The organism is Lactobacillus sp. WILCCON 0058, from assembly GCF_057198005.1.
This window is the reverse complement of record NZ_JBUBHM010000001.1, coordinates 1,721,113-1,836,455: the sequence shown is the minus strand read 5'-3', so window position 1 is coordinate 1,836,455 and position 115,343 is coordinate 1,721,113. Positions and strand designations below refer to the sequence as shown.

Sequence of the window (115,343 nt, the reverse complement as noted above, 5' to 3'; positions counted from 1 at the left end):
AGAGGTTCTTGAAGTAGGCCTTTTGGGAAGTCGCGTTTTTGGACTTGGCCAGGCTTAGCTGCTGGTTGAAGTTCTTGCTGGTGTACTTGCCGAAGTTGTGGGAGTTGTTCAGCTCCTGGGTTTCCAGTTCGCTCATTGGGTCAGCGTAGTCGTTGAGCCAGTAGCTCAGCTGCAGGTCAAAGTCGCCCTTGACGGCTAAGTTGTAGGCAGACAAGAATGGGAGGGATTTGACTTCGATTTTGACGCCGGAGAGCTTGCTTTCGATTTGTGATTGCAAAAATTCAGCCTGGTTCTTGTCAGTAGAAGTGTCGTAGCCGACCAAAGTCAAGCTTACGCTAGACTTGCCAAGTTCTTTCAAGCCTTCCTTCCAGAGCTTTTTCGCCTTGGCAACATTATAGGTTTCCTTTGGCTTAGCGACAGTGGCGAAGTCCTTGTTAGTGCCAGGGTATTTGGCAGCGCCTGGTGAAGAGTAAGTGTAGGAAGGCTTAGAACCGTTGGCCATGACTTTTTCAGCCAGCTGCTTTCTGTTGATGACTAAGTAGAGGGCCTGGCGGAGCTTGTCATTGCTTAAGGCGCGGCCTTTGGCCTGGTTGGTGCGGATGAAGTAGTTGCCGGACCGGTCGACTTGCTTTAAGTGCTTGTCGTTTTGCAGGCCCTGGGCGGTAGTGCCACTGATTAAGGCGTCGTCTAGGCTGCCTTGCTGGAAGAGCTGGTGGGCAGTGTTGGCTTCTTTAACGACTTGGTACTTGATCTTGGATAATTTGACTTCAGATTTAGCGTAGTAGTTAGGGTTCTTGACCAAAGTCCAGGTGTTTGAGCCGGCCTTCCAGCTGCCGAGCTTGAAGGCACCGTTTGAGGCGAAAGTCTTCATGCTGGTTCCGTACTTTTTGCCATATTTCTTGACCAGTTTGGTGTTTTGGGGCAAAAAGCTGGTCATAGTCAGCTTCTTGGTAAAGGTTGGGATCGGGTATTCCAGGTCAACGACCAGTTTGTGCTTGCCCACGGCTTTGACGCCTAAAGTTTCAGGCTTCTTTTTGCCATTTTGGATGGCGGTGGCATTCTTGATGCCTTGGTAGATGTAGCTGTAGCCGGACAGGGCGGTTGGGGCCACGCCTTTTCTCCAGGCGGTGACGAAGTCTTCAGCGGTCACGTCATCGCCGTTAGACCATTTGGCGGTCTTGAGGTAGAAGGTGTAGCGCTTGCCGCCATTGGACTTGACCGTCTTTTTGGCCAGGGCTGGGACAGGATTGTTGTTCTTGTCAGAGCGGAAGAGGCCGTCGTCCATCTGGTTTAAGACGTCCCAGATCGGCACCGTGGTGCTGGCGGATTGGTCAAAAGTGGCGATCGTGTCGCTCTCCATCAAGTTGAGCGTGGTCTTGGCCGTGGATGTGGTGGATGATTTGCCGCAGGCACTGAGCAGGAGCCCAGCCGCTAAAGCTGTGGCAAGCGGTAACTTTTTCCCCATGTTGATCTCCTCTGTTACACGATTCTAGTGGGTTGATACATTAAAATAACATTAAGAATTTTATAATCATAATTTAACAGCTGGGCGGGGAATTGTCAATTGGAAAATGGTTATGAAATGAGTTGGGATGAAATAGAAAATGCTTCCTCGTATGCTTTCAAAAATCCCGAAAAGGCAGCTTTCTTTTTAACTAATGAAAAAAATCACAATTTCTCGTTGCGAGCGTTTTTTTCAAGTGTTACGATCACGGGTGAGAAAAAGATTATTAAAAAGCAATAGAAAGAAGCAAGAAAATGAAGGCTGGAAAATACACGGTTGACGCCCAAGGGCACAATGGCAAGTTTAAGCTGACGGTGACGGTTGACGGAGACCGGATCGAAGATGTCAAGGTTGCTGAAGGGGAAACGGCTGGCATCTCAGACGCGGCTTTGAAGCGGATCCCGGAAGCGATTGTTAAGGGGCAAACTTTAAACGTTGACGTCGTCTCCGGGGCTTCCCTGACTAGCCGGGGGATCCTGGACGGGGTCGGCCAGGCGATTGAAATGGCTGGCGGGGATGCTGAAGAATTTAAAAAGCGGCCAAAGTACCAAGAAGCAGAAAGCGAAAGCGGGGAAGTCACGGTTGACGTGGCGGTTGTTGGTGCCGGCGGGGCTGGCTTTACCGCTGCTGTCCGCTCTTTGCAAAACGGCTTGAAGGTCGCCCTGCTTGAAAAGGCGCCAACTGTCGGCGGCAACACCATGCGGTCAGGCGGCTTTTTGAACGCGGCTGACCCGGAATGGCAAAACAAGTTTCCAGCCCTGCCCGGGGAAAATGTCACCCTGGAGCAAATGATGGAAGTCAAGGAAGACGAAATCGCTCCGGAATACCGGGAAGACTTTAAGGAGATGCAAAAGCAGATCAAGGACTACTTGGACAGCGGAAAAGACTACCTCTTTGACTCCGTTCTTTTCCACCGTCTGCAAACTTACCTGGGCGGCAAGCGAGTTGACCTGCAGGGCAATGAAATCTACAGCGACTACTCTTTGGCCAAGACTTTGACTGACCATGCCCTGGAATCGGTTAAGTGGCTGGCTTCAGTTGGCGTTGACTTCAACATGTCAGCCGTAACCATGCCTGTTGGTGCCCTTTGGCGCCGGGCCCACAAGCCAGTGGAAAGCGATGGCTTTGGCTACATCAAGGCTTTGAAGAAGTACTACGATGAACATGGCGGGCAGACTTTTACCGATGCCAAGGTAACGGATCTTTTGCTTGAAGATGGCCGGGTAGTGGGCGTGAAGACTGACAAGCTGACTGTACACGCCAAGGCGGTAATTTTGACGGCGGGCGGCTATAGCGCCAACACCAAGATGCTGCAAAAGTACAACACTTACTGGGATGACATTCCAGACAACATGAAGACTACCAACGCCCCATACATTACTGGTGATGGGATCAACTTGGGCCTGGAAGCAGGGGCTGCCTTAGTCGGCATGGGCTTTACCCAGATGATGCCAGTTGCTGACCCGAAGACCGGTGAATACAACACTGGCCTGCAGGTTCCGCCAGCTGACTTTGTCATGGTCAACCAGAAGGGTGACCGTTTCGTCAACGAATACGCTGGCCGGGATACTTTAGCCAAGGCGGCAATTGCCAACGGCGGCCTCTTCTACTTGATTGCTGATGAAACGATCAAAAACTCTGCCTACAACACTGATGAAAACAAGATCAAGCAGGAAATCGCTAGCGGACAGCTTTACAAGGCTGATACCCTGGAAGAGTTGGCAGAGCAGATCAAGGTTGACCCAGACCACTTACTGGCAAGCATCAAGAAGTACAACCAATACGTTGACCAGGGGGATGACCCTGAATTCCACAAGAGCGTCTTTGACCACCGGGTTGAAAATGGCCCATTCTACGCTACTCCGCGCCAGCCGGCCATGCACCACACCATGGGCGGCTTGAAGATTGACGCGGGTGCCCATGTCTTAAACGAAGCAGGGGAAAAGATCGCGGGCCTTTACTGCGCTGGTGAAAATGCCGGCGGGGTTCACGCGGGCAACCGTTTAGGCGGCAACGCCTTAGCTGACGTCTTTACTTTTGGCCGGATCGCGGCAGACAGCGCTAAGAGTGAACTCGCGGTTGACACGGTTAGCGGGGCTTCTCACTAAGCTTTGTAATCTGATGAATTTCCATACACACCCAAAAAACGAGTTGCATCCCGCAACTCGTTTTTCGTATCTATTCAAATCTCTTAGAAGTCGAAAGCCAAAGCGCCCATTGGGTCCCATGGCAGAAGTTCGATTGGGTTCTTCTTGCCTTCGTCGTAAGCTGCCTTAACGTCTTCTGGCAAGTAGGCCTTGTTCAAAACAGCCTGGTAAACGAATTGGTCGAACCATTCGTCGCTCATGACGAAGTAGCCCTTGAAGCCTGGCTTGTCGCCCCATGAGTTTTCGATCTTCCACTTGGTTGGCTTGCCGTCAACCAGGTCAACGGCAGTGATAACCATGGCGTGATTCATCATGCTTTCGCCTGAGTCCAGACGGTCAGCCTTGCTCATTGAGAAGTCGTAGTCAAAAAGCTGGTCTCTTTGGTAGATCTTGGTGTCCAAAAGCCCGGCTTCCCGGTCGCCGCCCTTGGAAACGTCTGAACCAAACCAAACGACTTCGCCTTGCTTCAATTGGTTGACGATCAAGTCTTTGAACTTGGACAGTTCCAGGTTGAGGTGGCGGACTTGCCGGCCGCCGACCACGTTGCCCAGGTATTCAACTGAGAAGACCTTGTTGTATGGCTTGTCAGCAGTAGGCCCGTTGATGACTGAGATGTAGTTTTCCAGGTCCCAGCCAATGTACTTCTTGAAGAAGTCTTGCGGGGTGATTTCCTTGTCGATGTGGTAGTTGCCGTCATCGTCAGTGTATTCGAAGTTGAAGCTCTTTGGCGGCAAGCCCAAGGAAGTAGCCAGCATGCGGAAGATGGCGTCCAAAAGTTCTGCCTTGTGAGCTTCTACTTCTTCTTCGCTCTTGCCTTCGTTTACCAAAGCGCGCAGTTCCAAACCGCCCTTGCGGAGCATGGTGTTCAAAGTGTCGTCCAAAGCACGGGAGTTTTCTGAGTTAGCCGTTTCTGGGTAAACCTTCTTCGGCACGATCCCGTACTTTTCAATCAAGCCGCAGAGCATGTCCCATTGCCCGCCGTCTGATTGCGGAGTGGCAAAGAGGAAGGAGACCTTCCGGTCGCCCAGCGGCTTGTCAGCTGAGGAGATCACATTTTCAAAGAAGAAGTTGGACTTTTCAAACTTGTCCCAGAAGAAGGTGTAGCTCTGTGACAATTCAAAGCCCTTCAGCTTGAATTCCTTTTGGATTGAGTGACGCATGGTGTTCAAAGCACTGAACATCCAGCAGCGGCCTGACTGCTTTTGGTTGGTAACTGAACCAGTGTCGATTTCCACTGAGAAGGTCGGGTCCAGGTCAATCTTGCTTTGGGTGCTTTGGCTGGCCTTGAAGATCCCATTGGTTTGGGCAGCGTTGGCAGCTACCCCGTAAGCTGGGTGCTTGCTCAAGTTGCTGGTGAAGTTTTCGATCGTGTCAAAGCTGATTTCTTTTGACATCCTATTGCCTCCTGTTTTCTCTTTTTTTCTTTTTAAAAAACTGTCTAAGCTCATTTTAGCCCATTAAAAATGTTCCGTCTATCAAAGCAGCTTAATTTGCAGGTCTGCCGGCCCAAATGTTCGTTAATTCCCCGTGCTTTTGGCAATAAGCAATCACCTGCGGGTCCAAAGGCCAAACTTTTAAGCCCGTCTCCTGGCAAATCTTTGCGACTTGCGCCATGACTTGGTCCAAAATTCCTTCCGGGGCTCCCGGCGCGATAAAAAGCTGGTTCATGACCCAGACCGGGCCGCTTTTCCGTTCAATCAAGAGGAGGGGACTTTTGGCAACTAACTGGCCGTCAGCCTTGATTTCAATGACTTTTTCTCTTTCGTCTGGCATAGCTTTTCCTTTCAAAGCGGCAAGTATTTTGTGATCCTTGCCTTTTCCTTTGCTGTCTTAACTAGTGTAAAATAGATGTCTAGATAATTAAAGGAGCAAAAACAATGAACAGAGTAAGAGGCTTTGAAGTAGTTAAGAAGTATGAAGGACAAGGCTTGACCCTGCCCCGCCGGCAGACTTTGGCCAGCGCCGGCTACGACATCGAAGCGGCCCGCGACATCACCATCCCCAGCATTTGGAGTCTGAACTTCGTCAGGATCTTCCGCTTGATCAGAAACGGCCACGACTTGATCGAAAGCGACCTTTTGCAGGCTGAAGAAGTCTTAAAGCCGATCTTAGTCCCAACTGGCATCAAGGCCTACATGCCAGAAGACGAAGTTTTGATCCTGGCCAACCGATCATCCAACACCTTCAAGCGCAACCTGTCCTTGCCAAACGGGATTGGCGTCATCGACAGCGACTACTACAACAACCCCAACAATGAAGGGGAGATCTTCGTCCAAGTCTTGAACTACGGCGTCCGTCCCCTCAAGATCAAGAAGGGTGAGCGGATCGCCCAAGGGATCTTTATCAAGTACCTGAAAACTGATGACGACCAGCCAATTGAAAGCCAGCGTTTAAGCGGCTTTGGCTCAACCGGCAAGAAGGGCGGCAAGTAATGGCCAGAGCTAGAACCCAGTACAAGTGCCGCTCTTGCGGCTACATCTCCGCTTCTTACCTGGGCCGGTGTCCTAACTGCGGGGCCTGGAACCAGTTTGAAAAAGAAAGCCAGGAGGTCCGCCAGACTTCAACTAAGGCTACCCCCAGCCGCTTGATGGCCAGCGTGGGGGCTAAAGAAGCAGTCAAAATGTCCACCATCAAGGCGGAAAAAGAAGAGCGGATTTTAACCAAGTCTTCAGAACTCAACCGGGTCTTGGGCGGCGGAATCGTTCCTGGCTCCTTAGTCTTGATCGGCGGGGATCCCGGCATCGGCAAGTCCACTTTAATGTTGCAGATCATGAGTGAACTGGCGGAAAAATACAAGGTCCTCTACGTCTCCGGGGAAGAATCAGCCAGCCAGATCAAGCTGCGGGCTGACCGCCTGGGCCTGGGCCAAAGCCCCATGCTTCTCTACCCGGAAAGCAACATGGAACACATCCGCGACCAGATCGACGACGTCAAGCCAGATTTTGTCGTCATCGACTCTATCCAGACCATGAACGAACCAAGCCTGGACTCCATGGTGGGCTCAGCTTCCCAGGTCCGGGAAGTTACCGCTGAACTGATGAAGATCGCCAAACTTGACCAGATCACCGTCTTCGTCATCGGTCACGTGACCAAGGAAGGGTCCATCGCCGGGCCGAAAATCCTGGAGCACATGGTTGACACCGTCCTTTATTTTGAAGGCGACGAGCACCATGCCTACCGGATCCTGCACTCAGTCAAGAACCGTTTTGGGGCGGCCAACGAAATAGGCATGTTCGAAATGAAGACTGAGGGCCTGGCCGAAGTGACCAATCCTTCTGCTGTTTTCTTAGATGAACGCCTGCCCGACTCAACTGGGTCAGCCGTGGTCGTTTCTTTAGAAGGCACCCGGCCGATCTTAGGTGAAATCCAGGCCCTGGTTACCCCAACCGCTTTTGGCTATGCCAAGCGGACGACTTCTGGGCTTGACTACAACCGGGTTTCCCTGCTTTTAGCCGTCTTGGAAAAAAGAGGCAACCTCATGCTGCAAAACCAGGACGCCTATTTATCAGCCACTGGCGGCATCCGCTTAAACGAACCAGCCATTGATTTAGCCATCGCCATGGCTATTGCTTCCAGCTACTATGACAAGGAAATCTCAGCGACTGACTGCTTTGTCGGGGAAATCGGCTTAACCGGGGAAGTCCGCCGGGTCAACCAGATCCAGGCCCGGGTCAAGGAAGCCGGCAAGGTCGGCTTTAAGCGGATTTTTATCCCTAAATACAATATGAGCCCAAGCCTTAAGGATTTGGGGATTGAAGTAATCCCGGTTTCCAGCGTCCGCCAGGCCCTCCACTACCTTTTCTCATAGAGAAAAGGTATGTAATCCTTTCATTAATTTTGCATTTTTTCTTGCTAAAAAGCTGGCAAGAACTACAATGTAGTATATCGGTTGAAAACAGATGGAAAGGAAAATTATTAATGACAGTTCCAGTATTTTATTCAATCAGTGACGATTTCACCCCATACGCGGCCGTCTCACTGCACTCTTTGGTCAAGCATGCTGACCCAAAGCGTGATTACACGGTAACTTTTTTGCACCAGGGCTTAAGCCAAGAACATGAAAAGGCCCTGGCTGCTTATAACAGAGACAATGTCCACATCAAATTCTACGAGATGTCTGACGAACTCTTGAAGCCAATCCAGGACCGGAAGGAAAACTACCTGCGGGGTGACTTCTTCACCATGTCCATTTTCTACCGGCTCTTTATCCCTGACCTCTTCCCGGAATACGACAAGGTAGTCTACATCGACAGTGACACGGTTTTGAATGACGACATCGCCAAGCTTTATGACCATGACTTGGGCACTAACCTCTTGGGCGCCTGCACCGACTCCTCGATCCAGTTTGTGGAGAAGATGCTTCGCTACATTAAGGAAGTTTTGACTCTGGATCCGAAGAAGTACATTAATTCAGGGATGCTGGTCATGAATGCCAAGGCCTTTAGGGAAGAAAACTTCGTTGACAAGTTCTTCAGCCTCTTGGGCCGCTACCACTTTGACTGCATTGCCCCGGACCAGGACTACTTAAATGAAATCTGCTCTGGCCGGATCAAGTACCTGGACGGCCGCTGGGATGCCATGCCAAACGAAAATACTGAGGCTCTGACTAACCCTGGCCTGATCCACTACAACCTCTTCTTTAAGCCATGGCACTTCAGCGGGATCCAGTATGAAGACTACTTCTGGACCAATGCTGAAGAGACCGTTTTTGCTGAAGAATTGAAGGCAGAACTGGCCAAGACGACTGATGAAGAAAGAGATGTTGAATACCACAAGCTTGACCACATGCTGGGCAAGCTGGATACGACCTTGCAGGATCCCAACAACTGGGCCCGGGTCAAGGAGAGAGAACAAGTAACTTTATAATTCACAGAGAATGCCTTCTGAGTTTTAACTTGGAAGGCTTTTTTAGTCCCTTTGGAGAATTTTTGGGAAAAATAAGCCGAAAAACGAGATTTTTAAAGCAAAAGTCGCTACAATTAAGTAGTCAAGAGTAAATAATAAAAGAGTTATGATGTTTGGGCGAAGAAAATGATTAAGACGAAAATCACAGATGCTTTTCATGCTTTTCAAAAAAAGATAATGGGAAATGGCCGCCCAAAGCCAGACCAAGTCATCAGCCTGCTCGACTTAGTCAAAGACGAGCTGGGCTTGGCCATGGTCTATGTCTGCGAAAACACGGCTGGTGGCAGCCAGTTTTTATATCAATATTGTTCTCATGGCGATAACTTTTCAGCCATGCACCACAACCTGCTGATCGCCGAAGGGCAGGAACGCGACACGACTTACGAACTTTTGCGCCAGGAGAACCCGGTAGTTTTGACGGGGGAATACTTCAGCAACAGGTTTGCCATGGCAGCTGGCAATCTGGTCTACAGCTACTTCAGCGGGAGCATCTGTCAGGGCTTCGTTTGCTTTCAAAAGGAAAAGCAAGCTGGCCAAGTCTGGAATGAAGAGGAAAAGGAAACGCTGACGATTCTGGCCAAGCTGCTCTGGCCCTTAGTCGCTCAAGACCAGATTGCTGCCCAGGTTCGGGTCATCAGCGCTAATGCTGGCAATCTGTCAATGGTTTGGATCTATCCCAAGGTCAAGACGGCTATTTTTTCCAAGGACCTGCGGACCCGGTTTGGCCTCAGCAACTATTACCGAGCCAAGTCGATTGGGGATTTTTGCCAGAGTTTCGTGGCCTATAAAGACCAAGATAAAGTAGTGGCTGCTTACCAAAAGGCCCTGCAAGGCAAAGAAATGGAAGTTAGCTGCCATGCTTTCCAGCACAGTGATAAGCTGCACTTGACTATCGTGTCCAACCGCTATGACTTTGAAGGGCAGCCTGAACAATTAGTGGTTTTCATCAGAAGAGCCAACGAAGTTTCCAAGGACCGCCTGGAGCGAAGCAAGCGGCTGGAAGCCTACCGGGAATTCCAGCTGATCTACAGCCGGGACAATATTTTTGAACTTTTTCTCGATCTGACTCAAAATCAAGCCACCGTCTTCAAGGCGCCTTTGTCCTGGCAGTCGGTTCTGGAGCAAGGAGACAACTATGACCAGCTTCTGCACCTTTTCGCCAGTCAGCTGGTCTTGCCCAACAGCCAGCAACCGCTTTTAAATGCCTTGAACTGTGATAATCTGCGTCGGCAGTTGACCCAGCAGTCCAGCTTCTTTTTGACTGCTCATGTCCAAGTTGAAAACCAGCAGCGGCTTTTGGAATTTGAAGTCATCGAAGGCCGTTCTGGCAACCATCGGGTGCCGCAGAGCGCGATCGTGGTCGTCAAGGATGTGACTGACAAGCGGGTTTCCCGCTACGACTCTTTGACCGGCCTGCTCAACATGCATAACTTTCTTTTGGAAGTTGGTCAGAAGTGGCAGCCAGGTGGCCAGCTTTTGGTCATGAACGTGGAGAATTTCAAGTTTTACAACATGCGCCATGGCCTGGAACAAGGGGACCGCTGCTTGATCGAAATCGCAGAACTTTTGAAGGAGCTCTATCCAGGTGCTACATTAGCCCGCTTTAACGCGGACAACTTCTATGTTTATGATCCAGATCCTGGCGACTGGGAATTGCGGATTATCCGCCTGCATACCCGCTTAAAGCGGCTGCCTTTGGCCAACCAGCTGCGGATGCGGGTTGGGGTTTACCAATATTCTGACAAGGTGACCGCTTCTTTGGCCTGTGACCGGGCCAAGCTGGCCTGTGACCAGGCTAAAAAACAGCCCGAGCAGAGCTGGTGTCTGTATACTCCGGCCATGCAGGAAAGAGAAGAATTAAAGCAGTATTTGATTGACCACTTGGATGATGCCCTTAGAAATCACTACCTGCAGGTTTACTACCAGCCGGTCATCCGGACTTTGACTGGCCGGCTTTGCAGCGCGGAGGCCTTAGTCCGTTGGATTGACCCGGTCAAAGGATTTTTGTCACCTGGGGATTTCATTCCTCTTTTTGAGGAGATGAACCTGTCTTACAAGGTTGACCGTTATGTCATCCAAGAAGTGACTAAAATGATTCGCGAGCATATGGACAAGGGCTGGCCGGTCATCCCGGTTTCAGTCAACCTTTCCCGGGCAGACTTCCAGATGATGGATCCACTGACGGAATTAAACCAGGCCATGCGCAAAAACAACTTGCGCCGGTCTCTGGTGCATGTGGAAATCACTGAAAGTGCCCTGTCTAAAGACGTGGATGGCTTAAAGCGGGCCATCCACAACTTCCGCCAGGCTGGCTACGAAGTCTGGATGGATGACTTTGGCAGCGGCTACTCTGCCTTGAACTATCTCAAGAATTTTGAATTTGATGAGATCAAGCTGGACATGATCTTTATGAAGGACTTTGATGAAGCTTCAAAAAAGATTGTGACTGCCTGTGTAAAGATGGCTAAAGATTTGGGCATTCACACCTTGGCAGAAGGCGTTGAGACCCAGCAGCAGCTGGACTTTTTGCGGTCAATTGGCTGTGAGCGGATCCAGGGCTATTACTACAGCAAGCCTTTGCCGCCTGATAAACTCTGCCAGTTGATTACCGAGAAGGGGATCGAGATCGAAAACTGGGGGCAGAGCAAGTTTTACCAGCAAGTTGGCTTGGTGGACCTGGTCAGCGACAAGCCGATCTGCCTGGTCTTGGACGATGGCAGCCAGTTCAGCATGCTTTATGCCAACGAAGAATTCCAGAAGGAGATCAAGCGGTCGCCTGCTCTTTTTGATCGGATTATCAACGACTGGAACAAACCGGATTCTGCAACTGCCAAACAGCTGCACGCCTTTGCCAAAAAGGTTGGCCAAGGCGGGGAAAGCTACTTTGACTTCAAGCAAATCGGCCAGTATCTCCGGCTAAGTGCCAAGCAAATCGCGAAACTCGAAAATTATCAGATGCTCTTGATCAACCCAAGCGACATCACGGTTCAATATCTGAAATAAGCAAGAAGCAGTCAAATTGGCTGCTTCTTTTTTTACTTTCTGCCCGCGAAAAGTTGAAAAAACAAAAATTTTCAAAAAACTTTTTATTCATTTAACTCAGGAAAAGCCCAAAATCCGAACGATTTTTCCAAAAATACAATTTTCCCAAAAATGAAAGAGGATTTTAAAAAGAGAAGAGAAAAAGAACTTTTACAACACCTCCTGGTGTTTGGCGAAAAAGACAATTAAAAGGCAAAAGTTGACGAAAAAGAAAAAACAAGGTAAAGTATTAAATGTCTTCAAGGCAAGCACGAAGCGCTTTCGTAAAGAAAGGCAATTGAAGGCAAAATAAAAAATATCAGAAAGCTGTTGACAAGAAGTCGGCAAGCGAGTAAGATATAAAACGTTGCGTCACTTGACGCAAGTTGGTACTTTGAAAACTGAACAAAGTTTCGCAGTGTGCGGGTCAAACATTGTTTGATCCAAACAAATAAGCGAAGTCAATTCGCAAGCAAATAATCTGGAGCAGATTAAAAAGAGCTCAATTTTCAAATTGAGAGTTTGATCCTGGCTCAGGACGAACGCTGGCGGCGTGCCTAATACATGCAAGTCGAGCGAGCTGAATTCAAAGATTCCTTCGGGATGATTTGTTGGACGCTAGCGGCGGATGGGTGAGTAACACGTGGGCAATCTGCCCTAAAGACTGGGATACCACTTGGAAACAGGTGCTAATACCGGATAACAACATGAATCGCATGATTCAAGTTTGAAAGGCGGCTTTTAGCTGTCACTTTAGGATGAGCCCGCGGCGCATTAGCTAGTTGGTGGGGTAAAGGCCTACCAAGGCAATGATGCGTAGCCGAGTTGAGAGACTGATCGGCCACATTGGGACTGAGACACGGCCCAAACTCCTACGGGAGGCAGCAGTAGGGAATCTTCCACAATGGACGCAAGTCTGATGGAGCAACGCCGCGTGAGTGAAGAAGGTTTTCGGATCGTAAAGCTCTGTTGTTGGTGAAGAAGGATAGAGGCAGTAACTGGTCTTTATTTGACGGTAATCAACCAGAAAGTCACGGCTAACTACGTGCCAGCAGCCGCGGTAATACGTAGGTGGCAAGCGTTGTCCGGATTTATTGGGCGTAAAGCGAGCGCAGGCGGAATGATAAGTCTGATGTGAAAGCCCACGGCTCAACCGTGGAACTGCATCGGAAACTGTCATTCTTGAGTGCAGAAGAGGAGAGTGGAACTCCATGTGTAGCGGTGGAATGCGTAGATATATGGAAGAACACCAGTGGCGAAGGCGGCTCTCTGGTCTGCAACTGACGCTGAGGCTCGAAAGCATGGGTAGCGAACAGGATTAGATACCCTGGTAGTCCATGCCGTAAACGATGAGCGCTAGGTGTTGGGGACTTTCCGGTTCTCAGTGCCGCAGCAAACGCATTAAGCGCTCCGCCTGGGGAGTACGACCGCAAGGTTGAAACTCAAAGGAATTGACGGGGGCCCGCACAAGCGGTGGAGCATGTGGTTTAATTCGAAGCAACGCGAAGAACCTTACCAGGTCTTGACATCCTGTGCTACACCTAGAGATAGGTGGTTCTCTTCGGAGACGCAGAGACAGGTGGTGCATGGCTGTCGTCAGCTCGTGTCGTGAGATGTTGGGTTAAGTCCCGCAACGAGCGCAACCCTTGTCTTTAGTTGCCATCATTAAGTTGGGCACTCTAGAGAGACTGCCGGTGACAAACCGGAGGAAGGTGGGGATGACGTCAAGTCATCATGCCCCTTATGACCTGGGCTACACACGTGCTACAATGGGCAGTACAACGAGAAGCGAACCCGCGAGGGCAAGCGGATCTCTTAAAGCTGTTCTCAGTTCGGACTGCAGGCTGCAACTCGCCTGCACGAAGCTGGAATCGCTAGTAATCGCGGATCAGCACGCCGCGGTGAATACGTTCCCGGGCCTTGTACACACCGCCCGTCACACCATGGAAGTCTGCAATGCCCAAAGTCGGTGGGATAACCGCAAGGAGTCAGCCGCCTAAGGCAGGGCAGATGACTGGGGTGAAGTCGTAACAAGGTAGCCGTAGGAGAACCTGCGGCTGGATCACCTCCTTTCTAAGGAAAACAGATGGATGGAGAGCAGAAATGCTAAGAGAAATCCATCAGTTACGGAAGCACACTGCAAAGAAACTTTGTTCAATTTTGAGAGTATCAACTCTCACTTGTACGTTGAAAACTGAATATCTTAATTCCAAGAAAAAACCGAGAATCATTGAGATCAATGAAAACATTGCAAAGCGACCGAGAGAGTTCGAAAGAACAGACTTGCAAGGTCAAGTGAAGAAGGGCGCACGGTGAATGCCTTGGCACTGGAAGCCGATGAAGGACGCGACTAACCGCGAAAGTCTTCGGGGAGCCGTAAGTAGGCTTTGATCCGGAGGTCTCCGAATGGGGGAACCCAGCATGTGCAGACATGCTATTCTTGTGTGAATACATAGCACAAGAAAGGAACACGCAGTGAACTGAAACATCTAAGTAGCTGCAGGAAGAGAAAGAAATATCGATTTCCCAAGTAGCGGCGAGCGAACAGGAAAGAGCCCAAACCGGCAGATTTATCTGCCGGGGTTGTAGGACTGAGACATGGCACTTCAGAGGATAGCAGAAGCGTTTGGGAAGACGCGCCAGAGAGGGTGAGAGCCCCGTAAGCGAAATCCAAAGAAGGCCTATCAGTATCCTGAGTAGGGCGGGACACGTGAAATCCCGTTTGAATCCGCGAGGACCATCTCGCAAGGCTAAATACTAACCAGTGACCGATAGTGAACCAGTACCGTGAGGGAAAGGTGAAAAGAACCCCGGGAGGGGAGTGAAAGAGAACCTGAAACCGTGTGCCTACAAGTAGTCAAAGCCCGTTAAGGGGTAATGGCGTGCCTTTTGTAGAATGAACCGGCGAGTTGCGTTAGTCAGCAAGGTTAAGTCAGAAAAGACGGAGCCGCAGCGAAAGCGAGTCTGAAGAGGGCGAGCAGTTGGCTGACGCAGACCCGAAACCAAGTGACCTACCCATGACCAGGTTGAAGGCGCGGTAAAACGCGCTGGAGGACCGAACCCACGTAAGTTGAAAATTGCGGGGATGAGTTGTGGGTAGCGGTGAAATTCCAAACGAACTTGGAGATAGCTGGTTCTCTCCGAAATAGCTTTAGGGCTAGCCTCGCAAAGAGGATGCTGGAGGTAGAGCTCTGTTTGGACTAGGGGCCCGTCAAGGGTTACTGAATTCAGATAAACTGCGAATTCCAGACATTTATGTGCGGGAGTCAGACTGCGAGTGATAAGATCCGTAGTCGAAAGGGAAACAGCCCAGATCACCAGTTAAGGTCCCAAAATTCATGCTAAGTGGAAAAGGATGTGGAGTTGCGCAGACAACTAGGACGTTGGCTCAGAAGCAGCCATCATTCAAAGAGTGCGTAATAGCTCACTAGTCGAGTGACGCCGCGCCGAAAATTTACCGGGGCTAAGCATGATACCGAAACTGTGGATGTGCATTATGCACGTGGTAGGAGAGCGTTCTAGCGGCGGTGAAGCATGACCGAGAGGACATGTGGAGCTTCTAGAAGTGAGAATGCCGGTATGAGTAACGAAAGACAGGTGAGAATCCTGTCCGCCGCAAGACTAAGGTTTCCTGGGGCAGGCTCGTCCGCCCAGGGTAAGTCGGGACCTAAGGCGAGGCCGAGAGGCGTAGTCGATGGACAACAGGTTGAGATTCCTGTACTGCACCGAATCGTTATGAGCGATGGAGGGACGCAGGAGGCTAGCAGCGCGTGGTGCTGGATACCACGTTCAAGCGTCAAGTCTGAGAGCGAGTCAAATGCTTGCTCTCATAAGGACAAGGCGTGATGAGGAGCGAAATTAAAGTAGCGAAGGCTGCGACGTCACACTGCCGAGAAAAGCTTCTAGCCAGAGACGGTGCACCCGTACCGCAAACCGACACAGGTAGTCGAGGAGAGTATCCTCAGGTGAGCGAGAGAACTCTCGTTAAGGAACTCGGCAAAATGGCCCCGTAACTTCGGGAGAAGGGGCGCTGGTCGCAAGATCAGCCGCAGTGAAAAGGCCCAAGCAACTGTTTATCAAAAACACAGGCATCTGCAAAATCGTAAGATGAAGTATAGGTGCTGACACCTGCCCGGTGCTGGAAGGTTAAGAGGAGAGCTTAGCGCAAGCGAAGGTTTGAATTGAAGCCCCAGTAAACGGCGGCCGTAACTATAACGGTCCTAAGGTAGCGAAATTCCTTGTCGGGTAAGTTCCGACCTGCACGAAAGGTGTAATGATTTGGGCACTGTCTCAACGAGAGACTCGGTGAAATTATAATACCCGTGAAGATGCGGGTTACCCGCGACAGGACGGAAAGACCCCATGGAGCTTTACTGCAGTTTAATATTGGGTATCTGTCAAGCATGTACAGGATAGGTAGGAGCCTGAGAAGATAGGACGCCAGTCTTATCTGAGGCGCTGTTGGGATACTACCCTTGCTTGACGGATGCTCTAACTCAGGCCTGTGATCCAGACCGAGGACAGTGTTTGACGGGCAGTTTGACTGGGGCGGTCGCCTCCTAAAGTGTAACGGAGGCGCCCAAAGGTTCCCTCAGAATGGTTGGAAATCATTCGCAGAGTGTAAAGGTAAAAGGGAGCTTGACTGCGAGAGAGACAACTCGAGCAGGTACGAAAGTAGGGCTTAGTGATCTGGTGGTACCGCATGGAAGGGCCATCACTCAACGGATAAAAGCTACCCTGGGGATAACAGGCTTATCTCCCCCAAGAGTTCACATCGACGGGGAGGTTTGGCACCTCGATGTCGGCTCGTCGCATCCTGGGGCTGAAGTCGGTCCCAAGGGTTGGGCTGTTCGCCCATTAAAGCGGCACGCGAGCTGGGTTCAGAACGTCGTGAGACAGTTCGGTCCCTATCCGTCGTGGGCGCAGGAAATTTGAGAGGAGCTGTCCTTAGTACGAGAGGACCGGGATGGACGCACCGCTGGTGTACCAGTTGTCTTGCCAAAGGCATCGCTGGGTAGCTATGTGCGGACGGGATAAGCGCTGAAAGCATCTAAGTGCGAAGCCCCCCTCAAGATGAGATTTCCCATTTCTTCAAGAAAGTAAGACACCTCAGAGACGATGAGGTAGATAGGCCGGGAGTGGAAGAAGCGTGAGCTTTGGAGCGGACCGGTACTAATCAGTCGAGGACTTGACCAAAAGAGCAAAGCAATGAAGGTTTTGACTTGGAAAGAGATATTCAGTTTTGAGCGTGCAAGCTCAAGCAAGAGTGCGGTGGCAATGGCAAGAAGGATACACCTGTTCCCATGCCGAACACAGCAGTTAAGCTTCTTAACGCCGAAAGTAGTTGGTGGGAAACTGCCTGCGAGGATAGGAAGCTGCCGCGCTCGATCAGCCAGACTGTCTAGCCTGGCTTTTATCATGCGGAAGTAGTTCAGTGGTAGAACATCACCTTGCCATGGTGGGGGTCGCGGGTTCGAATCCCGTCTTCCGCTTAGCATCAAGAGATGCTTAATTGAATAAATGCACCCATAGCGCAACTGGATAGAGTGTCTGACTACGAATCAGAAGGTTGTAGGTTCAAGTCCTACTGGGTGCATTGGAGGATTAGCTCAGCTGGGAGAGCATCTGCCTTACAAGCAGAGGGTCACAGGTTCGAGCCCTGTATCCTCCATCTGGCCCGTTGGTCAAGTGGTTAAGACACCGCCCTTTCACGGCGGTAACATGGGTTCAAATCCCGTACGGGTCATTGCCGAAAGGCATAACAGAATATTTGGTCCATTGGAGCAGTGGTCTATCTCGCCTCCCTGTCACGGAGGAGATCGCGGGTTCAAATCCCGCATGGACCGTCACTGAGAAGCAGGTAGATACCTGCTTCTTTTTTGTGTTTTCGTTTATTTTTTCTTTCTGTTATTTTTCTTTTCTTTCTAAATTTCCTTGGCTGATTATTTTACTTTAGAAACAATCTGTTTTCTTTTTGACAATTGCTTGTCAAATCGTTTTTAGTGTACTAGAATAAATAGTACAGTAGAGACAGCTAGAAAGGAGCGAGCTAGTGGACTTTATTGACTATTTGGACAGCCGGCCGATTTACCAGCAGATCGCTGACAGATACAAGCAGCTGATTCTGACTGGAGTCATGCTGCCGGACGAGCAGCTGCCATCGGTGCGGAAGTTGGCCATGGAATTGTCGACTAACCCTAATACAGTGCAGAAGGCATATGCCGCGCTGGAACGGGAGGGATACGTATACAGCGTCAAGGGCCGGGGAAATTTCGTCCGGGCCAATGAAACGCTGAAGAGCAAGCAAAAAGAAGAGCTGAAAGGGAAAATGATTGATTTAATTAAGGAGATTCAAGCTGTGGGACTTGATCCACAAGAATTGTTTGCTGAAGCCATGGAGGAGGCGGCAGAAGATGATCGAGATTGATGCACTAAACAAGGATTATGGGCAGACTGAGGCCATCAAGAACCTTAACCTGACCATTGAAGAAGACCGGGTCTTTGGCTTGATCGGGACCAACGGGGCCGGCAAGAGTACTCTCTTGCGGATGATCGCTGGCATCTTGCGGCCAACTTCTGGCCATATCACCATTGACGGCCTGCCGGTTTATGACAATCCAGCTGCTAAAGAAAAGTTTTGCTTTATTCCGGATGACCCCTACTTCTTTCCAAATGCCACAGCTGAGTCTATGGCTAAGGACTACGCGGCAGTTTACCAGGACTTTGACCAAGAGCGTTTTGCCAGCTTGCTGGCCGACTTCCGCTTAGAGCCTGAGCGCCGCATACACGACTATTCTAAGGGCATGAAGCGGCAATTAGCTATCCTGCTAGGATTATGTGCTAACACCAAGTACCTGCTCTTAGACGAGGTTTTTGACGGCTTAGACCCGGTTATGCGGCAGAGCATGAAGAGTTTGTTTGCCGAAGACATGGACCGGCGACAATTAACCCCGATCATTGCCTCTCACAACTTGCGGGAATTGGAAGATATTTGTGACCACATCGGTTTCCTGCACAGCGGCGGTCTGCTTTTATCAGAAGACCTGGCCGACATGAAGCTGGAAATCCAGAAATTGCAGTGCGTCTTTAAGGACGACCGGGACATGGAGGAAGTCCTGGGCAAGCTGAAGGTGGTTGACCACAGCAGCCGGGGCCGCCTGCACACTTTGGTAGTGCGGGGGAGCCGGAGTGAAGTCGAAGCGGTCTTTGACCATGTGCCGATGACCTTCTTCGAAATCCTGCCGTTGACCTTGGAAGAAATCTTTATTGCAGAAGCGGAGGCAGTTGGCTATGACACGCGCAAACTCATCCTTAAATAAACATGCTCTGCCGCAAAAAGAAATCCTGCGGCATCGGAAGGTTCCCGTAGCCTTGACTGTTTTGGTCATGGCCATGTTCTACATCGTTGGGACCATGCTTCTCTTGATTAGTGGTGAAGAACCATATGAAAGCCTGCAGAGTGCGGTTAGATACTACTTCAATTACCGAAATTCTGTAACGCCGATTATCACAGGACTTTTCGGCGTCTACTTCGGCTTTGAAGCCTTTCGCTATTTGCATGTACCGCGGCAAGTAGACTTCTATGAAAGTCAACCCATCAGTCGCAAGACCCGGTATATCGGAATCACGGTTAACAGCCTGCTTACTTTCAGCGTTATTTACCTTGCCTTTTTCTTGGTCGGTCTGACGATTTGCATGGCCGCTGGGGCCAACGTGATGACCAACGCTGGAATATGGCAGAGCTGTTTGAATAATTTACTGACCTTTTCAGCCTGGTACGGGATTGCCGTTTTGAGCATGATGGTCACGGGGAATACTTTTGTGGCTGGCTTAGCCACGATCTTTTTCTCCTGCTTTGAACTGGGTGTGCTCTTTCTGTATTCGACTTTCTTTAGCTCCATTGCTCATACTGCTGGTACTGATGACTATGGCTGGCAACCATACACCAATCCTTGGTCGCAGGCCTTTAACAGCAATCACTGGCTTGGGATAGGCTTAAACCTGCTTTGGACTGTTCTTTACCTGGGTCTGGCATACTGGGCCTACCAGAAGCGAGCCAATGAAAAAGCTGGCAGAGCTGTTACCTTTGCTTGGATTGAGCAGGCAGTAAAAATTATCTTGGTTATCTTCTTCGCAGCCTTTGGCGGGATTTTAGGCTACTTGATTTCTGGAAACAAATTTGTTTGCGGAATCTTGGGTGCTGTTATCATTGGCTTGCTGACCGCAAGCATCATGGAAGTTATCTTCAAGTTTGATCTGGCCGCATGGAAGAACCACTTTGGCCAGGGATTGCTGTTGACCGCGGCTGGCTTGGCAATTTTTGTCGGTATGCACTGGGGAGGTAAACAGTTCGACAACTGGTTGCCTGCAAGTGATCAAGTGGCCAGCGTAGCAATTGCTCCGGATGACCGAGCTTTTAGCGCCTACTATATTGGCCAGTCTGCCGATAGTACTAGCGCAAATGAATACGCGGCCAAGTACATGTATTTGCCGTCTTCAAACGAGCTCTTGCAACTTGCTAAAGCCGGCAGCAAGCAAAGCCAGAAGACGGATCACGATCAAGCAACGATAATCCAGCTGCGCTTCTTGTTCAGAATGAAGAATGGCCAGGTTAAAACCAGAGTTTATAATATGCGGGAAGAGGATCTGGATAAATACTTCGAGCAGATCAGTAAAACAAAGGCTTACAAGCGGGGCTACTTCCAGATCTACCATGACCAGATGATCATGGACAAGCTGGGCACCGTATCCATTGCCTATAAGAGCGGCAAGAAGACGGTTAAGCTGGAAGACGGCAAGCTTTACAGCGAATTCCGCAAGGCTTACAAGCAAGACTTGGCCAAATGGGATTACAAGCTGGCCAGCCGGCAGAAACCAGTCGGTAGGATCAAGATCGACTGGGCAGCGACAAAGTCAGATAGTGCTACGGTTGAATACCCGGTTTACGCCAACTACAGCCACACGATTGCTTTCTTGAAGAAAAACAAGCTATATGACGAAACGCCGTTAAAGAATTCTCAGTTGGGGGACTTGGACTACTATATTAACGAAGATTACTAAGCCGAAAATCAAGCCAATTTAACTTAAAAACTTTACTTTTTCAGCTATTTGTTCTATCATTAAAACAATTATGCACTAATATTATTTTAATTATTTAGGAGGACAGATGGCGAAAGAACACGAAAACGCGGACGGAACGGTCCGGTCTTTATCGAACCGGCACGTACAGATGATTGCCATCGGGGGCACAATCGGGACTGGTCTCTTCTTGGGGGCCGGCAGCACAATCTCTGCCACCGGGCCGTCAGTCATTTTGATTTATGCTTTTATGGGTGTCTTCTTCTTCTTTATGCTGCGGGCATTGGGAGAAATGTTTTACTCAGACCCCAACCACCATACCTTCGTTTCATTTATTACTAAATACCTGGGGCCAGCGGCGGGCAACTTTGCCGGATGGTCCTATTGGATCGGCCTGCTCTTTGCCTGCATGGCCGAACTGACAGCAGTCGGGACTTACTTCCAGTACTGGTTCCCGCACGCGCCACTTTGGCTGGTTGAGCTTATCTTTTTAGGAGCCTTGACCCTGCTGAACTTAACGGCAGCCCGCCTCTTTGGGGAAACTGAATTCTGGTTTGCCATGATCAAGATCATCGCTATTATTTCCATGATCTTGACCGGGATCTTCCTGGTGGCGGTCCACGCAAAAACTCCAGTTGGCTATGCTTCTTTAAGCAACTTGACCAAGAACTTCAAGCTGGCGCCAAATGGCACTTATGCCTTCTTTACGGCCTTCCCGATGGTCTTCTTCTCCTTTGCGGGGATTGAATTCGTGACCATTACGATCGGGGAAGCCGCGGACCCGCACCGGGTGATCAAGAAGGCAGTCAACGAGACCCTTTTGAGAATCTTGATCTTCTACATCGGTACTTTAACTGTGATCATGTGCGTGGTCCCTTGGCGGTCAGTGTCTGCCTCAAGCAGTCCGTTCGTCCAGGTCTTCCAGCTGGCTGGCTTCACCACGGCAGCTTCAGTTTTGAACTTCGTGGTTCTGACTAGCGCGGCCTCAGCCTTGAACTCAACCATCTTCTCAGCTGGTCGACACTTCTTCCAATTGGCAGAAGAAGCCCACCGGGGCAGCTGGCTGAAGAAGCATTTTGCCAAAATCTCCCCGAATGGGGTACCGGCAAAGGGAATCATGATCTCGGTTCTGTTCTCTTTGATCGCGCCGATCCTCAGCTTCTCAAACACGGCGATTGAAGCCTTCAGCATGGTCGCCGGGGCAACTAGTGACATCTTCATCCTGGTTTACGTCCTGGCCCTGCTGGCTCACCGTAAGTACCGCAAGTCCAGCGACTTTTTGCCGGACGGCTTCAAGATGCCTTTTTACCAGGTAACCAGTCCCTTGACGATTGCCTTCTTCCTGGTCATCTTCTTCAGCCTCTTCTTCGTCAAAGAAGATGTCTTCGGTGCCAGCCTGGCCACAGCCTGGGTCATCTTCTTCGGTGGCTTCTGTTACTTCCACCAGCGGCGGAAGGACAAGCAGGCCGATAACTAAAACTGAATCAAACAGATTATACAGTCATGACCGTGTCATGGCTGTTTTTTGTTGATAATGTTAGCTTTTCCGGTAAAAAGTAAGCGAAAACAAGCCTAAAAAGCTGGACGTTTTTGTGAAATCCGAATGCTTTTCTTGACATAGCCTGGCAAAGAGAGTATCTTAAATAGATATTAAAAATTAAAAACGATTGAAAGGCGGAAATTGGATGGCATATAATAAAATGTTGGTCCTGCAGACAGACTTTGGTTTAGTAGATGGGGCGGTCAGCGCCATGCATGGGGTGGCTCACACGGTCGCCAGCGACATCAATGTCTCTGACTTGACCCATGAAATTCCCCCTTACGACATTTGGAATGCCTCTTACCGGCTTTACCAAACCATCAAATACTGGCCAGCAGATACGGTCTTCGTCTCTGTCGTTGACCCAGGCGTTGGCTCAGCCCGCCGGTCAATCGCCGTCAAGACCAAGTCCGGCCACTATGTCATTACCCCAGACAACGGGACTTTGACCCATATCTACAAGTATGAAGGGGTGGAAGCTGTCCGGGTGATTGATGAAAACAAGAACCGCCTGCCGCACTCCCAGGAAAGCAACACCTTCCATGGCCGGGATGTCTACGCTTATAACGGGGCTATGCTGGCTAGCGGGCAGGTGGCTTTTGAAGAACTTGGCGAAGAAACACCAGTCGACAGTCTGGTGACTCTGCCGGTGATTGAACCCCGCCTGCAAGGCGACACGGCCGTCGGTACTATCGATGTTTTGGACGTCCGCTTTGGTTCCTTGTGGACCAACATTCCTCTGGAAATGGTTAAAAAGCTGTCTATCGACCGGGGCGACAGCCTTTTGGTTACCATCTTGCACCAGAATGTGGCCGTCTACCAGGAACACATCCCATTTGTCCGGTCATTCGCGGAAGTCAACCTTGGCCAGCCGCTGGTCTACATCAACTCCCTGGTCAACATCGGGATTGCCCTCAACCAGGAATCCTTTGCCGCTGTTCACCACATCGGTACCGGGACCGACTGGCAGGTCAAGATCAGCAAGGTCAACAAGTAAAAAATAGGAATTGGAGAGAATTTTTATGAATAAGGATATGTGGAAGTTAAGCCCTAAGAATATTGCTGCCTTGGGGATCGGATCAGCCGTTTTCGTGATTGTCGGCCGTTTTGCCTCAATCCCAAGCGGCTTGCCAAACACCAACTTTGAACTGGTTTACGCCTTCCTGGCCATGATTGCCATGATTTACGGGCCAACGGTCGGCTTCGGGGTCGGTTTTATCGGCCACGTGCTTTTGGACCTCATCATGTACGGGCAGACTTGGTGGAACTGGAACTTCGCGGCAGGCTTTTTGGGCTTCTTGATTGGCCTCTACGCTTTGCGCGTTAACCTTGACCAAGGTGAATTCAGCACCAAGGAAATGGTCATCTTCAACGTCGTGCAGGTTGCGGCCAACGCTATCGTTTGGTTCCTCTTAGGGGCCGTGGGTGACATGGTCTTGAACAGCGAACCAGCTGCCAAGGTCTTTGCCCAGGCCGGCTTGACCACTTTGATGGATGGCTTGACCATCGCGGTTTTAGGCACCATCCTGCTTAAGCTTTACGCCGGCAGCCGGGTCAAGAAGGGCAGTTTGCACAAGGATTAAGGAATTAATATATGACAAGTCTGATTCAGTTTAGAGATTTTTCTTTTCAGTACGACAGCCAGCAGGAGCCAACCCTCCGCGACATCAATTTGACGATTGAGAAGGGGGAAAAAGTATTGCTGGCCGGGCCCTCAGGGTCTGGCAAGTCAACCCTGGGCAAGTGCTTGAATGGATTGATTCCCAACCTGGATAAAGGGACGATCACAGGCCAGTGTTTGATTGATGGCAAGGACATCAGTCAGACTGGCCTGTTTGACTTATCTTTTACCACTTCAACCATTCTCCAGGACACTGACGCCCAGTTTATCGGTTTGACGGTCGGGGAAGACATTGCCTTTTCCCTGGAAAACGACTGCGTGCCCCAGGACAAAATGAAGCAGGTGGTGGACCGCTGGGCCAAAGAGCTGGATCTGGGCGACTTGCTCAAGCAGTCCCCGCAAAGCCTGTCGGGCGGGCAAAAGCAGCGGGTGGCCCTGGCTGGGGTCTTAGTCGACGAGTCCCCGATCCTGCTCTTTGACGAACCCCTGGCCAATTTGGACCCAGCATCGGGTTACAAGACCATGCGCCTTATCGACCAGATGCAGAAGAAGTTCGGGGCCACGGTTATCATTATTGAGCACCGCCTGGAAGAAGTCTTGGCTGAGGAAGTAGACCGGATCGTCCTGGTGGACGAGGGCCGGATTTTAGCTGACCAGAAGCCAGATGACCTGCTCAAGGCTGATCGCCTGGAAGCTGTTGGGGTCAGAAATCCCCTGTACCTGGATGCCATGAAGACGGCCGGAATTGATTTAAATAAATTGGACAAGTTGACTCCGCTGGAAGATCTGCCGGTTGATGGGGATGCCAAAGACAAGCTTTTGGCCTGGCAAAACAGCTACCAGTTGCCGGCAGAAAAAGCAGCTGGCAGAGAGCTCTTGACCTTGAAGAATGTCGGCTTTGCCTACAGCGTCGACCAAAAATACCCATTAAAAGACGTTAATGTCGTCATCAAGGAGGGGGACTTTGTCTCCATCGTTGGAGAAAACGGGGCGGGGAAGACCACCCTTTGCCGCTTAATCTGCGGCTTTTTGCAAAACACGGGCGAGATTGCCTGGAAAGGCGAGGACATGGCCGGCTTGTCAATCAAGGAGCGGGCGGACAAGATTGGCTACGTGATGCAGGATCCCAACCAGATGATCAGCCAGACCATGATCTTTGATGAAGTGGCCCTGGGTCTGCGCTTGCGGAAAGTGCCAGAAGACGAGGTCAAGGAAAGAGTGGCCAAGGTGCTCAAGATTTGCGGCCTGTACCCCTTCAGAAACTGGCCGGTTTCCGCCCTCAGCTTTGGGCAAAAGAAGCGGGTGACGATTGCCGCTATTTTGGTTTTGGAACCGGCCCTCTTGATCTTGGATGAGCCGACGGCTGGCCAGGACTGGAAGACCTACACGGAAATCATGTCCTTCTTGAAGGAATTGAACGAAGCCGGCAAGACGATCATGATCATCACCCACGATATGCACTTGATGATGGAATACACTGACCGGTCACTTGTTTTTGCCAAGGGACGCTTGATTGCCGACACCACGCCGGTTGATCTTCTGACTGATGAAAAGCTGGTCCAAGAGGCCAGCCTCCGCCAGGTCAGCCTCTTTGACCTGGCCCAGCACTACGGCCTGCCGGATCCAGAAGGCTTTGCCCGCAAGTTCGCGGCTTATGAACGGGAAAGATTGGGGGAAGACAGAAATGAATGATGCTGTTTTAGGCTACACGCCAGGGAAGACCTTTGTCCACCGCTTGAGCGCGACCACCAAGCTTTTATTTTTGATTATTACTTCGGTGGCCTGCATGGTGACTTATGACACCCGCTTTTTGCTGATCGTGTGCATCCTGTCTTTGGCCTTGTTCAAAGTTTCCCAGGTCAAGTGGCGTCAGGTGTCTGTCGTGGTCAACTTGATCATGATTTTCGCGGTCTTGAATTTAGTTTTGGTTTACGTCTTCCAGCCCAGCTACGGGGCTGACCTTTACGGCAGCAAGCACGTCTTGCTGGGCAGCGGCTTTTTTGCTTTAACGGCTGAGGAAACTTTTTATCTCTTCAACCTGATGCTCAAGTATATCTGCGCCGTACCGATCGCGATCTTGTTCCTGCTGACGACCAATCCCAGCCAGTTTGCTTCCAGTCTGAACCAGATCGGGATCAGCTACCGTTTCTCTTACGCCTTTTCCCTGGCCCTGCGCTATATTCCAGACATCCAGGAAAGCTACTGGGCGATCTCCCATGCCCAGCAGGCCCGGGGCAATGAGATTTCCAAGAAGGCCAAGCTGGCCGACCGGGCCAAGGGGACGGTCAACATCGTCATGCCTTTGATCCTGTCCAGTTTAGACCGGATCACGGTGATTTCCACGGCCATGGAGCTGCGCCGGTTTGGCTCTAAGAAGAAGCGGACCTGGTATACTTCCCAAAAGCTCAAAGCCAGCGACTGGCTGAGCTTGGGAGTGGCGGTTTTGCTGGTTCTCTTGATGCTTTACTTCTGGCACCTGAACCAGGGCCGTTTTTACAACCCATTTAAGTAGCAGAGAATTTTAGGACTCATTTGAGTCCTTTTTATTTGCAAAAAGCAACTAAATTACAGAGGCCAAGTGAAAAAGTTACTGAACTAAAACCAGGTAAAAAGACTTTTACCTGGTCTTTTTAAGTGAAAAAAGGAGAATGCAGGTATCCAAATCAGAGAATCACTGCTAAAAATGCTGAAAAATCGCCTTTTAACTTTTGTGATAGAAATCGCTATCTTTTGCAAAAGTGGAAAAGGATAGTAAAATAATTTATTCACAAAATCAAAAGACGGGTACCGCTTACATCGTTAATAAGGCAAATTATAAGGGAAAATCAACTTCTTGTGTCATTAAAAAAGAGGGATTTTACCCTCTTTTCTTTTTTCTAAATGCTGTTATAGTAGTAATTGATAAATATATCACAAGAAATAAACGAAAAGCAGGAGACGATATAATGCCTAAGCAAAGCGCTGTTAACGTGGAAAAAGCAGTTGAAACTGAAGATGAAATCTACCACAATGTTGATATTTTGGTTGATAAATCACATGAAGCCTTAGCTCAAATGGACGACTTCAGCCAAGAAGACGTGGACAAGCTTTGCCAAGTCATTGAAAAAGTTGGCGAAGACAATGCCCGCCGCCTGGCCCAAATGGCAGTTGACGAAACTGGCCGGGGCAAGGTTGAAGACAAGGTGACCAAGAACACCTACGCTTCCCAAACCATCTGGGAAAGCATGAAGGACATGAAGACGGTCGGAGTGATCGAAGAAGACAAGGCAGAAGGCTTGATGAAGATCGCTGAACCGATCGGGGTCATCGCCGGGGTGACGCCAGTCACCAACCCGACTTCCACGGTTATCTTCAAGGCCATGATCGCCATGAAGAGCAAGAACACCATCATCTTCGGCTTCCACCCGCAAGCCCAAAAGTGCTGCGTGGAAACGGCCAAGCTGATCAAGGAAGCTACGGTGGCTGCCGGGGCACCGGAAAACTGGATCCAATGGATTGAACACCCAAGCCTCACGGCCACGACTGCCCTCATGAACAACCCAAAGGTGCAGATGGTCCTGGCAACTGGTGGCCCGGGCATGGTCAAGGCAGCCTACTCAACCGGTAAGCCGGCCTTGGGCGTGGGCCCAGGCAATGGCCCGTCCTACATCGAAAAGACGGCCGACATCGAACAGTCAGTAAACGATATCGTCTTGTCCAAGACTTTTGACAACGGGATGATCTGTGCCTCAGAAAACTCCGTCGTTGTTGACAAGGAGATCTATGATCAAGTCAAGGAAGCCTTCTTAAAGCGCCACTGCTACTTCTTAAAGCCTGACGAAATCAAGCTCTTTGAAGAACACTTCATCGACCCGCGCCGGGGGACGGTAGCTGGCCCGATGGCCGGCAAGAGCGCGGTCAAGATCGCTGAAATGTGCGGGGTGACCGTGCCGGCTGACACCCAAGTCATCGTGGCTGAATACAAGGGCGTTGGCCCGAAGTACCCATTGTCAGCTGAAAAGCTGTCCCCGGTCTTCACCCTCTACAAGGCAGAAAACAGTGCCCAAGCCTTCAAGATCTGCACCGACCTCTTGAACTACGGCGGCCGGGGCCACACTGCCGGCATCCACACCCAAAACAGCAAGGTCATCCGCAAGTTTGCCTTTGCCATGTCTGCCTGCCGGATCCTGGTCAACAGCCCGGCTGCTCTCGGCGGGATCGGCGGGGTCTACAACAACATGATGCCATCCTTGACCCTGGGGACCGGTTCATACGGGGCCAACTCAGTTTCCCACAACATCACTGCCAAGGACCTCTTGAACATCAAGACCGTGGCCATGAGAAGAAAGCCAATCCTGTAACATAAGCTATTTCTGCCATTAAAATCAAGAATTATCAGTCATAAATCCGAAAAGGCCAAGCTATCCTCCGCTTGGCCTTTTTCTTTCCCAACATTATTAATTTCTTTTGTTTGCTCATATTTTTTCTTATTTTTTGTAAGGAACAAGCTTAAATAAATCTGAAAAAGTGATAGAATAGTAAACATAGTCACTAAACGAATAAGATGGAGGAAAAAACATGCAAAAATCATGGTCAGTCAAAAGAACCGCCGTCGTCGCCGTTTTGATGGCGATGAACGTTGCTTTGTCTTCATTCAGTATCCCTGTCCCGGGCGGTCACCTTTACTTCAATGACGTGGTCATCGTGGCGGCAGCCCTGCTGCTTTCGCCGTCAGAAGCCTTTGTAGTCGGCGGGGTGGGGGCCTTCTTGGGCGACTTCCTTTTCTACCCGGCGCCCATGTTTGTCAGCCTCTTCTCTCACGGCTTTGAAGCCTTGATCATCTCTTACTTCGCCCATAAGTTTGCCGGCGAGCAAAAGAAAGTCATCTTGGGTGTTCTTTTAGGCGCGGCTGTGATGGTGACTGGCTACACCCTGGGCCGGGCCTTCATCTACGCCACTCCGGCAATTTCTTTGGTCAAGTTTCCCTTTGAATGCCTGCAGGCAGCCGTTGGGGCGACCTTGGGCTACAGCCTGGTCTTTAAGGCCGGCATTGAAAAGCAGTTCCAGCACCGGCTGCGGTAAAAATTGCCAAATATAGAACAGAACGAAAGTAAAAGAAGAAAGAACGAAAAAATTGATGTGACCCCCAAAATTGGGACAATTTAGTATTACGCCGTTAAGGTTGTTAAAACATGATTCCGATATTCAATCGGGGTCATGTTTTTTCGTCCTGTCTTGATTCTTACGTTGTTGTAGTAATCGATGTATTTGTGAATAGCTTGTTCAAGCTCATTTAAGTCCTTGTATTTATGTTCTTGGCCGTAGAACATCTCCCGCTTAAGAATGCCGAAGAAGCCCTCCATTAAGCCGTCATCAAGAGAATTACCCAACCTGGACATGCTCTGATCGATCCCTCTGTTAGCCAGAGCCGCTTGATATGCTTGGTGCTGATATTGCCAGCCACGGTCTGAGTGGAAAATAAGCCCGTTAAGAGCCGGGTGCTTCTCAAATGCGTCATCTAGCATAGTCATCACTTGCTTAAGGTCTGGGTGCCTAGAAATGTTGTAGGAGATGATTTCTTGGGTACAACCATCGATAATTGGAGAAAGGTAGAGCTTTTGATCTTTAAGATGGAATTCAGTCACGTCGGTAAACCAATGTCTGTCCGGAATAATTGCGTAAAAATTGCGCTTGATTAAGTCTGGCTTGATCTTGCCTTGAACGCCGTAATAGCTGCTGTATTTACGTTTCTTGCGGATTGCGATGGCGAATAAGCCCATCTTTTGCATGAGCCTCTGCACCTTCTTATGGTTGATCTCATAGCCTTCCCGGCGAAGCTGTCCGTAAATTCGCCGGTACCCATAGCGTCGGCTGTGTTCAAGAAAGATCTCTTTGATTCTATCCATCAGCTTCTGGTTACCAGAATCCTTATCAGGCTTATGGATTTGGTAGTAGTAGTTACTTCTTGAGATATGAGGCAATCCAGGGTTGGCATTGATAACGTCGATAATGTACTTAACGCTAAGCCGCAATTCTTGCCTTAATTCAGTGATTGCACGAGCTAATTTTTCTTTTCTTGGCTCTTCCGTTCTTGAATTAAGGCCTCCAATTTTTTTATGTATGCAAGCTCGACTGTAAGCCTCTTTACCTGCTCTTCCAGCTCTTTGATCCGTTGTTTGTCCTTGCTTTTGGGCATTCTTGGGTGGTCTACCTTTCTTCTTGGTAATGACAGTATACCCGTTTTCTTTGAAAGAGCGAAGCCAATTTGCAAGAATTCCTGTATTTGTAAGCCCTAAGTCTAAGGAAACCTGCCTAAGAGCTTCACCACCTAGCAGAACTCTATCAATGGCAGCAAGCTTGAAATCAGCAGTATATTTCTGTTGTGGGCGATCCAAAATGTCTTCGCCATGCTTTTGGATCAAGTCTACCAAATATTGGATTCCTCCGCGCTCCATCCCATATTTTCGGCTGAGGTAGGTGCCTCTTCTATGATCGTCTACCCATTCGTGGTAAATAGCGAGTTTGATTTCTTTAGTGTATTTAGTCATGAAAATAACCCCCGAAATTAGTGTCCTAATTTCGGGGGTCATATCAAATCCACCCGCGAGGGTGGATTTTTAATGTTCATTAAGCTAAATAAAAGAACTAAGCACTAATTGTAGATGGACGGTCCGCCATTAATCTGGTTGCGGCCGTTTTCCTTGCTCTTGTAAAGCATTTGATCGGCTTCCTGGATCATCTTGTCTACTTCGTCTGCCGTCTGGGCCTGGCCGTAGACATAGCCGGCGGAAATATGGATGTCGAATTTTAAATCTAAAATTTTGACCTGCTCCAAGAGCTTGCGCACTCTTTGATCATCCTCCCGCAAGAGTTGCTGGGACTCAAAGTCCTCGATGATCAAGAATTCATCGCCCCCATAGCGGTAGCAGTGGCCGATCCCATAGACGTGCAGGAGAGTTTCGGAGATCTTCTGCAAGACGGCGTCCCCGTAAAGGTGGCCGAATTTGTCGTTAAAAGTCTTGAAGTAGTCGATGTCGATCATCATGACCACGATGTCTTTTTGAGTCAAATAGCCGAAGTCCCGGTCAAAGCTGCGCCGGTTCTTCAAAGTGGTCAAAGGATCGCGGGCGGCTTCAATCTGTAAGGCAGCCAGTTCGTCCATTCGGCTGGTAACGTCAACGGTAAAGCCAAGCAGGCCGCTGACCGCGTCTCCTTCGTAGACAGGCGAGAGGTAGTAGTGGAAGGTTCGGCGATTGCCATTGACATTGAGAGTCAAGTAGTCATCCAAGGCCATTCCGTCTTTTAACAGTTGGCTTTCCCGCTTTTGGTAGTCCAGTAGCTCCTTGTTCCATCTTCCGCTGCTCTTTTTGTGGAGGATGTCTTTGAGATTTAAGCCGAGATAGTCCAAAAAACGTTGGTTGGCGCCTAAATATTCCAGCCGCCGGTTTTTCCAGAAAAAGCCAACATTGCTGCTTTCCAGCAGGGCCAGGCGGATCTTTTCAGAATCCAGGTCTCCGTTTTGTCCGATCCAGTTCTGGTAGACTTGCTGCGGAGTCCGGTTCTTGACCTTGTAGCCATCTGTGAGAAAAGCAGCCAGGTTGTCGGTTTTGGAAATCAGCTGCAAGCGGATCTTGAACTGTTCTTGGTCAGTGATCCAGTCAAACTGGGCAATTTCATTGACCTGCCGGCATTGATCAACACCGGTCCAGAAGCGGCTGTAGTTGCCGGTAGCCGCGCTGTTGCAGGTTCTGATGAATGAATCTAAGTTCGCGTAGCCCAAGTGCTCGGTCCAGGAGCGGAAAGCGCTGTTACTGTAGACAAGCTTAGCCTGCTGATTCTGGACGATGAAGATGGAGTTAGGGTGGGGATTTTCAAAATTATTGTCCAGTCTGCTCTTGGTCTCCAGGTAGGGATCAAGGACGTTAATATGGCTTAAGCCGGTAAAGAGGGCCCGTTCTTCGACGTTTTCAAATTCCAGCTTGCTTTTCCCAATCTCTTCTTCTGGCAGTTCTTTAGCTAAGAGCCGGCCTTGCGTCAGCATGACGCCAAAAGAACGGATAAAGTTGAGCATACCCTTGTCTTCAACGCCCTTGACGATGGGGACGATCTTGAGCAAGCGGGACATGTTGATGATCGAAGCCAGGATGATCTTGGCCCTTTGCCGGTTGCTGGTGAAGCTGCGGACGTCGACTTTGAGATAGTCGAAATTATATTCCAGCAGAGTCTCAGTTGACAAGTCGCTGTTTTCGCCGCCATAGCGGTCCAGGCAGATCTTGAAGCCCTTTTTTTGCAAATTAGCCGCGGCCGTTTTTAAGTGTTGGTGGTCAGCTGAAACCGGCTGGGCCATAAGGTCAAACTGGATCATCATATGGGGAATCTGGTATTTCTGGGTGATTTCGACAACCTGGTCGACAAAACTGTCGAGCTTGAAGTCGCTGGGTGACAGGTTGATCGAGATGGGAATGGTAGGCAGATTGTCGGCCCGCCTTTGACTCAGCAGGCGGCAGGCCTTATCCAGGACATGAAGATCAAGCTGGTAGACCAAGCCGCTTCTTTCCAAAACTGAGATAAAGCGGCTGGCTTTCAAAGTTGCTTTGCCTGGCTCCTGCCAGCGGGAGACGGCTTCCAAGCTGCAAACCTTTTGGGAATAGAGGTTGAAGATCGGCTGGTAGTAGACTTTCAGCCAATTCTGGCTGAGGGCTTCTTCAAAATGACCGATCAAATAGTCCTGCAGCTCAAAGTGCTTCTTGACTGAATTATTGTAGATCTGGTAAGCCTTCTGTCGGTCGTCGCCCATGTGGCGCAAGGCCAGGTAGGCCTTGTCGACCGCGCTGGTGGCTGATTCAGGCTCTTTAACCTGGTAAACGCCCGCTCTGAGCGTCGTGATTTTGTCAGCGGAAAAAGTGGCTGTCTTCTTTTGAATCTCCGGCAGTACCCGCTTGAGCTGGACCGGGGCCGTAATGGTCAAGAAAGAGTCATCAACATAGCGGAGGGTAAGTCCCTCAGGGAAGCAAGCTCGGATTATTTCCCCGCATTTCTTGACAAACTGGTTGCCCTGCAGAAAGCCGAAATGGTCATTGTATGAACGCAGGGAGATAATGTCGAAGTAGATTACGTCAACTTGGCCGGATCGGGCCAGGAGCTTACTTAAAAAGTCATCTCCAAACTTGCCAAAATAGCTGGTGTTGGGCAGGCCGGTCAGGAGGTCGATGTCGGGAGACTCAAGCTGCTGGCGGGTTTGTTGGCTTTGGTCGTTGCCCAGGTCAAAGTAGGTGACCAGCAAAAGAGTAGTTCCATCGCTAGTCTTGATCCGCTTGGAGTGGGCAAAAAGGGTATGGTACTCGCCCTTGATCGACAAGCGGTAGGTCAAGTGGCATTCCGGGTACTTGACGGCTGCAGCAGAAAAAGTCGCCAGGTGAGCAACGTCAGCCGGGTGAACCCGGCCAAAGCTGTGGTGGTTGAGGTATTCCAGCATGGACTGCCGGTCAGAACCCACCATCTTGCAATAGTCATCGGAAACCAGCAAAACGTGATATTCACCATCGATGACCTGGAGGACGATAAGCGGCAGAGGCGTTTTCTCGTATCTTACTCGTTCTTGATCACTGAACTGATAAAGCTTGTCTGCCATTGTGCCTTCCTCATGTCATGAAAAAATTAACGTGTCTTTTATAAAAATTATAGCACTGATTGAATTTTGCAAGAGCTGATGAAAGAACTTTCAAGCAAGAGAACTACTTAAAAAAATATATCAACTTGCTTACTATTGTTTAGCTTCAGTCGCGCTTCTTTTACCGTGGCTGACAGAGATGACGGTAACCAAAAGGCAGGCTAAGATGCCGACAGCCAGGTCCCCGCCAAAGGCCAGGCGGATGTCGATGTCTGATAAGACGCCGGTGATGATCGGGACTGTAAAGGAAGCAGCTGCCCCAAAGAAGTAGAAGATCCCGGTAGCCAGGCCCTTTTTATCAGGGAAAAATTCCATGAAGGCGTTAAGGCCCGTCTGCATGATCCCGCTGGCGGCCGTCAGGCCAAATATGAAGGAGGCAAATTCAGACAAGAGGGCGGAGTGGCTGAATAAAAGCAAAAGGACCATCAAAGTGGCTAAGACGTTCATGATCAAGAGGATGGCGTAAGGGGAGACTTCCCGGCTGAGCAGGCCGAAGAGGATGAAGACCCCAATGATGGAACCGACGCTATATAAGGAAAGAAAGAGGTGGCTGGTGGAAGTGGAGAAGCCTTGTTTTTGCCCAAAAAGGGTAATCCACTGGGTGAACCAGATCATGAGGGCCATGGAGGCATAGCCGTAGAGGGCAAAGCAGGTCGTGGTCAGCCAGCTCTTCTGGCTCTTGGCGGAATTTTGCCCGCTTTCAGCCTCCTTTTGGCCAGGCTGCGGGAACTTCAGGGGAGCCAGGAGAATAGCGTTGACGATTAAGATTCCGGCCATGACCATAAAGCTGTAGCCGTACCAGAGCTGGTGGCGGTGGAGGCTGGACACCAAAAGAGGCAGGATGAATTCGCCCAAGGAGGCGGCGGCCTTGATCAAGATGTTGCCCCGGCTGCCCTTTTGTCCCATTTCGGCAAAAGTCGTGTAGGTCCCGGCGTCCAAGGCGGAGTTGGCGATCCCGGCTAAGATGGCCAGGCCGTAAGCCAGGTAGACGTTTTTGGAGAAGGGGATGCCCAAGGCAAAAACAAGATAGCAGGTCATGCCTAGGTAGACGAAGAACTTCCGGCTGATCTTGTCGGCCAGGTAGCCGGTGATCAGGTAGGCCAAGAGGCGGCCGATCCCCACGCCTGAGATGACGAAGGAAACCAGCTTCAAGGGGACCGACCAGCTTTTACCCAGGGCGGTCATGTTCTGGGAGAGGATCAAGAGGCCGAAGCCGTGGGCCACGTAGTTGAGGTAGAGGCTGATGGACAGCCGCAATTTCTGCTTGTTCATAGGCGTTTCCTTTCTTGTAAAAGCGCTTTCTTTGCTATATGAATTATTATATCATTTTAATTGATCTGTTTCTTAGAACAATTGATAGAAAAAGTTGTCAGAAAAAAAGAAAAATTGCAGCAAAAAAACCGCGGAAAAGATTTCCGCGGCAATATTTTCTGAAAATCAAGCTTTAACTTCTGCGGGCTGGTCAGCCGTTTTTGACAAAGCTTATTGCTCATTTGTGTTATCCTTTCTAATAAGCCAGTGCTTATGATGCAAAATTTTTGTTTCCCCAAATCCAAAAATGGATCAATAGAATGACTTTTGGATTTGATAGAAATTATATAATGGTCAAATGGCTTTGCCTAGGAGATTGATTAAAAAAACACTAGAAAAAGAAAGAAATATGAAAGCAAAGCAAAAACAGTTTTTTAGGAGTGAAAAAGCATGAAAGAAGAAAGAAAATTAACCTGGAAAGAGCATCTGAGCAGCTTAAGTTCCTACTTGGATGAAAAAGGCATTGACCTGGCCTATGTGGCAGATCCAGTGGACATTGTCTACCTTACTGGCTACAGCAGCTGGACAGAGGAGCGGGTCTTTGCCCTGCTGGTATCCAGAACGGGCCAGGCCCTTTTGCTGGCTCCAGCCATCAATGAAGGAGAAGTCAAGCAGACTTCTTGGGCGGACTGGGCCTGCTTTTACCAAGACGGGGAGAATCCTTGGGAGAAGGCCAAAGAAAAAATGGCCGCCTGGCCAAAAGAAGTTTGGGCATTAGAAGCGCTGGCGGTGACCCTCAGTCACTACCGGGCGATTAAGGAAGTTTTCCCGGAAGCGAATTTGGAAGCAGACATCTCTTCCTGGCTGGCCAGCCAGCGGATGATCAAGTCGCCGGCGGAAATTGAAAAGCTGCAGGCAGCTGGCAGACAGGCCGACCAGGCACTGGAATTGGCTTTTGCCCTGTTAAAAGAGGGGCAGGGGATGAGTGAAAGCGAGCTGGCCCTTGAACTGGACTACCAGCTGAAGAAAAAGGGGATGGGGAACTTAAGCTTCCCATTGATCGTCCAGGCAGGGGAAAACGCGGCCAGCGTCAGCGGTCTGCCCAGCCAAAAGGGGGTTCAGGCCGGGGATATGGTAATTTTTGACTTGGGAATCATGAAAGGCGGCTATGCTTCAGATGTCAGCCGGACGGTGGCCCTGGGCGAAATCAGCCCGGCAAAGCGGGAAATCTATGAGACGGTCCGGTTAGCCCAGGAGGAAGCGGCTAGGGCGGCCAGACCAGGGATGACGGCAGGTGAGCTGGACCAGGTGGCCCGCGGGGTTATCGAAGAAGCGGGCTACGGGCAGTACTTTACCCACCGCTTAGGTCACGGGATCGGGATGCAGGTTCATGAGCCGGTGAATCTGGAACCGGGAAGCAAGCAGAAGCTGGAAGCAGGGATGTGCTTTTCCATTGAGCCGGGGATCTATTTGCCGGGCGTCGGGGGCGTCAGAATCGAGGACTGCGGCTGGCTTGATGAAGACGGCTTCCACCCTTTTACCAAGACCAGTAAAGATTTGTTGCTTTTGTGAGGAAAAAAGGCCAAGCGATTTCTCGCTTGACCTTTTTGCTGCTCTTGCTTACTAGTCTTATCTTTTCTCATTAAGCAGCCGCCACTTGAGCCAGGCTGCCTGGCCAGCCCCATGGGCAAATTCACCTTTGACGATCAAATCTTCCAGCTGGTCGACGGAGACGATCTCCATCTTGATTTCTTCCAGAATCTCTCTTTTTGGCTGGGTGACTTTTTTAGCCCGGCAGGCAAAAAGGGTGATCTTCTCATTGGTTGAGCCAAAAGAAGGATAGGTGAAGCCGAGCTCTGTCAACTGGCTGGCCTCATAGCCGGTTTCTTCCAGCAGCTCTCTTCTAGCTGCCTGGCTGGCGTCTTCTCCCTCATCAATGCCGCCGCTTGGGAATTCATATTGCCAGCTGCCAACGGGATGCCGGTATTCCTTTAAGAGCAAGACGTGGTCATCATCAACGAAAGGGATGATGGAAATCCCGAAGCCGATCGTAACGTAGGAAAATGGAGCTATTTGCCCATCCTTGGCCACCTTCTCTTGAATGACCGTGAAGCGGTCAGCCTTGATAGTTTCTTTCTTGACTACTTTGTACATATTTTGCCTGCCACCAATCTCTTTAAAAATCAGTTCAATTGTAGCAAGAAATAGAGCCAAAGTACAAAAATAGCAGACCAGACGGTCTGCTATTTTCAGTGATTCAGTTTGTTAGCTTCTAGGGACAGACACTAGTTAACAGAAGCGTACTTGAAGTCCCAGTGGTCGCGCAGGTTTACCAAGCCCTTGATGTTTGGACGGACGATCCAGGCACTGGTGCTTGAGTAAAGTGGTGAAATACCAACGTCCTTAAGCAGAACGCCTTCAGCCTTGGACAGGTCGCTCCAGCGTTCAGAGTCTGAGCCAGTAGTCTTTGAAGCTTCGATCAGCTTGTCGTATTCCTTGTTGGACCACTTGCCGCCATTTTGGGCGTTGGTAGTAGTCATCAAGTCCAGGAAGGAAATCGGGTCGTTGAAGTCGGCACCCCAGGCAGTTACGACCATGTCGAAGTTGCCGGCGTCGGTTCTGGCCAGCCGGGTCTTGAATGGCAGGTTTTGCGTGGTGATGGAAACTTGCGGCAGAGTTTCTTGAATGTTTGATTGCATTGCTTCAGTTGACTTCTTGGCACCATCGGTGTCGTCTGACAAAAGCTTGAAGCTCAGCTTGGAAACGCCAAGTTCCTTCATACCCTGCTTAAGGTACTTTTGCGCTTCCTTCTTGTTGTAGTAAGTGTAAGCTTCATCGCTCTTGGAAATCAGGCTGGTGTAGTCCTTGCCGTTGACCGTGGTCAGCTTCTCTGGAGTAAAGGTGTGAGCTACAGTGTTGCTGCCGCCCAGAACCTTGGTCAGGCTTTCCCGGTTGATGGCCATGGAAAGAGCCTTGCGGATGTTGGCGTTTTGCAGGTACTTGTTCTTAGCCTGGTTGAATTGGATGTAGAAGGTAGTCCCGCGGGCATAAAGCTTGTAGCCCTTAACGCTCTTGAGCTGCTTGCTTTGTTCAGCGTCCAGGGAAACAGCGTCAAGCTTGTTTGACTGGTAGAGGTTGTAGGCAGTTGACGGAGTCTTTTGCACGCTGTAGTTGACCGCGTCAAGCTTCACGTTCTTCTTGTCCCAGTAGTATGGGTTCTTCTTGAGCTTCCAGGACAGGTTTGAGCCAGTCCAGCCGCTCATAACGTATGGCCCGTTGTAGACCATGTACTTGGAGGCAGTACCGTACTTGGAACCATACTTCTTGACCGCCTTTTCGTTTTGCGGGAAGAAGCTCCCGAAGGCCATCAAGTTGTTGAAGTAAGGGATCCGCCGGTCCAGAGTTACAACCAGCTTGTACTTGCCAACGGCCTTGATCCCCAAAGTTTCCGGCTTCTTCTTGCCGTTTTGGATGTCCATGGCGTTCTTGATGCCTTCAAACAGGTAGGCGTATTGAGAAGCAGTCTTTGGGTCAACCGTTCTGCGCCATGAGTAGACGAAGTCTTGCGCGGTTACCGGGTCACCGTTTGACCACTTGTTGTCCTTACGGAGAGTAAAGGTGTAAGTCTTCCCGTCTTTGGATACCTTTTCGCTGGTAGCCATGGCCTTTTCCTGGCTGCCGTCAGACTTTGCCCGGTAAAGGCCTTCCATGGTGTTGATCAATTGGGTAAAGCTGGCTGAGTCAGTAGCCTTGGACAGGTCCATAGTAGGAATTTCAGCTGATTCTTCCCAGTTCAGTTCTTTTTTAGATGAAGAAGATGAAGAGTTGCCGCCGCAGGCCGTCAAGGCTAATGCAGCAGTCAAGATGCTGCCGGCAGCCAAAAAAGTCTTAGTCTTTTTCATGTTGTCCTCCTTGAAAAGTTTACATTATCAAACACTAATTGTAGTCTAACAGAAAATACACAAAAAGAAACGCTTTCTTGCGACTATGAGCTGAAGATGAGACAGGACTGAAGTCCTTGTTAAAGCAACTGCTGAGAAATTAAAGACTACTTTAAGTATTAGTTCATTTGGTAAAAAGCAGACTTTGTCTAACTTAAAAGCAGAACCTGCTGATTATTTAAAGGAAAAAAGGTAACTAAAAATTACTGGAAAGAACTAGGTCAACAATAAAGGGACAAAATTTAGCTTTTTTGCTGTTTCTGCCTTGACGAAAGGGCCAATCCGTTATACACTAACAGTGTATTAGATAACTAGTACAGCGAAGGGGTGTGCAAATGAAATTCAAAGACAACTTGCCGATCTACTTGCAGATTGAAGACTACATCTACTTGCAGATCGCCCAGGGCAAGCTCAAGGCTGGCGACAAGCTGCCTTCAGTCAGAGCCCTGGCACTTGAATTGACGGTCAACGCCAATACGGTTCAGCGGGCGCTGAGAGAGATGACGGCTCAAGGCTATATCTATAGCAAGCGTGGTGAAGGCAACTTCGTCACGACTGATGAAAGCCGCCTGGAGGAAATGAAGAGCAAACTGCTGAAGCAGGAGCTGGCTGCTTTTGTCAGCCGCATGGAGAAGCTCGGAGTCGAAAGGGAAAGCCTGACTGGACTATTGGCCAGCTACTTAGAAGACACAAGGGAGGAATAGCATGAAGGCTTTGGAGATTAAGGATTTAAGCTACCACAAGGGTTCAAAGACGATTTTGGAGAGAGTCAACTTGACTTTGGAGGCCGGACAGATCGTGGCCTTAGTCGGGGCCAACGGGGCCGGCAAGACCAGCTTGATGCGGGTGATCGCAGGCCTGGCCAAGCAATACAAGGGCAGCGTGGAGGTTTGCGGCGAAGGTGATGAAGACCGCCGCAAGCAGTATATCGCCATGAACGACAGCCTGTCAGCTTTTCGCGACTTCCGCAAGATCAAGGAAGTGGCCAGCTTCTACCGGACGGTCTACCCGGACTTTGACGCTAAGCAGTTTGCCGATATCTTGGAATTCATGAACTTGAATGAAGAAGAAAGACTGGGCAACCTGTCCAAGGGGATGAAGGAGAAGCTGATCATCGCCCTGGTCTTCTCCCGCAAGGCCAAGCTCTATCTCTTAGATGAGCCTTTCAATGGGGTTGACGCCATGAGCCGGAAGAAGATCATCAAGTCCATGCTGCTCTGGAAGCCGGAAGACGCGACCCTGGTCATCAGCGACCATGTCTTGGACGAAATCGCTCCGGTGATCGACGAGGTCGTCTTGATCAAGAAGCATTCAGTCTTAGAGCAGCGCAGCGCTGATGAAATCCGGGCTGAGCACGAAAGCATCGAAGAATGGTATGAAGGATTTTACGAGGGGGAAGAGTAATGATTGGGTTTAAGCAGATTTTCGCGGCCATGTTCAAGGAAAAGAGCCGGACCACCTGGATCGCCTTGGGCATCGAAGCAGTTTTTATCCTCTTGATCAACTTGTATTTCGGGATCAGATATGGTTTCGGCAGTGATTCAAATGGTATCAGCGTCGGAATTTCCGCAACCGCGATTTTTTTCATGTGTGCCTGGTACTCAATCGACATTATTATGGCTGCCTATAAGGTCAACCGGTCTCAGACCTGGCGGCAAGTACCGGTAACGACCGGCAACTTCTTGACGGCCAACTTGCTGACGGGACTGGCAGATCTGATCATCTTTGGCTTGGGAAACATCTTAATCCTTGCCTTAACCTTGCTGCCTTTCCTTTTCGGCGGGAAGATGCAGATTGACGCTCAAGAAGCGGCGACTTTCCAGCCATACGTTTCCAGTATCATCAACTGGAGCCTTTACTTGATCCTCTTCACTTTGGTCAGCTATGTCGGCGGCATCTGCTTCTGGCTCTTTATTACTGAATCAGCCAGCGTTTTGGGCGACTTCCTGCCTTTGAAGGGCAGATGGAGCAAGTTTGCCAAGGCGGTCATCCTGCTGGTTCTGCTTGCTCTTCTTTCCTGGGGCAGCACCAGCATCTTGAGCGCGATCATCAACATGATCTCCAATTCTGGCTTTGACTTCAGCTTTGTCATCGACAATACTGGTTTCCACACTTCCCACACGGACTTGAGCCTGCCGGTGGTCAGCTGGCTCTACCTGCTGGCAGAAGTAGTCTACGTGGCCATCTTGTGGGCAGCGGAATACTTCGTCTTCAAGAAGGGCGTAGAAGCCAAGAAATAAGCAAATTAGATTAATTGACAAATGCCTGCCTTTGGCGGGCATTTTTGCTTGCCGTTAGGGCTGTATTTGCCGGTAAAGATTGAATTTTTTCCTTATTGCTAGTAAACTTAATAAGTTGAAGAATAGTAAGAAAGAGGCATAATTTTGGCTAATAAGAAAATCCGCGTGAGATACGCTCCGTCACCAACTGGCCACTTGCACATTGGTAACGCGCGTACTGCTCTGTTTAACTATCTGTTTGCACGTCACAACAAGGGGACTTTGGTTCTGAGAATCGAAGACACTGACACCGCCAGAAACGTTGAAGGCGGGGCTGAATCTCAAATCGAGAACCTGCACTGGCTGGGGATCGACTGGGATGAAGGTCCGGACGTCGGCGGCGACTACGGCCCTTACAAGCAGTCCGAGAGAAAGGACATCTACCAAAAGTACATCGACCAGCTGCTTGAAGAAGGCAAGGCTTACTACTCCTTTGAAACTGAAGAAGAACTGGAAGCCCAGCGTGAAGAACAGCGGGCCATGGGGATTGCTCCTCACTATGTCTACGAATACGAAGGCATGACTGCTGACGAAATCAAGCAATCCCAAGACGAAGCCCGGGCCAAGGGCCTTAAGCCAGTTGTCCGCATTCACATTCCAGAAGGCGTGACTTACGAATGGGACGACATCGTTAAGGGCCACCTCAGCTTTGAATCTGACACTATCGGCGGTGACTTCGTCATCCAAAAGCGCGACGGGATGCCAACTTACAACTTTGCCGTCGTTATCGACGACCACTTGATGGAAATCAGCCACGTTCTCCGGGGCGATGACCACATCTCCAACACGCCAAAGCAGCTTTGCGTTTACGAAGCCTTGGGCTGGGAAGCCCCGGTCTTCGGCCACATGACTTTGATCATCAACTCCGCTACTGGCAAGAAGCTGTCCAAGCGTGACGAATCAGTCCTGCAGTTCATCGAACAATACAGAGAACTTGGTTTCCTGCCAGAAGCCATGTTCAACTTCATCACTTTGCTGGGCTGGTCACCGGTTGGCGAAAGCGAAATCTTCTCCAAGCGCGAATTCATCAAGCAGTTTGACCCAGCTCGTCTGTCCAAGTCACCAGCTGCCTTTGACCAAAAGAAGCTGGACTGGGTCAACAACCAGTACATGAAGACTGCTGACAGAGACGAACTTTTGGACCTGTCCTTGCACAACCTGCAAGAAGCAGGCCTGGTTGAAGCCAACCCGGCTCCAGGCAAGATGGAATGGGTAAGACAATTGGTCAACATGTACGCCAACCAAATGTCCTACACCAAGCAAATCGTCGACTTGAGCAAGATCTTCTTCACTGAAGCCGAATACCTGACCGACGAAGAAGTCGAAGAAATCAAGAAGGACGAAGCTCGTCCAGCTATTGAAGAATTCAAGAAGCAATTAGACAAGCTGGACAACTTCACGGCTAAGAAGATCATGGGCGCCATCATGTCCACCCGGAAGGAAACCGGCATCAAAGGCCGCAAGCTCTTCATGCCAATCCGGATTGCCACTACCCGGTCAATGGTCGGCCCTGGCATCGGCGAAGCCATGGAACTGATGGGCAAGGAAACGGTTATGAAGCACCTGGACCTGACCTTGAAGCAGCTTAGCGAAGCTGGTATCGAATAAAACAGCATATAAACGAAAAGACTTTTACCGTTTTGGTAAAAGCCTTTTTTCATGCAATCGATTAAATTGTTTGTTTTTGTTTTTTACCACAGGCCTAAGACCCGCTGCAAAAGCAGGCTGACGGCAGTGATTCCGGCCCAGCAGGAAGCGCCGAGCAAGAGGGGCTTGGCCCCGGATTTGACCAGCTTGACGATGTTGGAGTTAAGGCCGATCGCGGCCATGGCCATGACGATCATGAACTTGCTCAGTTCCTTTAGTGGCGAAAAGACATTGGCGCTGACCCCATTGGCCAGGGCAAAAGTCGTTATTAAAGAAGCCAGGACAAAGTAGAGGATGAAGGCGGGGAAGGCCCGCTTCAAGCTAAAGCTGTTGCCCCTTTGCTCCTTTTTGGCGCTGAAATAGCCTAGTGTCAGGGTGATGGGGATGATGGCCAGGGTTCTGGTCAATTTGACGGTCACGGCCTTGTCCAGAGTCTGGCTGCCCAAATGGAATATGCTGTCCCAAGTTGCCGCCGCGGCAGTGACGGAAGAAGTGTCGTTGATAGCCGTTCCGGCAAAGATGCCGAAAGAGTTCCCGCTGGTTTGGTCAAAGCCCAGGATCTTGCCAAAGATGGGGAAGAGGATGGCGGCCAAGACGTTGAAAAAGAAGATGACGGAGATGGCCTGGGCCACTTCATCGTCGTCAGCGTCGATGACCGGGGCGGTAGCGGCGATGGCGCTGCCCCCGCAGATGGATGAACCGACCCCGATCAAGGTTGAAATTTTGCTGGGGATTTTGAAATACTTGTGCAAAAGCCAGGCAATCAAGAGCGAGGTCGAGATGGTGCAGACGATGATCGGCAGGGACTGGCTGCCAGTCTTGACCACCACCTGCAGGTCCATCCCGAAGCCCAAGAGGACCACGGCCGTCTGCAGGATGTACTTGGAAGTCCACTTGATCCCGTTACTTGCCTTTTGCTTGTCTTCCCAAAAAAGGGTGATGACCATCCCAAACAAGATGGCGAAAACCGCGCCCCCGATGACCGGGAAGGCCTTGCCCAAAAGCCAGGCGGGGATGGCGATAGCCAGACAGACCAGGATGCCTGGCAGGTTCTTTTTAATCCAATTCATTTTTTTGCCTCCAGATATTTTTTGAACATGCTTAAGTATAGAGGTAAAATAGTAGAAAATAAAATTATAGATTATTATCTGTCGATAAACTACATTTATTGATAAAGGGGGCAAGCAATGCTTGATTTTCGCGTCAAGACTTTTTTAACGGTCTGCGAGACCATGAACTTTACCCGGGCCGCTGACCGCCTGCACGTGACCCAGCCGGCGGTCTCCCAGCACATCCGCTTTCTGGAGAAGGAATACCAGGTCAAGCTCTTCAGCTATCAGGGCAAGAGGCTGACCTTGACGGCTGCAGGAGAAAAGCTGCGCCTGGCCATGCGGCAGATGCAGAGCGATGAGCGCCTGCTTAAGGCCGAAATCAAGCAGGCCGACCTGCCGCCTGTCCGCTTCGGGGTGACCATGACGATTGGCGAATACGCCTTGGCTAGGCCGCTCAGCCGCTTTTTGCAGGAGCATCCCCAGACAAATGTGGAAGTCGTCTACGGCAATACCGAATTTTTGACCAAAAAATTGGACGAGGGGGACCTGGACTTTGCCCTGGTGGAAGGCGACCCGGCCAGGGGCTATGCCAGCCTGCGCTACCAAAGCGAGGACTTTATCGCCGTCTGCTCGCCAGATTTGGCTTTTGCCAAAGAGCCGGATCAGATTGCCGACCTTTTTGACCAGCGGCTGCTAGTCAGAGAACCGGGATCGGGTACCCGGAAAATCCTGGAAAACAGCCTCCAGGCCCAGGGGCGGGAAATCAGTGACTTCAAACAGTATGTCCAAGTCGGCAACATGCAGATGATCACCCAGCTGCTTTTGGCCAACTGCGGGGTCTCTTTTTTGTACCAAACCGCGGTCAGTGACCTGTTAAAGGCAGGAAAGCTGCGGAAGTTAAATTTGCGGGACTTCCAGATCCGCCATGACTTCACCTTTATCTGGGAGAAGAGCAGCCTCTACGCTGACCGCCACCGGCAGATTTGCGAGGAACTGAAGGCAAGCAGATAAGAAAAGACTTTTACCAATAATGAGGTAAAAGTCTTTTTCTGTCTGTTCTACTTGGTTAACTCGTAAATAGCTTCAGCGTAGATAGCCAGGCTTTTTTCCAGTTCAGCCAGGCTGATGGATTCGTCGATGGCGTGGGCGGTGTCCAGGCTGCCGGGGAAGGCAGGTCCGTAGCCGACCCCGTTTTTAAAGAAGCGGCCGTAGTTGGCCCCGGCGGAGATGATGGTCTCACCGGCTTGGCCAGTCTGCTTTTCGTAAACGGAAAGAAGGGTCTTGACGAAGGGATCACTGCTGGCAACGAAGTGGGGCTTTTCAAAGTCTTGGTAAGGTTGGAAGCTCGTCTGGGAAAAAGTGCCGAACTTGTCGTTTAGCTGCTGGCACATTTTTTCCGGGCTGGTCCCCCGGCTGTAGCGGATGTCGCTCTTGATGTAGGCTTCCTGGCCCTTTTGGTAGCGGAAGACGGCCGGGCAGTTGATGGATTTGCCCATCTCGGGATCAGTATTGGCGATCCCGATCTTTTCCCCGTAGTAGTCCTCCAGTTCAAGGTCGCCGGCAAAATTGAGGAAGTTTTTGGCTCGGCCGGTGAAAGGAAAGTTCCGTAAAAAGCTGGCCAGGAGGCAGGCCCCGTTTTTCCCTTCCCAAGGAACAGAGGCGTGAGCGCTGACGCCCTCTAAGGTTATCTTTAAGCCAGTGCCATTTTCACAAGTTGATTCTTTGCTTTCCCCGGTCAAGCCATTTTTGGCCAAAAAGTCCGGGAAAGCTGCAGCAATTTTCTCAAGCTTCTCGCCAGAAACGATGGCGGTCGCGGCAGCTGGGATCATATTGGTAGCCTGGCCGGCAGAGAAAGATTCAAGGACTAAGCCAGTATCTGCTTTACTTTCCTCAGCAATGAAATCTGTCTTCAAAACAGCCAGACCAGCCTGGCCAGTTACGATGGGAAAAGAGGAGTCGGGGGAGAAGACCCAGTCAGGAGCCGGGCGCTTTTGCAGGTAATACTTCATCCCCACCCAGTCGGTTTCCTCGTCAGTGCCGATAATAAAGGAAATCTTCTTTTTCGGCTGAAAACCAGCTTCCTTTAAAGCCAGGAGGGCGTAGTAGGCAGCTAAGGCCGGCCCCTTGTTGTCGCTTGCTCCCCGGCCGAAGACTCTTCCATCTTTGACCCAAGGGGTAAAGGGATCCTGGCTCCAGCCTTCGTCTGGGGGCACCACGTCGACGTGAACGGCCACGCCTAATTCCTGGTCGCCTTGGCCAAAAGTGACGACTCCGGCATAGTTGTCGATGTTTTCAGTTTGAAAACCGTCCCGGTCAGCAATATTCAGGAATTTTTCCAGGGCCTTGACGGGGCCGGGCCCCACTGGATATTCGGGAGTGGCCAGGTCCATGTTTCTGACAGAGTCGATGGCGATTAAGTCTTTTAAGTCAGCCAGGAGGGCTGGCATTTTTTTACGGGCGAATTCTTGGTAGGGAAAAGTCATCTTTTGCTCCTTAGTAGTTAATTACTTGCTGATGTAGGCACCCTTGAAGTTGTAAGCCAGGCCTGCGCCTTTGAGGGTGATGTTCTTAACCTTTGGGTTGACCAAGGTCGCGGTGTTGCCGTAGTAAAGAGGAGTCACGCCCTGCTGGGTAAGGAGGATGCGTTCAGCCTTGACCAGTTCAGCCCAGCGCTTCTTGGTTGAAGTCGTGGTCTTGGAAGTTTCCATAGCCTTGTTGTAGGCCGCGTTTTCCCATGACCCGTAGTTGTTGACGTTGGTCTTTTGGAACATTTCCAGGAAGGTGTTCGGGTCAGCGTAGTCCCCGCTCCAGCCGTCCAAGATGACGTCAAAGTCGCCAGCTTCTTCTCTGGCAAAGCGGTTCTTGAATGGCATGTTGGTGACTTCGACCTTCATGCCCAGGGTGCTTTCCAGGGCACTTTGGATGAATTCCGTGGTCTTCTTGGCGTCGTCAGTGTCATCACCTAAAAGCTTGATGGTGATCTGCTTTTTGCCCAGCTCTTGCAAAGCCTTCTTGTAGTAAGCCTTAGCCTGGGCCTTAGTCCCGGACTGGATAGCCTTGGTCTCTTTGGTTACGACTTCCTTGCTGAATTCCTTGCCGGTAACCGGGTCAGTGATCCCGCTTGGGGTTAAAGAAGTAGCAGCGATGTCAGCCAGGTTCAAGGTCTTGGCCAGGGATTCCTTGTTGATCGCAGCGGCGATAGCCCGGCGGAGGTTGACATTTCGCAAGTTCTTGTCAGTCTTGAAGTTGTACATGAGGTACTGGGTCCGGTTGCTTTTCTTGATCTGCCAGCCCTTTTGTTTTTTCAGGCTCTTGCTTTGTGAAGCGGACAGGGTGGTCATGTCCAGTTTGCCGGCCTGGTAGAGGTTGTAGGAGGTGCTTTGGGACTTTTGCACGCTGAAGTTGATCTTGGTCAGCTTGACATTTTTCTTGTCCCAGTAGTACTTGTTCTTGACCAGCTTCCAGGTCAGGTTGGACCCGGTCCAGCCCTTCATGACGAAGGGGCCGTCAGACAGGGTGTATTTAGCGGCCGTGCCATACTTTTTGCCAGCTTTTTCAATGAACTTTTGGTTTTGCGGGGCGAAGGCAGATCCAGCCAAAAGCAATTGGAAGTATGGGATCTTTCTTTCCAGGGTTACGACCAGCTTGTACTTGCCGACAGCCTTGATACCTAAACTATTGACGGGCTTTTTGGAAGCGACGATGGCGTCAGCGTTCTTGACGCCGGAGTACTTGTTGGACTGGGTTGAGGCGGTCTTAGGGTTGACCTGCCGGCGCCAGGCGTAGACGAAGTCCTTGGCCGTCAAGGCTTCCCCGTTGGACCACTTGGCGTTTTTCCTAAGGTTGAAAGTCCAAGTGAGGCCGTCCTTGCTTTCCTTCCAGGACTTGGCGATGCCGGGCAGGACCTTGGAGTTGTTGCCCAGGCGGACCAGGCCTTCCATGGTGGCGTCCAGTTGCTCACCGCCGTAGACGTCATTGTTAAGAGCCGGGTCCATGGTGGAGATTTCCCCAGCGGAGAACCAGTTTAAGACCTGCTTGGTCTTAGAGCTGCTGGCAGAGCTGTTGGAGCAGGCGGAAAGCAGGCTGGCGGACAGGGCTAAAGTGATGATGGCTGATTTTTTCATGATCTTTTCCTCGGTGTTTTCTAAAAATTACTGATACAGAACTATGTCGTTTTCTTTTTTAAAAAGCAGCGAGGGGATGTCGGCCATTTAAGGCAGACGGGGTATTTTTGAACATGTTTGACTCTTTCATGGCGGACTCCTTTACAAAATCATTTTTAAAGCTGGCAGAAAAAGAAAGATTAAAAAAGAAAGAGTAAGAAACGAAGAGAAAGAAAAAATCGCCCTCAAGGAATTGCTTCCTTGAAGACGATTGTTAGTCGTGGTCCCACTTCATTTCATCAGCTGTCTCACGGCAACTGACCTTACACTGCCGCTGACTAGTCGCCGGAAAGGGCAAAGAAGGCCAGTTTCCAGGAACACCCAGGGCAGCCGTGGTAACGCTCGCTAGCGGGAAGGCCTACTTTATTTCGGCCAACCAGTTCTTAGATGTGTTTCGCCAGGCGGCTATTGCTCAATCGCACCAACTTGAGCTCTCTGGAAAAAGCCGGACCTGGTTACTCTTCTAATCGATACTTTTCTTAAATTGCTTTAATTTTTAATTAATGTAATCTTAAAACGGGAATAAGCGCCTGTCAAGCGTCTTTTTGAAAAAAGTTTTTAGTTCACCGGATAGTCCTTGAGCTTGGCGTTCAGTTTGGAGTAGATCCGGTCGACAAACCAGGGCTCGGTTGACTTTTCCAGGGCTTCGTCCAAGGCAAACCAGGCAACAGCCTTGTTTTCGTCTTCTTTAGGCCGGATGGGCAAATTGTCGTCTGCCTCTAAGAGGTAGGTGACGTTTAAGTGCAGGTGTGACGGGACGTACTTGCCCCTTTTCTCATGCCCGTCCACGGTCAAAATCTCAACAGAATAGATCTGGTCCGTGACTGGATCTGCTTTAACCCCACTTTCTTCTTCGACTTCTTTTAAAGCCACATGCAAAAGGTCATGATCGCCGTCGGCGTGCCCGCCCAGCCAGGCCCAGGAGTCGTAGATCCGGTGGTAGGCCATTAAGACTTTATCTCTTGCCGGGTTGACCACCCAGGCTGAAGCCGTAAAGTGCTCGGCCAAATTGGACCGCAAGAACAGTTCTTCCCCGGTCTCCAGCCGGTAGATCATCTCTTTGACGTCTGCTGCTTCTTGTTCGTTAAAGGGCTGGTAATTTTTTAAATCTGTCAGTAGGGTCATTTTTCTTCTCTCTATTTTTTCTATTTTTCTCTGTTTCCACAGATTTTACCACTGCCAGCCGGTATTTTGCCGCCAAGGGCCGTGATAGTTTGCTAAAATGTAGAGTGTTAAGTACTGAATTATTGCAGGTAAGGAAAAACTTGTAAAAGAAAGCAGGAAAATATCGTGAAGCTTTTCAACACTTTAACTAGGCAAAAAGAAGAATTCAAACCCCTGGTTGACGGCCAGGTCAGCATGTACGTCTGTGGGCCGACGGTCTACAACTACATCCACATCGGCAATGCCAGAAGCGCTATCGCTTTTGACACTATCCGCCGCTACTTTGAATACAAGGGCTACAAGGTCAACTACGTTTCCAACTTTACCGACGTCGATGACAAAATGATCAACGAAGCCCGGGCAGAAGGCACGACCGTGCCGGAACTGGCAGAACGCTACATCAAGGCCTTCCTGGAAGACACCCGGGCCCTGAACATCGAAGAAGCTACTCTTCACCCGCGGGCAACCCATGAAATCCCAGCCATCATCGACTTCATCCAGACCTTGATCGACAAGGGCTACGCTTATGAAGCAGATGGGGACGTCTACTACCGGGCCAAAAAGTTCGCTGACTACGGCCGCCTCAGCGACCAGAACATCGACCAGCTGGAAGAAGGGGCCTCCCAGCACGTAAACGATGAAGAACAAGACCGCAAGGAAGACCCAATCGACTTTGCCCTCTGGAAGGGGCAGAAGGCGGCAGACGAAATTGCCTGGGACTCCCCATGGGGCAAGGGCCGGCCTGGCTGGCACATTGAATGCTCAGTCATGTCCACCAAGTACTTAGGCGACACCTTGGACATCCACGGGGGCGGGCAGGACCTGGAATTCCCCCACCACGAAAACGAAATTGCCCAAAGTGAAGCCAAGACGGGCAAGAAGTTCGTCAACTACTGGCTGCACAACGGCTTCGTGACCGTGGGTAAGGATGAGGAAAAAATGTCCAAGTCCCTGCACAATTTCGTGACCGTCCACGATATCTTAAAGACCGTTGACCCCCAGGTCCTCCGCTTCTTTATGGCCAGCGTCCAGTATAGAAGCCAGATCAACTACTCTGAAGAAAATCTGGCCCAAGCCGCCAACATTTTGGACCGCTTCAAGAACACCCTGGAAGGGATCAAGTACCGCCTGGCTGACGCAACTGAAAGCTTGCCAGACCCTGACCTGGCAAAGCTGCTTGCTGAAACCACGGCCAAGTTCGAAGCAGCCATGGACGATGACTTCAACGTGCAAAACGCCTTGACCGCCATCTACGAAGCCCTGCCAGCCGTCAACTCCAATGCTAACGCTGAAAAGGCCGACAAGGACAGTCTGCAGCTTTTTGCTGAAAAATTAGCTGCCTGGCTCAGCGTCTTTGGCCTGGATGTCGACAAGCTCCTGGCTAAGGAAGCCGGCGATGATGACGCCGTAATCGAAGAATTGGTGGCTCAGCGGACGGAAGCCAGAAAGAACAAGGACTGGGCCAAGAGTGATGAACTTAGAGACCAGCTTAAAGAAATGGGGGTAGTCCTCAAGGATACCCCGCAAGGAACCAGGTGGAGCCGTGAATAAAGTACAGAAGTTAACTGAGAAGGAAATCGATCCCAATACCTTGAGCGGGCAGACTCTTGCCTACTTAGGCGACGGGATCTATGAAGCCGCCATCCGCCGGCACTTGATCAAGGGCGGGATGCTGAAGCCGCAGAACTTGCAAAGAGCAGCGACTCACTATGTCTCAGCCAAGGCCCAGGCTGGCTTGATCGCCAAAATGCTGGACACCGGCTTTTTGACCGAAGAAGAAGAAAAGGCCTACCGGCGGGGCAGAAACGCCAAGACCCATACCAAGGCCAAAAACACCAGCCTGGCCACGTATGAGATGTCAACCGGCTTTGAAGCCGTTTTCGGCTACCTGGATTTGGCCGGAGAAGATGCCAGAGTCAAGGAATTGATTGCCTGGTGCATTGATGAGGTGGAAAGTGAAGGGACAAGGGAATATGTCTTCAACTAACAAGGATTTTGTCTTCGGCCGCCATGCCGGAATCGACTTTTTGAAAACCCAGGACAGCGAAAAGATCAACAAGGTCTTCCTGGCAGAAGGGGTTCAAGAGGACTTTGCCAGAGAAGTCTACCGCTATGCTAAAAAGAAGCATTTGATCATCCAGCGGGTGCCGAAAAACAAGCTGGACAAGCTGACTGGCGGAGAAAACCACCAGGGCCTGGTTTTGGCTGTGGCCTCTTTTGAATACGCCGACTTTGACCAGCTCTTGGACAAACTGGACCAAGAAGATGCTCCGCTGTTGCTTATGCTGGATAATATTGAAGACCCGCACAACCTGGGCTCCATCCTCCGCAGCGCCGACGCGACCGGGGTCAGCGGGGTGATCATCCCTAAGCGCCGGGCTAGCGGTCTGACCAGCGTGGTGGCAAAGACTTCCACCGGGGCTATTGACCACGTCCCAGTTGCCCGGGTGAACAACCTGGTCCAAACCTGCCAGGCCTTGAAGGACCGGGGCTACTGGATCTTCGGGACGGCCATGGAAGGTGACGACTACCGGAAGTGGAATGCTAATGGTAAGACCGTTTTAGTCATCGGCAATGAAGGCAAGGGGATTTCCCCGCTTCTTCTTAAGCAAATGGACCAGACCTTGACCATCCCGATGATTGGCCACGTCCAATCCCTTAACGCTTCAGTGGCAACCGGGGTTTTGCTCTACCAGGCCTTTAACAGCCGCCACCCTTTGTAAGGCAAATCGTTTACAGTTTGCGAAAAGTGATAGAATCAAACAATGGTTCGATTCTGTCAAATGAAAAAGTCCTTTATTCTGTGGGCAAACAGAATGAAAGGGCTTTTTATTATGGGATTGACAAAGGAAAGAGAGCGCCTGCTGATCAGCCGGATTCAAAAAGAGGATGATGAGCAGGCCCTTAAAGAATTGTATTACAGCTGCCTGCCAGTGATCGGCGGCACCATCAAGCAGTATTTTGTGGAGCTATATGACAGCCAGGACTGGGAGCAAGAGGCCTTGATCCTCTGCTATAAGACGGCCAAGCGCTTTGATCTGACGCAAGAGAAGCCATTTGTCGGCTTTTACAAGGTCAGCCTGCACAACCGGGCTGTCAACTTGATCAGACGGGGCAAGCGGAAAAAGCGCCTGTCTATCAGTGACCAGGTCTACTGGGAAGACGTAGCTGGCGAACTTGAGCAGGCTTCCTGCCTGATCGCGGATCCACCCGCGCCGGTCTTGGACTGGCGGGACCTGGTTGAGTCTTTGAGCATGCTGGAGCTAGAAGAATTGCTCCTGGAGCTCGGCTATAAGCAGGCCGGGGAGATCAAGCGCCAGTACCAGGTCAGCGAGATGGGGCTCATGCGGGCCAAATACCGGGTGAAGGAAAAAATCAAGCTAAAATTGCGGGTTGGGGCATAAACTTTTTAGCCAATTCGGATTATAATATAGGTGTAGGATGAAAAAATTGTTTAGGAGGTAATCAAAATGTCAGAAATTGTAAAGACAGCTTTGCTGGACCGTTCAATGAAAGAAGTTTTTGACTGGAGTGACTCAGACACTCCTGTAAGAGATGCCCTCTGGGACTACTTCATGGAGTCAAACGGCCACAACACCGACAAGACTGAGGAAGCCATGCTTCCATTCATGAGCGACTCTGACGACAAGATCATCGCTTTTGTCAACGAACACCTTAAGAAATAATCTTTTCCCTACATTCCTGACCTCTTGTCTCCCATAAGGGAGGGGAAGGGGCGAAAAACGGCGGCTCTACGAGTCGCCGTTTTTTTCTGCTTTGAAATCGTCTTAGTTAAATAATTGTTTGACGCTGGCAACGATTTGCTCAGCCGTCAATTGGTTGTGAACCAGGATCTGGTCGTAGCTTTGGTCAACATCGGTGTATTCCCGCTTTTCGCCAAAATTCTTGACCAAAATCGGCCGGTCAGCTAAATAGCCGGCCACTTTTTGTCCGAAGCCCCCGTCCAGGATGTTGTTTTCTAAAGTAACTACGGCCTGGTAGTGGCGGGCTAAGTGGTCCAGGCAGTCAGTATCTAAAATGTTGGCTGACAAAGGATTGTAGAGGGCAGCGTCAAGTTCTTCAGCAACTTGGCTGCCTAATTCCTGCATGTCGCCCAAAGCCAGGATGGCAATTTTTTGCCCGGTCCGCCGCTTTTGGTAGTGGATGTGCCGGTAGCCTTCTAAAACGGCACCGCCGGCTGGAACTGGCCGGACCGGGAGCTTGATAGCTACGGGGCTGTCTTTTTGCTTCAAGGCCCAGTTGATCATGGCTGCTTCTTCAGTCAAGCTGGTCGGGGCCAGGTACTTCCAGTTGGGCAGGTTGCTGACCATGACCTGGTCAAAGACGCCCACGTGGGTCTTGGAGTTGGCCTGGATCCCGCCGCCAGCCACGATCATGACGACTGGCAAGTTGTTGGCGGCCACGTCATGGCTGAGCTGGTCAAAGGCCCGCTGCAGGAAGGTGGAGTTTTCAAAAAGGACCGGCCGACCGCCAGCCTTGGCAAAGCCAGCCGCGAAGGCCACGGAATCCTGCTCGGCGATCCCGACGTCCAGGTAGTGGTCCGGGTAAGACTTTTTAAAGGAGTCCAGGCCAAAGACGCCAGGGATAGCGGCCGTGACGGCCATGATGTTTTCCTGGCCGCCGTCAATAGCGCTGGCCACGGTCTTAACGGCAATTTCCGCTGGAGTCGGGCCAGCGGCCACGGTTTTTGGCGAATCATCGCTTAAATTGAAGGGCCGGACCCAGTGGTGCTTTTCTTCATCCTGGACGGCTGGCTCATAGCCCTTGCCCTTTAAAGTGTTGACGTGCAAGACCAGGGGATGGTCGACGTCACGGATTTCGCTGAAGGCATTAATCATGCTTTCCAGGTCATTGCCGTCAGCCACATAGCGGTAGTCAAAGCCGAAGGCCTTAAAAGGATTTTCCGGATCCTTCCCTTGGCTGTCTCTCAGCTTCTTTAGGGCCGTGGTCAAGCCGCCGACATTTTTGTCAATGGACCACTGGTTGTCATTGATGACGATGACCAGGTTGCCCTTTTCCATCGCGGCGTTGTTTAAGCCTTCGTAAGCCATCCCGCCGGTCAAGGAGCCGTCGCCGATGACGGCCATGATCCGCTCGCTGCCGCCTAAAAGGTCGCGGGCCTTGGCCATGCCGGTGGCTAAAGAGATGGAGGTAGAAGTGTGGCCAACGGCGTAGTAGTCGTAGGGACTTTCATCGGGGTTGGTGTAAGGAGTCACCTTGCCGTAAGCTTCCGGGTCCAGCCAGGCATAAGCCCGGCCGGTCAGCATCTTGTGGGGGTAGGTCTGGTGGGAGACGTCCCAGATGATCTTGTCTCCAGGGGCGTCAAAGACGTAGTGGTAGGCGATGGTCAGTTCCACGACCCCCAGGTCAGGACCCAGGTGGCCGCCGACTGCCGCGTCTTTTTCGATGATCAAGTGGCGGATTTCTGAAGCCAGCTGGTTCATTTCTTCCAGGTCCAGGACCTTGAGGTCAGCTGGAGACTTGATCTTGTTAAGCAGGTATTCGGGGTGTTGATTCATTTTTTCTCCTCATGGAATACAACAGTTGCATTTTCGATAGTACCATTATGACACAGGGACCACTTAAGATGTGAAAATAAAGCCCGGCAAAGTCGGTCATATATATAGTTGCTTTTAGGGCGGATTTTTGCTAAAATCAAATGAAGTTTGAAGGTGAATATTATGGCAGTAAAGAAAGCAGCTTTGGCCTGCAGCGTTTGTGGGTCACGGAACTACTCAATCACTGCAAACAACAACCGCACCAAGCGCTTGGAACTGAACAAGTTTTGCAAGCACTGCGGCAAGAAGACTTTGCACAAGGAAACGAGGTAGACAGGGATGATTAAGTTTTTTAAGAGCGTTGGTCAGGAAATGAAACTGGTTCATTGGCCAAGTGCTAAGGAAAACCGGCGCGACACGGTGAACGTGGTCGTAACCTCTCTGCTTTACGCGATTTTCTTGGGTGCCTTGGATTGGGCCTTTGCAAAATTGATTCAATTAGTTCTGTAAGAGCGACAAAGTATGTTATAATCATGCTAGTTTCTAGGAAAACCTCTTTAGCGAGGTTTTTTTGTTTGCCAAAAAGGAGATTAAAGAAATTATGGTAGAATCCGCCAAGAAGCAATGGTACGTCCTGCACACTTACTCTGGTTTTGAAGACAAGGTTAGATCCGACTTGCTGTCCCGGGCCCAGTCACTGGGGATGCAGGACTACATCTTCCGGGTTGTCGTTCCGCAAGAACCAAAGATCGAAGACGTGCACGGCAAGAAGGAAGAAGTTAACGAAAAGGTCTTCCCTGGCTACGTTTTGGTTGAAATGGTCATGACTGACGAAAGCTGGTTTGTTGTCCGGAACACTCCTAACGTTACTGGTTTCGTTGGCAGCCACGGCGGTGGTTCCAAGCCTTCCCCGCTTTATGAGGAAGAAGTCAGAGCCATCCTGCAGATGCAAGAAGGCGAAGCAACTGAAAAGGTTGACTACGACTACGAAGTTGGCGAAAACGTCATGATCACCGAAGGTGCCTTCAACGGCATGGTCGGCAAGATTGCTGAAATCCAGGATGACAAGCAAAAGCTCTTCTTGACCATCGACATGTTTGGCCACGCTACTACGGCTGAACTGGACTTCGACCAAGTCAAGAAGATGGAAGACTAAAGAAAAAAGTCTTGCATTCTGCCGCTTTTCAGAGTACTATATTAAACGTACTTTATTATTGTGGGAGGAGAGTGTGGAAACTCTCCATTTTAACCGCATCACGGAATCAAGGAGGTTTTGACCGTGGCAAAGAAAGTTATTAACGTTGTTAAGTTACAAATTCCAGCTGGCGCTGCAACCCCTGCACCTCCAGTAGGTCCTGCTTTGGGTCAAGCAGGTATCAACATTGTTGGCTTTACAAAGGACTTCAATGCTCGTACTGCTGACCAAAAGGGCATGATCATCCCTGTAGTCATCACTGTTTACGAAGACCGTTCATTCGACTTCGTAACTAAGACTCCTCCAGCACCAGTCTTGTTGAAGCAAGCTGCTGGCATTCAAAAGGCTTCAGGCGAACCTAACAAGAACAAGGTTGGTTCAGTAACCACTGCTCAAGTTAAGGAAATCGCTGAAACTAAGATGAAGGACCTTAACGCTGCCTCAATCGAAGCTGCTATGCGCATGGTTGAAGGTACTGCTAGAAGTATGGGTATCGAAGTAAAGGACTAATTTGTTAATTTTTACCAATTAACAAGTCAGGTGGGAGAGCAAAGAGAAAGCTCGTTTGACCACACATACAAGGAGGATTTTTCATGCCAAAGCATGGTAAGAAATACGTAGAAGCTGCCAAGAAGGTTGACAGCAACAAGTTGTACTCAGTAGAAGACGCTATCAAGCTGGTTAAGGAAACTTCATACGCTAACTTTGACGCTTCCGTAGAAGTATCTTACAACCTGAGCGTTGACCCTAAGCAAGCTGACCAACAAATCCGTGGCTCAATCGTTTTGCCAAACGGTACTGGTAAGTCTGTAAAGGTTATCGTATTTGCTGAAGGCCCACAAGCTGAAGCAGCCAAGGCTGCCGGTGCTGACGAAGTCGGCGCAGACGACCTGGTAGAAAAGGTTCAAAACGGTTACCTGGACTTCGACGTTGTCATCGCTACTCCAATGATGATGGCTAAGGTTGGTCGTTTGGGTCGTGTGCTTGGGCCTAAGGGCTTGATGCCAAACCCTAAGACTGGTACTGTTACTATGGACACTGCCAAGGCTGTTCAAAACGTTAAGGCTGGTCAAGTAGAATACCGTGTCGACCGTCAAGCTTCAATCCACGCTGCTATCGGCAAGGTTTCATTCACTGAAGAACAATTGACTGAAAACTTCCGCGCTTTGCAAAACGCTATTCTGCGTGCAAAGCCAGCTTCAGCTAAGGGTCAATACATCAAGAGCTGCGCAGTTGCCGCAACCTTTGGCCCTGGGATCAAGTTGGACCCAATCGCTTTGATGGCCTAATTATCCCTAAGTTAAGCTAATTAAGCTCCTCGCCTTTTGGCGGGGAGTTTTTCTTTGCCCTAATCTTGCTTTAAGAAAATTTTAGTGCTGGAAAAGGCTTTCTTTTAAGAAATCTTGCTATACTAGTAGGGGACAAATAGCCGAACTGAAAGAAGTGTATCAAGGTGGAAAAATTATTAACTCTTATCGTTCCCTGCTACAACTCAGCTGAATACTTAAACCGTTGCGTCGACTCCCTTTTGCCGGGCGGTGACCGGGTGCAGATCATCCTGGTTGACGATGGGTCAACTGATGAAACCGGCCGGATGCTAGATGACTACCAAGCTAAATACTTAAACCTGGACCTGGAAGTCGTCCACCAGAAAAATGCTGGCCACGGCGGGGCCATCAACCACGGCCTGCGCCTGGCCAAGGGCAAGTACGTCAAGATCGTCGACAGCGACGACTGGCTGGACCAGGAGGCCTATCAAGAGGTGCTGGATTACCTGGAACAGAATCCAGAAGTCGACCTCTTTTTGGCCAACTATGTCTATGACAAGCCGGCCGTTGGCCGCCAGCGGGTAATCAAGTTCCCGCATCTGCCGGTCGGGCGGACCTTCTCCTGGGATGAGGTCAAGTTGCGGATGGGCCAGTACTTTATGCTCCACTCCGTCATCTACAACCGGAAAGTCCTGGAGCGGGCTAAGGTAACCCTGCCAACTAAGGTATCATATGATGATAACATCTTTGTCTTTGAGCCCATGGTAGAGGTGCAGACCATGCGCTACCTGCCGGTCAACCTCTACCACTACTTTATCGGCAGAGACGACCAGTCAGTCAATGAAAAGGTGATGCTGAAGAAGATTGACCAGCAGATCTTGATCAACAAGCAGCTGATCGTCTTCTACGCTTCCCAGGTCAACAAGCGGGCGCCTTATGCCAGATACATGAAGTACTTCTTAGAGGCCGTCACGGGCGTAACCAGCGTTATCTTGATCCGGGGCAAGAAGAAGGAGTATATTGCCAAAAAAGACGAGCTCTGGCAGTTCTTGAAGACTTATGACCTGGAGACCTACAAGTCCTTTAAACGCCGGCTGGTAGGCCATTTTGTCTCAAGGGACGTCCTGCCTATGCGGCAGATGGTCAGCGGGGCCTACTTGCTCCTGCAGCGGCTGTATTCCTTTAACTAGTCAAAAAACAAAGCATGTAAAACGAAGAAAAAGCTTTGGCAGTTTGTTTGCCAAAGCTTTTTTGATTTGATGATAGGGTAAAAGATGTGGATAAGATAAAAGTGAAATGATTTGATGAATAGGATATTGAGAAAAATGCTGCTACTTGCCAAAGATAGCCTGGCTTTCGCTGATCTGGCAGTCGGCGAATTCCCCGTGCTCGCTGAGGTCCAGGCCGACTTCTTCGTCACGGGCGGAGACCCGCATGTTGACGAAGCGCTTCAAGACCACGGTAATCAAGCTGACCATCAAGAGAGTAAAGACGATGGTGAAGAGGGTGCCGGCTGCCTGCTTAGTTAAGAGTTCCCAGCTGCCGCCATAGAAGAGGCCACTAGTGGAAATCTGCGGGTCAACTTTTTGACTGGCAAAGAGGCCGACAGTCAAAGAACCGACGATGCCGGAGACCCCGTGGCAGCCAAAGGCATCCAGGGGATCGTCAAAGCTGAGCCGCCCCTTGACCTGGCTGATAAAGAAGTAGCTGGCCAGACTGCAGAGGATGCCGGTAAAGAGGGCACCGGCGCAGGTTTCATAGCCAGCCCCCGGCGTGATGCCGACTAACCCGCAGAGGGTACCCGTGCAGATCCCGTCCAGGCTGGCCTTGCCGCTGAAGGCTTCTTCCAGCAAAAGCCAGGTCATCATGGAAGCTGCTGCCGCGACCGTACTGGTTAAGCAGGCCGTCAAAGCCGTTTGGTTCATGCCGAAGGCGCTGCCGGCGTTGAAGCCGTACCAGCCCAGCCAGAGGATGGCAGTCCCCAAAAGGACCCAAGGCAGGCTGTAAGGACGGGGCTGCTTTTGGTAGCGGGGCCCTAAGAAGATGGACAAGACCAGGGCAGTGATGCCAGCGTTGATGTGAACGACCGTGCCGCCGGCAAAGTCCAGGATCCCCCAGCCGGCCAAAAGCCCGCCATTGCCCCAGACCATGTGGACCAGAGGGTAGTAGACCAGGATGGACCAGAAGAAGACAAAGACCAAAAGAAAGTTGAACCGCATCCGGCCCACCGTGGCCCCGACGAAGAGGGCAGGGGTGATGATGGCAAACATCATTTCAAAAAGCAGGTAGCTGGCGGCGGTAATTCCCTGGTCTTTTAAAACAACCTTGGTCAAGTCGCTGCCGGAGAGGAAGAAGTGCTGGACTTTGCCAAAAATCCCGGCTACGTTGCCGTTAAAGCAGAGCTCATAGCCGAAGGCCACGAACAAGACGATTGCTAAAGCACAGATGATGAAGACCGAGAGCATGGTGTTGACCACGTTTTTCTTGGAGACCAGGCCCCCGTAGAAAAAGGCCAGGCCCGGAGTCATCATCAAGACCAGGACGGCGGCGATAATTAAGAAGACGGTGTTTGCTGTGTTCATCCTTTTTTCCTTTCTGCTTCTATCTCTATACCAATTGCTTGCTAAGATTTATGTTCTTAGTTATACCATGAAGATTCTTTTTGTAAAACTCTAGACCAATTTAGAAAGAGAAGAAATATACTGAAAAAGTTTGAAAAAGGGGCAAAAAAAGAGCCTGCTTTTTCAAAAGGCAGGCTGCAAGCGTTTGCTAGTTTATTTTGTTAAAAAATACTAAAAAACAGACTTAATTTTTATCATCAAAACCGGTCTCGTCCCGGCGCTTGACGTGGAAGTTCTTGTCGTTGGCTTGTTCAGGCACGATGAATGAGCAGAGCAAGAAGAGGATGAAGCCACCCCAGCCCAGGCCGTTAATGCCTAGCTTATAGCCAGTCAAGGTCAAAATGACGCCCAAGAGGAGCAGACACCAGGCGATCCAGGAGAGGATCTGCCAGTTCCTGCTCAGCTTCTTGTTTTCAGATTCGATGTCCAGGAAGCCGCGGACAATGAAGTAGGCGCTGATGATGAGGAATAAGACGTCTAAAGCGATGCTGGCGGCGGAATGGTCCTTGAACATGCTGAAGACAGCCAGGGTGCCGGAAATGCCGGCTAAGAAGAAGTAGAAAATGTCGATCAGTTTACTCTTCAAAATTGTACCTCCTAAAAGTCATTACAGTAGATTTTAGCAGATTTTTACAAAAAGTGGCGAAAAAGGTTTGACAGATCTTGTTTCAGATGGTAATCTAGATAAAGTAAATTTCTAACCTAAGACGTGGGTGGCGTAAAGCCTCAATACAATCCCGCCGAGGCCAGAAGATAATGAAGATTATTAAACTCTCCATGTCTTTCTTGGCATGGAGTTTTTTAGGCCTTGTAGAATTTTACAAAATTTTATGGAGGTGAATAATTTTGAGTCAAGCTATTATCGCTGCTAAGGCTAAATTCGTTGAAGAATTTGCAGAAGAACTTAAGTCAGCTAAGTCCATCGTAGTTATCAACTACCTTGGTTTGACTGTTGACGAAGTTACTGCGTTCCGTGCAGAATTGCGTGAAAGCAACGCCAAGATGAAGGTTGTCAAGAACACTTACCTTCGTCGTGCTGCTGCTCAAGCCGGCTTGGAAGATTTGGCACCTGTATTCGTTGGCCCATCAGCTGTGATCTACACTGATGATGAAGACAACGTTACTGCACCTGCCCGGATCGCTGCTGACTACGCTAAGAAGTTCGACGTTGTTGAAATTAAGGGTGGTGCACTTGAAGGTCAAGTTGCTACCAAGGAACAAGTCGAAGAACTGGCTGCAATTCCAAATCGCGAAGGTCTGCTTTCAATGCTTCTTTCTGTATTGCAAGCACCTGTACGCAACTTTGCATACGTTGTTAAGGCTGTCGCTGAATCAAAGGAAGAATCAGCTGAATAGTCTGGTCATTTTAAACTAGATATTAAATTCCATATTTTCGGAGGATATTACAATGGCTTTGGATACTGCTAACATCATTGAACAATTGAAGGGTGCTTCAATTCTTGAATTGAACGACCTGGTACACGCTATCGAAGAAGAATTCGGCGTTACTGCTGCTGCTCCTGTAGCTGCTGCTGGTGCCGCTGGTGCTGCTGAAGAAGCTAAGTCAAGCTTCGACGTTGAATTGACTTCAGCAGGTACTGAAAAGGTTAAGGTTATCAAGATCGTTAAGGAAGTTACTGGCGCAAGCTTGCTGGACGCTAAGAAGACTGTTGACGGTGCTCCAGTTGTTCTTAAGGAAGGCTTGTCAGAAGACGAAGCTAACGAACTTAAGGCTAAGCTTGAAGAAGTTGGCGCAACTGTTACCCTTAAATAATTATAGCCCTCGGGCATTAATTATTAACGAAGAACGCGTTTGTGGACATCCACAGGCGCGTTTTTTGTTTGCATTATTTCATCCCTTTTTGCTTAAAAATTGTTTTTTCACAAAAAGATGCTTGCATTTTCCGTTCTAACTGATAGAATGAAAAATAACTTAAAACTTAATTTATACCTCAATAAAAGGAGCGTGACAAGCGATGAATCAGGAGAGAAACTACAGGCGACATGCAGGTTTAGGAATAATGGCAGTAGTGCTGGTTCATCGCGTGCCCATGAACCAGTCTGGTTTGATTTGAGGCAAAAAACATGAAAAAGAGCAAAATTATCCTGGGCGGCTTGGCCGTCATGACGTCAACACTTTTGGCTGCCTGCGGGACGAGTTCCAGCAAGACCGCGGCCAATCAAAAGCTGAACTGGATGGAAGAGGCGGAACTGTCCACCATTGACGTGTCCAAGATCATGGACGACGTTTCTTTCAACCAGGTCAACCAAGTCATGGAGGGCCTTTACACCCTGGGCAACAATGCCAAGGTTAAAAACGCCCTGGCAACCAAGTCAACCGTTTCTAAAGACGGCAAGACCTGGACCTTCAATATCCGCAAGAATGCTAAATGGTCCAACGGCCAGGCCCTGACCGCCAAGGACTTTGTCTACTCCTGGAAGCGGACGGTTGACCCGAAGACCGCGTCAGAATACTCCTATCTTTTTTCTGGGATCAAAAACGCTGACGCGATCGTGGCCGGTAAGAAAAAAGCTTCCACCCTTGGCATCAAAGCCGTGGGCAAGTACAAGCTGGTCGTTAATTTAGAGCGGAAGATCCCATACTTCAAGCTCTTGATGGCCTTCCCGCTTTTCTTCCCGCAAAATGAACAAGCAGTCAAGAAGTACGGATCCAAGTACGGGACCGCTTCTAAATACATGGTCTACAACGGCCCATTCGTTCACAAGGGCTGGTCTGGCTCTAACCTCTCTTGGAAGCTGGTCAAAAACAAGTACTACTGGGATAAGAAGAATGTCAAGCTGACCCAGATCAACTACTCTGTTCAAAAGTCCCCGTCAACAGCCTACAACCTCTACCAGGCAGGAAAATTGGACGGGACCATCTTGGACGCTCAGGCTTCCAAGCAATTGACCAAGTCCAAGGGCTACACGATCAGAAAAGTGGCCAACACCCAGTACCTCCAGTTCAACTTGAAGAAGTACAGCAAGTTTGCCAGCACCAACCTCCGCCGGGGGATTTCCATGGCCATCAACCGCTCCAGCCTGTCCAAGACTTTAGGGGCCACCTACAAGGCAGCGACGACCTTTACTTCCAGCGGCTTGACCACTGTTAGTGGCGAGGATTTCACCAAGCTAGCAGAAAGCAGCGAAGCTAAAAAGTACACCAGCTACAATAAAAAGCTGGCCAAGCAGTACTTTGAAAAGGGCTTGAAGGAAGAGGGCTTGAGCAAACTGTCCTTCACTCTGTTAGCTTCTGACGATGATACTTCCAAGAAACTGGCTGAATTTGTCCAAAGCCAGCTGGAGACGGCCTTTGGCTCCAAGATCAGCGTCAAGGTGCAGAGCATCCCTTCCAAGACCAAGCTCAACCGGGTCCTGGCCGGCAACTTTGAATGCACCCTGTCCGGCTGGATTGCCGACTACGCTGACCCGATCTCCTTCCTTGACTGTGAGACGACCGGTAACTCCTACAATTACGGCAAGTGGAGCAACAAGGAATACGACAAGCTGATCGCGGCATCTAAGACCAGCTCCGGGACAGCCCGCATGAAGCTTTTGGCCAAGGCTGAAAACGTCTTGATGGTCAACCAGGGGGTAACTCCGCTGACTCAAGCCAACAAGGCCTGGATGATCAAGAGCAAGGTCAAGGGCATTATCTACAACAGTGCCGGTGTCTGCTACAACTTCAAGTACGCCTACATCGCCAATTAAGCACATAGAAAAAGTGAGACCGTTTGGTCTCACTTTTTGTTTGGCTTATTTTCTACCAGTCGAATTCTTCATAATAGATCTGCCCAGCAGGCAGGCCCGCTTCTTTTAATAGCTTGATCCAGTGGTCGGCCATGACTTGAGGACCGCCGATTAGAACCTGGAGGCCTGAAAAATCTTCGGGCAGGGAATCCAAAATTTCCTCGTCTTTAAAGCGGCCTACCTGGCAGCGGCTCTGGAAGTTTTCCCGGCTGTTCCAGTAGTAGAACTTTTCCTCATAGATCAAGGATTCCTTGGTATGAGCATTGTAAAAAACTTTAGTGGGCAAGTCTGGATTGCCGTCAATCACCGACAAGAGGGGGACAACCCCGATTCCGCCAGCGATCAGCAAGAGCTGGTCCGGCTTGGCCTCGGCAATGGCTTCCTGGTAGCGGCCAAAGCTGGGACTGAGGCGGGCTTTGACTGGTGGCTTGAGCCCTTGCAATTGTCTGGTGAAGTCCCCGTCGCCTCTGATGGCCAGCACAACCTGCTTCTCTTCTTGCGGGAGGTTGACGAAGGAGAAGGGGTGGGGTTCTTCCATGCCTTTTTCTTCTGGAAAGGAGAGGAAAACGAAGTCGCCTGATTCAAAGCCAGCCAAATTCTGGTCAGTCTTTAAAGTCAGTTCCAGGACATTGTCAGCGATCAAGCGGCTGTCAAGGAGTTCGGCGTTGCTTTTTCCCCGGCTTTTGGCCAGGCTGATGAAATAGCTGGCAAAAACGAAGACAGTGGCAATCCAGATCCAGGCCATGAAGGGGGTAATGGCCCGGATATAAGGAATCAGCTGGATGTGGATAAAGACCAGCAAGACAGCCAGCAGGTTTAACCGGTGCAGGCAAATGGAAAGCTCGTGCTTGAAGACTTTTTCTTCCAGGACCTGCTTGATTTTTGCCAAAAATGGAATCCGCTTGGTCAGCCAGCCGGCCATGAAGACCATGGAATAAACCGCCAGGCCCAAGAAGAGGTAGAAGGCGATATTGCCAGTCTGCTTGATAAGGCCAGCTGAAGGTGACCCTTGCATATGCAGCCAGGCTAAAAGGATGGCGCCCAGGCTCATGATGCCATGGATCATGTAGACCTTTGGCAGGCCGATCAAGCGGTCAAGCCAGCGCGGGCGAGTAGAGAGGTAAATGGCCAATAGCAGCCAGACATAGGCGATGGTCCCGGCCATGATGGGCAGCTTTTGCGGATAATAGATGGCCGGCAGGCCGGCTTCCAGGGTCTGGATGAAGGGCAAAGGGAGGATAAAAATCGCCGCCGCCCATAAGACGCCCAAGGTGTAGTCATGCTTTTTGAACATATTGAAGTTCTCCTTCTGTAAACAGGGCCAGCTGGCCGTCTTTTCTGGCGTATAAGCCGCTGAGCCTTCTTTGGGCAATCTGCTCCTTAAAGGCGTCTTCGCCCATGGCCAGGCCGGCTGTCGCCCAGATGTCCGCGAAAGTTAAGTCTGGGGCAAGAACCGTGACCTGGCTGAGGTCGGCAGGTCCGGCTAATGTCACGTGCTGGCCGCGGTAGGCATAGCCCGAACTTGCCAAGGCCTGGCTGGCCAAATCATAAATGGCTAAAAGCAGGCGGGGCTGGGCCGGGTTCTCAATGCCGGTTTTCCAGCGGAAGTCCCCCTTGGTCCAGGCCTGCAGGTCCCCGCCGCCGTTGATGCAAAGGCCGGTGACTTCGGGAAAAGCCGCCAGGGGCATAAGGCAGGAGGCAAAGATTTTTTCCACTGCCCAGCCCTTGACCAGGCCGGTGGGATTGAATTTGCCGGCAAAATAAGGGTCAAAGGCGCCAGCCGTTTCTTCTTTAGCTAAAAGGGCAGCCGCGTAGACCTCTTGAAATTCAGTATTGGCCAAGAGGATGCTTTCATCGCCTTCAGCAAAGCGGCTGACTAAGGAGTCCGGCAAAAAGGCGGAAAAATCAGCTTCGATTCTTTTTAATTCTGCATGAATTTTGTTGCAGGAGTTTGAAAAAGCCTGGGTCAAGTCCGGGGATGCCTCTCCTTGAACAGCAACGGAAACAGTGAAAGGAATGGTCATGGCTTCCACTGTTTGGTTAAGGCAGGTTACAGTCATGATCGCCACTAGCTTTCTTTTGCCTGGGTGATGGCGTTTTGCAGGGACTGGGTGAAGCCCTCATAGGTGACGGTAGCCCCGGAAACCTGCTGGATGTCAGCGCTCTGGGCCGCGATGGCCTCTTTTTTATAGACAGGCAGGGCCTGGTCGTTGATCTGCTGGGAATGGTCGTTGTCTGACGGGTACTTTAAGACATTGACCGTGGTGATTTTTCCCCCGCTGACCTTGATCTGGACTTGGACCTCGCCCCACTGGGTGCTGACGCTTTTACCGCTATAGGTTCCGTCTTTTAAGCCGCTGGACGTGAATGAACTTGAAGAAGATGAAGTTGATGAAGCAGATGAAGCAGCAGTGCTTGTGCTGGATGAAGCTGTAGACGCAGTAGAATTGGCTTGGTCAGCTTTTAAAAATAAGAGATAGCCGTCGATGGCGATAGCGATGGTTGTTCCGACGGCGAGTACACTCGTGATAACTTTTCTGGCAGACATTGTAGTCCCTCCTTGCCATAAAATACTTTCCTTGATATTAATAAGATTCTATCCGGATAATTAGAAACAAATATGGCAAGAAATTGATCAAAATGCATGAACTTATTTAAAAAAGGCTAAAATTTACGCGCAACTTTCCCCTTTCTTTGAAAATGGTAGAATAGAAGCGAAAGAGTTTTTTATTGAAATAGAAGAAGGCATAAACATGAAGATTGCAATGGCAAATGACCACGCCGGCACCCGCTTGAAGAACGAAATCAAGGCCTACCTGGAAGAAAATGGCTATGAAGTAGTTGACTTCGGGACTGATAATGAAGAATCCTGCGACCTGTCAGACTTCGTCTACCCAGCTAGCCTGGCTGTAGCCAAGGGCGAATGCGACCGGGGCATTTTCGTTGACGGGGTTGGCTATGGCAGCGCCTTGATCGCCAACAAGATCAACGGCATCTACGCCGCGGTCTGCCAGGATCCTTTCTGCGCCAAGCTTGCCCGCCAGCACACCGACTCCAACGTCCTTTGTTTAGGGGCTAAGATCATCGGTGATATGATGGCCGGCGAAATCGTCAAGACCTGGCTGACCACGGATCCTTTGATGGAAGAAAAGTACCGCCGGCGGGTGGACAAGGTCAAGGCCATCAACGACAAGCACTGCGTGCCAGTGAAGTAGGAATATTACACTAAAACGTTTTTGTAATTTTGGTATTTTTTCTCAGCTATTTCAGAGAAAGGCTGTTGCGGCGGCAAAGTTTTGCTATAATTAAGCATATGATTAAGCTTCGGCATTTTGCTGGGCCTTTTAATAGAAAGATGAGGAAACAAGATGAACAAGACTGAACTTGTCTCAGTTGTAAGTGAAAAGACTGAATTCAGCAAGAAGGAATCTGCTCAAATCGTTGACGCTTTGTTTGCATCAATCGAAGAAGCACTTGCTAAGGGCGAAAAGGTACAATTGATCGGCTTTGGGACTTTTGAAGTTCGTAAACGCGCTGCTCGGAAGGGCCGCAACCCGCAAACTGGCGCTGAAATCGAAATTCCTGCAAGCAAGGTTCCAGCCTTCAAGCCAGGCAAGGCCTTGAAGGATGCCGTTAAGTAAATCTTGAACACTTCTAAATGACCATCGGTTGCTTCCGGTGGTCTTTTTTTGCGGGAAAAAATCCTGTAATTAAAACGTAACACTGCTTCCCTTGTTTTTAGAAAATATTAGGGCTAACATAATTTGTGGTTATATTTATGATGAGAAAGGGAAAAACAGTTTGAATTTTAAAGATCTTTTTTTGAAAAAATCAGCAAAAGCAGCCGGCAAATTGGCTTTAGCTGCCAGCCTCCTGCTTCCGACTTTAGCGCCAGCTACGGTTCATGCGGAAGCAACTAAGAGCGACGTCAACCGGGTGATGCGGGACAATCACCTGGCCGGGTCAGTCCTTTTGGTCCAAAACGGCAGCGTTAAGACCGTCAACTATGGTTATGCCTGGTTTGGCCGGCGGATGAAGAACGGCGCTTACAATGTGACTTATCCAGCCGCCTCCTTGCAAAAGGTAGTGACTGGGGCCATGCTGGTGCAGATCATGAACGAAAAGAAGCACACCAAGCAAAGTTTCAGCCAGTACACCAAGATTTCCCGCTGGTATCCTAAGCTGAAAAATGCCCGCTATGTGACGGTCGGCAACCTGCTGACGCAAACGAGCGGCTACCGGGCGCCTGGCTCTGAAAGCAACCGGGGCCGGAACTTGTCTGAAAGCAAGGCCATCAACTGGGTGACCCAGAAGATCAATGGCAGCTGGCAATACAAGATCGGAAGCTTCAACTACAACAATGCCAACTACATTTTGCTGGTGGGCATCATCCGCAAACTGACCGGCCACACTTACGCCTACAACTTCAACCGCCGGATTGTCCGTCCCTTGGGCTTAGCCCACACCAGCCTCAGACACGACATTCCTTGGACCCGCAGCCAGGCGGTATCTTATGCTTACCTTTGGCAGAGAAAGTACCAGAAACCAGTTTCCCTGCCAAAATCCGTGGCTTCTCAGATCCCAGGTGCCGGCAACATGTGCACCACGCCGGTTGAATATTACGAAATCATGCTGGCCCTGCAGAACGGGGCAATTTTGAACCAGAGTGACTTCAACTATCTGACTCACCTTAAGGCCAGAAAGACTACCTACAGCGGCGGCATGTACATGAAGCGGAGCAGCAAGCTCAAGTCCGCCTTTGGCTCAATTCGGGAGGAGCACTACGGGACTTATGTCCAGCTGACGGCTGACAACAGAAACGGGATCATCATGTTCGTCAACGAGCGCAGCCAGACTGAGCAGCAGATCAAGGGCCTGGCCTTCGGCCTGCTGCAGAAGATCCAGCCGGGAACTTTCAGTTTGAATTAGTGAGCATTCTTTTAATTTTTTAAAAAAGTAATAACTTTCCTGCCTTTTTGCCGGAATGGCCTTATAATGTTCTTAATGTATCCAAGGGAGGAAAGACTGCTGTTGTTTAAAAAGGGAAGAAAGATCATCACGGCCCTGCTGCTTGCCGGGATTTGCGCCGGTGCCTGCGTCGCCGCCTGGCCGGAGGAAACCGCGCCAGACCAGGTCACGGCAGCTGACATGCATGTTTTTGTCGAGAAGCTCTTCAAGAAGAAGCATGTGGCTGGCAGCGTGGCCGTGATCAAGAATGGACACGTCCAGGTTGTCAACTACGGACTGGCTGACGCTAAAAAGAAGATCAAAAATGGGGACCGCCAGGTCGTTTACCCGGCAGCTTCCATGCAAAAGGAAGTAACCGGCGCTATGGTCATGCAGCTGATGGAGGAAAAGAAGGGGAGCTCAAGTGCTTTTAGCCAAAACACGAAGATCTCCCGCTGGTACCCGGCTTTGAAGAACGCCAAGAAGATCAGCGTGGGCAATCTGCTTTCCCATACTTCAGGTTTGCAGATCCCAGATGTAGAAGTTGACCGCCATATCAACTACAGTGAAGACCAAGCTGTAAAATGGATCGTGACCCGGGCCAACCAATTGCCGCAAGACAAGGTGGGCAGCTACCACTACAGCGACGTCAACTACATTTTGCTGGCGGGCATTATCAAGAAGGTCAGCCATAGGTCATATGCCTGGAACTTTAAGAAGCGGGTAGTCCAGCGGCTGGGTCTGACGTCAACTTATGTAAGCAGCCAGCTGCCTAAGAATAAAAAGCTGGCCGTATCTTACAGATATCAGCATGGCAAGAACTACCAGCAGGCGGCAGTTTTGGAAAAGACCCGCCTGTCCCAGCTGGTTGGGGCCGGAAACATGCTGACGACGGCTGGCGACTACTATCTGATTCAAGAGGCTTTGGGGACAGGGCAGTTCCTGTCACCAAGTGCTTTTCACCAGCTGACCCACCTCAAGAGCAAGATCAATCGCTACAGCGGCGGGGTCTACCTCAAGAAGGGGGAGAAGGTCAAGCTGGCCTACGGGGCTATCGGCAGCGCCCACTATGCTGCCTACTTCCAGCTGACGGCTGACAACAAGAACGGGATCATCCTGCTTCTGAACCAGCGCAGCTTTGGCGAAGACAAGGTCAAGGACGTTGGCTACCAGATCTTGAAAGAGATCATGTTTGATACTTTCTCTAAGACTTAAACAAGAATAGACAAAAGGCAGATCAAGCGATCTGCCTTTTTTGTCGTTAATTGATACATGTTAAAGAATTTTTGTAAAAAGGACCCTAAAGAGAGTAATCGTCCTGCAGGGTCTGGACCCGGACCAGGGCGTCTTTGATCCGCTCTTCCGGCAATTCGCCGCTTTCTGCAGCTGCTTCTAAGACTGGCAAGTTTTCCAATCTGCCGCCTAAGAGAAGGTCGGCTCCGGCCTTTAAGGCCAAAAGCTCCGGGCAGCCGCTTTCTTGTGCTGCGGCCATGGCTAAGTCGTCGGTGATGGCCACACCGGAATAGTGAAGCTCTTGTTTAAGCAGGCGGTAGATTTCCGGGGAAAGGGATGCAGGGCCAGCGCTGTAGCAGGTGACTTCCAAGTGGGCCACCATGATGGTCGGCACGCCAGCCGTGATCGCTGCTTTAAAGGGCAAAAGGTCCAGCTGGGCCTCTTTACGGCTTCTATGGTCTTTAGCCGGAGCCTGGTGGGTGTCGCCGGCATCCCCGTAGCCAGGGAAGTGCTTGGCGCAGGAGGCGATCCCCAGCTGCCGGTAAAGCTTGACAAAGGCCGCGATTGCCGGCCCGGTTTCTTCAGCTCCCAGCTGCAGGGTCCGGCTGTAGATAAAGCTGGCGGGATCAAGGGCAAGGTCAGCCACCGGAGCAAAGTTTAAGTTGATGCCTAAGTTTTTTAATTCCAGGGCGGTCTTTCTGCTTTCGGTTAAGAAAAAGTCGGCGCCCTTTTGCAAAAGCTCAGCCTGGCTGGGATAGGACCGGCTTGGGTAAAGAGCAGACAAGCGGCTGACCAAGCCGCCTTCCTGGTCAATGGCAAGCAGCAGACCCGGCCGGGCCTGCCGGTAGGCGGCCAGCCGCTCTTTGACGGCTTTTTCGCTTAGCCCTGCCAGGTCTTTGGCAAAAAGGAGAAGGCCGGCTGGCTGGTAATGGTCCAAAAGGCGGAGGTTTTCAGTAAAATCGCCAGTGCTGTCGATCAGGAAAAGACTGGCCAGTTTTTGATTGAGTGAGGACATGATGCACCTGCTTTCTGAGTTCAGTTAGGGTTAAAGCAAAATGAATTTTTCGCGAATTTTACAAAGTCTCTATAAATAATATTATTGGCTCTTTTTTACACACAAGCAAGGCAAAAGGGCTAAGAATGGCTTTTTTAACGTTTGCATTACAAGCGGCCAGTTTCCAGAAAAAAGCTGAACAAATTAATTGAAAACGGTATAATGATCTAAGATAGAATTTTAATGGAAAAAATTGGGAAGGACCTCTATGAAAAAGAGACGAATCAAGCATTTTAAGAGCAAGAAAATCGTAGCGGCCAATCTGGCCCTGTTAGCCACGGCAACTGGCTTGGCCTATGCCAACCCAGCCAAGGCTGACGTAACTGACAGCCAGGACCAACAGACGGCCAATGCCCAAGCGGCTCAAACTGAGCAAAAGCAAGCCGTCCAAAGTACTGACACCCAAGCAGCGCAAACAACTGACACTAAAACTGCTGATGCGACTGCTAACACTGCAGCAACTGATAGCAAGACTGCCGCAGATACTGCAAAGACTGCAAAGACTGCTGCAGCCACCACTGCAGATACTGCAAAGAAGACTACTGCGGCTACTACTAAGACGGCAGCCAACACTGTGCAGACCAAGACCAGCGCGGTAACGGCGACTAAGGCGGCAACTACTACCACGACGACGGCTACTAAGAGCGCCTTTAAGACGACCAACGGCAAGACTTCCTACTATGACGCCAATGGCCAGGTAGTCAAGAACCAGGTCTTTACGGTCAGTGGCAAGCAATACTACGCTGACGCTAATGGCCAGATTGCCAAGAGCACGACCAAGAAGGTTAACGGGATTACCGCTACTTTTGACAAGACTGGCGCTATCAGCAATGGTTTAGACTTTGGCCAATTGCTCCGCGACCAAATCGAATTTTCAGCCGCAAGCAAGCTGAAGAAGTCAGTCAAGTATGACTGGACTGAAAGCAAAAACAAGTACCAGGAATCAGCTACCCATGAAATGGCCCAGCTCCTGGCCCAAGGTGACGTCAAGAACAACAATGACTTGATCGCCACTTTAATGGAAAACAACTCTTCCATGTCCGGCAAGGTCTTGGCCAGCTTGACTTTGAACATCGGCCAAAGCGGCGCTACCGCCAGCCAAGTAGCTGCTGCCCTGGTTTCTAAATTGGGCACGGCTGATGCTACTGGCAGCGTGATCGGGGCCGGCTACTACAACGGTGTAGCTGCTGCCTTGATCTACAAGGTTGAAGAAGTGAAGAAGGTGGCAGAAGCTGTCTCCAAGATCGACCCAAGCGTCAGCGCTGTTTACAGCGACGCTGGCAAGGTGACCAACCCGGTTACCACTAAGATGAGCGATGAAGACGCCAAGACTTTGACTGACGGCGTTTCATCAGCTCTGTTGACTGGCAAGGCCGGCACGGCCATCAGCCAAGAGGTCCTGCAAACTATCTTTGCCGGCCTGGCCGGGGATGCAACTGCTTTTGAAGGCAGCAGCCTGTACTATGACGCGAATGGCAAGGACTACCACTACCAATACTGGCTCAGCGGCAAGGACAGCGCTGAGAAGCTGGCCAACTTCCTCAAGGCCAACGCTGGCGTTAAGTACGGTGATGCCTTGAAGGCTGTCTACACGGCTACTTTGATTGCCGGCGCGGGCACTAATACTGACGCCGTGGATGAAACGCCAACCAGCAAGAAGACGGCTGACGAAATTACCGCTGCCTACCAGACTGGGTCTGAAACCGGCCTTAAGTACGAAAGCGTCAAGGTGGAAAAAATCCCTGGCATGACTGATGACATGATCCGCGGGGTCGATATCTCAACTTACCAGTCTTTGGTCAATGCTGGCGTTAAGTTCTACGACTTTAACGGCAAAGAAGCCAGCTTGATCAAGGTTCTGGCTGACGCCGGGGTCAACTGGGTCCGCCTGCGGATTTGGAACGACCCATACAATGCTGACGGCATGGGTTACGGCGGTGGTAACACTGATGAAGCCAGCGTGATCAAGATGGCCAGCGAAGCCAAGAAGTACGGGATGAAGGTTCTTTTGGACTTCCACTACTCCGACTTCTGGGTTGACCCGGCCAAGCAGATCCTGCCAAAGGCCTGGAAGGACCTGTCAGTCAATGCCTTAAACGAATCAATCAAGCTTTATACTGAAAAGGTCCTCACCGACCTGCGCGAAGCCGGTGCCAGTGCTGACATGGTGCAAGTCGGCAACGAAATCACCAACGGGGCCTTTGGCCTGTACACTGACCGTGACCACGGCGGCAACTGGGAAACTTTGTGGAAGAGCGCCAACGGTGACCAGGTAGCTGAATACCTGGCAACCGCGGCCAAGGCGGTCAGAAATGCTGCTCCTCAGGCTAAGATTGCCCTGCAGCTGGAAACGCCAAACATCTACAAGTACCGGACTATCATGACTGTCTTCAAGAAGCACGGGATCGATTACGACTATCTGGGGACTTCTTACTACCCATTCTGGTCAACCGGCAACGACAACGGCACTTACAAGGGCCAAAGCCTGGGCAAGGGTGCCAACACGCCGAACAACCTGCTGGCTGTTGAAAAGATGGCCAAGGAAGAATTCGGCAAGACGACGGTCATTCTGGAAACTGGCTGGCTGAACAACATGAATGACTCAGATGGTACTGGTAACTCAATCGGGCAAATGCCGACCATGCCAGATGGCGTTTCCTACACGGCTGATCCGCAAGGGCAAGTCAACGCGATGGCTGATATGTACAAGGCCATCATTGCTGGCGGCAGCGTTGGTGCCTTCTACTGGGAACCAGCCCAAATCGCGGTTAAGGCCGGCTGGAACAACTGGAACTACAACAAGGAAATGTCCAATGTCTACGGGACTGGCTGGGCTTCTAAGTACGCGATCGGCTATGCTCCTGAAAACGTAATGTACTACGAGGGCAAGGAAACTTGGGGTGGCTCAACTTGGGACAACGTGGCCCTCTTTGATGACCATGGCTACCCGCTCCAATCCTTGATGATGTACAAGGGCTTCCTGACTGGCTATGAATCAGCTGAAAACACTGCTTCCGCTGTTACGCCAAAACTGGCAGCTCTTTACGGGGCAGATCAATCAAGCCTTAAGGCCGAAAATCAGTTGCAGGTCGGCCAAGACTTGACTTTGACCAATTACCTGGATTCATCTGTTTCCAAGTACTTGAACGGGATCAAGGGGACCAAGATCAGCGAAACTTCTCTGAAGGCCCTCTACTCGGGCCTCACTGATGGTCTGAAGAGCGACCAGTTCAAGGACGCTGCCGGCAACAACTACCACTACGAATACTGGCTGCAAGGAGATACGTCTGCTGAAAAGCTGGCCAACTTCCTTAAGGCCAACGAAGGCGCAACTTACGGCAGCCCAATCACGGTCAACTACACGGCAACCTTGGTCAAGGACGAAAAGGTGATCGAAAAGGCAACTTCAACTGTTGAAGCAACTGCTACGACTGTTTGGGGCCTGGACAATGTCACCATCGACGGCCCAATGACTGTGGGGCAAAAGCTGTCAGCTGAAGAAACTTCTTTGATCGAAAAGGCAGCTGCTCAATACCTGACTGGTGAAAAGGGGACGGAAATCTCTGCCGATAACTTTGCCAAAATTGCTGAAGCCGTAAATACTGGCATTGCTTCAAGCAAGGAATACCAAGTCAAGTTTACTGACGCAACCAGTGTCTACCACTACGTCTACTACCTTGATGGCAATGACTTAGCAGCTTTGAACAAGGGGGCTAAGTACGGCGATCCAATCAAGATCAACGTTTCTGCTTCCTTGAAATGGGTCAAGAACCTGTAAGCCAAGCAAATTCACAAAGAATGCTCAACAATTTCTGTTGGGCATTTTTTGAGAGAACCGAAGAAACAGAAGAAAAGCAAGAAAAAGAAAATACAATTCAATTGCATTAAGAGGAATTAAAAGAGGAATAAGCTTATGAAGAAGAGACGGATTAAGCACTTCAAGTCTAATAAGAGTTTGACAGCTGCCGGCGTAGCCCTGCTGGCTACTGGCCTGGCTGTCGGCAACGCTAGCAGCGTAAAGGCGGACACGGCCACTGACAAGGACGAGCAGACTGCTGTTGTCCAGGACCAACAGGCTGAAAAACTTGCTGCAGCTAAGTCTACGGTTGAAAACAAGTCAACTGATACCACTGCTGCGACTAGTAATGCAGTAAGTGAAAACAAGACTACTGCTGCTACTACAACAACTACAGCGACTACGACAACTAATCCAACTAATACTGCTGCTAATACTGCTGCTACTACAAACACTACAGCTAAGCCTGCTGCTACTGCTCCAGCAACTAACACGGCCAGCAAGGCAGTCCAGGCAACGGCTCAAAAGGCAGTTACGGCTACTGCTCAGCCAACCAAGAATGCCTTTAAGACGACTTCTGGCGTTACCAACTACTATGACGCTAATGGCCAGGTAGTTAAGAACCAGTTCATCAAGGTTAACGGCAAGCAATATTACGCTGACGCGACAGGCAAGATTGCCAGAAACACCAGCAAGACCTTAAACGGGATCAAGGTTTCCTTTGACAAGGATGGTTCAGTGCAAAATGGCATGGATCATGCCCAGCTTTTGCGGGATCAAACTGAATTCCTGACTGCAGTCAAGCTGAAGAATGGGGTCAAGTATGACTGGACTGAGTCCAAGAACGGCTACCAGGAATCTGCCGTACACGAAATGGCTCAGCTCCTGGCCCAGGGCGATGTCAAGGAAGACAAGACTGTCATCGCTTCCTTGATGGAAAAGAACAGTTCTATGCAGGGCAAGGTTCTGGCAACTTTGAAGACTGATGTCTCCAAGAACAATGAAACTGCTGCCCAGTTCGTCAGTGACTTGCTCAGACAGCTGGGGACGACCAGCGCCGCTGGCAGCGTGGTTGGGGCCGGCTACTACAACGGCACTTTGGCCGGCTTGATCTACAAGGTTGAAGCAGTAACTCAGCCTGCTCAATCATCCTCTACTCTTGCTCCATCCGTGACTAAGGTTTACGGCCAAGACAAGGTTAGCGTCAAGAATGGTTTGAAGGATGGTCAGGCCTTTACGGCTGATGAAAGCAAAAAGCTGCTTGCCAATATCTCTTCCTCACTTTTGTCTGGCCCGGCTGGAATTGAAATCAGCCAGGATGTTTTGACGGCAATCGAAGCAGGCTTGGGCGGCGATGATACGGCTTATGTTGGCACGACCGACTACAGCGATGAAGCTGGCAAGACCTACCACTATGCCTACTGGCTGGAAGGGGCAGACAGCGCCGCTAAATTAGCCAACTTCCTGGCTCTGAACAAGGGAGTTAAGTACGGAGACGCCATCAAGGCCAACTTCACCGCGACCTTGACTGAAGGGGCCGGCAATAACAATGAAGCAGTTGATGAAACGCCAACCAGCAAGAAGACGGCTGACGAAATTACCGCTGCCTACCAAAACGGGACTGAAACTGGCCTCAAATACGAAAGCGTCAAGGTTGAAAAGATTCCTGGCATGACTGACGACATGGCCCGCGGGGTAGACGTGTCAACCTACCAGGCCATGCTTAAAGCTGGCGTTAAGTACTATGACTTTAACGGCAAAGAAGCTGACTTGTTCGATGTTTTGAAGGAAGCCGGGGTCAACTGGGTCCGCCTGCGTTTATGGAACAACCCTTACAACGCTGACGGCCAGGGCTACGGCGGCGGTAACACCGACGAAGAAAGCCTGATCAAGACTGCCTTGCAGGCTAAGAAGTACGGGATGAAGGTTCTCTTGGACTTCCACTATTCTGACTTCTGGGCTGACCCGGCCAAGCAGCTTCTGCCTAAGTCCTGGAAGAACCTGTCCAGTGCTGAATTGAATGAAGCTATTTCCCTTTACACCAAGAAGGTCTTGACCGATATGGAAAAGGCCGGGGTGGCTCCAGCCATGGTCCAGATCGGTAATGAAATCACCAAGGGGACCTTCGGCTATGATGCCGACCAATTGACCGGCGGCGACTGGAACAAGCTCTGGCAGAGCGACTACGGGACAACCGTTGCCCGCTACCTGGCTACCGCTGCTAAGGCGGTCAGAACTGCCAACAAGGACGCCAAGATCGCCGTTCAATTTGAATCACCAGACGTCAACCGCTACCGGATGATCATGACTGTCTTGAAGAACAACGGCGTTGACTATGACTACTTGGGGACTTCCTACTACCCATTCTGGGGCAGCTCCAACAACAATCCAGACAACTTGCTGAAGGTGCAGCAGATGGCCCAAAAGGAATTCGGCAAGCGGGTAGTCGTCATGGAAACCAGCTGGCTGAACAATGTCAATGACTCAGACGGTACTAACAACAACATCGGCTATGCGCCAAGCGACTACGCGGTTGGCCCGCAAGGTCAGGTCGATGAAGTAACTGCCCTCTACAAGTCCTTGGTTGCTGGCGGCGGTGTTGGTGCCTTCTACTGGGAACCAGCTCAAATCGCGGTCAGAGCTGGCTGGAACAGCTGGAACTACAACAAGCAGCTGGTCAACGTCTACGGGACCGGCTGGGCTTCCAAGTACGCCATCGGTTACGCTCCAGACAATGAAATGCACTACAATGGCAAGGAAACCTGGGGCGGGTCTACTTGGGACAACATGACCCTCTTTGACGACCATGGCTACCCACTTCAATCTCTGATGGTTTACAAGGGGATGCTGGAAGGCTACCAGTCAGCTGAAAACACTGCTTCCGTTGTTACGCCAAAATTGGCTGCTCTTTACGGGGCTGATCAATCAAGCCTTAAGACCGAAAACCAGTTGCAGGTGGGACAAGACTTAACTTTGACTAACTACCTGGATAAGACTGTTTCCAAGTACTTGAACGGGGTTAAGGGGACCAAGATCAGTGAAGCTTCTTTGAAGGAAATCTTCTCAGGCCTTACTGACAGCCTCAAGAGCGACCAGTTTAAGGACGCTGCCGGCAACAACTACCACTACGAATACTGGCTGCAAGGAAATACGTCTGCTGAAAAGCTGGCCAACTTCCTTAAGGCTAACGAAGGCGCAACTTACGGCAGCCCAATCACGGTCAACTACACGGCAACCTTGGTCAAGGACGAAAAGGTGATTGAAAAGGCAACTTCAACTGTTGAAGCAACTGCCACGACTGTTTGGGGCTTAGACAATGTTACTATTGACAGCCCGATGACTGTTGGGCAAAAGCTGTCAGCTGAAGATACTGCTTTGATTGAAAAGGCAGCTGCTCAATACCTGACTGGCGAAAAGGGGACGGAAATTTCCGCTGATGACTTTGCCAAAATTGCTGAAGCCGTAAACGCCGGCATTGCTTCAAGCAAGGAATACCAAGTTAAGTTTACTGACGCAACTAGTGTCTACCACTATGTCTACTACCTGGACGGGGCGGACTTAGCAGCTTTGAACAAGGGGGCCAAGTACGGCGATCCAATCAAGATCAACGTTTCTGCTTCCTTGAAGTGGGTCAAGAACCTGTAGAGCTAGCCGAAAGTAAAAAACAACAGTAAAAAGTAAATATAAGCGCAAGAAAGCCCTGGCGATTGCCAGGGCTTTTTGCCATCGAGATGGAGGTTTGTGTGTTGTGAAAAAATAAGAAATTTAATGTAATGCAATGCTGGCTAAAGCGGTGTACCAGCAATTAGATAGAATTCAAATTCAAGGGAAAAAGGGAAGTGTCACGATTGCTTAATTATGCCGCTGGTGGGCAGGAATTACTGCCAGTTGACGGCGTGAGCGTCTGTAGCGGGTAAAGGCAAACAGGGCCAATGAAATCGTGAGTAATTGGGTAAACAGTTTCAGCATAGTTTTTGCCTCCTTTGCTTAGTAGCAAGTTCTTTTGAACTTGTACTGTAAGGATAACGGGCAAGCGTGGTCATTTGATGAACAGCTTGCTAAAAAAAGCTGTGGAAATGCTAAAGAAAAACTAAACGGCAGATCTTTATTGACCTGCCGTTTTTGTCTTTTTTTGCTAAGTTAGCTCTTACTGAAAGCTAGACTTAGTCACATATTGGCCGACGCCGACGATGTAGTACTTCTTGCCCTTGATTGACACGGCGCTGCCGTAAGTCTGCTTTTGGCTGTATTTCTTCAATACATAATTCTTGTAGCGGACAGCCTTGCCCTTGGACTTCTTGTAGATATAAGCGTTCTTCTTCAAAGTCCGGGTAGTCCCGTCAACGTTTGAAGCAGAGATGAAGGAGTTGTAGCCGGTTTGGTAATACTTCTTATTCTTAATAGTCGTCCGGCCGAAGGTCAGGATTTTCTTGCCTTCAGCGACAGAAGAAGTTGTCTTCTTCAAGTCTTTGCTGTAAACGGCAGAGCTGTGCATGGCCGTGATGTAGCGGCCGTCAGCTTTCAAAGCGCTGATGTACTGGTCAGTGCCCAGCTTATAGTACTTTTCCCCGCCTAAGATGGCGTAGGCGTAAGCGTAGACCTTTTGGCCCTTCTTGTAGCTGACATCTGTCTTTTCCAGGCTCTGGGTGTAAACATCAGCCGCGTTTTTCAAAGTGATGTAGCGGCCGTCAACGTCGGATGACTGAACATACTTGTTAGCAGTCTTGGAGATCTTATAGTACTTGACGTTTCCCCGGGTCAAAGTCCCGTAAGTGGTGATGCTTGTGCCAGCCTTGATGGCCTTGTCCTTGGTCTTCGCGCCATTTCTGTCGTAAACCGCCGCGGTCCGCTTGACGACTTTTTTAACCGTAGCGGAAGTCTCAGTAACCGTCTCGAAGGCTGAGCCAGGCAGGTCGCCAAAAGTGATGTTACAGTATGATGGATCGCCGTTGACGTTGATATTTGCGTTTTGCAGGCCGTTCTTGTAGGCAGAGCCGTCAAAGGTTAAGGTCTTCGTCTCACCAATCGCAACTTCATCATTGACCTGGACATAGTATTCGCCCTCGTCGTCAATATTATCTACGTCAATCGACACGGAAGCAATTTTATGGTTCTTGATCGTTACTGTGGCTGAAGGGAAAAAGTTGGAAGGAACATCAATGTTGTTGCCCAGGTTCTCTACAGTGACCATTACCGTGTAGCTGCCGTCCTTGTATTCTGTGCTGGTCTTGGTCTTACTTGCTGCCTGGATTGGAGCTGCCTGTGGAATTACGGACAAGGTAGCCGTGGCCAGTGACAGGGCAGTCACGATGGATTTGCTTAACTTTTTCATGCTTGAATCTTGTCTCCTAATTTATTGAACAATCTATTCTGGATATTAATTTATTATCGTCCTTCTTAAATTAAAAAACAATAAAAAAAGATTCTGCAAAAGCAGAACCTTTTTTAGTATATCCAGTTTTAGCGGAAGTTGGACTTAACCACGTATTGGCCAACTGAGATGATGTAGTACTTCTTGCCCTTGATGGTTACGGCGCTGCCGTAAGTCTTGCGGTGGCTGTTCTTCTTCAAGACGTACTTCTTGTAGCGAACTGCCTTGCCCTTGGACTTCTTGTAGATGTAGGCATTCTTCTTCAAAGTCCGGGTCGTCCCGTCAACGTTGGAAGCAACGATGAACTTGTTTTGACCAACTTGGTAGTACTTCTTCTTGTTGCTCAAAGTCGTCCGGCCGAAGGTCAAGACCTTCTTGCCTTCACCGTAAGTTGAAGCGGTCTTCTTCAAGTCCTTGCTGTAGACAGCTGCACCGTGCTTGACAGTGATGTAGCGGCCGTCAGCACTCAAAGCGCTGATGTACTTGTTCGTGCCAAGCTTGTAGTACTTTTCTCCGCCCAAGATAGCGTAGGCGTAAGCGTAAACCTTCTTGCCCTTCTTGTAGCTGGTCTTGGTCTTCTTCAAGTCCTTGGTGTAAACGGCAGCAGCGTTCTTTAAAGTAATGTAGCGGCCGTCAACGTTGGAAGCCTTGATGTACTTATTTCCAGTCTTGGAAACCTTGTAGTACTTAGTAGTACCCCGGGTCAAAGTGCCGTAAGTAGTAACAGTCTTGCCGGCCTTGATTGACTTGTACTTGGTCTTAGCACCGTCACGGTTGTAAACGGCTGAGGTCTTTTGTACCTTCTTCTTGACCACTGCTGAGGTTTCAGTAACGGTTACAGTTGCTGAACTTGGCAAAGCGCTGAAGACAACGTCAGCGCTGAACTTGCTGCCGTTGACCGTGAAAGTGGCGGTCTTAGTGCTGGTTTGGTAAGCACCGGCCGCGAAGGTGTAGGTTACGCTGCCGTCCTTGCCAGTGCTGGTCTTGGCCTTGGAACCGTTGATGGTCAGGTCGCTGTAGACCGGGCTGTCCTTGGCCAGGGTGAAGGACACTGAAGAAATCTTCTTGCTCTTGATCGTGACCTTAGCAGCGGCTGCCGTCAAAAAGCTGGCTTCAGTTGAATAAACCTTGCTGCCGCTGTCGTAGAAGCTGGCGGCTACAGTATAGCTGCCATTTACGTATTCCTTGCTGGTCTTGGTCTGAGTAGCTGCCTGGGCCGGAGCGGCTGCTTGTGGGATAACTGACAGGGTTGCGGTTGCCAGTGACAAGGCAGTCACGACAGACTTAGTTAATTTTCTCATTTTGCCTCCTAAGAATTCATGAAATATTCTTTGCACACTAGTTTATTATCGCCCTTATTTTATTAAAAAACAATAGAGCGCTTACCAAAAACTAGGTAAAAAGTGATATTAATTGAGCTGGCCGGTCAATGGTGCTAAAATCAAGCTAGAAAGTGAATATTAAGATAAGAATTCAGTGATTTGCTGTTTTACTTCTGAAAAGAGTAAGGGGGCGTGGCAATGACAAAGAGTCAAGCTAACAAGGCTTACCGCCGGGCACGCCGCAGCCGTCTGCTGGTTTGTCCGAGCGGCAAGCGGGCCTTTAAGACGAAGTTCGATGCCGATCTGTTTCTTTATAAAGAAGAAGTGACCGTTCACCTTCGCGAAATCAACCATGAACACTGGCGGCCGATGCCGATTCGGGCTTACCGGTGCCCTTATTGCAAGAATTATCACGTAACTTCAATGTCGCTGGAGCGCTATGAGCAGCTGCACGGCAAAGAACGGGAGCGGACCTGATGGCCCGCTTTTTTCTTGCTTTTTGCTAAAATATTGGTAAAAGACTGGAGGAAAAAATGAGCCAACTCAATTCATACTTTTACGATATCGAATCTTTGACCAACGCCTTTACTTTGTCCTGCTACCGGCCAGACGACCAGCGGGTCGACATTTATTATATAGTCGATGATCCTGCTTTAAATGACGAAGACAGCCTGGACTTTAAGAAGGCTGCTGCCCAACGGATCCGGGAGAAGAACCAGAATTTTAAAGGAGAGATCTACTACTACAATCTCCGGACAAGCTCAGCTGCCGCCCGCCTGGCCCAGACCTTTGGCGTCTCAGATGCTCAGTATGTCAATGATCCCCAAGCCCCGTCCTCTTTTCCGGACCAGTTCCGCCCGGTCTGCGATACCGATAAAGGCTACCAGGAAGAAAAAGCGCCATACTTGCTGGGCTACAACTCCAGCAACTACGACTTAACCATGCTGGCTTATTACTTCACTAGAGCCTGGCAGCCTGGCGAAAACGGCAAGCGGGACAGATTTTCAGCCGTGACGGCCAGGGAGATGCGAGACTTTAACGATGAGCTCTTCAGCCGCTATATCGGCAACATGCGCCTGCGCCTCTGGCAGGATAAGACCATGGGCTTAGTTGCCAAAAATTTCCAAATGTCCGGCCGCCACATCGATGTGGCCCAGCTCAATGAGCGGCAAAGACGGGTTGGCCTCAAGCGGCTTTTGGGGATGTTGGGCTGGCAGATTCTGGAAAGTGACAAATTAAAGCCTGGCCAGGACTACTTGACCAGTCCCGAAGAACTGGCAGATCTCATTGCCTACAATGTCTCTGACGTGGTCAACTTGAAGGAGCTTTTCTGCCATCCTTACTACCAAGGGCAGTTTATTTTGAAAAAGGGCCTCCTGGCTCAGTACCCGGACTTGATCTACCAAGAAGACGGAAGCAGCTACAAGCCTAAAATCGGCCCGGAATTTGTCAGAAAAGACCGCTTGACCATTGATTCTACTTCCGCCAACTTTGCCCGCCGGACCATTTGCCCATATGGCCGCTTAAAAGACGACCGGGCAGTTTCATTTTTGTACCCGGCTGCCAGCGTGGCGGCAAAGACCGGGGAAAAGCAGAGGGACATCCTGGAAGAAAGCCGGGACTTTTTCTACAAGCTCTTTGAGGACGAAAACTTGCGCAAGAAGTTTGACCGGGTCTATGACTACTACAAGCAGTTTGCTGGCAAGAACTTCAATCCGTCAAAGGAATACCAGGAAGATTACGGCGACCAGGCCCTGCCGGTCAGCGACTTAAGCGAGGTTGAAGACGAAGACACCAACCTTTTCTACTACCAAAAAGATGGTCAGCCGTCGACTTGCTACATTACTTTCTCTGTCGGCGGCCTGCATGGGTCAGAGTACAATAAAGAGCTTTATTTAAAGGACCATGCCCTTTGGGAGAAAAAGCAGGCTGACCTGGCTTATGTGCAAAAACTTTATCCGGATCCCCTGGACCTGCGCAAGGCCAGGGAAGTCACCCTGCCAGACGGCCGGGTGGAAAAGTACCAGACCTTCTTGACCACTAAGGCAACGATCAAGCTGATGGAGCAGACAAATCCGGCCGACCGGGGCCAGTTTTGGCGCGACTTCAGTCAAGATGAACCATCCGTTTTCAAAAAGCAGGGGGGCCGGGTCAGACTGGATGACCGCTACGCCTTTACTTCAAGCGACCTGACCAATCACGAAGACTTTACCTCCTACTATCCAAACATGCTCCGGCGCTTGAATGCTTTTTACAATGACCGCTTAGGTGAAGACCGGTATACGGCAATCTTTGAAAGAAAGCAGGAACTGGACAAAAAGCGGACTGATCCCCAATACAGCGACGAAGAGCGGCGGATGTTCAATATCGAAAGAGAAGGGACCAAGCTGATCTTAAACTCAGCTACCGGGGCCGCTGATCCTAGAGAAGGGCGGGTGCCGTCCTCCATTAGAATGAACAACCGAATCCGGTCCATGCGGATCATTGGCCAGCTCTTCACTTATATGATTGGCCAGGCCCAGACCTATGCCGGAGCCCGGATCGTGTCGACCAATACTGATGGCCTTTATTCAGTCTTAGATGCGGACTTAAACCGGAAGATTCTGGCTAAAGAAGCTGCTGAAATTGGGGTGGAGATTGTCCCGGAAGAACTCTACCTGGTCTCCAAAGACTCCAACAACCGCCTGGAAGCCAGCCCGGACTTGACCAAGGTCCTGTCAGCTTCAGGCAGCCTGGCCTGCCGGAAGGACACCAGCCCGACCAAGTCCCTGGCCCACCCGGCCATTATCGACTGGGCCCTCAGCCGCTATCTGCTGGAAAAAAGAACAGACCTGGCGGCGCATTTTGACCGTGACCTTGGCCGGCAGATTCTGGAGGAAGCCAAGGAAGCCTTCCCAGACCCGGCCCACCGGCTCAGAATGTTTCAAAATGTCCTTTCAGCCAACCACAGCAAGGAGCGGGCCAACTGCATTTTCGGCCGGGGGGATGCCGGCCAGCTTTTAATCTTGCAGCGCTACAACCGGGTTTTTATCTACCAAGACGGCCTGCCTAAGACGGTCCACCTGTATTCCGCCGCGGCTAAAAAGCTGACCCCGGCCATGCTGAACAAGCGCAAGAGAAGCGGGGAAGCCGTAATTCAGCATGATCAAGAAGCCCTGGCCGTTCTTAAGGCTAACGGCCTGGGAAACTTGGCCAAGGGCCGGGAGGCTGCCGTCCAGAAGATTCCTAATTTGTCACCTGACTGGTCCATGCACGTGGAAAACCGGGCGGTCAACCTGCTTGCAGCTGAAGAGCAGGAAGCAATTTTGAACTCGCTTGACTATGACAAGTACCTGGACCTGGTGGCCAGCGCTTATGAAAAGAACTGGCGGAATTTGACTGAATAAGGGCCAGTCTTATAAAATGGTTAGCGATGCTTTTTTAACAGATAAAAGAAACAGCAACTGACACAAAAAGTAGAATAGAAAGAAAAACTACAATACGGAGAGAATAAAAATGAGCAAAAAAATTATGGATGAAGCGGGGATCCGCCGGGCTCTGACCAGAATGAGCTACGAAATTGTGGAAAGAAACCAGGGGACGGAAAACTTGGTTTTGATCGGGATCAAGACCAGGGGCTGGTACCTGGCCCAAAGAATCGGCGACCGCCTGGCCAAGATCGAAGACAGCCAGCTGCCAGTTCTGTCTTTGGACATCTCCGCCTACCGCGACGACCTCAGCCGGGAAGAAAAGGCCAAGGCTATCGCCAGCTTTGACACTTCCTTTGACTTGACCGGCAAGACGGTCATCCTGGTTGACGATGTCCTTTACACCGGCCGGACCATCCGGGCAGCCCTTGACGCGATTATGGACCAGGGCCGGCCTGCTAAGATCGCTCTGGCTGTCTTGATCGACCGGGGCCACCGGGAACTGCCGATCCGGCCGGACTTCATCGGCAAGAACATCCCGACGGCGGCCAGTGAGGACGTCCAAGTCCAGGTCAGTGAAATCGATGGCGAAGACGCCGTAAAGATCAGCGAGGCTTAAGATGGCTGAACAATACTTTACTGAAAATCCCACGGCCAGCCATGACGAGCACCATGTCAACTACCACCTTAATGGCATTAATTTGAACCTGACTACGGATGCCGGTGTTTTTTCTAAAAACCGGGTCGACTACGGCAGCGGAGTCTTGATTGAGCAGATGCTGGACCAGGATTTGCCAGGCGGCAATATCCTGGATGTCGGCTGCGGCTATGGCCCGATCGGCCTTTTTGCCGCTAAAAAGTGGCCAGACCGCCAAGTCGACATGGTTGACGTCAACGAGCGGGCTATGGATCTGGCCAGAAGAAACGCGGCGGCCAATGGGGCAGGCAACGTCAATATTTTTGCCTCAGACCGCTACCAAGAAGTTACTGGCCAATATGCCATGATCGTGACCAACCCGCCGATTAGGGCCGGCAAAGCCATCTGGTCCAGCATCTTGGCAGAAGCCAAGGACCACCTGTTAGAAGGCGGGATTTTGCTGGTCGTCATCCAGAAAAAGCAGGGGGCACCGAGCGCGAAGAAGCTGATGGCAGCATCTTTTGGCAACTGCGAAATCTTGACCCGGGACAAGGGCTACTACATTTTAAAGAGCGTGAAGAAATAATGTATTCAAGCGAAGAAAAAAAGACCTATATGGAGGCAGCCTTTGCTGAAGCGGAAAAGGCCCGCTTGCAAGATGAGGTTCCCATTGGGGCCGTTGTCGTAGGCCCGGACGGGCAGATCATCGGCCGGGGCTACAACCGGCGGGAGCTGGATGAAGACGGGACGGCTCATGCCGAAATCCTGGCCATTAAGGAAGCCTGCCAAAAGCTTGACTCCTGGCGCCTGATCGACTGCAGCCTCTTTGTTACCCTGGAGCCTTGTGCCATGTGTGCCGGAGCCATCATCAACTCCCGGATCAAGGAAGTCTACTTCGCGGCAATGGACCCCAAAGCCGGCGCTGCCGGCAGCGTGGTCGACCTCTTCAGCGTGGAAAAATTCAACCACCATCCCAAGGTCATCCGGGGTCTTTACAAAGACCAGGGAGCCCAGCTTTTGAAAGATTTCTTCCGGGAAATCCGCCACAAGCAAAAATTGGCAAAAAAAGCCCAGGAAAATTGCCAAAAGGATTAGTTTAGGTTACAATATTGGTTGGGCAATGTTCGACCTCCGAAGCGTGTCAGGACCGGAAGGTAGCAGCACTAAGGTCGCTTGGGCATGTGCCCTTTATTTAGCAATTAACAGGCTCTTAGCTCTTCGGGGCTAGGAGCTTTTTCATTACGGGGAGAATGTATGGCTTATCAAGCTTTGTATCGCAAATGGCGCCCGCGCACCTTTGATGATGTGGTTGGGCAGGAAGCCATTACCGATACCCTCAAGAATTCACTTATCCGCGGCAAGGTCTCGCATGCCTTTCTTTTCGCCGGCCCGCGGGGGACGGGGAAGACCTCATGCGCCAAGATTTTTGCCAAGGCCTTGAACTGTCTGAACCTGCAAGAAGGCGAGCCCTGCAACGAGTGCAGCAACTGCCTGGCCGCAGACAAGGGAGCAATGCCGGACATCATCGAAATGGACGCGGCCTCAAACAACAGCGTTGACGAAATCCGCGACCTTTTAGACAAGGTCCACTATGCCCCAACTGAAGGCAAGTACAAGGTTTACATCATCGACGAAGTCCACATGCTGTCGATTTCGGCCTTCAACGCCCTTTTGAAAACTTTGGAAGAGCCGCCGGCCAGCGTCGTCTTCATTTTGGCGACAACTGAAATGCAGAAGGTGCCGGCCACCATCATCTCCAGAACCCAGCGCTACAACTTCAAGCGCTTCTCTAACGAGGCCATGGTCAAGCGGATGGAATACATCCTGGGCCAGGAAGGGGTCGAATACGAGGACAAGGCCTTAAAGGTCATCGCCCAAGTTGCTGACGGGGGGATGCGGGACGCCTTGAGCATTCTGGACCAGCTTCTTTCTTTTGAAAAAAGCTCAGTCCGCTACGAAGACGCCCTGGAGGTCACCGGCTTTGCCGCCCAGGAGCAAATAGAAAAGCTCCTTTTGGCCCTCTTAAACGGGGATAGCCAGCAGGCCCTGGACTTGGCTAAGTCTGCCGTTCAGGACGGAGCCAGTGCCCAGAACATCTTAAACGAAATCATCAGCCTGGCCGTCCAAGCCATGCTTTATGGCAAAACGGGGCAGGGGGAATTCCTGACGGAAGACTTTGCCCAGGAAATTGCCCAGCAAGGCCCAGGCCGCTTCAGCCAGATCATTGACCAGGCTAATGACGCCTTGGGCAGCCTCCGCTTTACCAACCAGCAGCAGATTCCTTTGGAGGTCTTTTTAGTCCAGGCCAGCCAGAAGCGGCAAAATAGCCAGGCAGGCCAGCAAGCCGCAACGCCTTCAGCCAGTGACCCGGCCTTAGAGCGGCAGGTCAAAGTCTTGAAAGAACAAGTCCACCAGCTGACCCAGCAGGTCCAGCAGCTGAGTCAGCGGCCAAGCCAGGGCTTCAGCCCCCGCCATGTCTTCCAGCTCAACCAGCAGCTCTACACGCAAAAGGGCGGGGCAACTGAAGTGGCCCAGCAGGCAGCTGAAAGGCAGCAACAAGCTGAAAGCCTCCAGGCCGAGATCACCAGCAGCAAGGAAGAGATCTACGCGGTCTTAAGCCAGGCCACCAAGCCCGGCTTAGCTGAGGCCCGCAACCTCTGGGAGCGGGACTTGCCAAGCATGCTGGCCGAACCAGCCAAGACGGTCTTGGGCTTTTTGCAGCCGATCGCGGCCAGCGACCGGGCAGTTCTTTTGTCCAGCCAGTCACGGGCCTGGCAGCTGGCCACAAATCCGCAGGAATTTTTAGCAACTCTGAAAGCTGACCTGGAGCAATTGACCAAGGAGAGCTGGACCATCGCCATCGTTGATGAAAAAGCATGGCCGAAGATCCGCCAGGACTTCATCAAAGAACACGCTAGTCAGCTTCGGGCCAAGGCCCAGCCGGCCCCGGTAGAAGAAGCAGCTCCTGAGCCGCCTTTGCCGGACCAGGCTCCGCCGGAAGCGCCAGAAGATGACGCGGTCGTAAGCAAGGCGGAAGAACTTTTTGGCTCTCTGGCCCAGATCAAGGACTAATATTCGCCAAAAAACTTTTTTCGCGTTAAAATTAAGCAGATAAAAACGAAACAATAAAGGAGATTTTTTTCATGAGCAAGAGACCAGCTTTCCCAGGAATGGGCGGCATGAACATGCAGCAGATGATGAAGCAAGCCAAGAAGCTGCAGGAACAAATGGCCCAGGAACAGGAAAACATCACGACCCAGGAATTCACCGGCAAGGCAGCTGATGACATGGTGGTCGCTACTTTTACCGGCGACCGGACTTTAAAGAGCTTGTCCATCAAGCCGGAAGCCATTGACCCGGATGACCCGGACATGCTGGAAGATCTGGTCATCGACGCCGTCAACAAGGGCTTGAAGCAGATCGACCAGGCAACCCAGCAGAGCCTGGGCAAGTACACGAAAGGCTTGATGTAATTTGCAATACCCACTGCCAATCGCCCGCTTGATCGATTCCTTCATGAAACTGCCGGGCATCGGTGAAAAGACGGCGACCCGCCTGGCCTTTTACGCCATGGACATGCCTAAAGAAGACGTGGACGAATTCGCTCAGTCTTTAGTTGACGTTAAGGAAAAACTGCGTCAGTGCTCAATCTGCGGCAACATCACCGAGCAGGACCCTTGCGCCATCTGCAGCAATCCTGCCCGGGACCGGTCAACCATCATGGTGGTTGAAGAAGCCAAGGACGTGATGGCCTTTGAAAACATGGGCGAATATGACGGCCTCTACCATGTCTTGCATGGGGTCTTGTCCCCGATGGACGGGATCGGGCCGGAGCAGATCAACATCAAGTCCTTGATTGTCCGCCTGCAGAAAAACGATGACGCCAAAGAAGTCATCCTGGCCCTTAATTCCACCCCTGAAGGGGAGTCAACGGCCATGTACATCTCCCGCTTGATCAAGCCGGCCGGCCTTAAGGTCACCCGCCTGGCCGCGGGGCTGGCGGTCGGCTCTGACATTGAGTACGCCAACTTGATCACTTTGAAGCGGGCAGTTCAAGGAAGAACGGAGCTATAGCATGAATAAGCACAGCGACAAAATCAAGCAAGCAGAAGATGAGAAGCTGATGGCTTTGGTAGAAAAGCTGCAGCAGGAAATCAGCCTCAGCAAGGGCCTGGACAACACGACCCTGGACATGTCTGACGACAATATCGTGGCGGACAAGATTTTAAGAGCTGAGTATGCCTTTTTATACGATGAGGCCCGCTACCGCCATGCTTCATATACCGGCGTCACCAACGCCATTTCCCAATAGAAGCGTATTAATCCCTCAATTTCGGGGGATTATTTTTTTGCAATTTTTACCTACTAGATTTAGTGGGAAGTTAACTCTGTAAATACTAGCCTTAGTTCTGTAAAATAGATAGTTAGGAGGCAAGAACAAATGCAAGGTTACTTTATCACTTTTGAAGGTCCCGACGGCGCCGGCAAAACGACAGTGATCAATGAAGTCGTCAAGGCCATCAAGGGCCAGTGCAAGCGGGAGATTTTGGTAACGCGGGAGCCAGGCGGGTCAAAAATCGCTGAAAAAATCCGCGACATCATCCTGGACCCGGCCAACACCGAAATGAACGCCAAGACCGAGGCCCTGCTCTATGCGGCCAGCCGGTCCCAGCACGTCAGCGAGATCATCAATCCCGCTTTAAAGCGGGGAGACCTGGTCATCTCCGACCGCTTCGTTGACTCTTCTTTGGCCTACCAAGGCCAGGGGCGGGGATTGGGGATTGATGAAGTAGCCCAGATCAACGCCTTTGCCACCGGCCACTTGGAGCCGGACTTGACCATCTTTTTGGATTTGGACCCGGCCCAGGGCCTGGCCAGAATCGCCAAGGCCCGGTCAGGCAGTGAAGACCGGCTGGAACAAGAGAAGCTGGACTTTCATGAAAAGGTCTACCAGGGCTACCAGAAAGTCAATCAAAAACAACCGGACCGGATAAAAGTGGTCGACGCGAGTCAAGATTTGCCGCAAGTCGTGGCCGCAAGTGTTAAACTGGTGAAAAGCAGATTTCCAGAATTGTTTTAGGGGGGATCAAGATGAAACTGATCATTGCCATTGTCCAGTCTGAAGACGCCAAGCGCCTGCAGGCAGCTTTTGTCGACAACAATGTCGGCGCCACTAAACTGGCGTCAACGGGCGGCTTTTTGCGTGAAGGCAACACCACCTTCTTGCTTGGGGTGGAAGATGAAGACGTTGAAGACGTTTTAAAGCTGATCGAAGAGCATTCCCAAACCAGAGAAGAAACGATCAACCCTGGCCTGCACCCAGGCATTTCCTTCGAGCAGCCGATTGAACCGGTCAACATCACGGTCGGCGGCGCGACGGTCTTCGTCTTGCCGGTTGACCAGTTCCTCCACTTTTAATGCTGGATTTAAAGCAAATTGGCGGGGCCGAATCCCGGCAGCTCAAGCAGGCCCAGGACCGGGGGCAGCTGTCGCATGCCTACCTGCTCTTGTCAAGCGATGAGGGGGAAGCCTTAAACACGGCCTACTGGCTGATCTGCTACGTGAACTGCACGGGCGAAGAGAAGCCGGACGGAACCTGCCCGGCCTGCCGGCGGATTCTGGAAGGCAACCACCCGGACGTCTTTTTGATCGATACGGAAGAAAACAAGCAGTCGATCGCGATTGACCAGATCCGGCCGCTTAAGCAGGAATTAGCCAAAAGCCCCTTGGAAGGCGACCGGCGCTACTTCGTGATCAACCATGCCCAGAAGCTGACCCTGCCGGCCGCAAACGCCTTACTCAACCTGCTGGAAGAGCCGGCTGCTCCGGTAGTCACTTTTTTGATTGCCAATAATGGCGGGCAAATTCTGCCGACGATCAAGTCCAGGACTCAGATCATCAATTTCAGCCAGCAGGCAGCTTCCAGCAAAGACAGGCTCCTTTTGGCCAATGGCATGAGCCAGGAAGAAGTTGACCAGGTTAAAAGCAGCCAGGAGATCGACCAGGCGGTCAAATACTTTTACCAGGAACTCCGCGAGCATGACTCTTTGGCCATCGTGTCTGCCCACCAGCTGGCGGGCCTGGTCAAAAAGCAAAAGCAGGGGAGCAAGGCCTGGGAAAAGTATGTCTGGATTTTGCTCAAGAAATGGGGCGAAAAGGACCTGGCAAAGGGTGACTACCAAGAAGCGGCAGACTTTTTGGCGGATTTAATGCAGGTTGACCGGATGCGGCAGAGCAATGTCGGCTTTTTGAACAATTTGGACTATTTGGCCTTAAAGTGGCAGCAGTAAAGGCAGGTAAGGAAAGTGGACCCATATACTAAATTGCAGCAGCTGCAGCAGCAGATGGAACGCATGCTTAAGAGCATGGACTCCCTGCAGCAGGAGGTGCTGGAGAGCTTGAAGGAAAATACCGAGCTCAAGGTTGAAAACCAGCTTTTGCGCGAGAAGCTGGACAAATTGACGGTTAAAGAACACGAAGGCAAGAGCCAGAGCGGGATGGCCATGCTCAAGCAGATCTACCAGTCTGGCTACCATATTTGCAACATGTACTACGGGACCCACCGTGATCCCAGCGCGGACTGCATGTTTTGCCTGGATATTTTGGATAATTTTGGAAAGAAGTCGGTGCACAAATAATGCAAACGCAACACAGCTACGCGGATGACCAGCAGGGCAAGCTCTATTTGGTGCCTACGCCCATCGGCAACCTGGAAGACATTACGATCCGGGCCAAGCGGATTCTGGAAGAGGCTGACTACATTGCCGCCGAAGACACCAGAACCAGCGGCATCATGCTGGACCGGCTGGGCATTCACAACAAAATGGTGGCCTTTCACAAGTTCAACTCAAAAGAAAAGGCGCCGGAACTGGTCAAGTTGATGCAGGATGGGGCCACAATCGCCGAGATCAGCGATGCCGGCATGCCGGTGATTTCCGATCCCGGCTATATTTTGGTCCAGGAATGCATTAAAAACAATGTTCCAGTCGTTCCCCTGCCAGGCCCGTCGGCTTTTGCCACGGCCTTGATCGCTTCCGGTTTTGACGGGCAGCCCTTTACCTACTACGGCTTTTTGCCCCGCAAGGCCAGCCAGCAGCGGCCATTTTTAGAAGAAATCAATGCTTCAAGAGCTACCTCAATTTTTTATGAGGCACCTCACCGGCTCTTGAAGACTCTGGAACAGATGGCGGAAGTAATTCCTGGCAGCCGGCAGATTGTCTGTGCCAGAGAACTGACCAAGATTCATGAGGAATTCGTCCGCGGCAGCTTGGAAGAAGTCATCCAGCACTTTAAGGAAGTTGATCCCAGAGGTGAGTTCGTCGTTTTGGTATCGCCAAATACGGAAGAAAAGACCCTGGACTGGACTGACCTGGTAGACATGGTCAAAGAACAGGTAGACCAGGGCGTTTCTAAAAAGGATGCCATCAAGCAGGTGGCCAAGAGCCAGGGAGTTTCTAAAAACGAGCTCTATGACCGCTATCACCAAGAGGGAGCAAAATGAGATATTACAAGGATTACCAGCTGGAATACGCTGACTGCGGGGAAAGCGGCCAGCTGAAATTGCCCAGAATGATCGACCTGATGATGGAAACGTCTGAAGGCCAGCTGGCGCCTACTTCAGGCGGAGCTGACGCTATGAAAAAGCGGGGCATGGGCTGGGTAGTCACCCAGTACGAATTTGAATTTACGGACCTGCCCCGGGCCAGGCAAAAGGTCAAGGTTTGGACTGAAGCGGTTGGCTACAACCGTTTTTTGTCCTACCGGGACTTCGGCATCGAGGACGAAGCAGGGAATGACCTGGTCATTGCCCACAGCCAGTGGATTTTGTTTGATTTACAGACCAGAAAGCTTTTGCCTAGCGATGAAAAAATCGCCGGGCAGCTGGGAGCACCCCTTTTGGCCAAGATGCCCCGCTTCAAGAAACTGCGGCCAAAAGAGGAATATTCAGACGAAAAGATCTACCGGGCCTACTACTATGACCTGGATTCCAACCACCACGTCAACAATGCCCACTACCTGGACTGGATCGTCGACAGTCTGCCGCGGGATTTTGTCAACAGCCATGAGCCAAAAGAGCTGGCCATTAAGTTTGAGAAGGAAATCAAATACGGCGATGAAGTTGCCTGCCAGGTTATGCAGGAAACAGAAGACAGCGCTGTCAAGACCTGTCACGCCATTACTAGGCAAGGTGAAGTTATGGCACTTTGTGAGGTAAACTGGCAAAAAATGTGTTTTAATAGAGACTGATTCAGTTGTTTTTGTTAAGCCATTTTTTAGGAGGACAGTCTTGTGAAAAGTGAATCAAAAGTAAGCAGCAAGCTGGAGCTGCGGGAGCTGGTCTTGCTGGCCATGGTTATCGCCATCAAGGTGGTTTTAGAGCAGTTTAAGGTTGGGGATGCTACCTTGCAGGTGGGCCTTGGCTTTATCGGCAGCGTCATGCTGGGCTACTTGTTCGGGCCTTGGTGGGGCTTTGCCGGCGGTGCCTTGAGCGACTTGGTATCATCTGCTATTTTTGGCAACCTGGGCGGCTTCTTTATTGGTTATACCTTGACCGCTGCTTTGGGGCCGATGATCTACGGTTTCTTCTTGTACAAAAAGCCCGTTCAAGTTTGGCGGGTCATTGCATCCGTGATCTGCGTCACTGTGATCTGCAACATCGGTTTGAACACCCTTTGGGTCAGCATGATGTATGGTGCCAACTTCATGACAGCCTTGTCCAGCCGGATCCTCAAGGAAATGATCACCCCGTGGATTCAGATGGTTGTGGTTTGGTTTGTCCTGGAAGCCTTATCCCGGGTCAAGCTGAGTAGAAAGTTTTAGGAAATAAAAGTTAGAGAATGAAGATTTTAAGCATTTCGACGGCAACGAGCGATTTGAGCGTTGCCTTGAATGAAGATGACCAAGTGGTCAGCGAAAAGATCGAGGAAAACCAGCGCAACCACAGCGTTGACCTTGATCCAGACATCGCCAGCCTGCTGAAAGAAAACGGTCTGGCGCTAAAAGATATCGACCGTTTCGCGGTAGCGATCGGGCCTGGTTCTTATACCGGCCTCAGAGTTGGTTTGACCACGGCTAAGATGTTTGCCAGCATTTTGAAGAAAGAGCTGGTCGGGGTCTCAACCTTGCAGGCTCTTGCTCAGAACTTTGCCGGTGAAGATGCCTTGGTTGTGGCGGCATTGGACGCCAGAAACAAGAACTTTTTTGCCGGGGCCTACCGGGGCCGGGAAGCAGTGCTTGCTGACGGCCACTACCACTTAAGTGAACTCTTAAAGCAAGTAGCGGCTCTGCCTGACCAAAAGGTGATTTTTGTCGGCAGCGACTTCAGCAAGTACCAGGAAGAAATCGCGGCAGGTCTGGCCGACAAGGACTTGCGCCTGGCTGAAGGGCAGGAAAACCTTCTGCATGCCAGTGCCATTGGCCGCCTGGCGGTAGATTCCCCGGTCCTTGATCCGGATCAGGCCGTGCCGAACTACTTGCGCCGGACGCAGGCTGAGTACGACTGGGCCAAGAAGACCGGCCAGGAATTTGAAGCAGACAGTGCATACGTAGAAGAAGTTTAGACTTATGGGACTATTCTTTAAAGCTGACCTGGTGCAGTTCGCCCCCCGGGCAATCAGCATCAGCGGCCATGAATACTGCTTAAAAAAAGCGGAGGCTGGCGAACTTGCCCGCCTCCTTTTGCTGGAAAAAGAAGTTTACGCCGGCCGCCTGCCCTGGGACGAGGAAGTTTTTGCTGAAGAGCTGCGCCGCCGGGATTCCCTCTACCTGCTTTTGCTTGAGGGTGAGTTTTTGGCCGGGGCCATCGGCTGCCGCTTCAGTTTATCTAAAGCCCACATTACCTTTTTGGCGGTGGTGCCCAAAGAGCAAGGGCAGGGGATCGGGAGCTACCTGGTGCAGACGGTTTTAGACCTGGCTAGGTCTGCCGACCTCAAGGCGGTTACTTTGGAAGTGCGGGTCGAAAACAGGAAGGCCCAGGAACTTTACCGCCGGCTTGGCTTTGAAGACAATTTTGTCCGCAAGAACTACTACAACAATGATGACCGTCCTGACAGCGACGGTTTGAACATGATCTGCCATCTAAGAAAGAAGAACTGACTGTGAAGGAAAAGAAAGACATTCGCATTTTAGCTTTTGAAAGCTCCTGTGACGAGACTTCGACTGCCGTGGTCAAGAACGGGTCAGAGATCGAAAGCTTGATTGTGGCCACCCAAATCAAGAGCCATGCCCGCTTCGGCGGGGTCGTGCCGGAAGTGGCCAGTCGCCACCATATCGAAGTGATTACCCAGATTACCCGGGAAGCCCTGGAAGAAGCCAAGGTCAGCTGGGAAGATTTGGACGCCATCGCCGTGACCCACGGCCCTGGCCTGGTCGGGGCACTTTTGATCGGGATCAACGCGGCCAAGGCGGCTTCCATGGCTACTGGCCTGCCGCTCATCGGGGTTGACCACATCATGGGCCACATTTCAGCTGCCCAGCTGGTTGAACCAATTGAGTACCCGGCCCTGGCCCTGCAGGTTTCCGGTGGCCACACTGAAATTGTTTTGCTGAAAGACCCGACCCACTTTGAAATCGTGGGCGACACCCGCGACGACGCGGCCGGGGAAGCTTATGACAAGATCGGCCGGGTCCTGGGGGTCAACTACCCGGCCGGCAAGACGATCGACCAGTGGGCTCACCAGGGCAAGGACACTTTTGGCTTCCCTAGAGCCATGATTGATGAAGACAATTACGACTTCTCTTTCTCAGGCCTGAAGAGTGCCTTTATCAATACCTGCCACCATGCTGATCAATTGGGGCAAGAATTGGATAAGTATGACCTGGCGGCCAGCTTCCAGGCGGCCGTGGTGGACGTTTTGGCTGAAAAGACCATGCGGGCCATCCGGCAGTACCAGCCGAAGACCTTCATCATGGGGGGCGGGGTTGCCGCCAACCTGGGCTTAAGAGAACGGATGAACAAGGAAATCGCCGCTTTGGAAAAGGCACCGAAGGTTGTCCTGCCGCCGCTTAAGCTCTGCGGGGACAACGCGGCCATGATCGGGGCTGCCGCTTACAACCAGTACCTGGCCGGCGACTTTGCCGACCTGACCTTGGACGCGGACCCGTCAATGGAACTGCCTTACGCCGAGGATTACAAGTAAAGAGCAAAATAAAATGCAGACAAAAAGCAAGTCCAGAAACGGACTTGCTTTTACTTTGTCTAAAATTAAAAATCTTCCAAGGCCAGGGAGGCATCTTCCCAGGCCTGGGTAACTTGGCTGATCTTTTCCTGGACAGCGGTCAAGTCTTCCTGCAGAGGCCCCAGCTTGCTGAAGTCGGCAGCGATAGCCGGGTCAGCCATGGCCTGCTGGATCTCTTGTTCCTTGGCCTCCAGCTTTTCCAGGTCTTTTTCCGCCTGGGCGACCTGCCGCTCCAGTTTCCGCTTTTCAGAGTCCCGCTTTTTCTGCTCCTGGTAGGAGAGCTTGTTTTCGCTGACTGCCTTGATGGTTGTCGTTTCTTCAGCAGCAGCTTCTTGGGCGGCGGCTTCTTCCTTGGCCTTTTCATTCAAGTAGTAAGTGTAGTTGCCTTCATAGATCTTGGCGTGGCCGTCTTTAGCGACGACGATCTTGTTGGCCAGTTCGTTGATGAAGTAGCGGTCGTGGGAAACGAAGAGGAGGGTGCCGTCGTAATCGTCCAAAGCTTTTTCCAAAACTTCCTTGGCGTCCAGGTCCAAGTGGTTGGTTGGTTCGTCCATCAAAAGGAAGTTGTTGTGCTCCATGGACAAGACGGTCAGGGTCAAGCGGGCTCTTTGCCCCCCGGACAGCTGGCTGACCTGCTTGTCGATATCTTTGGCCGTGAACAAAAAGCTGGCCAGGATCGACCGGATGTCTTTTTCGTTCATGTCCTTGTGCCGGTCCCAAATGGTGTCGATCACGGTCTTAGAGTAGTCCAAGCCCTGCAGTTCCTGGTCATAGTAGCCAATATCCAGGCTGGCCCCATACTTGATGGACCCGCTCTTAACCGGCAGCTGCTTCATGACGGTCTTTAAAAGGGTGGACTTGCCGATCCCGTTTTGCCCAATGATGGCCACCCGGTCGCCCTTGTTGATCTGGAAGGAGATGTCTTTAAGCATGGTCTTGTCTGGATAGCCAACGGCCAGGTCCTTCAAGATCAAGACTTCCTTGCCGGATGGCCGGGCGCTGTCAAACTTGATCCGGACTTTTGACTTGTGCTTTGGCGGGTCGACCAGTTCCATCTTCTCCAGGGCCTTGCGCCGGCTTTGGGCTTGCTTGGTGGTGGAGGCGCGGACGATGTTCTTTTGGATGAACTCTTCCTCGCGCTTGATTTCTTCCTGCTGCTTTTCATAAGCGGCTTCCTGCTGCTGGTCACGGAGTTCTCTTTGGGCTAAGTACTGGCTGTAGTTGCCCTTAAAGACAGTCAGCTGGCCATGCTGGAGTTCAAAAATCTGCGTGGCCAGGTGGTCTAAGAAGTACTGGTCGTGGGAAACCGTTAGGATGGCACCTGGATAGTTCTTAAGGAAGGCTTCCAGCCAGTCCAAAGTATCCAGGTCCAGGTAGTTGGTCGGTTCGTCCAAAAGCAGGAGCGGGGGCTTCTTCAAAAGCAGCTTGACGAAGCTGAGCCGGGTCTTTTCCCCGCCGGACAGGCTGGCAATCTGCTTATTCCAGGTCGCTTCCGGGAAGTTGAAGCCGTTGAGCATGCTCTTGATTTCGGCTTGATAAGTGTAGCCGCCGGCTTGTTCAAAATTGTACTGGGCCTGGTCCAGGCGGCGGAGCAGTTCTTCGTCTTCCGGGTGGTCGGCGATGGCATACTGCAGCTTCTCCAGCTGCTGGCCCTGGTCGATCAAGGGCTGGAAGACCGTCAGCATCTCTTCCCAGATCGACTTCTTTTCGTCAAAGTCGTGCTCCTGGGCGATGTAGCCGAGTTCGATCCCCTTGTTGACGGTAAATTCGCCCTGGCTGGCCTCCTGGCGGCCGGTCATGATCTTTAAAAGGGTCGTTTTCCCGGCCCCGTTTGGCCCGACCAGACCGATCCGGGCATTGTTTTCAATTGAAAAGTTAACCTTGCTGAATATAGGAGCAGCCCCAAAGCGTTGCTCCAAATTGTGTCCTTGTGCTATTATCATATTTTTTCACCTTGAAACATTGTACCATGCAAAGGCCCGGCTGACGGCTTTGGCAATGATTTTCAGCAGATTTTTCCTTTCTTTCCCAGCTTTAAAAAGAGCCAGGCTCCTTCAATTGATTTGTGAAAAAATTCGATGAAAAGGATTTTATGGCAAATATTGTGAAAATACGACTTGCCAAAGACTAGTAAAAGCGGGTATCATAATAGATGATTGATTACAGATTCACATTCACAAATAACTAATCAGACGGAGGCATCTTTTATGAACAACAAATTTAGAATTCCCAAGGCTACTGCCAAAAGATTGCCGCTATATTACCGCTACTTGCTTCTTTTGAATGATGAAGGCAAAGACAAGGTTTCTTCAACTGAACTGGCTGAAGCCGTCCAAGTCGACAGCGCTTCAATCCGCCGGGACTTTTCCTACTTCGGCGCCCTGGGCAAGCGGGGCTACGGCTATGACGTCAAGAACCTGCTCAGCTTCTTTAAGAAGATCCTCAACCAGGACACTTTGACCAACGTTGCCCTGGTCGGAGTCGGCAACCTGGGCCACGCTCTTTTGAACTACAACTTCAAGCGCAGCAACAATATCAGAATTTCCTGTGCCTTTGACATCAACCCGGAAATCACTGGCAAGATCACCCAAGGGGTGCCGGTCTACTCAATGGATGAAATGAAGCAGCAGATCGCTGACCAGCAGATCCGGATCGCCATCTTGACCGTTCCCCAGGCTACGGCCCAGAAGACGGCTGATGAAATGATTGAAGCCGGGATCAAGGGGATCATGAACTTTACCCCAATCCGCCTGTCCGCCCCAAATGGGGTCCGGATCCAAAACGTCGACCTGGCTACCGAATTGCAGACCTTGATCTACTTCCTCGACTCTGACGAAATGATCAAAAAGCAGCTGGAAGAGCGGAAGAAGGCCATGGACAACACGAATAAATAAGGAAAACAGCACTTTTTAGCACTCTCGCTTAAAAAGTGCTATTTTTCTCTTGCCTTTTTTGGAAAAAGGGATTATTATCATAGTTGTAAGTTAGCACTTGATCAAGATGAGTGCTAAAGAATTTCTAAAGACAATTAATTTCAGGAGGGAATAACGTGTTACAACCAATTGGAGATCGCGTGATCGTTGAAGTTAAAGAAGCTGAAGAACAAACCGTTGGTGGCATCGTACTTGCTTCCAACGCTAAGGAAAAGCCAACGCAAGGCAAGGTTGTTGCCGTAGGCGGCGGCCTGTACGCTGAAGATGGCAGCAAGCTTCCTATGACCGTCCAAGAGGGCGATGAAGTTTTATACGATAAGTATTCTGGCACCAAGGTCAAGTACGAAGGCAAGGAATACTTAGTCCTTCATGAAAAAGACATTTTGGCAATCGTTAAGTAATTTAAGGAGTGCAAATTAAAAAATGGCAAAAGACATTAAGTTTTCAGAAGACGCAAGACGTTCACTTTTAAACGGGGTTGACAAGCTGGCCAACACGGTCAAGACGACTTTGGGGCCTAAGGGCAGAAACGTCGTTTTGGAACAAAGCTACGGCAACCCGACGATTACCAACGACGGCGTGACGATCGCCAAGGCAATTGAACTGGAAGACCACTACGAAAACATGGGGGCCAAGCTGGTTGCTGAAGCTGCTTCAAAGACCAACGACATCGCCGGTGACGGTACGACCACTGCCACTGTTTTGACCCAAGCTATCGTGCAAGAAGGCATGAAGAACGTGGTTGCCGGTGCCAACCCAGTTGGCATCCGCCGCGGGATCGAAAAGGCTACCCAAGCAGCCGTTGACCAATTGCACAAGAACAGCCACGAAGTTTCCAGCCGGGACCAAATCGCCCAAGTTGCTTCAATTTCAAGTGCTTCAAAGGAAATCGGCGACTTGATCGCTGAAGCCATGGAAAAGGTCGGTAACGACGGCGTCATCACTATTGAAGACTCCCGCGGGATTGAAACTGAACTGAGCGTGGTTGAAGGGATGCAATTCGACCGCGGCTACCTGTCCCAATACATGGTAACTGACAACGACAAGATGGAAGCTGACTTGGATAACCCATACATCTTGATCACTGATAAGAAGATTTCCAACATCCAAGACATCTTGCCAATGCTGCAAGAAATCGTGCAACAAGGCCGCGCTCTCTTGATCATCGCTGACGACGTGACTGGCGAAGCTTTGCCAACTCTTGTTTTGAACAAGATCCGCGGTACCTTCAACGTTGTTGCCGTTAAGGCTCCTGGCTTTGGTGACCGCCGCAAGGAACAACTGGCTGACATCGCTGCTTTGACTGGCGGTACGGTTATTTCTGAAGACCTGGGCCTGGAACTCAAGGACACCCAGCTCAGCCAATTGGGTCAAGCCCGCCGGGTAACCATCACCAAGGACTCAACTACTATCGTTGACGGCTCTGGCGACAAGGAAGCCATCCAAGAACGGGTTGACACCATCAGAAAGCAAATCGAAGACACGACTTCAGACTTTGACAAGAAGAAGCTGCAAGAACGTCTGGCCAAGCTGGCTGGCGGCGTAGCCGTAATCCACGTCGGCGCTGCTACTGAAACTGAACTCAAGGAACGCCGCTACCGGGTAGAAGACGCCTTGAACGCTACCCGCGCAGCTGTTGACGAAGGCTACGTAGCTGGTGGTGGTACTGCCTTGGTCAACGTTGAAGAAGCCGTTAAGGCAACCAAGGGTGACACTGCTGATGAACAAACCGGGATCAACATCGTGGCCCGGGCCTTGACCGCTCCAGTTCGCCAAATCGCTGAAAACGCCGGTAAAGAAGGCTCAGTCATTGTTGACCACCTGCGCAAGGCTGACCCGGAAGTCGGCTACAACGCTGCTGAAGACAAGTATGTCAACATGATCGACGAAGGGATCATCGACCCAACCAAGGTGACCCGGTCAGCTCTGCAAAACGCCGCTTCAATCGCTGGTCTTTTGCTGACCACTGAAGCAGTTGTGGCAGAAATTCCTGAAGACAAGCCTGAAGCAGCCCCTGCTCAACCAGGCATGATGTAAAATACTGAAATTTAACACACACAAGAATTACTGTAAGAAGGGTCCAGCTCAAAGCTGGGCTCTTTTTGCGTGCAAGACAGGGCAAGCAGGCCGGTGAAATGCTGTATAATTGAAAGCATACGATAAGCGAGGGAGTTTTTATGCCAAGAAAAGCCACGACTCCAATGATGGAGCAATATTACCAAATTAAAGACCAGTACCCGGATGCCTTTCTCTTCTACCGGGTGGGGGACTTTTATGAACTGTATGAAGATGATGCCGTCAAGGGATCACAGATTTTGGAACTGACTTTGACCCACCGGTCAAACAAGTCGGAAAACCCGATTCCCATGGCCGGGGTTCCTCATATGGCGGTTGATTCTTACGTCAACACTTTAGTGGAAAAAGGCTACAAAGTGGCCATCTGTGAGCAATTGGAAGACCCGAAGAAGGCCAAGGGGATGGTCAAGCGGGGGATCATCCAGCTGGTTACCCCCGGTACTAAAATGGCCCAGGGGCCAGACGACAGCCAGGAAAGCAACTACTTGACCAGTGTCGTCGAAAAGGCTGGCGGCTACGGCCTGGCTTACAGCGACCTGTCGACCGGGGAGATTTTTGCCACCCACGTCAAGCACTACACGGAAGTGGTCAATGAACTCTTGTCTTTGCGAACCCGGGAAGTCGTTTTTGCTGGCAACCTTAGCGCCAGCGACCGGGACAGCTTGCAAAAGGCCAATATCACCGTGTCTGAACCGGCTGAGCTGGAGGGAGAGCACGCGGAAATTTCCTACGTCCAGCAGAAACTGACTGATTCTTTGGAAAAAGCTGCCGTCCGCCAGCTGGTTGTCTACCTGTTGGCCACGCAGAAGCGGAGCCTGGCCCACCTGCAGGTGGCGGAAAGCTTTGAAATCGGCCAGTATTTGCAGATGGCCAACACCGTCCAGCGGAATCTGGAACTGACCCAGTCAGCCACGACTGGCAAGAAGCAGGGGTCACTTTTCTGGGTTTTGGACAAGACCACCACGGCCATGGGGGGCCGGCTTTTAAAGCAGTGGCTGAGCCGGCCGCTTTTGTCTTTAGACCGGATCACCCAGCGCCAGCAGATGGTTCAAGCCCTTTTGGACGACTACTTTACCAGGGAAAACATCATTGACTCTTTAAAGGGAGTCTACGACCTGGAGCGGTTAAGCGGCCGGGTGGCTTTTGGCAATGTCAACCCCCGCGAGCTTTTGCAACTGGCGAAAAGCCTGGAGGCGGCCAAGCCGATCATCCAGGCCTTAGCCGAATCGGGCAATCCGGACCTGGAAAAATATGGGCAAGGCATTGATCCGCAGAGCGAACTTGCTGAAAGCATCACTAATTGCTTAGTTGACCAGCCGCCGATTTCCGCTAAAGATGGTGGCATTATCCGGGCCGGGGTCAGCGAGGACCTGGACAAGTACAGGGAAGCCATGAATGGCGGGAAAAAGTGGCTGGCCCAGATGGAAATGGAAGAGCGGCAAAGAACCGGGATCGATAATCTGAAGATCGGCTACAACCGGGTCTTTGGCTACTTCATCCAAGTAAGCAAGGGCAATGTCTCTAAAGTGCCCCAGGACCGCTACACCAGAAAGCAGACCTTGACCAATGCCGAGCGCTACATCACTCCGGAATTAAAAGAACACGAGAACTTGATCCTGGAAGCTGAGAGCCGGTCAACCGACCTGGAATATGAGCTCTTCAGTCAGCTGAGAGAGGCTGTCAAGGCCCATATCCCGGCCTTGCAGGAACTGGGCCGGAAGCTGGCCGCCCTGGACGTTTTCGTGGCCTTTGCCCAGGATGCAGAAGAGAAAAATTACTGCCGGCCAAGTTTTTCCAGCAAAAACGAAATTGCCGTTAAAAACGGCCGCCACCCGGTCGTTGAGGCAGTTTTGCCAGCGGGCTCCTACATCCCTAACGACCTGGTCATGGATGAAGACACCAGCATCTACCTCATTACTGGGCCAAACATGTCCGGGAAGAGCACCTACATGCGGCAGCTGGCCTTGATCGCCATCATGGCCCAGATTGGTTCCTTTGTGCCGGCAGACAGCGCCGTGCTGCCAATTTTTGACCAGGTCTTCACCCGAATCGGGGCAGCTGATGACCTTTATTCCGGCAAGTCCACCTTCATGGTGGAAATGAGCGAGGCCAATGACGCCCTCCAGCATGCCTCCAGCCGATCCCTGGTCCTCTTTGATGAAATCGGCCGGGGGACGGCCACTTACGATGGGATGGCCCTGGCCGGGGCGATCATCAAGTACCTGCACGACAAGGTCGGCGCCAAGACCCTTTTTGCCACCCACTACCATGAACTGACTGAACTAGATGAAACTTTGCCGCACTTAAAGAACATCCACGTTGGGGCAACAGAAGAAAACGGCAAGCTGATCTTTTTGCACAAGATTTTGCCCGGACCAGCTGACCAGTCTTACGGAATCCACGTGGCCAAATTGGCCGGCCTGCCGCGGGCTGTTTTAAGAGAGGCCTCCAGCATGCTCAAGCGCCTGGAAGCAGAAGGGGCCCGGGAAATCAACCCAAGCAGCCAGCAGCTGGACCTCTTCAGCCCGGTGGAAGTGGTGGAAGAGAACCCGCTCAAGGAAGAGCAGGAGGAACTTTTGGACGAGATCAGCCAGGTCAACTTGAATGAAAAGACGCCGCTGGAAGTCATGCAGCTGGTAGCTGACTGGCAGCAGGCCTTGAAGGAAGAATAATGGCGAAAATTCATGAACTTTCAGAAAATCTGACCAACCAGATCGCGGCCGGGGAAGTTATTGAGCGGCCGGCCAGCGTGGTCAAGGAACTGGTCGAAAACGCGATTGATGCTCAGGCCAGCCGGATTAGGGTTGAAGTTCAGCATTCGGGCTTAAAGCAGATCTCTGTGCAAGACAATGGCAGCGGGATTGCCCCGGACCAGGTTGACCTGGCCTTTATGCGGCACGCGACCAGCAAGATTCAAGACGAACGCGACCTGTTCAATATCGCGACCTTGGGCTTTAGAGGGGAAGCCCTGGCTTCAATTGCCGCCGTGGCCCATGTGGAAATTTTGACTTCAACTGACGGGCAGACAGCGACCCGGGCGGCTTTTGCCGGTGGGGTGAAAAAGTTCCAGGAAGATGCCGGCAGCGCCAAGGGGACCAAGATCACGGTCGGGGACCTTTTTTACAACACTCCGGCCCGGCTGAAATATTTGAAGAGCCCTAAGACAGAACTCTTGAAGATTGTGGACATCGTCAACCGGATCGCCCTGGGCCACCCGGAAATCAGCCTGACCTTGGCCAGCGACGGGAAAGTCTTGCTCAGAACGCCCGGCAACGGCAACCTAAAGCAGGACGTGGCCAATATTTATGGCCGCAAAGTCGCTGAAAAAATGCTGACGGTGGAAAACGAGGACCCGGACTTTACCCTTTATGGCCTGGTGTCAGAAGCAGACCTGACCCGGTCTTCCCGCAACTTTATCTCAATTCTGCTTAACGGCCGCTATATCAAGAACTATCAGCTCTCCAGTGCCCTTTTGGACGGCTATGGCAATAAATTAGGGGGCAAGTACCCGATTGCGGTTTTGGCGATTGAGGCTGATCCCCTTTTAGTCGACGTTAACGTTCACCCGACTAAAGAAGAAGTCCGCCTGTCCAAGGAAAAAGAGCTCAGCCGCTTGATCACCAGTGCCGTTACTGATGCCTTGCTGGATGAAGACGAGGCCAGCCCGCTTTTTCAGCTGACTCCTTTTAAAGACAAGACCCAGCTGGACCAATTGGAATTCAACTTAAAGCCAAACGTGGTCGACACCCGCCGGCCAGACGACTTCCAGCTGGAAGTCCCCCAAGTGGCTGAGTCGGAAAGCAAAACAGATAAAACTGATAAAGCAGATAAAAAAGAAACAAAGACAGAGACAAAAACAAAAGAAGCAGATAGCAAAGAAAAAACTTCTGCTCCGGAATACGTGGACTTAAACCAGGTCAGAGAAGACGACCAGTACGTCTTAACCAAGACCTGGGACCAGCATGTCAAAGAGCAGACGGCTCTTTCGCCTTTTGAGGGCGGGGAAGAAAAGGCCAGTCCCGTTATTTCAAAGGCTGACCAGCTTTTAAGGCAGCACCTGCCGGCTCTTAGGCTTTTGGGCCAGATGGGGGGATATCTTCTGGCTGAACACGGAGGCGACCTTTACCTCGTTGACCAGGTGGCGGCTAGAAGACGGCTGGAATACGACCAGATTTTAGCCAGCCTGGAAAAAGAAGAGAACTACCAGCAGGGCTTGCTTGAGCCTTTGGTCTTTGACTTCAGCGTCTATGACTACCAGAAATTAAAAGACCAGCTGCCCCTTTTGCGCCAGCTGGGCCTGGAGATGGAAGACTTTGGCCAAAACACCCTCTTGATGCACTCTTACCCAACCTGGCTGAAAGGCGAAGTCACCGTGCAGGTAAGGGAGCTCTTGGACCAGCTCTTGTCCAGCCGGGAAAGCGATGGAAAAAGTCTCTTGAAGCTGGTGGCGGCTAAGGCGGCAGAAAGCAACGTTTCCCGCCGGGTCAATTTAACCGGTGCAGAAGCCGCCGACCTGCTGCTCCGTTTACAGACAGCCAGCGACCCTTACCGGGATGCCAGCGGCCAGGTCGCTGTCGTCCGCTTGAGCCAGAATGATTTAAGCAAGCTTTTTAAGAAAGGGAAGTGAAAAACTAGATGTACGAGTATTTTGAGGGCACCATTACCGTGGTTAACCCGGCCTATGTCGTCATTGAAGTGGCCGGAATCGGCTACCGGATCCTGACCCCGACCCCTTATGCCTACCGGGAAGGGGAAAAGGCCCGGATCTACGTTGAACAGGTTGTTCGAGAAAACGGAATGACCCTCTACGGCTTCAAGAGCCAGCAGGACAAGGGCCTCTTCAACAAGCTTAATGAAGTTTCCGGGATCGGCCCCAAGTCGGCTTTGGCCATCATGGCCGCCGAAGACAACGGAGCGCTGGCTTCAGCCATTGAAAGCGGCGAAGTTTCCTACCTGACCCGTTTTCCTGGGATCGGCAAGAAGACGGCTTCCCAGATCGTCCTGGACTTGCGGGGGAAGATGGGCAACTATGTGGCTGAAAACCTCTTTACCGAAGACGAACCGGTCAAAAGTACTTCCCCGGCTTTGGAAGATGCCCTCCTGGCCCTTGGGGCTTTGGGCTACAGCCAAAAAGAAGTTGACCGGATCAAGCCGAAACTGGAGAAACTGCCGGAAATGTCCGCTGACGAATACATCAAGCGGGGCTTGGGCTTTTTGCTGAAGAAATAGGGGGTAAAGGAAGATGACGGAAGAACATTTGACCAGCCAGGAAGCCGCGGAAGGTGAAGAAGCGGTAGAACTTTCCTTACGGCCCCAGCTGCTCAGCCAGTATATCGGGCAAGGGCATGTCAAAAAGGACATGGAAGTCTACATCCAGGCTGCCCGCCAGCGTGACGAGGCCTTAGACCATGTCCTCCTTTACGGCCCGCCGGGTCTGGGTAAAACCACCCTGGCCTTTGTCATTGCCAATGAATTAGGCGTCAACTTAAAGAGTACCAGTGGTCCGGCCATCGAGCGGGCCGGGGATTTAGTAGCCCTGTTAACCGACCTTGAGCCCGGGGATGTCTTGTTTATCGATGAAATCCACCGCCTGGCCAAGCCGGTTGAAGAAGTCCTTTACTCAGCCATGGAAGACTTTTACATTGATATCGTGGTTGGGGAAGGGCAGACAACTCATGCCATCCACCTGCCTCTGCCGCCTTTTACCTTGATTGGGGCAACCACCCTGGCCGGGCAGTTGTCGGCGCCACTGCGCGACCGCTTCGGGATCGTTGAGCACATGCAGTACTACCAAGTTGAGGACTTGGAAAAAATCATCCTCCGCTCCAGCGAGGTCTTTCACACCAAGATTTCCCCGCAAGCCGCCCACGAACTGGCCCGCCGGTCCCGGGGAACGCCCCGGGTGGCCAACCGCCTTTTAAAGCGGGTGCGGGACTTTGCTGAAGTCAAGGGAGAAAGAGAAATTTCCCTGGAAACGACAGCCATGGCCTTAAAGCAGCTGCAAGTTGACAGCGCTGGACTGGACCAAACTGACCGCAAGCTCTTGCGAACCATGATCTTGAGCTATGGGGGCGGCCCGGTCGGGATCAGAACCCTGGCTTCCAACATTGGGGAAGACCGGGAGACGATCGAATCCTTGTATGAACCCTATCTTTTGCAAAATGGCTTTATCGTTATGACTCCAAGGGGCCGGGTGGTGACCCAGAAGGCCTACCAGCAGTTGAATTTGCCCCTGCCTGGTGAGGAAGAATAGCAAAAAAGACCAGTTTACAGTATAATGTTCGTTAAAGCCTTTTGGCATCTGCCAAAAAGCAGCAAATTGATTTTATGAGGTGGATAATTTGAATACTTTTGCATTAGCCGCAGCCAATGGCGGTGCTGGCAGCAGCATTTTCATGCTGGTTATGCTGGCCGTTTTGTTTGGTTTTACTTACTTTACCATGATCAAGCCGCAAAAGAAGCAGCAACAGCAGCGCCAGGAAATGATGAACCAGCTCAAGAAGGGCGACAGCGTGGAAATGGTTGACGGCCTGCGCGGCAAGATTGACTCAATCAACGACGCTGACAAGACCATCGTCTTGGACGCTGACGGCATTTACCTGACCTTCTCCAGACTGGCGGTCAGAACTGTTTTGAAGCAAGCTGACGCAAGTGAAGCAGCTGAAGAAGCAAAGCCAACAGAAGACAAGGCTGAAACAGCTGAAGAAGCAAAGCCTGAAGCTCCAGCAGAAGCTCCGTCCGAAGACAAAGACAGCCAAGAATAAACGAACAAAGCGTTCCTTCGGGGACGTTTTTGTTTTGCCTGCGCCAATTAATTGCTAAAATAGTTAGTAGTTGATTTTTTAGAGGTACTATAATGAACAATATTCCAACAGTAATGATCCTTTTCGGCGGCAGCGGCGACCTGGCCCACCGCAAGATCTATCCGGCCCTGTTCAATCTCTACCGCCGGAATGTCATTCACGACAACTTTGCCGTTATCGGCACTGCCCGGCGGCCCTGGTCACATGAATACCTGCGTGAGCAGGTGGCCCAGGCTGTCCATGAAAGCTGGGAAGAGGTCGATGAAGCACAGCTGACGGAATTTGCCAGCCACTTTTACTACCAGTCCCACGACGTAACCAACGTTGAACACTACGTGACTTTGAAGCAATTGGCCCAGGAACTGGACGAGCGCTATGAATGCGGCGGCAACCGCATCTTCTACATGGCCATGGCCCCAAGCTTCTTTGGGACGATTGCTGAACACATTGCCGACCAGCACTTGACCGGGACCGGCTTCAACCGCCTGGTGGTTGAAAAGCCATTTGGGACTGACCTGGCCAGCGCGGAAGTCTTGAACCAGCAGATCCGCGGCTCCTTTAACGAAGACCAGGTCTTCCGGATCGACCACTACCTGGGCAAGGAAATGGTGCAGAATATCCTGCCTCTGCGTTTTGGCAACTCCTTGATCAAGCGGATCTGGAATGCCGGCGCGGTTAAGAATGTCCAGGTTACCTTGGCTGAACGGCTGGGCGTTGAAGCCCGGGGCGGCTATTATGATAACTCAGGGGCCCTAAGGGACATGGTCCAGAACCACATTATGCAGATCATCACCCTTTTAGCCATGCCAGAGCCAAAAGACTTGTCTGACAAGGCCATCCACGCGGCTAAAGAAGAACTTCTGGAATCTTTAGTTATCCCTGATGAAAAAGCCGTCAGCGAGAACATCATCCGCGGCCAGTACCTGGGGACGGAAACCACTTTTGAATATGTCAAAGAGCCTAACGTGGCGGAAGACTCCAAGACTGAAACCTACGTGGCTGGCCGCCTGGAATTTACCAAGGGGCCTCTGGCTGGCGTCCCGGTTTACTTCAGAACTGGCAAGGAAATGCGGGAAAAGAAGACCCGGGTGGACGTAGTCTTTAAGGATGAAGCTGGCTTATACGACGATAAGGCCAAGACCAACGTGCTGACCATTGAGATCGACCCGGTCAACCAGGTCTACTTCCGCTTAAACGGCAAGACTGTTGCTGGCGGTGACCTGCGTCTGGAAAGATTGCGCTACCGCTACAGCGAAGATGAACAAGCTGAAGTGCCAGATGGCTATGAGCGCTTGATTCACGATGTCTTCGTCAACGATTCCACCAACTTTACCAAGTGGGAAGAACTGAAGCAGTATTGGAAGTTCGTGGACGCGGTAGAAGCTGCCTGGCAAAAGGCAAACGCTGCCGGCGAAAAGCCAGTCAAGTACCGGCCCTACTGCATGGGACCGGACACCAGCAAGATTTTTGCTGATCCTGAGGACGGCTGGATCTACAAGTAATGGCCGACATTGACCTCTTGCCCAGGAACGATTTTTCCCGCCGGATTATCCACCTGGACATGGACGCCTTCTACGCTTCAGTTGAGATGCGGGACCGGCCGGAATTGGCGAATAAGGCAGTCGTGATTGCCCGGGATCCCAGGAAAACGGGTGGCCACGGAGTGATCGCTACCGCCAACTACCGGGCCAGAAAGTACGGGGTTGGGTCAGCCATGCCGGCCGCCCAAGCCGTCAAGCTGATTCCAGCTGAAGAATTGGTTTTCGTTGAGCCCGATTTTGCAAAATACCGCCAGGTTTCCGGGCAAGTGCATGACTTAATGCACGAACTGACCGACCAGATCGAAAGCGTGGCGCTGGACGAAGCATATATGGACGTGACCCAGAGCAAGATCCCCGGCAAAAGCGCCCTGGAATTGGCCAGCTACCTGCAAGAGCAGATTTTCCGCCAGCTGCATTTAACCTCATCTTTCGGGGTCAGCTACAATAAGTTTTTAGCCAAGATGGGGTCAGAATACGCCAAGCCTTTTGGCCGCACTTATATTGCCCCGGACCGGGCCCAGGCCTTTTTGGACAGGCAGGAAATCAAGAAATTCCCCGGCATCGGCAAGAAGACCCAGGAGCGGTTAAAAGAAGCTGGGGTTTTGACCGGCCGCGATCTTAGAGATTACGGTCTTAGCCGCTTGTTAAAGGATTTCAAGAAGTTTGGCTACTACATGGCTCTGCATGCTTACGGAATTGACCTAAGCCCGGTGCAGGCCTCTAGGCAGCGCAAGTCTTTGGGCAAGGAGCGGACTTTTGAGCCGGTGGTTTATGACCAAGAGCGGGCGGAAGGCTACTTAAAGGACTTCAGCCAGACGGTTGCTGCTGAACTAAAGCAGAGAAACCTTTTGGCCAGAGTAGTCGTTTTGAAAGTCCGCGATCGCAACTTCAAGACCATCACCCGCCGGCAGAAGGTCCAGCCGACCAGCGATCCGGATGTCTTTTACCAGCTGGCTAAAGAGCTCTTGGCCAAGGAACCGGAATTTCTGGCTGAAGGCATCCGCCTCTTAGGCTTGTCAGCTGGCGAACTTGAAGAAACACATTATCAGGAAATCAGTCTTTTTGCAGATGAATAGCTAAAAGGCTGATTTTTTGCTAAAATAAAATTTTGAACTCATAAGGCAGAAAGGACCCCGCGATGAACACTTTTGACGAAATTTTCAGTAAGATTAAGCAATATCCGACCATCATCCTCCACCGGCACACCAATCCCGACCCGGACGCTATCGGCTCCCAGGCTGCTTTAGCTAAGAGCCTGCGTCTGCAGTTCCCGGACAAGAAGATTCTCTGCACCGGGGAAAATGACGTCGGTGACCTGGACTGGATCAACACCATGGATGAAGTCAAGGATGAAGACTACCAAGGCGCCTTGGTGATCACGACCGACACGGCTAACACGCCGCGGATCTCTGACCAGCGCTACCGGATGGGGGACTACCTGATCAAGATTGACCACCACCCGGATGTTGACCCATACGCTGATATGTCTTACGTTGACTCAAAAGCTGCTGCTGCCTGCGAAATCATCGCTGACTTTATTGAAGCAGAAGGCCTGCCCCTTAACCGGGAAATCGCCCTGGCTCTTTACGCCGGCATCATCGGCGACACTGGCCGCTTCATGTACGACGCGACCAGCGCCCACACTTTTGAAGTAGTATCGCGCTTGATGAAGACCGGGATCGACATCTCCCAAATCGCCAGAAACGAAAGTGAAGTAACCTTCCAGCAGGCCAAGCTGCAGAGCCTGGCGCTGGAGAAAATGCAGCTGGACGAAAGCGGCCTGGTTGCTATCGCCGTAATTACCCAGGCAGACTTAAAGGCACTGGGCGTTACCCAGCCGCAAGCTTCAGTCACTGTGTCAACCCCGGGCCGGATCAAGGGGATCCTGACCTGGCTGGTCATCGTGGAAAAAGAAGACGGCACTTACCGGGTTCACTACCGGTCAAAGGGTCCTTACATCCACAAGCTGGCTGAAGCCCACGACGGGGGCGGCCACGAACTGGCCTCAGGGGCAACTGCCCACGACCAGGCGGAAATCGACCAGATTTTCCAGGAATTAGTTGAAGTAACCAAGAAATACAAGGAAGACCATGAATAACATTTTTACTGACACGCGCTTAAGAAGCGAAATCCGCCAGGGCCTGGCCAAGATCGGCTTTACCAAACCGACTCCGGTCCAAGAAAAAGTCATCCCGGCCATGCTGAAAGAAGAGAGCGTGATCGTGCAAGCGGCCACGGGGAGCGGGAAGACTCACGCCTACTTGATTCCGATTTTAAACTCCATTGACGAAGACGCCCGCTATGTGCAAGCTATCGTCACGGCCCCAAGCCGGGAACTGGCTGACCAGCTCTACCGGGTAGCCCGCCAGCTAAGAGATGCCTCTGGCTTGAACATTGCCATTGCCCACCTGGCCGGGGGCAGCGACCGGGATCGGCAGATCGCCAGATTTGAGCAGAACAAGCCCCAGCTGGTTATCGCCACTCCGGGCCGGCTTTTGGACTTTGCTGACAAGAAGATCCTGCTTTTGGACCAGGTCAAGAACTTCGTCATCGACGAAGCTGACATGACTCTGGACCTGGGCTTCTTGGGCGACGTGGACAAGATTGCCGCCCGTCTGCCAAAGGACGTGGTCATGTCCGCTTTTTCAGCCACGATTCCGGTCAAGCTGACCAACTTTTTACGGAAGTACATGGCCAAGCCGAAAGAAATCGTGATCGACAACCCGGCCGTTATTGCCCCAACGATCAAGAATGACCTCTTGGACATCGGCAGCAAGGACAGAAAGAAGATCGTCTACAAGCTTTTGACCATGGGCCAGCCTTACTTGGCCTTGGTTTTTGCCAACACCAAGCAGATGGTCGACGAACTGGCTGACTACCTGGCCAAGCAAGGGCTCAAGGTGGCCAAGATCCATGGCGGCATTACCGAACGGGAAAGAAAGCGGACCCTGCGGGAAGTCCGGGCCGGCCAGTACCAGTACGTCGTAGCCAGTGACCTGGCTGCCCGGGGGATCGACCTGCCTGGCGTCAGCCTGGTCATCAACTACGAGATTCCCAAGGACCTGGAATTCATCATCCACCGGATCGGCCGGACTGGCCGGAACGGCCTGCCGGGCCACGCCGTGACTTTGGTCAGAGAAGAAGAGATGAACCGGGTCGGGGCCTTGGAGCACATGGGCGTCCACTTTGACTTCGTGGAAATCAAGGACGGGGCACTCGCTCCGCGGACCCACTACCGCCGCCGGGACAACCGGACTGCCTCAAACCGCCAGCTTGACCCGCACATGAAGGGCGTGGTCAAGAAGGTCAAGTCCAAGCGCAAGCCTGGCTACAAAAAGAAGATCAAGCAGGCTATCCAAGAAGATAACCGCAAGAAGCGGAAGATTGAAGCCCGGCATGAAATGCGCCACCAAAAGCGCCTCCGTAAGCGCAAGCGCGAACAAAACCGTTGACATTTTTTCTCTAAGTAGTAAAATTAGTGACGTTTAAGATATGTTTTCTGTCCAGCCGATTCAAAGAGAGAACCGGCAGCTGGGAAGGGTTTATCGCTGGCCAGAAAATGCTCCTTAAAGTGATCAATTTAAGATAATCAAGAGGTAACAAGCATTGTTGCAATCAAGGTGGTACCGCGTCTAGAGCGTCCTTGAATTAGGCAAACATGCTTGTTTTTTTGTGTTTTTAGGAGATTTTGATGAAAAAGTTAAACAGTTCAGAATTTCGGCAAATGTTCCTCGACTTTTTTGCTGAACACGGCCACATGGTCATGCAGTCAGCCAGCCTGATTCCAAAGGATGACCCGACTTTGCTCTGGATCAACTCCGGGGTGGCAACCATGAAGAAGTACTTCGACGGCTCAGTCGTGCCAAAGAACCGCCGGATTACCAGCTCACAAAAGTCAATCAGAACCAACGACATTGAAAACGTCGGCAAGACCGCCCGCCACCAAACTTTGTTTGAAATGCTGGGCAACTTCTCAGTTGGTGACTACTTCAAGGAAGAAGCTATTCCTTGGGCTTGGGAATTTTTGACCAGTCCTGACTGGCTGGACCTGGACAAGGACAAGCTGTACGTGACTGTTTACCCTAAGGATACCGAAGCTCACCGGATCTGGCATGAAGTAGTCGGCCTGCCGGAAAACCACATCGTGCAATTGGAAGACAACTTCTGGGACATCGGTGAAGGCCCATGTGGTCCTGACTCAGAAATCTTCTACGATCGCGGCCAGGAAAACAATGACGTGCCAGAAGATGACCCTGAAAACTACCCAGGTGGTGAAAACGCCCGTTACCTGGAAATCTGGAACATCGTCTTCTCAGAATTCAACCACCTGCCAGATGGCAGCTACGTTGAACAGCCACACAAGAACATCGATACCGGGATGGGTCTGGAACGTGTCCTTTCCATCCTGCAAGATGCACCGACCAACTTTGAAACCGACCTCTTCCTGCCAATCATCCACGCTACTGAAGAAATGAGCGCGGGCAAGAAGTACGGCGCAAACAAGGCTGACGACACTTCCTTCAAGATCATCGCTGACCACATCCGGGCCATTTCCTTTGCCATTGGTGACGGGGCTTTGCCAGGCAACAACGGCCGCGGCTACGTTTTGCGCCGGCTTTTGCGGCGGGCAGCCTTGAACGGCCGCAAGCTGGGCATCGATGGTGCCTTCCTTTACAAGCTGGTGCCAGTTGTCGGCGACATCATGAAGAGCCACTACCCAGAAGTCAGCGACCAGGCAGAATTCATCAGCAAGGTTGTCAAGAACGAAGAAGACCGCTTCGGCGCAACTTTGGAAGCCGGCTTGACTTTGCTGGATGACTTGATTGACAAGGCTGAAAACAGCGAAGACAAGACCATCTCCGGCAAGGATGCCTTCAAGATGTTCGACACTTACGGCTTCCCTTACGAATTGACGGTTGAAGCTGCTGAAGACAAGGGCCTCAAGGTTGACAAAACAGGCTTTGACGCTGAGATGGAAGCACAAAAGGAACGTGCTCGCAAGGCCCGGGGCAACCTGCAATCCATGGGTTCACAAGACGAAACCTTGATGGAAATCAAGGACAAGAGCGTCTTTGAATACGGGGTCTACGAAGAAGAAAGCAAGCTGGTTGACATCATCGTTGACGACAAGCTGGTTGACAAGGCTGACGGCGAAAAGGCAACCTTGATCTTCGACAAGACGCCATTTTACGCTGAACGGGGCGGCCAGGTGGCTGACCACGGTGACATCTACGATGAAGAAGGCAACCTGGTTGCCCGGGTAGTTGACGTTCAGCACGCGCCTAACGACCAGAACCTGCACTTCGTTGACGTGATCCTGCCGCTTGAAAAGGGACAGACCTACAAGCTGAAGATTGACCGCGCTCGCCGGGAAGGCCTGCGCCACTCACACTCAGCTACCCACCTTTTGCACGCTGCCCTGCGGCAAGTTTTGGGTGAACACACCCACCAGGCCGGGTCAGTCGTTGAACCAGACTACTTGAGATTCGACTTCACTTCCCTTGACCCAACCACGCCAAGAGAACTGAAGAACGTTGAAAAGATCGTCAACGAAAAGATCTGGGAAGCAATTCAGGTCAAGACCACGGAAACTGATCCGGAAACTGGTAAGAAGATGGGTGCTTTGGCCCTCTTTGACGGCAAGTACACCGATAAGGTCAGAGTTGTGCAAATGGATGACTTCTCCATCGAATTCTGCGGGGGTACCCACTGCGACAACACCTCCCAAATC

General features: G+C 51.0%; 95 protein-coding genes, 5 tRNA genes, 3 rRNA genes, 1 other RNA gene, 1 pseudogene and 2 other annotated features (2 of these 107 only partly in view). Of the genes and pseudogenes, 83 read left to right on the top strand and 22 right to left on the bottom strand.

The features are described from left to right. A protein-coding gene (locus ACYVUU_RS08445) for a peptide ABC transporter substrate-binding protein (protein WP_484500639.1) crosses the window boundary here: on the bottom strand, positions 1–1,465 show its 5' portion. 146 nt of this gene lie to the left of the window's left edge; 1,465 of the gene's 1,611 nt are visible here — the first part of the coding sequence; its start codon is at positions 1,463–1,465; the stop codon falls past the left edge of the window. A gap of 99 nt (positions 1,466–1,564) precedes the next feature. On the opposite strand from ACYVUU_RS08445, the gene ACYVUU_RS08440 reads away from it, so the two are divergent. Both ACYVUU_RS08440 and ACYVUU_RS08435 read left to right on the top strand, forming a co-directional pair. Beyond that, positions 1,565–1,744 carry a hypothetical protein gene (locus tag ACYVUU_RS08440; protein WP_484500638.1) on the top strand — a complete coding sequence of 60 codons (180 nt, stop codon included), beginning with the start codon at positions 1,565–1,567 and terminating at the stop codon, positions 1,742–1,744. 14 nt (positions 1,745–1,758) lie between these two features. Next, positions 1,759–3,612 carry an FAD-dependent oxidoreductase gene (locus tag ACYVUU_RS08435; RefSeq protein WP_484500637.1) on the top strand — a complete coding sequence of 618 codons (1,854 nt, stop codon included), beginning with the start codon at positions 1,759–1,761 and terminating at the stop codon, positions 3,610–3,612. An 83-nt stretch (positions 3,613–3,695) separates the two neighbouring features. Here ACYVUU_RS08435 and pepC read toward each other — a convergent pair whose 3' ends face one another. Together pepC and ACYVUU_RS08425 are read right to left on the bottom strand one after the other, a co-directional pair. Next, positions 3,696–5,045, bottom strand: coding sequence for an aminopeptidase C (gene pepC, locus ACYVUU_RS08430; RefSeq protein ID WP_484500636.1), 1,350 nt, complete (start codon positions 5,043–5,045; stop codon positions 3,696–3,698). 91 nt (positions 5,046–5,136) lie between these two features. After that, a complete protein-coding gene (locus ACYVUU_RS08425; protein ID WP_439775740.1) occupies positions 5,137–5,424 on the bottom strand; it encodes a hypothetical protein in 288 nt (95 codons plus the stop codon). Positions 5,425–5,528: 104 nt separating this feature from the next. Between ACYVUU_RS08425 and ACYVUU_RS08420 the strand changes: the two genes are divergently transcribed. The 22 genes and pseudogenes from ACYVUU_RS08420 (at position 5,529) to ACYVUU_RS08315 (ending at position 28,877) form a co-directional block, all read left to right on the top strand. Continuing rightward, positions 5,529–6,083, top strand: a complete 555-nt coding sequence (locus tag ACYVUU_RS08420; protein WP_412137139.1) for a dCTP deaminase/dUTPase family protein — start codon at positions 5,529–5,531, stop codon at positions 6,081–6,083. Further along, positions 6,083–7,459 (top strand): DNA repair protein RadA, encoded by a 1,377-nt coding sequence (gene radA, locus ACYVUU_RS08415; RefSeq protein WP_484500635.1) that lies wholly within the window; start codon positions 6,083–6,085, stop codon positions 7,457–7,459. Before ACYVUU_RS08420 ends, radA begins: the two co-directional genes overlap by 1 nt. Before the next feature lie 110 nt (positions 7,460–7,569). Further along, the gene (locus tag ACYVUU_RS08410; protein WP_484500634.1) at positions 7,570–8,517 is read left to right on the top strand and encodes a glycosyltransferase family 8 protein; all 948 of its coding nucleotides are present in this window, start codon (positions 7,570–7,572) and stop codon (positions 8,515–8,517) included. Between the two features lie 216 nt (positions 8,518–8,733). Then, a complete protein-coding gene (locus tag ACYVUU_RS08405; RefSeq protein WP_484500633.1) occupies positions 8,734–11,559 on the top strand; it encodes a putative bifunctional diguanylate cyclase/phosphodiesterase in 2,826 nt (941 codons plus the stop codon). A 528-nt stretch (positions 11,560–12,087) separates the two neighbouring features. Continuing rightward, positions 12,088–13,650, top strand: a 16S ribosomal RNA gene (locus tag ACYVUU_RS08400). A gap of 216 nt (positions 13,651–13,866) precedes the next feature. Next, positions 13,867–16,773: ribosomal RNA gene (locus ACYVUU_RS08395) — 23S ribosomal RNA — on the top strand. A gap of 71 nt (positions 16,774–16,844) precedes the next feature. After that, a 5S ribosomal RNA gene (gene rrf / locus ACYVUU_RS08390) occupies positions 16,845–16,961 on the top strand. The 16S, 23S and 5S rRNA genes sit together here with 5 tRNA genes alongside, the layout of an rRNA operon. A 36-nt stretch (positions 16,962–16,997) precedes the next feature. After that, positions 16,998–17,069: transfer RNA gene (locus tag ACYVUU_RS08385), tRNA-Gly, on the top strand. 30 nt (positions 17,070–17,099) lie between these two features. Next, a tRNA-Arg gene (locus ACYVUU_RS08380) sits at positions 17,100–17,173 on the top strand. Between the two features lie 2 nt (positions 17,174–17,175). Continuing rightward, positions 17,176–17,248 (top strand) — tRNA-Val (locus tag ACYVUU_RS08375). A gap of 3 nt (positions 17,249–17,251) precedes the next feature. Continuing rightward, a tRNA-Glu gene (locus ACYVUU_RS08370) sits at positions 17,252–17,323 on the top strand. Between the two features lie 26 nt (positions 17,324–17,349). Then, positions 17,350–17,423 (top strand) — tRNA-Asp (locus ACYVUU_RS08365). 206 nt (positions 17,424–17,629) lie between these two features. Continuing rightward, complete coding sequence (locus ACYVUU_RS08360) at positions 17,630–18,004, top strand: GntR family transcriptional regulator (RefSeq protein ID WP_003611829.1); 375 nt, start codon at positions 17,630–17,632, stop codon at positions 18,002–18,004. Further along, the gene (locus ACYVUU_RS08355; RefSeq protein ID WP_439775444.1) at positions 17,991–18,896 is read left to right on the top strand and encodes an ABC transporter ATP-binding protein; all 906 of its coding nucleotides are present in this window, start codon (positions 17,991–17,993) and stop codon (positions 18,894–18,896) included. Before ACYVUU_RS08360 ends, ACYVUU_RS08355 begins: the two co-directional genes overlap by 14 nt. Then, on the top strand, positions 18,868–20,637 hold the full coding sequence (locus ACYVUU_RS08350) for a DUF6449 domain-containing protein (RefSeq protein ID WP_484500632.1): 1,770 nt from the start codon (positions 18,868–18,870) through the stop codon (positions 20,635–20,637). The genes ACYVUU_RS08355 and ACYVUU_RS08350 overlap by 29 nt, the downstream gene beginning before the upstream one ends. A 106-nt stretch (positions 20,638–20,743) precedes the next feature. Beyond that, the gene (locus tag ACYVUU_RS08345; protein ID WP_484500631.1) at positions 20,744–22,132 is read left to right on the top strand and encodes an amino acid permease; all 1,389 of its coding nucleotides are present in this window, start codon (positions 20,744–20,746) and stop codon (positions 22,130–22,132) included. A gap of 208 nt (positions 22,133–22,340) precedes the next feature. Next, positions 22,341–23,192: an SAM hydrolase/SAM-dependent halogenase family protein gene (locus ACYVUU_RS08340; RefSeq protein WP_439775447.1), complete on the top strand. Its 852-nt coding sequence runs from the start codon at positions 22,341–22,343 to the stop codon at positions 23,190–23,192. Positions 23,193–23,217: 25 nt separating this feature from the next. Beyond that, on the top strand, positions 23,218–23,778 hold the full coding sequence (locus tag ACYVUU_RS08335) for an ECF-type riboflavin transporter substrate-binding protein (RefSeq protein WP_439775448.1): 561 nt from the start codon (positions 23,218–23,220) through the stop codon (positions 23,776–23,778). A gap of 11 nt (positions 23,779–23,789) precedes the next feature. Next, entirely contained in the window at positions 23,790–25,508 is a 1,719-nt protein-coding gene (locus ACYVUU_RS08330) for an ABC transporter ATP-binding protein (RefSeq protein WP_484500630.1), read from the top strand. Then, entirely contained in the window at positions 25,501–26,328 is an 828-nt protein-coding gene (locus ACYVUU_RS08325; RefSeq protein WP_439775450.1) for an energy-coupling factor transporter transmembrane component T family protein, read from the top strand. The genes ACYVUU_RS08330 and ACYVUU_RS08325 overlap by 8 nt, the downstream gene beginning before the upstream one ends. Positions 26,329–26,761: 433 nt before the next feature. Further along, positions 26,762–28,141: pseudogene (locus ACYVUU_RS08320) on the top strand (aldehyde dehydrogenase family protein); the annotation flags it as partial. A 232-nt stretch (positions 28,142–28,373) separates the two neighbouring features. Continuing rightward, entirely contained in the window at positions 28,374–28,877 is a 504-nt protein-coding gene (locus ACYVUU_RS08315) for an ECF transporter S component (RefSeq protein ID WP_484500629.1), read from the top strand. Positions 28,878–28,963: 86 nt separating this feature from the next. On the opposite strand, the gene ACYVUU_RS08310 is transcribed toward ACYVUU_RS08315, so the two are convergent. The 3 genes from ACYVUU_RS08310 to ACYVUU_RS08300 all read right to left on the bottom strand — a co-directional run bounded on the left by ACYVUU_RS08310 (position 28,964) and on the right by ACYVUU_RS08300 (position 34,737). Then, on the bottom strand, positions 28,964–30,343 hold the full coding sequence (locus ACYVUU_RS08310) for an IS3 family transposase (RefSeq protein WP_484499678.1): 1,380 nt from the start codon (positions 30,341–30,343) through the stop codon (positions 28,964–28,966). A 104-nt stretch (positions 30,344–30,447) separates the two neighbouring features. Further along, on the bottom strand, positions 30,448–33,426 hold the full coding sequence (locus ACYVUU_RS08305) for an EAL domain-containing protein (RefSeq protein WP_484500628.1): 2,979 nt from the start codon (positions 33,424–33,426) through the stop codon (positions 30,448–30,450). 132 nt (positions 33,427–33,558) lie between these two features. Beyond that, positions 33,559–34,737, bottom strand: coding sequence for an MFS transporter (locus ACYVUU_RS08300; RefSeq protein ID WP_484500627.1), 1,179 nt, complete (start codon positions 34,735–34,737; stop codon positions 33,559–33,561). Between the two features lie 429 nt (positions 34,738–35,166). On the opposite strand from ACYVUU_RS08300, the gene ACYVUU_RS08295 reads away from it, so the two are divergent. Next, complete coding sequence (locus ACYVUU_RS08295; protein ID WP_484500626.1) at positions 35,167–36,288, top strand: aminopeptidase P family protein; 1,122 nt, start codon at positions 35,167–35,169, stop codon at positions 36,286–36,288. 57 nt (positions 36,289–36,345) lie between these two features. Here the strand turns inward: ACYVUU_RS08295 and ACYVUU_RS08290 are convergent, their stop codons facing one another. Together ACYVUU_RS08290 and ACYVUU_RS08285 are read right to left on the bottom strand one after the other, a co-directional pair. Continuing rightward, complete coding sequence (locus ACYVUU_RS08290) at positions 36,346–36,870, bottom strand: NUDIX domain-containing protein (RefSeq protein ID WP_484500625.1); 525 nt, start codon at positions 36,868–36,870, stop codon at positions 36,346–36,348. Positions 36,871–37,001: 131 nt separating this feature from the next. After that, positions 37,002–38,618, bottom strand: coding sequence for a peptide ABC transporter substrate-binding protein (locus ACYVUU_RS08285; protein WP_439775456.1), 1,617 nt, complete (start codon positions 38,616–38,618; stop codon positions 37,002–37,004). 374 nt (positions 38,619–38,992) lie between these two features. On the opposite strand from ACYVUU_RS08285, the gene ACYVUU_RS08280 reads away from it, so the two are divergent. From ACYVUU_RS08280 to gltX, 4 genes are all read left to right on the top strand, one after another. Next, positions 38,993–39,361 carry a GntR family transcriptional regulator gene (locus ACYVUU_RS08280; protein ID WP_484500624.1) on the top strand — a complete coding sequence of 123 codons (369 nt, stop codon included), beginning with the start codon at positions 38,993–38,995 and terminating at the stop codon, positions 39,359–39,361. Between the two features lies 1 nt (position 39,362). Continuing rightward, positions 39,363–40,061 carry an ABC transporter ATP-binding protein gene (locus tag ACYVUU_RS08275; protein ID WP_484500622.1) on the top strand — a complete coding sequence of 233 codons (699 nt, stop codon included), beginning with the start codon at positions 39,363–39,365 and terminating at the stop codon, positions 40,059–40,061. Beyond that, positions 40,061–40,897 carry an ABC transporter permease gene (locus ACYVUU_RS08270; RefSeq protein ID WP_484500621.1) on the top strand — a complete coding sequence of 279 codons (837 nt, stop codon included), beginning with the start codon at positions 40,061–40,063 and terminating at the stop codon, positions 40,895–40,897. The genes ACYVUU_RS08275 and ACYVUU_RS08270 overlap by 1 nt, the downstream gene beginning before the upstream one ends. Before the next feature lie 144 nt (positions 40,898–41,041). Continuing rightward, positions 41,042–42,544, top strand: a complete 1,503-nt coding sequence (gene gltX / locus ACYVUU_RS08265; RefSeq protein WP_439775460.1) for a glutamate--tRNA ligase — start codon at positions 41,042–41,044, stop codon at positions 42,542–42,544. Positions 42,545–42,627: 83 nt separating this feature from the next. On the opposite strand, the gene ACYVUU_RS08260 is transcribed toward gltX, so the two are convergent. Next, positions 42,628–43,653: a YeiH family protein gene (locus ACYVUU_RS08260; protein ID WP_484500619.1), complete on the bottom strand. Its 1,026-nt coding sequence runs from the start codon at positions 43,651–43,653 to the stop codon at positions 42,628–42,630. Positions 43,654–43,770: 117 nt separating this feature from the next. Here ACYVUU_RS08260 and ACYVUU_RS08255 point away from each other — a divergent pair, with 117 nt between their 5' ends. Further along, on the top strand, positions 43,771–44,646 hold the full coding sequence (locus ACYVUU_RS08255) for a LysR family transcriptional regulator (RefSeq protein WP_484500618.1): 876 nt from the start codon (positions 43,771–43,773) through the stop codon (positions 44,644–44,646). Positions 44,647–44,693: 47 nt separating this feature from the next. On the opposite strand, the gene pepV is transcribed toward ACYVUU_RS08255, so the two are convergent. From pepV to ACYVUU_RS08240, 3 genes are all read right to left on the bottom strand, one after another. Beyond that, entirely contained in the window at positions 44,694–46,118 is a 1,425-nt protein-coding gene (gene pepV, locus ACYVUU_RS08250; RefSeq protein ID WP_484500617.1) for a dipeptidase PepV, read from the bottom strand. A 21-nt stretch (positions 46,119–46,139) separates the two neighbouring features. Further along, the gene (locus tag ACYVUU_RS08245) at positions 46,140–47,759 is read right to left on the bottom strand and encodes a peptide ABC transporter substrate-binding protein (RefSeq protein WP_484500616.1); all 1,620 of its coding nucleotides are present in this window, start codon (positions 47,757–47,759) and stop codon (positions 46,140–46,142) included. A 239-nt stretch (positions 47,760–47,998) separates the two neighbouring features. After that, positions 47,999–48,278, bottom strand: a binding site (T-box leader). Positions 48,279–48,356: 78 nt separating this feature from the next. Further along, a complete protein-coding gene (locus tag ACYVUU_RS08240) occupies positions 48,357–48,923 on the bottom strand; it encodes an NUDIX hydrolase (RefSeq protein WP_484500615.1) in 567 nt (188 codons plus the stop codon). A 165-nt stretch (positions 48,924–49,088) separates the two neighbouring features. On the opposite strand from ACYVUU_RS08240, the gene cysS reads away from it, so the two are divergent. The 5 genes from cysS to ACYVUU_RS08215 all read left to right on the top strand — a co-directional run bounded on the left by cysS (position 49,089) and on the right by ACYVUU_RS08215 (position 52,648). Beyond that, the gene (cysS, locus tag ACYVUU_RS08235) at positions 49,089–50,513 is read left to right on the top strand and encodes a cysteine--tRNA ligase (RefSeq protein WP_484500614.1); all 1,425 of its coding nucleotides are present in this window, start codon (positions 49,089–49,091) and stop codon (positions 50,511–50,513) included. Next, entirely contained in the window at positions 50,506–50,949 is a 444-nt protein-coding gene (locus ACYVUU_RS08230) for a Mini-ribonuclease 3 (RefSeq protein WP_484500613.1), read from the top strand. The genes cysS and ACYVUU_RS08230 overlap by 8 nt, the downstream gene beginning before the upstream one ends. Next, positions 50,936–51,685, top strand: a complete 750-nt coding sequence (gene rlmB / locus ACYVUU_RS08225) for a 23S rRNA (guanosine(2251)-2'-O)-methyltransferase RlmB (RefSeq protein ID WP_439775471.1) — start codon at positions 50,936–50,938, stop codon at positions 51,683–51,685. Before ACYVUU_RS08230 ends, rlmB begins: the two co-directional genes overlap by 14 nt. Before the next feature lie 111 nt (positions 51,686–51,796). Further along, positions 51,797–52,366, top strand: a complete 570-nt coding sequence (locus tag ACYVUU_RS08220; RefSeq protein WP_484500612.1) for a sigma-70 RNA polymerase sigma factor region 4 domain-containing protein — start codon at positions 51,797–51,799, stop codon at positions 52,364–52,366. Positions 52,367–52,432: 66 nt separating this feature from the next. Then, positions 52,433–52,648, top strand: coding sequence for a P8 family protein (locus ACYVUU_RS08215; RefSeq protein WP_270449146.1), 216 nt, complete (start codon positions 52,433–52,435; stop codon positions 52,646–52,648). A gap of 102 nt (positions 52,649–52,750) precedes the next feature. Here ACYVUU_RS08215 and ACYVUU_RS08210 read toward each other — a convergent pair whose 3' ends face one another. Next, on the bottom strand, positions 52,751–54,502 hold the full coding sequence (locus ACYVUU_RS08210; protein WP_484500611.1) for a 1-deoxy-D-xylulose-5-phosphate synthase: 1,752 nt from the start codon (positions 54,500–54,502) through the stop codon (positions 52,751–52,753). A 162-nt stretch (positions 54,503–54,664) separates the two neighbouring features. Here ACYVUU_RS08210 and rpmG point away from each other — a divergent pair, with 162 nt between their 5' ends. The 6 genes from rpmG (at position 54,665) to ACYVUU_RS08180 (ending at position 58,134) form a co-directional block, all read left to right on the top strand. Continuing rightward, positions 54,665–54,814, top strand: a complete 150-nt coding sequence (rpmG, locus tag ACYVUU_RS08205; RefSeq protein WP_270449142.1) for a 50S ribosomal protein L33 — start codon at positions 54,665–54,667, stop codon at positions 54,812–54,814. 6 nt (positions 54,815–54,820) lie between these two features. Continuing rightward, positions 54,821–54,991: a preprotein translocase subunit SecE gene (gene secE / locus ACYVUU_RS08200; protein WP_270449140.1), complete on the top strand. Its 171-nt coding sequence runs from the start codon at positions 54,821–54,823 to the stop codon at positions 54,989–54,991. Positions 54,992–55,082: 91 nt separating this feature from the next. Beyond that, the gene (gene nusG / locus ACYVUU_RS08195) at positions 55,083–55,637 is read left to right on the top strand and encodes a transcription termination/antitermination protein NusG (protein WP_484498942.1); all 555 of its coding nucleotides are present in this window, start codon (positions 55,083–55,085) and stop codon (positions 55,635–55,637) included. Positions 55,638–55,760: 123 nt separating this feature from the next. Next, positions 55,761–56,186, top strand: coding sequence for a 50S ribosomal protein L11 (gene rplK / locus ACYVUU_RS08190; protein ID WP_002876501.1), 426 nt, complete (start codon positions 55,761–55,763; stop codon positions 56,184–56,186). 83 nt (positions 56,187–56,269) lie between these two features. Continuing rightward, positions 56,270–56,965 carry a 50S ribosomal protein L1 gene (gene rplA, locus ACYVUU_RS08185; protein WP_050890514.1) on the top strand — a complete coding sequence of 232 codons (696 nt, stop codon included), beginning with the start codon at positions 56,270–56,272 and terminating at the stop codon, positions 56,963–56,965. A gap of 164 nt (positions 56,966–57,129) precedes the next feature. After that, positions 57,130–58,134, top strand: a complete 1,005-nt coding sequence (locus ACYVUU_RS08180; RefSeq protein WP_484500610.1) for a glycosyltransferase family 2 protein — start codon at positions 57,130–57,132, stop codon at positions 58,132–58,134. Positions 58,135–58,275: 141 nt separating this feature from the next. Here the strand turns inward: ACYVUU_RS08180 and ACYVUU_RS08175 are convergent, their stop codons facing one another. Beyond that, on the bottom strand, positions 58,276–59,526 hold the full coding sequence (locus tag ACYVUU_RS08175) for an ammonium transporter (protein WP_484500609.1): 1,251 nt from the start codon (positions 59,524–59,526) through the stop codon (positions 58,276–58,278). Positions 59,527–59,749: 223 nt separating this feature from the next. Next, positions 59,750–60,151 carry a hypothetical protein gene (locus ACYVUU_RS08170; RefSeq protein WP_439775795.1) on the bottom strand — a complete coding sequence of 134 codons (402 nt, stop codon included), beginning with the start codon at positions 60,149–60,151 and terminating at the stop codon, positions 59,750–59,752. A 97-nt stretch (positions 60,152–60,248) separates the two neighbouring features. Further along, positions 60,249–60,378 (top strand) — a sequence feature (ribosomal protein L10 leader region). Between the two features lie 33 nt (positions 60,379–60,411). On the opposite strand from ACYVUU_RS08170, the gene rplJ reads away from it, so the two are divergent. The 3 genes from rplJ to ACYVUU_RS08155 all read left to right on the top strand — a co-directional run bounded on the left by rplJ (position 60,412) and on the right by ACYVUU_RS08155 (position 63,276). Continuing rightward, the gene (rplJ, locus tag ACYVUU_RS08165; RefSeq protein ID WP_439775796.1) at positions 60,412–60,921 is read left to right on the top strand and encodes a 50S ribosomal protein L10; all 510 of its coding nucleotides are present in this window, start codon (positions 60,412–60,414) and stop codon (positions 60,919–60,921) included. A 52-nt stretch (positions 60,922–60,973) separates the two neighbouring features. After that, positions 60,974–61,339 carry a 50S ribosomal protein L7/L12 gene (rplL, locus tag ACYVUU_RS08160; RefSeq protein WP_439775797.1) on the top strand — a complete coding sequence of 122 codons (366 nt, stop codon included), beginning with the start codon at positions 60,974–60,976 and terminating at the stop codon, positions 61,337–61,339. Between the two features lie 311 nt (positions 61,340–61,650). Next, positions 61,651–63,276, top strand: coding sequence for a peptide ABC transporter substrate-binding protein (locus tag ACYVUU_RS08155; protein ID WP_484500608.1), 1,626 nt, complete (start codon positions 61,651–61,653; stop codon positions 63,274–63,276). 52 nt (positions 63,277–63,328) lie between these two features. On the opposite strand, the gene ACYVUU_RS08150 is transcribed toward ACYVUU_RS08155, so the two are convergent. Genes ACYVUU_RS08150 through ACYVUU_RS08140 form a run of 3 tightly spaced genes read right to left on the bottom strand, consistent with a single transcriptional unit; the run spans position 63,329 to position 65,863 of the window. Continuing rightward, complete coding sequence (locus ACYVUU_RS08150; protein WP_484500607.1) at positions 63,329–64,609, bottom strand: ferric reductase-like transmembrane domain-containing protein; 1,281 nt, start codon at positions 64,607–64,609, stop codon at positions 63,329–63,331. Further along, a complete protein-coding gene (locus ACYVUU_RS08145; RefSeq protein ID WP_484500902.1) occupies positions 64,593–65,375 on the bottom strand; it encodes an FAD:protein FMN transferase in 783 nt (260 codons plus the stop codon). The genes ACYVUU_RS08150 and ACYVUU_RS08145 overlap by 17 nt, the downstream gene beginning before the upstream one ends. 8 nt (positions 65,376–65,383) lie before the next feature. Then, positions 65,384–65,863, bottom strand: coding sequence for an FMN-binding protein (locus tag ACYVUU_RS08140; RefSeq protein ID WP_439775801.1), 480 nt, complete (start codon positions 65,861–65,863; stop codon positions 65,384–65,386). A 205-nt stretch (positions 65,864–66,068) separates the two neighbouring features. Between ACYVUU_RS08140 and ACYVUU_RS08135 the strand changes: the two genes are divergently transcribed. The 4 genes from ACYVUU_RS08135 to ACYVUU_RS08120 all read left to right on the top strand — a co-directional run bounded on the left by ACYVUU_RS08135 (position 66,069) and on the right by ACYVUU_RS08120 (position 69,477). After that, a complete protein-coding gene (locus tag ACYVUU_RS08135; RefSeq protein WP_439775802.1) occupies positions 66,069–66,530 on the top strand; it encodes an RpiB/LacA/LacB family sugar-phosphate isomerase in 462 nt (153 codons plus the stop codon). 153 nt (positions 66,531–66,683) lie between these two features. Beyond that, positions 66,684–66,956 carry an HU family DNA-binding protein gene (locus tag ACYVUU_RS08130; protein ID WP_484500606.1) on the top strand — a complete coding sequence of 91 codons (273 nt, stop codon included), beginning with the start codon at positions 66,684–66,686 and terminating at the stop codon, positions 66,954–66,956. A 181-nt stretch (positions 66,957–67,137) separates the two neighbouring features. Beyond that, a complete protein-coding gene (locus tag ACYVUU_RS08125) occupies positions 67,138–68,244 on the top strand; it encodes a serine hydrolase domain-containing protein (protein ID WP_484500605.1) in 1,107 nt (368 codons plus the stop codon). A gap of 102 nt (positions 68,245–68,346) precedes the next feature. Beyond that, the gene (locus ACYVUU_RS08120; protein ID WP_484500604.1) at positions 68,347–69,477 is read left to right on the top strand and encodes a serine hydrolase domain-containing protein; all 1,131 of its coding nucleotides are present in this window, start codon (positions 68,347–68,349) and stop codon (positions 69,475–69,477) included. Positions 69,478–69,562: 85 nt separating this feature from the next. Here the strand turns inward: ACYVUU_RS08120 and ACYVUU_RS08115 are convergent, their stop codons facing one another. Next, a complete protein-coding gene (locus ACYVUU_RS08115) occupies positions 69,563–70,510 on the bottom strand; it encodes a glycoside hydrolase family 3 N-terminal domain-containing protein (RefSeq protein WP_484500603.1) in 948 nt (315 codons plus the stop codon). 247 nt (positions 70,511–70,757) lie between these two features. On the opposite strand from ACYVUU_RS08115, the gene ACYVUU_RS08110 reads away from it, so the two are divergent. Beyond that, on the top strand, positions 70,758–74,327 hold the full coding sequence (locus tag ACYVUU_RS08110) for a glycosyl hydrolase 53 family protein (protein ID WP_484500602.1): 3,570 nt from the start codon (positions 70,758–70,760) through the stop codon (positions 74,325–74,327). Between the two features lie 135 nt (positions 74,328–74,462). Then, on the top strand, positions 74,463–77,990 hold the full coding sequence (locus ACYVUU_RS08105) for a glycosyl hydrolase 53 family protein (RefSeq protein WP_484500601.1): 3,528 nt from the start codon (positions 74,463–74,465) through the stop codon (positions 77,988–77,990). A gap of 502 nt (positions 77,991–78,492) precedes the next feature. Here the strand turns inward: ACYVUU_RS08105 and ACYVUU_RS08100 are convergent. Together ACYVUU_RS08100 and ACYVUU_RS08095 are read right to left on the bottom strand one after the other, a co-directional pair. Further along, positions 78,493–79,677 (bottom strand): SLAP domain-containing protein, encoded by a 1,185-nt coding sequence (locus tag ACYVUU_RS08100; RefSeq protein ID WP_484500600.1) that lies wholly within the window; start codon positions 79,675–79,677, stop codon positions 78,493–78,495. A 128-nt stretch (positions 79,678–79,805) separates the two neighbouring features. Then, positions 79,806–81,017, bottom strand: coding sequence for an SLAP domain-containing protein (locus ACYVUU_RS08095; protein WP_484500599.1), 1,212 nt, complete (start codon positions 81,015–81,017; stop codon positions 79,806–79,808). 219 nt (positions 81,018–81,236) lie between these two features. On the opposite strand from ACYVUU_RS08095, the gene ACYVUU_RS08090 reads away from it, so the two are divergent. The 20 genes from ACYVUU_RS08090 (at position 81,237) to tsaD (ending at position 96,220) form a co-directional block, all read left to right on the top strand. Then, on the top strand, positions 81,237–81,515 hold the full coding sequence (locus ACYVUU_RS08090) for a hypothetical protein (RefSeq protein ID WP_439775810.1): 279 nt from the start codon (positions 81,237–81,239) through the stop codon (positions 81,513–81,515). Positions 81,516–81,571: 56 nt separating this feature from the next. Further along, positions 81,572–84,424 carry a hypothetical protein gene (locus ACYVUU_RS08085; protein ID WP_484500598.1) on the top strand — a complete coding sequence of 951 codons (2,853 nt, stop codon included), beginning with the start codon at positions 81,572–81,574 and terminating at the stop codon, positions 84,422–84,424. A 109-nt stretch (positions 84,425–84,533) separates the two neighbouring features. Next, positions 84,534–85,064 carry a bifunctional pyr operon transcriptional regulator/uracil phosphoribosyltransferase PyrR gene (pyrR, locus tag ACYVUU_RS08080; protein WP_484500597.1) on the top strand — a complete coding sequence of 177 codons (531 nt, stop codon included), beginning with the start codon at positions 84,534–84,536 and terminating at the stop codon, positions 85,062–85,064. A gap of 1 nt (position 85,065) precedes the next feature. Next, positions 85,066–85,668 carry a class I SAM-dependent methyltransferase gene (locus tag ACYVUU_RS08075; RefSeq protein WP_484500596.1) on the top strand — a complete coding sequence of 201 codons (603 nt, stop codon included), beginning with the start codon at positions 85,066–85,068 and terminating at the stop codon, positions 85,666–85,668. After that, positions 85,668–86,177, top strand: coding sequence for a tRNA adenosine(34) deaminase TadA (tadA, locus tag ACYVUU_RS08070; RefSeq protein WP_484500595.1), 510 nt, complete (start codon positions 85,668–85,670; stop codon positions 86,175–86,177). Before ACYVUU_RS08075 ends, tadA begins: the two co-directional genes overlap by 1 nt. Before the next feature lie 12 nt (positions 86,178–86,189). Next, positions 86,190–86,283, top strand: an RNA gene (gene ffs, locus ACYVUU_RS08065) — signal recognition particle sRNA small type. Positions 86,284–86,336: 53 nt separating this feature from the next. Beyond that, positions 86,337–88,154 carry a DNA polymerase III subunit gamma/tau gene (gene dnaX / locus ACYVUU_RS08060; protein WP_484500594.1) on the top strand — a complete coding sequence of 606 codons (1,818 nt, stop codon included), beginning with the start codon at positions 86,337–86,339 and terminating at the stop codon, positions 88,152–88,154. Positions 88,155–88,225: 71 nt separating this feature from the next. Further along, positions 88,226–88,555, top strand: coding sequence for a YbaB/EbfC family nucleoid-associated protein (locus tag ACYVUU_RS08055; RefSeq protein ID WP_270449056.1), 330 nt, complete (start codon positions 88,226–88,228; stop codon positions 88,553–88,555). Position 88,556: 1 nt separating this feature from the next. Further along, positions 88,557–89,156, top strand: a complete 600-nt coding sequence (gene recR / locus ACYVUU_RS08050) for a recombination mediator RecR (RefSeq protein WP_439775428.1) — start codon at positions 88,557–88,559, stop codon at positions 89,154–89,156. Position 89,157: 1 nt separating this feature from the next. Then, complete coding sequence (locus ACYVUU_RS08045; protein WP_439775427.1) at positions 89,158–89,394, top strand: YaaL family protein; 237 nt, start codon at positions 89,158–89,160, stop codon at positions 89,392–89,394. Positions 89,395–89,523: 129 nt separating this feature from the next. Continuing rightward, positions 89,524–90,162, top strand: coding sequence for a dTMP kinase (gene tmk, locus ACYVUU_RS08040; protein WP_439775426.1), 639 nt, complete (start codon positions 89,524–89,526; stop codon positions 90,160–90,162). 11 nt (positions 90,163–90,173) lie between these two features. Then, positions 90,174–90,500: a cyclic-di-AMP receptor gene (locus ACYVUU_RS08035; RefSeq protein ID WP_439775425.1), complete on the top strand. Its 327-nt coding sequence runs from the start codon at positions 90,174–90,176 to the stop codon at positions 90,498–90,500. Then, a complete protein-coding gene (locus tag ACYVUU_RS08030) occupies positions 90,500–91,372 on the top strand; it encodes a DNA polymerase III subunit delta (RefSeq protein WP_484500593.1) in 873 nt (290 codons plus the stop codon). Before ACYVUU_RS08035 ends, ACYVUU_RS08030 begins: the two co-directional genes overlap by 1 nt. 15 nt (positions 91,373–91,387) lie before the next feature. After that, positions 91,388–91,720 (top strand): DNA replication initiation control protein YabA, encoded by a 333-nt coding sequence (gene yabA / locus ACYVUU_RS08025; protein WP_050890498.1) that lies wholly within the window; start codon positions 91,388–91,390, stop codon positions 91,718–91,720. Continuing rightward, on the top strand, positions 91,720–92,583 hold the full coding sequence (gene rsmI / locus ACYVUU_RS08020) for a 16S rRNA (cytidine(1402)-2'-O)-methyltransferase (protein ID WP_439775423.1): 864 nt from the start codon (positions 91,720–91,722) through the stop codon (positions 92,581–92,583). The genes yabA and rsmI overlap by 1 nt, the downstream gene beginning before the upstream one ends. After that, on the top strand, positions 92,580–93,329 hold the full coding sequence (locus tag ACYVUU_RS08015) for an acyl-[acyl-carrier-protein] thioesterase (protein WP_484500592.1): 750 nt from the start codon (positions 92,580–92,582) through the stop codon (positions 93,327–93,329). Before rsmI ends, ACYVUU_RS08015 begins: the two co-directional genes overlap by 4 nt. A 42-nt stretch (positions 93,330–93,371) precedes the next feature. Continuing rightward, on the top strand, positions 93,372–93,902 hold the full coding sequence (locus tag ACYVUU_RS08010; protein ID WP_439775421.1) for a folate family ECF transporter S component: 531 nt from the start codon (positions 93,372–93,374) through the stop codon (positions 93,900–93,902). Between the two features lie 17 nt (positions 93,903–93,919). Further along, positions 93,920–94,642, top strand: coding sequence for a tRNA (adenosine(37)-N6)-threonylcarbamoyltransferase complex dimerization subunit type 1 TsaB (gene tsaB / locus ACYVUU_RS08005; protein ID WP_484500591.1), 723 nt, complete (start codon positions 93,920–93,922; stop codon positions 94,640–94,642). A 4-nt stretch (positions 94,643–94,646) separates the two neighbouring features. Further along, positions 94,647–95,177, top strand: coding sequence for a ribosomal protein S18-alanine N-acetyltransferase (gene rimI, locus ACYVUU_RS08000; RefSeq protein ID WP_484500590.1), 531 nt, complete (start codon positions 94,647–94,649; stop codon positions 95,175–95,177). Between the two features lie 2 nt (positions 95,178–95,179). After that, complete coding sequence (gene tsaD, locus ACYVUU_RS07995) at positions 95,180–96,220, top strand: tRNA (adenosine(37)-N6)-threonylcarbamoyltransferase complex transferase subunit TsaD (RefSeq protein ID WP_270449040.1); 1,041 nt, start codon at positions 95,180–95,182, stop codon at positions 96,218–96,220. A 65-nt stretch (positions 96,221–96,285) separates the two neighbouring features. On the opposite strand, the gene ACYVUU_RS07990 is transcribed toward tsaD, so the two are convergent. Next, the gene (locus ACYVUU_RS07990; protein ID WP_484500589.1) at positions 96,286–98,202 is read right to left on the bottom strand and encodes an ABC-F family ATP-binding cassette domain-containing protein; all 1,917 of its coding nucleotides are present in this window, start codon (positions 98,200–98,202) and stop codon (positions 96,286–96,288) included. A 264-nt stretch (positions 98,203–98,466) separates the two neighbouring features. Here ACYVUU_RS07990 and ACYVUU_RS07985 point away from each other — a divergent pair, with 264 nt between their 5' ends. From ACYVUU_RS07985 to alaS, 13 genes are all read left to right on the top strand, one after another. Then, positions 98,467–99,153: a redox-sensing transcriptional repressor Rex gene (locus ACYVUU_RS07985; RefSeq protein ID WP_439775416.1), complete on the top strand. Its 687-nt coding sequence runs from the start codon at positions 98,467–98,469 to the stop codon at positions 99,151–99,153. 155 nt (positions 99,154–99,308) lie between these two features. Then, positions 99,309–99,593 carry a co-chaperone GroES gene (gene groES, locus ACYVUU_RS07980; protein ID WP_270449034.1) on the top strand — a complete coding sequence of 95 codons (285 nt, stop codon included), beginning with the start codon at positions 99,309–99,311 and terminating at the stop codon, positions 99,591–99,593. Between the two features lie 22 nt (positions 99,594–99,615). Continuing rightward, positions 99,616–101,229, top strand: coding sequence for a chaperonin GroEL (groL, locus tag ACYVUU_RS07975; RefSeq protein WP_484500588.1), 1,614 nt, complete (start codon positions 99,616–99,618; stop codon positions 101,227–101,229). A 140-nt stretch (positions 101,230–101,369) separates the two neighbouring features. Beyond that, the gene (mutS, locus tag ACYVUU_RS07970) at positions 101,370–103,940 is read left to right on the top strand and encodes a DNA mismatch repair protein MutS (RefSeq protein ID WP_484500587.1); all 2,571 of its coding nucleotides are present in this window, start codon (positions 101,370–101,372) and stop codon (positions 103,938–103,940) included. After that, the gene (mutL, locus tag ACYVUU_RS07965; protein WP_484500586.1) at positions 103,940–105,895 is read left to right on the top strand and encodes a DNA mismatch repair endonuclease MutL; all 1,956 of its coding nucleotides are present in this window, start codon (positions 103,940–103,942) and stop codon (positions 105,893–105,895) included. Before mutS ends, mutL begins: the two co-directional genes overlap by 1 nt. Positions 105,896–105,903: 8 nt before the next feature. Further along, positions 105,904–106,497 carry a Holliday junction branch migration protein RuvA gene (gene ruvA, locus ACYVUU_RS07960; RefSeq protein ID WP_484500585.1) on the top strand — a complete coding sequence of 198 codons (594 nt, stop codon included), beginning with the start codon at positions 105,904–105,906 and terminating at the stop codon, positions 106,495–106,497. Between the two features lie 13 nt (positions 106,498–106,510). Next, positions 106,511–107,521, top strand: a complete 1,011-nt coding sequence (ruvB, locus tag ACYVUU_RS07955; RefSeq protein ID WP_484500584.1) for a Holliday junction branch migration DNA helicase RuvB — start codon at positions 106,511–106,513, stop codon at positions 107,519–107,521. Between the two features lie 88 nt (positions 107,522–107,609). Beyond that, positions 107,610–108,032, top strand: coding sequence for a preprotein translocase subunit YajC (yajC, locus tag ACYVUU_RS07950; protein WP_484500583.1), 423 nt, complete (start codon positions 107,610–107,612; stop codon positions 108,030–108,032). A gap of 92 nt (positions 108,033–108,124) precedes the next feature. Then, positions 108,125–109,573, top strand: coding sequence for a glucose-6-phosphate dehydrogenase (gene zwf, locus ACYVUU_RS07945; protein ID WP_439775411.1), 1,449 nt, complete (start codon positions 108,125–108,127; stop codon positions 109,571–109,573). Beyond that, a complete protein-coding gene (gene dinB / locus ACYVUU_RS07940; protein ID WP_484500582.1) occupies positions 109,573–110,688 on the top strand; it encodes a DNA polymerase IV in 1,116 nt (371 codons plus the stop codon). The genes zwf and dinB overlap by 1 nt, the downstream gene beginning before the upstream one ends. Positions 110,689–110,750: 62 nt before the next feature. Next, positions 110,751–111,710, top strand: a complete 960-nt coding sequence (locus ACYVUU_RS07935) for a DHH family phosphoesterase (protein WP_484500581.1) — start codon at positions 110,751–110,753, stop codon at positions 111,708–111,710. After that, positions 111,703–113,064, top strand: a complete 1,362-nt coding sequence (locus ACYVUU_RS07930) for a DEAD/DEAH box helicase (protein WP_484500580.1) — start codon at positions 111,703–111,705, stop codon at positions 113,062–113,064. The genes ACYVUU_RS07935 and ACYVUU_RS07930 overlap by 8 nt, the downstream gene beginning before the upstream one ends. 239 nt (positions 113,065–113,303) lie before the next feature. Further along, positions 113,304–115,343, top strand: the 5' portion of a protein-coding gene (alaS, locus tag ACYVUU_RS07925; protein WP_484500579.1) for an alanine--tRNA ligase. The gene runs 594 nt beyond the window's last position; only the first 2,040 of its 2,634 coding nucleotides appear in the window; the start codon lies at positions 113,304–113,306; its stop codon lies beyond the right edge, outside the window.

Coding starts and splice junctions, on each gene's coding strand:
- ACYVUU_RS08280 (WP_484500624.1), top strand. CDS start 38,993: ATGAAATTCAAAGACAACTTGCCGATCTACTTGCAGATTGAAGACTAC.
- ACYVUU_RS08405 (WP_484500633.1), top strand. CDS start 8,734: ATGGGAAATGGCCGCCCAAAGCCAGACCAAGTCATCAGCCTGCTCGAC.
- ACYVUU_RS08425 (WP_439775740.1), bottom strand. CDS start 5,424: ATGCCAGACGAAAGAGAAAAAGTCATTGAAATCAAGGCTGACGGCCAG.
- mutS (WP_484500587.1), top strand. CDS start 101,370: ATGCCAAGAAAAGCCACGACTCCAATGATGGAGCAATATTACCAAATT.
- ACYVUU_RS08155 (WP_484500608.1), top strand. CDS start 61,651: ATGAAAAAGAGCAAAATTATCCTGGGCGGCTTGGCCGTCATGACGTCA.
- ACYVUU_RS08220 (WP_484500612.1), top strand. CDS start 51,797: ATGGGATTGACAAAGGAAAGAGAGCGCCTGCTGATCAGCCGGATTCAA.
- ACYVUU_RS08290 (WP_484500625.1), bottom strand. CDS start 36,870: ATGTACAAAGTAGTCAAGAAAGAAACTATCAAGGCTGACCGCTTCACG.
- ACYVUU_RS08115 (WP_484500603.1), bottom strand. CDS start 70,510: ATGTCCTCACTCAATCAAAAACTGGCCAGTCTTTTCCTGATCGACAGC.
- ACYVUU_RS07935 (WP_484500581.1), top strand. CDS start 110,751: ATGAACACTTTTGACGAAATTTTCAGTAAGATTAAGCAATATCCGACC.
- ACYVUU_RS08175 (WP_484500609.1), bottom strand. CDS start 59,526: ATGAACACAGCAAACACCGTCTTCTTAATTATCGCCGCCGTCCTGGTC.
- tsaB (WP_484500591.1), top strand. CDS start 93,920: ATGAAGATTTTAAGCATTTCGACGGCAACGAGCGATTTGAGCGTTGCC.
- tadA (WP_484500595.1), top strand. CDS start 85,668: ATGTATTCAAGCGAAGAAAAAAAGACCTATATGGAGGCAGCCTTTGCT.
- ACYVUU_RS08315 (WP_484500629.1), top strand. CDS start 28,374: ATGCAAAAATCATGGTCAGTCAAAAGAACCGCCGTCGTCGCCGTTTTG.
- radA (WP_484500635.1), top strand. CDS start 6,083: ATGGCCAGAGCTAGAACCCAGTACAAGTGCCGCTCTTGCGGCTACATC.
- dinB (WP_484500582.1), top strand. CDS start 109,573: ATGGCCGACATTGACCTCTTGCCCAGGAACGATTTTTCCCGCCGGATT.
- ACYVUU_RS08150 (WP_484500607.1), bottom strand. CDS start 64,609: ATGTTCAAAAAGCATGACTACACCTTGGGCGTCTTATGGGCGGCGGCG.
- mutL (WP_484500586.1), top strand. CDS start 103,940: ATGGCGAAAATTCATGAACTTTCAGAAAATCTGACCAACCAGATCGCG.
- tmk (WP_439775426.1), top strand. CDS start 89,524: ATGCAAGGTTACTTTATCACTTTTGAAGGTCCCGACGGCGCCGGCAAA.
- ruvB (WP_484500584.1), top strand. CDS start 106,511: ATGACGGAAGAACATTTGACCAGCCAGGAAGCCGCGGAAGGTGAAGAA.
- rimI (WP_484500590.1), top strand. CDS start 94,647: ATGGGACTATTCTTTAAAGCTGACCTGGTGCAGTTCGCCCCCCGGGCA.
- ACYVUU_RS08240 (WP_484500615.1), bottom strand. CDS start 48,923: ATGACCCTACTGACAGATTTAAAAAATTACCAGCCCTTTAACGAACAA.
- ACYVUU_RS08345 (WP_484500631.1), top strand. CDS start 20,744: ATGGCGAAAGAACACGAAAACGCGGACGGAACGGTCCGGTCTTTATCG.
- ACYVUU_RS08310 (WP_484499678.1), bottom strand. CDS start 30,343: ATGACTAAATACACTAAAGAAATCAAACTCGCTATTTACCACGAATGG.
- ACYVUU_RS08435 (WP_484500637.1), top strand. CDS start 1,759: ATGAAGGCTGGAAAATACACGGTTGACGCCCAAGGGCACAATGGCAAG.
- ACYVUU_RS08355 (WP_439775444.1), top strand. CDS start 17,991: ATGATCGAGATTGATGCACTAAACAAGGATTATGGGCAGACTGAGGCC.
- ACYVUU_RS08130 (WP_484500606.1), top strand. CDS start 66,684: ATGAACAAGACTGAACTTGTCTCAGTTGTAAGTGAAAAGACTGAATTC.
- ACYVUU_RS08015 (WP_484500592.1), top strand. CDS start 92,580: ATGAGATATTACAAGGATTACCAGCTGGAATACGCTGACTGCGGGGAA.
- ACYVUU_RS08045 (WP_439775427.1), top strand. CDS start 89,158: ATGAATAAGCACAGCGACAAAATCAAGCAAGCAGAAGATGAGAAGCTG.
- ACYVUU_RS08100 (WP_484500600.1), bottom strand. CDS start 79,677: ATGAAAAAGTTAAGCAAATCCATCGTGACTGCCCTGTCACTGGCCACG.
- pepV (WP_484500617.1), bottom strand. CDS start 46,118: ATGACTTTTCCCTACCAAGAATTCGCCCGTAAAAAAATGCCAGCCCTC.
- nusG (WP_484498942.1), top strand. CDS start 55,083: ATGGTAGAATCCGCCAAGAAGCAATGGTACGTCCTGCACACTTACTCT.
- ACYVUU_RS07985 (WP_439775416.1), top strand. CDS start 98,467: ATGAACAACAAATTTAGAATTCCCAAGGCTACTGCCAAAAGATTGCCG.
- dnaX (WP_484500594.1), top strand. CDS start 86,337: ATGGCTTATCAAGCTTTGTATCGCAAATGGCGCCCGCGCACCTTTGAT.
- ACYVUU_RS08090 (WP_439775810.1), top strand. CDS start 81,237: ATGACAAAGAGTCAAGCTAACAAGGCTTACCGCCGGGCACGCCGCAGC.
- groL (WP_484500588.1), top strand. CDS start 99,616: ATGGCAAAAGACATTAAGTTTTCAGAAGACGCAAGACGTTCACTTTTA.
- ruvA (WP_484500585.1), top strand. CDS start 105,904: ATGTACGAGTATTTTGAGGGCACCATTACCGTGGTTAACCCGGCCTAT.
- pepC (WP_484500636.1), bottom strand. CDS start 5,045: ATGTCAAAAGAAATCAGCTTTGACACGATCGAAAACTTCACCAGCAAC.
- ACYVUU_RS08410 (WP_484500634.1), top strand. CDS start 7,570: ATGACAGTTCCAGTATTTTATTCAATCAGTGACGATTTCACCCCATAC.
- ACYVUU_RS08335 (WP_439775448.1), top strand. CDS start 23,218: ATGAATAAGGATATGTGGAAGTTAAGCCCTAAGAATATTGCTGCCTTG.
- ACYVUU_RS08085 (WP_484500598.1), top strand. CDS start 81,572: ATGAGCCAACTCAATTCATACTTTTACGATATCGAATCTTTGACCAAC.
- rlmB (WP_439775471.1), top strand. CDS start 50,936: ATGTCTTCAACTAACAAGGATTTTGTCTTCGGCCGCCATGCCGGAATC.
- ACYVUU_RS07930 (WP_484500580.1), top strand. CDS start 111,703: ATGAATAACATTTTTACTGACACGCGCTTAAGAAGCGAAATCCGCCAG.
- ACYVUU_RS08215 (WP_270449146.1), top strand. CDS start 52,433: ATGTCAGAAATTGTAAAGACAGCTTTGCTGGACCGTTCAATGAAAGAA.
- rplL (WP_439775797.1), top strand. CDS start 60,974: ATGGCTTTGGATACTGCTAACATCATTGAACAATTGAAGGGTGCTTCA.
- ACYVUU_RS07990 (WP_484500589.1), bottom strand. CDS start 98,202: ATGATAATAGCACAAGGACACAATTTGGAGCAACGCTTTGGGGCTGCT.
- pyrR (WP_484500597.1), top strand. CDS start 84,534: ATGAGCAAAAAAATTATGGATGAAGCGGGGATCCGCCGGGCTCTGACC.
- ACYVUU_RS08075 (WP_484500596.1), top strand. CDS start 85,066: ATGGCTGAACAATACTTTACTGAAAATCCCACGGCCAGCCATGACGAG.
- ACYVUU_RS08270 (WP_484500621.1), top strand. CDS start 40,061: ATGATTGGGTTTAAGCAGATTTTCGCGGCCATGTTCAAGGAAAAGAGC.
- ACYVUU_RS08030 (WP_484500593.1), top strand. CDS start 90,500: ATGCTGGATTTAAAGCAAATTGGCGGGGCCGAATCCCGGCAGCTCAAG.
- ACYVUU_RS08275 (WP_484500622.1), top strand. CDS start 39,363: ATGAAGGCTTTGGAGATTAAGGATTTAAGCTACCACAAGGGTTCAAAG.
- ACYVUU_RS08105 (WP_484500601.1), top strand. CDS start 74,463: ATGAAGAAGAGACGGATTAAGCACTTCAAGTCTAATAAGAGTTTGACA.
- ACYVUU_RS08255 (WP_484500618.1), top strand. CDS start 43,771: ATGCTTGATTTTCGCGTCAAGACTTTTTTAACGGTCTGCGAGACCATG.
- ACYVUU_RS08300 (WP_484500627.1), bottom strand. CDS start 34,737: ATGAACAAGCAGAAATTGCGGCTGTCCATCAGCCTCTACCTCAACTAC.
- rplA (WP_050890514.1), top strand. CDS start 56,270: ATGCCAAAGCATGGTAAGAAATACGTAGAAGCTGCCAAGAAGGTTGAC.
- rpmG (WP_270449142.1), top strand. CDS start 54,665: ATGGCAGTAAAGAAAGCAGCTTTGGCCTGCAGCGTTTGTGGGTCACGG.
- rsmI (WP_439775423.1), top strand. CDS start 91,720: ATGCAAACGCAACACAGCTACGCGGATGACCAGCAGGGCAAGCTCTAT.
- ACYVUU_RS08350 (WP_484500632.1), top strand. CDS start 18,868: ATGACACGCGCAAACTCATCCTTAAATAAACATGCTCTGCCGCAAAAA.
- ACYVUU_RS08055 (WP_270449056.1), top strand. CDS start 88,226: ATGAGCAAGAGACCAGCTTTCCCAGGAATGGGCGGCATGAACATGCAG.
- ACYVUU_RS08095 (WP_484500599.1), bottom strand. CDS start 81,017: ATGAGAAAATTAACTAAGTCTGTCGTGACTGCCTTGTCACTGGCAACC.
- ACYVUU_RS08340 (WP_439775447.1), top strand. CDS start 22,341: ATGGCATATAATAAAATGTTGGTCCTGCAGACAGACTTTGGTTTAGTA.
- ACYVUU_RS08260 (WP_484500619.1), bottom strand. CDS start 43,653: ATGAATTGGATTAAAAAGAACCTGCCAGGCATCCTGGTCTGTCTGGCT.
- ACYVUU_RS08110 (WP_484500602.1), top strand. CDS start 70,758: ATGAAAAAGAGACGAATCAAGCATTTTAAGAGCAAGAAAATCGTAGCG.
- ACYVUU_RS08140 (WP_439775801.1), bottom strand. CDS start 65,863: ATGTCTGCCAGAAAAGTTATCACGAGTGTACTCGCCGTCGGAACAACC.
- ACYVUU_RS08305 (WP_484500628.1), bottom strand. CDS start 33,426: ATGGCAGACAAGCTTTATCAGTTCAGTGATCAAGAACGAGTAAGATAC.
- ACYVUU_RS08145 (WP_484500902.1), bottom strand. CDS start 65,375: ATGACTGTAACCTGCCTTAACCAAACAGTGGAAGCCATGACCATTCCT.
- ACYVUU_RS08295 (WP_484500626.1), top strand. CDS start 35,167: ATGAAAGAAGAAAGAAAATTAACCTGGAAAGAGCATCTGAGCAGCTTA.
- secE (WP_270449140.1), top strand. CDS start 54,821: ATGATTAAGTTTTTTAAGAGCGTTGGTCAGGAAATGAAACTGGTTCAT.
- ACYVUU_RS08330 (WP_484500630.1), top strand. CDS start 23,790: ATGACAAGTCTGATTCAGTTTAGAGATTTTTCTTTTCAGTACGACAGC.
- ACYVUU_RS08035 (WP_439775425.1), top strand. CDS start 90,174: ATGAAACTGATCATTGCCATTGTCCAGTCTGAAGACGCCAAGCGCCTG.
- zwf (WP_439775411.1), top strand. CDS start 108,125: ATGAACAATATTCCAACAGTAATGATCCTTTTCGGCGGCAGCGGCGAC.
- ACYVUU_RS08135 (WP_439775802.1), top strand. CDS start 66,069: ATGAAGATTGCAATGGCAAATGACCACGCCGGCACCCGCTTGAAGAAC.
- ACYVUU_RS08285 (WP_439775456.1), bottom strand. CDS start 38,618: ATGAAAAAGACTAAGACTTTTTTGGCTGCCGGCAGCATCTTGACTGCT.
- ACYVUU_RS08325 (WP_439775450.1), top strand. CDS start 25,501: ATGAATGATGCTGTTTTAGGCTACACGCCAGGGAAGACCTTTGTCCAC.
- ACYVUU_RS08420 (WP_412137139.1), top strand. CDS start 5,529: ATGAACAGAGTAAGAGGCTTTGAAGTAGTTAAGAAGTATGAAGGACAA.
- ACYVUU_RS08210 (WP_484500611.1), bottom strand. CDS start 54,502: ATGAATCAACACCCCGAATACCTGCTTAACAAGATCAAGTCTCCAGCT.
- ACYVUU_RS08245 (WP_484500616.1), bottom strand. CDS start 47,759: ATGAAAAAATCAGCCATCATCACTTTAGCCCTGTCCGCCAGCCTGCTT.